This is a genomic window from Halobacteriovorax sp. HFRX-2_2, assembly GCF_043196705.1.
In the GTDB taxonomy this organism is placed as follows: domain Bacteria; phylum Bdellovibrionota; class Bacteriovoracia; order Bacteriovoracales; family Bacteriovoracaceae; genus Halobacteriovorax_A.
The window spans coordinates 872,028-985,000 of the sequence record NZ_JBEBMT010000002.1; the positions used below are offsets into that span (position 1 = coordinate 872,028).

The following is a 112,973-nucleotide window of genomic DNA, read 5'->3' on the forward strand; positions in this document are numbered from 1 at the left end:
CTGGTTGGCTAGAAACAAAAGCAAAACGTCTTGCTCAAGAAGAAAAGACTGAGTCTAAGAGACAAAAGGCCATGAAGGAAGAGCTTGAGTGGATTCGCTCTAACCCTAAGGCACGTCAGGCGAAGTCAAAAGCTCGTATCAAAAATTATGAGGAAAGAGCAAAGATTTCAAGTGAGAAGAGAAATGAAACAAATGATCTCTTCATTCCTGCAGGACCTCGTCTTGGTAATAAGGTAATTGAAGCACATGGTGTTTCAAAAGCATTTGATGATAAATTACTTTATGAAAACTTAGAGTTCTCTCTTCCTCCTGGTGGGATCGTTGGTATTATCGGTCCAAACGGTGCTGGTAAGACAACATTATTTAAAATGATTACTGGTCAAGAACAACCAACTTCAGGAACTTTTGATGTTGGTGATACTGTTAAGCTTGCTTACGTTGATCAAGGGCGTGATCTGGATCCAGAGAAAACAATCTATGATGTTGTTGCTGATGGAACTGAATTCATCAATGTTGGTGGCCAAGAAGTAAACTCTCGTGCCTATATCGCTAAATTCAACTTCTCTGGTGAAGACCAGAAGAAGAAAGTTTCTGAGCTTTCAGGTGGTGAGAGAAACCGTGTTCACCTTGCAAAGGTTCTTAAAGAAGGTGGAAATGTTCTCCTTCTGGATGAGCCGACAAACGACCTTGATGTAAATACACTACAGGCCCTAGAAAAGGCCCTAGTTGATTATGCTGGTTGTGCGGTTATCATTTCCCACGACCGTTTCTTCCTAGACCGTCTTGCTACACATATCCTTGCCTTTGAAGGTGATGGTAAAGTTGTGTGGTTTGAAGGTAACTTTGATGAGTACGAAGAAGATAAGAGAAAGCGTCTAGGTGATGCCGCTCTTAATCCTAAACGTTATACATACAAGAAGTTAACAAGAGACTAGAAACTTGAGAAGTGTATATAAATTTGGTGGCAGCTCTATTAAAAGTGCTGCTGCCATTAAGCAGATTGCAGACTTAATCCTAGCATGTCCAAATGATGCACTAGTGGTACTATCTGCAACCTATAATTCAACTAACGAACTTGAATCAATTTACTTTAAGGAAGAATCCGCTTCATTAGTTGAAGCCTTTTTCCAAAAACATAAAGTGATTGTTGACGAACTAGAGCTTTCCGTTGATCTCTCTAATTTTAAAAAAGAATTACTAGGTTATCTTACACTTCCTAAATCGAGTGCCACTCTTGACTCTATCTACAGTATTGGAGAACGAATCTCCACTTCGATTCTTGCAAGCTATCTTGAGCAACAGGGCAGAGAAGTCTTTCATGCTGATGCTCGTGATTATATTGTCACAAATCAAAATTTTAATGAGGCCAAGGTACTCTTTAAGAATACGAAGGCAAATTGCAATGAATTAAATAAGTACTCGCTAGTTATCACTCAGGGCTTTATTGCTCGAACAACTGATGGCCAGACGTCAACTCTTGGCCGTGAAGGCTCTGACTATTCTGCTGCAATCTTTGCTTGGGCACTTGATGATGTACAAGAACTTGTGATTTGGAAGGATGTAAAAGGTGTCTATGGACATGACCCTAAGGTGCTGACTAATGCTCCACTCATTCACAATCTCAGTTATCGCCAAACAAAACTTCTAACCAATAAAGGAGCTAAGATTCTTTTTCACAGAACGATGAATCCTTTGATTGAAGCTAATCTTCCTCTTATCGTTAAAAGTGTATTTTATCCAAACGAGGCCGGAAGCTGTATTAGCGATGCTAAAGAAGATCACTTCTGTGCAATCTCAACGGAAAAAGACGAAGCCTCTCGAAATTTTATCACTGTTTTTGGGCTTGCTCTTGAAGAGGCCAAGCTACTTAATAAGTCTTTCCAGCTAGACGAGAATAATGACGATTACTTTACGCTAGAAGTTGATGGCCAAGATCTTCGTGAGTGGATAGACCTTTTTGGTGATCAGTTATTTTCTTAGTTTTTGAATAAAGCGTCGAATAAATTGGACGATCTGCTTCACTACCGTGAACCTCGATAATTTCTTTTACTTCTTTGTTTTCAATAAAAACGACATGATCAATGCTTTGACAAATAAGCCTTAGGATTTGATCAAAGTCGATCCCATTCTTACTCTCTGAAAAAATCGAAAATAATGTAGTTAATCTTAGGAGAGTATCTTTTGCACTATTGGCGTGAATGGTACTCATCATTCCTTTGTGTCCAGTATTCATGGCCAATAGGAATGGAATAACTTCACTCGATCTAATCTCTCCCAGAATGATCCTCTTGGGTGACATCCTAAGAGCATAGCTACAATAGTCCTTTAGACTTTTTCCTTCACTTGGGTGTGAAAGTAGGTGAGTTGAGTGTGAGATATCACCATCTATTTCAGCGACATCCTCAATGATGACGTGATGTTCACCTTCTTGGCATAATGATTTACAGGCCCTAAGAAAACTAGTTTTCCCACTGGCCGTGGAGCCAGCAATAACAATATTTTTGTAATTGGAAATAAGCTCTGTCATGAGATTCTGTGCATCCTTATCTTCAGTGAAGTTTGAAACTTTAAAATTCTCTTGTGAGTGAACTCGTAGAAATGCCTTTGCTTGTGACTTAGGTGAAAGGCATGGGTGGGTAAGACTGACACGAAGATCAATTTCATTGCCACTTATTACTCGCGTATCTTTAAATGAGGCAAATGGTGTGTTGAAGCTCCAGTCAATACTTAGTTTCTGAGTAAGAAAGACGAGGCTTAGAACAAAATCCTCATTACTTAGAAATTCAACTTTTAGATTTAGGTTATCTTGCTTATGAACTTCGATATCACTAGGAGAGTGAATGATAAACTCGTTTGCATCATAAAGGTTTAAAAGGTCGTCAATATAGCTTTGATGGTAAACCTTATTAAACCAATCCTTGATGTCATCTAGATTTGAGATGTCTTTTTCTTGCAGATTATTTCTTTCTAAGGTCTCTAAAATAATTTCTTCAAAGTTTAAGTGAATCGTCTTTTTCGACTTTTCTGTGAGAAGCATTTTGAATTCACTGAAGAAGTATTGGTTAATTTGTGACATGTACTTTTCCTATTTTAATTTTGCGATAGCAATAATTCTTTTATACGTTTTAAATTTTGCGGATGAAGAAAAAAGTTTCCCAAGAATGGGAATTTGACCAAGAATGGGAAGTCTTCGTCCGGCGTTGTCATCAGTTGTTAAATCGATTTCAAACATTTGAATCGGAATTCCTTTTTCGATTAGAAAACTCGACTCTTGGGCACTCCCGTTTATATAAGTATCACCATTTGTTTGCCCCATTGGCCTCGTTAGCTTTGTGCTATATTTAACTTTGTATCTGTTGTTTATCTTTTCAAGTAGCATCTCAATTTTAAGTCCAGCAAATCGCCATTGAGTATTATTGCCATTGTTATTTGTTGTCGTGGTAAAAGGGATATCAGAACCCATTTGAACGGTAGACTTGTTATTTGTACGTAAAAGAATTTTTTGAATGGCCAGCGTCGACACATTATAATCAGTATCTCTAAAGACAATGCTCTGACTTTTGGCCAATGCTGATGCTCCCTCATCGAGTAAGTCGGAAAGGCCGACGTCGACTTGGTCGAGTCCAAAATTGATCTCTTTACCATCCATTCTTTCAATTTGTATGATTCTCATTTCGAGCTTATGGTTGACGAGATTATCAAACCTTTGAGATAGGAAGAACTTAACCATTAGCTTTTTTTGGAGTGGCACTAAGAACTTCTTATCTTTTAAGATCTCTTCGTTTGTAAAGCAGTGGATATCAATCTTGGATTTTTCACAGCGAATATCATCGTAATAGTTTTGAAAAAACTTGTGATGAATTTCGCCAATGATTTTCTTAGCGACTTTATCCTTAAGTTCACCCTTGAAGATAATACTCTTATTCTTATTGAGAAGTGGCCTAAGAACGAGGTACTGATCAAGTGTCGTAATATCTTGGGAAATGATTAACTTATCGCCTTTAATATCGCCATTAATACCAAAGTGACGAAGGTTGTTTAAGACCTCAAGTACCTTAAATTGACCTGATTTTGAGAGGACATAAACTTCATGTATCTTCTTCTTGCCTGAGTTAGTCCAAAGTGTAACAATCGATTGGCCCTGCATTTTTCCTTTAATGAAGAGCTTATTTTGGGCCTGAATTGCCTTGCTCGATAAAACTTCTTTATTGGAGATGCTGAAGTTTGTTATCCCTGATAATGAAATTTCAGTGACTTGGCCTATGGCCAGGGTAATTTGATTTGAGCCAGTTGCGTAAATATTGAAATTTACGATACATATTAAGCTAATGACTTTGACAAAAGGCAGGAAACTTAGTAAAAAGCTATACTCGAAAACTGTTTTTAATTTAGATTTAAATATATTGAGGAGATTTATCATGGTATCAAGAACTCGTATTACAAGAAACAAGCGTAATGCTAAAAAAACAAAAATGGGTGCTAAAAGAAAAGCGCATAACAGAAACAAGGGAACTACTCCTAAGTTTAAAATTCATCTAGATTAATATTTAATTATTTTTCAGATATAGAAAGAGGGCCAAGACGTTGGCCCTTTTTTATTGCCCAAATGTATTTTGAAGCACTCGCTTATCTTGTCTAACAACTAAAGGTTCAGCTTCTTCACCCTTAAAGCAAATGTGAAGTAGGGCACTTTTATAGATATCTTCACATGGGTTCTTCTTCTTTATAAATCGAAAATCTTCTTTCTTAATTCCATTCTTTGCCATTAATTCGCTAAGTACTTCAAACATGTGGTTTTTGTCAGAGTCGTATGTATAAACAATGACTTCACGTGCTTGAATGCTTGTACATAATAGGATTGTAATAAGGCTAAATTTCAATTTCATAAGCTCCTCCTTTGGATTTAGGTAGATCTGTAACTGGATAGGAATCTAGCTCTAAAGCCTTATAAGGAGCAATTCTATTCAAATCTGAAATAGAAATTTTTACGAGATAAATAGGGACTTCTTCATCGTTAAGTTTTTTCACGATCTTGGCCCTGTTTGTAATGTGTGTAGGGCCTGCATATAAAGATACATACTCTTCACTTCCCACAAGATTGGTCATCTCATTTATTTTAAGCTTAAGAAGTCTTTCATCTTTTGCCACTGTAATATGCTCCTCCGGAAGATTTTGTGGGGAAGGGATTGAAAGGATATAAGTGAAGATATTAGTCAGTACGAGGGCCACCCAAAATCTAAGGTAGAGGGCCTTTTTCATCTTTTCTTCCTTCTCTTTATTAAAGAGTAGTGGTGATGAAGGGGTGTCGCTATTTGATTGAGTTCCAGGTTTTGATGAAGTTTTGGATTTCTCGTTGTTTAGAATTTTCAATTTTAACCTCCAGGTTAATCATAAGAATTAATGTACTTACAAAAATTGAAGTCCATAATAGTCCTTCAATTGTTGAATACCCTTGGGTGCCATGTGTTTTGAGGTGAGAGTGAAATCGTCTAAAATTCTTCCCTCTTTGAGTTTGAATTTTAAGGTAATAACGAATGAGTGATTTTCTGATAGGTTACTCCCTGGGTAGTGAAAGGGCATAAAGGCCTTCCATTTCTTTTCAAAGACAGCTGAAGTATCGAGCCTTCTTTTGATTTTCCAAATTCTTTTTCCTAATGGGTCAGATTTTAAAAGACCTAGAATATTTGCCGTATCACACTCCGCTATGGTTAAGAGCTTGTAGCGTAGGAAGTAGCGAAGCGCACTTTGTAGGTACATAAGTCCTTTGGCCCCATACTTCATAAATGGCTTTAGCCACGCTGCTAGGGGAAAGAATTGAGCGTAAAACAGGCTTTTTAGGCCGACATTGATATAAGAAATTCTTTTGTAGAAAGACTTGTACTCAACAATTACCTTCTTTGAGCAGATATATGATTTATTGTAATACTTAATAATTTGGAGTTCTTCATAGGAGCGGGCCATATTTGAAAAGATGATGGCGATGAAGGCCATAAAAAATAAGACCGCTACTAGGGAAGTACTACCTCTTTCATCTAAGGCCATTTGAAAATCCTAAATGATGCTTCTCTTTTCGATACTTCAGGTATTTTCCATTTTTATTTTTTACAAACTTAATCCGTGTTTTTGAATCAAACCACCTCTCAAATGAGAGGAGGCTTTTACAAGAGAATGTTTTTGATGATTTTTTATTATTATGTGATTTTGACAATGAGTGCACATAAGCTTGAAAGACAATACTATTTTTACATCGATACTTTTCGCTAACAGCTGAGCTTGCGAGGAAGACAAAGACAATTAGAGTAATAGATAGAGTGTAAGAAAGTATTTTCATAATTGTGTATTAATTTACTTTGATACTCTTAGTGATCTTGTCAGATGCGTCTTCTAGTCTTTTTTGGACTCTTGTTCCAAGTGTTTTTACGGCCGTAATACAAATGATACCGACAAGGCTTGTGATGATCATATATTCCATAACACCTTGTCCTTTATTATTCTTTAAAATCTTTTTCATTTTCTTTCTCCCGGTTTGGCAAAGTTCATAAGACTTCACGGGTTATAAAATAGAAAGATGGGAGAGTCTTTATTCTGAGTCAGAATGTCGGGATATATTTCAAATATGAAATAAAGGATTATTTTTCCTAGTATTTTCAGCAAGTTGCTAATAATTGTGGAGAGATTAAAATATCCTTATGAACGATAAAAGTAACTTCTACGTATTTGAGAAAAAAGAAATCTTATTGGTTGTCATCTTTGTCATCCTGGTTGCCATTACATCATTCTTCTTTGGCCTAAAGATTGGATCTAATTATGCTTTTGAAAAAGCTGGGCTTAGTAATAAAGAGGAAAAAGCGATTGTTGAGCCAATGGATGAGAAGCAAAAGGTTGAGCTAACATCTCCAGAAGAGGAGAAGGTTAAAGAAATAGTTCAAGATAAAGAGACAAAGAAAGTTTCAAAAGAAGAATTAAATAAGAGAATTGAAGAATCATTAAAGCAGAAGATGGTTAATGAGTTTTCAAATGAGAATAAAGACTTCAATGATGTCGGCGTTCAGGATTCACCAGTAGATGAAGCTGTTGAGGAAAGGGCCGCAGAACCAGTTCAGCAACAAGTTGTCGAAAGTAATGCTGCTGAGGAATCTGTTTCAAAAACTGATGAGTACACTGGTAAGTACACAATCGTGGTTGGTTCATTTGAGTCGATTGATGATGCTAAGGAATTCGCTGAAGGTTTTAGAGTTCTAGGCTTTAGCCCAATCGTTAATGAGAAAGATGTACCTGGGAAGGGGAACCGTTTCCGCGTAAGTCTTGGGGCATTTGAGAGAAGTATTGAAGCAAAGCAATATGTTAAGAAGCACCCTTCTCTTTTTGCAGGGCGTGATTATTTCTTTACAAAATTCGACTAATTCACCATTTAGAACATTTACATTTTTTATGATACGATGCCCTTATACAATTTAAGGGCATTTTTTATGAATATTTACACACTTATTATGGCCGGTGGGAAGGGAACACGCCTATGGCCAGAGTCGACAGAATCAAAACCAAAGCAGTACCTTTCTCTCGTTGGAAATGAAACTCTACTAGGTCAAACTCTTGATCGCTTTGAAGAAAGTGTCGACTTGAAGAATCGCTTTATCATTACAACTCGTGACCAATCTGAGTTAGCGATTTCTTGCTCAAAAGATCAAATTCTTGAAGAACATATTATTTATGAACCAGCTGGGCGAAATACAGCTCCTTGTATTCTCCTGTCTCTTGCTGCCATTGAGGCCGCGGGGGCCAAATCGGATGATATTATCGCTGTTATGCCATCGGATCACGTCATCTTAAATAAGTCTGGCTTTAAGGCGAGCTTTGAGAAGGCCGTAAAGCTTTCAAGTGATACGCAAACGATTACAACGATAGGGATTCCTCCTCACTTCCCACACACTGGTTATGGTTATATCAAAACAAGTGAAGCAGTAGGTGATGGATTCAAGGTTGATGAATTTGTTGAAAAGCCAAATTTTGAGAAGGCCAAGGAATACTTATCAACAGGTAAGTATGTTTGGAATGCCGGGATGTTTATGGCGCCACTTGGTGTTTTTAAAGAAGAGTTTGCGGCGCACTCACCGGAAATGTTTTCTTTCTATGAAGAATTGAAGGCAAGCCTTGACGACGAGGCGAAGCTTGAAGAAGTATATAATAAGATTCCAAAAGACTCGATTGACTACGCTATTATGGAGAAATCAAGTCGTATCAGCTTAGTTAAGGCCGAATTTGATTGGAATGACCTTGGATCATGGGAGGCACTTGAACAAGTGGTTGACCGTGTGGAGGGAAACACTATAATTGATAGTAACGGAACTTTTTTAAAGGATGCGACAGGGAATATTATCTATGCTCCTGATAAGCATGTTTCTTTAATTAATGTCCAAGATCTTGTTGTTGTTTCCAATGATAAGGCCGTTATGATTGTGCCTAAAGATGATTCACAACGAGTAAAAGAAATTGTTCAACACTTAAAAGATAACAAACGCAAAGAATTATTATAGGAGAATTCATGGAAGTTGTTAAAAAAGTAGGCGAGTACACAATTGTTAAGAAAAGATCAGGTCGTTTTGCTGTTAAAGCTGCAAACGGAAAATTTGTAAACAAAGAAGAAAAAGTAAAAATTCTAACTGATGCAGGACTTATTACTGCTCCAGTTGCAAAAGTAGAAGCGCCAGCTGTTGAAGAAGAAACAGAAGCTGCTGCTGAATAACTAATTTAAAAACTAATAATCGAAATGGCCCCTAATAGGGGTCTTTTCTTATAACTTTAAAATAGGGAGTACTTTATGCTAGTTCTTATCGTTAATATTAAGGCTAAGTCTGATAAAACTGAATTGATTAAAACAGAGTTACTAAAACTAGTAGAAGAAACTTATAAAGAAGTTGGTTGTACTAAGTTCGACCCACACCAGGAAGAAGAAGATCCGTCGAGCTTTTGGTTATATGAAATATGGGAAACGGAAGCAGATTGGAAGGCCCATATGGAAACAGAGCATGTTAAACATTTCTTGGCATACTTTGATGAAAATGTTGAAAAATTTGATGTTAGAAGAGCAGAAAAATTAATATAGCTCCCAAAAAGGGAGCTTTTTTTTATTTCTTTGTTGTTTCTGAAAGATAGTTTGGTCTTTGATCGTACTCAATTGGATCTTCAATCCCTGCCTTTTGAAAGCCTCTAAGTCTTAGAGCGCAAGAGTCACAAACACCACAAGCTTTATCTCCACGAGCGTAACATGAATAAGAAAACTTAAGTGGAGCACCTAGGTCTACCGCTTTTTGTACAATCTCATTCTTTGCCATATCTATTACTGGAGTGATGATTTTGATATCACCATCTTTTGTTCCTTGCTTGATTAGCTCGTTGTAAGCTGCGTAGTAACTTGGACGACAGTCAGGGTATCCTGATGAGTCTTCATTAACTGCACCGATATAGATATTTTTTGCACCAACAACTTCTGACCAAGATACGGCCATCGCGATGATGTGAGTGTTTCTAAAAGGTACGTAGCTATCAGGGATTTCTTCTGATTCACCCTTGTATTGTTTTACATCAATTCCGTCGTCAGTTAGTGAGCTTCCACCAATCTGTTTAAGAAAAGATACATCAATTACCTTACGAAGTGATTTGTCGACTCCGTAATAATCTGCGATTTTTTGGAAACAATCTAATTCACGTTCTTCAGTTTTTTGTCCGTAGTTAAGATGAAGAAACGCAAGATTCTCATGCTTCTCATTTGCAATTGCAGCACAAACCAACGAATCCATACCACCACTAACTAATACAACTGCAAGTTTATCACTTTTCAAAATTTATACTCCTTAACCTTATAGTCCTTCAGCAGTTTCATTAATGAATGCTAGGAACTCATCAGTTACTTTTGAAGCCTTTGCTTTCTTCTCAGAAAGTTCGCCTTCTTTTTCTTGAATCATAATGTAGAACTTAATTTTTGGTTCAGTTCCTGATGGGCGAAGATACAGGCGGTTTCCATTTTTGAAGTGGTAACCAATAACATTACTTACTGGGTAATCCAGTTTTGACTCATCACCTGATTCAAGGTCTTTTACAATACCTGTTTGATAATCTTCTATAACGCGAATCTCCTGTCCGCACAAGCTTGTCGGAGCTAAGTCTCTAAAATGACTCATGATTCGTGTAATTTTTTCGGCCCCTTCTTTACCCTGGTAAACAAGATTTAGGAGAGATTCCTGGCTAAATCCAAATTCTTCGTAAATTTTATCGAGAGCTTGAATAAGGTTCAGACCTTGTTTCTTGAAATAAAGAGTTACTTCAGACATGAAAGTGATAGAAGCAACACCGTCTTTGTCACGAACAAAGTCGTGTGGAAGGTAACCGAAAGACTCTTCTGTTCCAAAGAGGAAGTTTGCCGAAGGATCTTCTTTTTCGATCTTATTCATTAGTCCGCAGATCCACTTGAATCCTGTTAGAGTAGAGTAAGACTTAACTCCGTACTTATCAGCGATAAGTTCTTGAAGAGGAGTCGTTACAACCGTTTTCACAAAGTATGGGTTAGCTGGCATCTTGCCATTTTCTTTAAGGTTGTGAAGCATGTAGTACAGCATCAGGATTCCGATTTGGTTTCCGTTGATGTATTGAGTTTCACCTTCGTGTTGGAAAGCTACACCAAGTCTATCTGTATCAGGGTCTGAACCAAATGCGATATCGGCACCTGTCTCTTTCATAAGATCAACGGCCATCTTCATTGCTGATGCATTCTCTGGGTTTGGAGAGCTTACAGTAGGGAAGCTTGAGTCTGGTTGAGCTTGTTCTTTCACAACTTCTACATTTGTAAATCCAAGTTGGGCAAGTGCTGTTGTACATGGAATAAGGCCTGTACCGTGAATTGGTGTATAAACGATCTTAAGGTCTTTTCCATCTTGCTTACACATTTCAGGATTTACTGTTTTAGATAGGATGTCGTTATAGAAGCTTTGTTCTACATCTTCACCAACCCAACTAATGAATCCATCTTTTTCAGCTTGAGCGAAGTCCATGAATTTAACTGCATCGTACGAAGTAATATCGTAGTAACGATTGATAATATTTTTGTCATTTGGTGGAGTAACTTGTGCACCATCATTCCAGTATACTTTGTAACCATTGTACTCAGGAGGGTTGTGAGAAGCTGTCACCATTACTCCGGCCTGGGCCTTGTGGTATCTTACTGAGTAAGAAAGCATTGGCACTGGATTTAGTCTCTTGTAGATATAAGACTTAATTCCATTGGCGGCCATGACGCTACAAACTTCTTTGGCGAATTCAAAAGAGAATTTACGAGAATCATAACTTACTGCAATTGATGGGTTAGTGATTCCAGTTTTTGCGCTATGGTCGAGAACTTCACCAGCAAGGGCCTGTGTTGCTCGACGAACAGTATACTTGTTAATACGATTATTTCCAGCACCAAGGATAGAGCGAAGTCCACCAGTACCAAACTCGATATCTTTATAAAATCTTTCTTCGATCTCTTTCATGTCATCTGCGTCAATTAATCCTTGGATTTCAGCGCGTGACTCTTCATCAAAATATGGGTTATTGGCCCAAGCATTAGCTTTTTCAAGGCTCGTCGTCATTTTAAAAATCTCCTGTGAAATTTATGATTGAGTATCTTGTGCTATATTCTCAAATCTAGTAGACTTAGGCAAAAGATAATCAATGAAATATTGTGTTGTGTGTTAATAAAATCAAGGAGTTAACATGGCAAATAAAGAAATGAAGCACAAAGATAATGTTGCTGGAAAGTGGTATTGTACTGACCCAGATGATGATAACGGAGAAGGATGCATTGCATGTAACGTTTGTTACACGGGTGCCCCTGAATTCTTCGCTGAAGATGAAGACGGAAATGCTTATATTGCTAAGCAACCTTCAACACCTGAAGAAGAAGAGTTATGCCAAGAGCAAATGGATGCTTGTCCTGTTGCTTCAATTGGTAATGACGGTTAATTCATTTAATTAGAATTTCATATCAAAAGAAATGAAGGCAGAGGTACGATCAACATTGACGCCTCTGTCTTGCGTCGAGTGCTGTACTTCCATTGTGATATTAGCATCATCAAATACTTCAAATGACCTTTGTGCTCTGAAGTCAACTTCCCCCTGAGAATTAATCACTGTTCCAGTTTTTATAATAGTCGTTCCTTGAAACCTGAAGTCATTGGCAATTGTCGCTGTCTGATTTGTGTCGTAGCTCATATCTGTTTCAATATCAAAATTTTGAAACTCCGGTGTGGCCACTGTAACTCCAGCAAGAAAGTAACCATCTGCTCTTGCTACGGCCCTTGCTGTGGATTTTCCTTGGTGCACTAGGTTTAAGTCAAGTTGCTGCTTATCTGTAGAGATATCTGCATTACTATCAATTGTGATGTCGTCACTATAACGATTAGATAGTTTAAGATTTAAGTTTTGTTTATTTGGTTTGATATCAAGATGGCCATCTAGGGTCGTATCCTCAGTAAGCTTACTATTGAGGTTTACATTAATTCTTTGTTTTTTGTCATTGATCTCTACCTTACTTGTAAGCTTTGTGTCCTCTCCAAGATTACTCTCTGTTTCCATCTCTAATAATGTTAGCGAAGTAGGGACGTAGTAGCTTTGCTCTAGTAGAAGTGCCTTATTGATTTTAACCTTTCCAATGAAAGTGTCATATTCTTGATCCCTCACGAGGGCCATCTCTGATTCATTATTTGTCTCAAGAGTTACACCTTCTGGAATATTTCTTTCAACATCTGTTGGCTTTATTGGATCAACATAAGTGTCATGTGGATAGTAGATCTGAAAATATGGTTCTTGGTCTTTTATAAAAACAACCTTAATAAAGATATCTTCGCCAACTTCATCTGTAGAGCGAAACCAAGTAATTCTAGTTTTCGTTTGTGTTCTAGGGGCGAGGCTTAGGGATGAGAACTCACTTAGTGCGATATCAGAAGTGAAAACTAATTCGAAGTCATCAAAATCTCTTGTATTGTAGCGTTCTTTGCCGCTATCAAAGTCACTCTCGAGACAAGAAACTTCGCCTAATTTATCAACCGTTTCAATATAGGTGGCAATGGCCTTAAGCTTTAAGGCCTTTTGCTTGACCTTAATACTTGGTTTTGGATTGTCTTCATTTGCCTTAGCGACAATGTCTGAGATATTTGAAGCTAGTTCGGCCATGTCTCGACATTGAATACAAATCTCTGCGCTAGCGCTATTGTGCCTTGGAATGTCGTCAGAAACTGCATTTTCACGCCTAATCGGAATATATTTAGGTGACTTTGATTTTGTGATTCTAACAATATCTTTGACTAGGTCTTTGGCCTTTATCTGTCTTCCATTAACATCAATCTCTTCTTTAAAGAAACTAGGCTCAATGGCCAGAGCATTGACTACAACTGAAAATGCGAGAATGGAGATAGAGATTCTTTTTAATAGCACGACTTCTTATCGGAGTTGGTTTAGAAAAAGTTTACAAAAATAGTAAATTATTTTAGGTGTTTGGAAATTTCAGTACTTGCGCACCTTTGCCGACAAGAATAAAATAAAGAGGATCACAATTTACAAAGGAAGTTTCATGAATCCAACAAATCTACAGCTCGTAGGGACGATTCTATTCGCATGTGCAATTTTGCACACATTTCTAGTTTCAAAAATTCAACATTTAGCTCACAAGTATCCGGAAGGATCAATGATGGAAAACCTTCTTCACTTCTTAGGTGAAGTCGAAGCAGTATTCGGTATGTGGGCCGCGGCCTTTATTGTTTACTATAGCGCCACTCAAGGTTTTGCAGTTTATGATAATGCACACCAGGTTATTGGTGGGGCACTTAAATATCTTGAGCAAGATGTAAACTACACAGAAGCGGCATTCGTTTTCGTTATTATGTGTATGGCAGGGACGAGGCCAATCATTATGCTTGCTGAAAAAATTATTGGGATGATTGCAAAGCTTATTCCAATGCCTGGTAAGATGGCCTTCTATGTTTCAGCTCTTATTATTGGGCCAATTCTAGGGTCTTTTATTACTGAGCCAGCTGCTATGACAGTTACTGCTTTAATCCTTTTAGATTACTTCTTCTCTGATGAGAAAATGAGTCTTAAGTTTAAGTATGCAACGATTGGTCTACTTTTTGTAAACGTATCAATCGGTGGAACACTTTCTCACTTTGCTGCACCTCCTGTACTTATGGTTGCTTCAAAATGGCACTGGGGATTTGTTCACATGATTACAAACTTTGGTTACAAGGCAACAATTTCAATTATCATTGGAACTCTAATTATTGCATTCATGTTTAAAAATGAACTTCAAGGAAAGCTTGAAATTAAACAAAAGCATGAGAATTGGATGGCACCAACTTGGTGGATGACTCTAATTCATATTATCTTTATGGGGCTAGTTGTTTTCTCTGCTCACCACATGGTTTTCTTCCTAGGTCTATTCCTATTCTTCCTAGGTTTCACAACTGTTACAAAAGAGTACCAAGACGAAATCAAGCTAAAAGAATCACTTCTTGTTGGTTTCTTCCTTGCTGGTCTAGTAACTCTAGGTGGACAACAAGGTTGGTGGCTACAACCAATTCTAACTAAACTAGGTGACTTTGTTCTTTTCGTAGGTGCAACTTCACTTACTGCTATTACAGATAACGCAGCTCTTACTTATCTAGGGACGCTAGTTGATCTAACAGACTCAGCTAAGTACAACCTAGTTGCTGGTGCTGTTGCCGGTGGTGGTTTAACTGTTATTGCTAACGCGCCAAACCCAGCTGGTTTTGGTATCCTTAAAGGGACATTTGGAAAAGATGGGATTAACCCAGGTAAGCTTCTTCTTGGAGCACTTTTCCCAACAATCCTTGCAATGGTTATGTTTCAAATCCTTCCAAATTTAGCGAAGTAGAAATACAAAGGCCCTCAGATGAGGGCCTTTTTTTTATTTCGTCATTTTTTTATTTTAAAGATCAACAACCCAATTAAAAGGGTCTTCAATCGTTTTTTCTTGAATACCCAGTAGAGTTTCACGAAGCTCTTTTGAAACTGGTCCAAACTCTTCTTGAATATTATAGAACTCACCAGACTCTTCATGTAGAGAGCAAATTGGCGTGATGATAGCGGCAGTTCCGCAAGAGAAGCACTCAGTACATTTCTTCGACTTAATATCTTCAATTAATTCATCAATGCTAATCTTTCGCTCAACAACTTTGTAACCCTTGTGACGAGCAATATCGATGAGTGAACGACGAGTGATTCCATCAAGGATTGTCTCTGTTAGTTCAGGAGTGTGAATTTCACCGTCAATGACAGCAAAGAAGTTCATTCCACTTAATTCCTCAATCGACTTACGGTCACTGGCCGATAGCCATAGAGTTTGGTGCAGGCCAAGTTTAAGAGTTCTTACACCAGCGTTTAGGGCACCAGCATAATTACCACCTGTTTTGGCCGTTCCCATTCCTCCTGCACATGCACGAATCATATTTCTTTCAATAAGAAGCTTGTAGCTTCCACCTGAAAAGTATGATTCAACAGGTGAGGCAATTACCATGAAAAGAAATTCTTCACTTGGTTTAATCCCAAGGTTATTTTCTGTGGCAATCATAAATGGCCTAATATAAAGAGACTCACCACCACGTTTTGGAATATAGTTTTCACCCATTTTAGTGATTGTATTTACAGCAGCAGTAAAGATTTCTTTTGGAACTTCTGGCATTGCCATTCGTTTTGCCGAGTGATTGAAACGCTTGTAATTTTCAAGGGGCCTAAAAAGATTCGGTCCATTGCCTTTAAAATTATAGGCCTTCATTCCTTCAAAGATTTCTTGTCCATAATGAAGAACTTTACATGTTGGATCTAGCTCCAGCTTGCCATAAGGCTTAACTTCAAGCTCGCCCCATTCTCCACGTTTGTATTCACATGTTGCCATGATTGGAAGTAGTACTTTTCCAAACCCTACATGATCAGGCATTGAAAAGTTTTCGATTGCTTTTTTTGCACTATCTAAAATTATCATTAAAAATCCTTATTCTTATTTACAGTGGTAGCCAAGTCCAAAAACCTTCCACACATTTCCTTCGTTCACAGATTCTTTAATCCAGATTGTGTCTCCACCTTCATCTGCAACTAGATTAATGGCATGGTTTACGGCAAGGTCTTTAATTCCATTTTCATTCTCACCAACAACATTTGTAAAAGGCTTACAGTTTTTATGGCGTGGCTTTTGATATGTTACTTTTACTTTTTCTCCAGCAGGAGTCAGCTTTGTTTTTGAAACAGCACAACTAGATAGAATTAATATCATAATAATATTTTTCATTATTCCTCCATGATTTTTAGTTATACTAGCAAAATTGCAACGATGTTGCTTAGGTGTGTGCGTCAATTTTATCTTTTGACGAGTTTGGTGAATTAGAATATTATTTCCCTACTTTAAGACACTTGTAGGACTATAGCTCAGTTGGTTAGAGCGCTACCTTGACATGGTAGAGGTCTGCAGTTCGAATCTGCATAGTCCTACCATCCTCCCGAATCCATTTATTGATTTACTTCACGCAAAGGCTTTCTCTTTTGTTTAGGTTCTGTTTTTGATTTTTCAACGTTGTCTTGGTTATTCGTTGCAGCGTTAACGAATGTCATGGTGAAAGTAGAGCCGATGCCATCAATATTATTAAATGCCTTGATATTTCCCCCATAGAATTTCATATATTTTTTAACGACGGGTAGACCAAAGCCTGAGCCTTCTTCTCCGTGAGTACCTTCTCGGTGGGTCTCATTAGTAAAAGAGAAGAGACTATTTATCATTGTTTCAGGGATGCCGATTCCCTGGTCAGTTATATCAACACGTATAACAGAGTTTCGTTGAGTAACCCTTACCAAAACTTCTGAGCCTTCAGGTGAAAACTTTGAGGCATTAGTAAGAAGGTTGCTAAAGACGCTATGACAAAGTGATGATGGTTCTGCCATGGCCTGGATATCTTGTTCCTCAAACTCGACACGGATATGTTGACTCTTTTTTTCAAGTCTTTTTCTAATAAGTTGTATTGAATTTTCAATGGATTCTTTTAATGGGACTGGTTCTAATTTGATATTTGATTTACCGGATTCAATTGATTGGATTTTACGAATATGTTGAATAAGCTCGGCCATATTCTCAATGACGCCACTTACGCGACCCAGATTTTGTAGAATTCCATCCTTGTCTTTCATGGCTAATAATGACGAGTCGCTGAGCAATGAAAGAAGGGTCGTGGAATTGGATAAATCGTGAAATAAAACGGAGAGTAAATGTTGCTTTTCTTCGAGCCTTCGCGAGAGGTCACGGCCTTCAACTTCAAGCTGTTTAATTTTGATGGCCTGATGAGTGATGACCATAATTGAACAGAGAATTAAAATCGTTAGTAAGCTTACGAGATAGATCACTTTCTTTCCTTAAACATAGTTTTTGAAACTTAGTATTTTATGAAACCAATTAATTTTGTAGGATTTTAGCTAGCTTTATTCTTATAACCAAGTTTGAGAAGGTAAATTTAACTTAAATTAAGAATGTATTTTCACATTTCATTTCTGCGAGCAAGAAACAGAAAGGTGACTGATGGGTGTAATTCAAGTAGACTTGCTGGAATGAAAGACTATCTTAATAAAAAGTTAACATCACTGGTGGTGACGCAGTTTGTCCAATACTGGTACTTCTATATTGGGGCCTTTATTTGCCTCTACCTTACTCACAATATCCAAAGTGAACTTCCTTTTATAGCAAAGGACTTGGCCGAGAAAATTTCAAAAGGTATCTCTATTCCAGTAGGGCATTTATTCTTATTGGCCTTGGGAATTATTGTTTTTAGAACTTCATCGAGGCTATTATTCTTTTATCCTGCAAGGGTTCTACAAAAGATTCTACGTTTTGATTTGATGAAGAAATTAGAGAAGGTAAGCCCTTCTCGTTATAAAGACTATCCAAAGGGACAAATCTTTCAAATTATTGGTGGTGACCTTGAGCACGTAAGAGCATTGATTGGTTTTGCTCTCCTGCAGATTGCAAATATTATCATCGCTCTTTCAATTCTAGTTCCAAAACTTTTGAGTTTTAATAAAGAGCTTTTTATTGCTCTTCTTCCGATGTTTGTAGCATTTATTATCTTCAGTGCCATCGTTTCAACAAATCGAAAGTTTTACCGTAAAACTCAAGACCTTCAAGGTGAGGTTCAAAATATCATTATTGAAACTTACGCAGGAAAGAAGACGATTAAAAACTTTCACGCGGAGAAGGCCTTTATGGACCTCTTTGCAAAGAAGTCCTTGGAAGAACTTGATAACTTTTATGAAGCAGGTAAGCGTGTTGGAATTTCGATTCCTCTTATGCCTACAGGTGTTGGACTATCGCTAATCTGGGGTGCCTATATTATCTTTACTGAGCAATTAGGAGCATCCTCGCTAATTCTATTCTCTGGTTTTGTTTACTTATTCCTAGAGCCAATTATGTTTCTTGCTTGGATTGGAGTTGTCTTTACTCGTTCGGCAGGAGCGTGGGCACGAGTAAGGGAATTAGTTGCTGTCCTAGATAAAGAAAGTGAACTTGAAACAATGCTTAAAAGAGAATTCTCTTTTAAAGAGAAGAGTGAATCATTTGAATTACAACTTCCGTTTTGGGATAACGATATTAATCTAAAGATTTGGAAAGATGAAAAGAATGCAATCGTTGGAAAAACGGGTTGTGGAAAGTCTGAGTTACTCGTTAAGATTTCAGAAGTTTTAAAGATGCAAGGTCGCAGTACGAGCTACGTTGCTCAAGACCCTTATCTTTATAATGGAACTATTTTAGAAAACTTAGCGCTAGGAAGAGACTTTAATGAAGAGCAACTTTCTAAGGCGTATGAGCTCTTAAAAATCTTTGGCCTGGATTACTTAGCATCTGATCGCAAGAGCTTGTTTAACCTAGTTGTAGGGGAAAACGGCAAGAGGCTTTCTGGTGGTCAGATTAAACGTGTCTCTTTAATAAAGTCACTACTTTTTGAGAGTGAGTTTATTGTTTGGGATGATCCTTTTTCTTCGGTTGATGTTGTTCTAGAAAGAGAGATCTTAAGTCAACTAAATGCTATGAAGATATTTGAAGGTCGTACTCTTATTATGTCGACTCACAGATATACAACAGCAGTACAGTGTGATCACTTAAGTTTGATCTGCGAAAGTGAAGGGCTAAGAGAAGAGTCAAAAGTTGTCGACTTTACACAAAAACAAGAAGGAGGAATTTATGAGCACTTTAGAAAACAACTCATCTAAATTCCTATTATATAAAGGTAGTGGGAAGTATTTAATAAGCATGGTGGTATGCCTTATTATTTCAAGTGCGCTTGGTGCTGCACTTCCACAATTAATTACAAAATTAACTGCAAATTATGAAGTTGAAGAAGTTTATCGTCAGACTCTTGGGATCATGACGTTTATCTTTTTGGCAACAGCTCTAAATCGTGCTGTTTATAACTTAATTATCAACCGCTATGTTGTAGGCCTAGTTCAATTTGTTAGAACTCATTGTTACGGAAAGTGGCTTTCAAGTGTTGAGCTTCAAACATCAAAAGAGAATCGTAATGATCGCTACCCTCAAGGAGAGGTTTTAGCTCGTATTATGAGTGATACGGAGAGTTTGAGAGAGCTTGTGACTTCAGGTACTTTTGGAATCATTATTGATATCTTCTTTGTGGTTGCTTCACTCATTAGTTTTGTGAGCCTTAATGCTGTTGCTGGAGTATATCTTGCAGCAATTCAATTTGGGGCCTGTTTTGTTTTAATTTGGTGTTCTAAGTATATGCGTGCCGTTTTCTTAAGTGTTAGAAATTCACGCGCTAAACTTTACCGTGTTGTTGCAGACCTGATTGGTGGTGTGAGAGAAAATTACTATAATCCGGCAGATCAATATACGTCGAAGAAGTCTTTATTTGTTTTTGATGAATTTCTTAAGAAGATCCTTTCTTCAAATGTTTGGGATGCTTCTTACTACTCATTTGCAGAGTCTCTCTTTCCTGTATTCTTGGCCTGTGCCATCTTCATCATACCAAATAGTGGGATTACTCAAGTTGCATTAATCTTTGCTCTTATCGATTTAATTCAGCGTTCAATTAATCCTATTAAAGATGTTTCATCAAAAGTTGCCAATATTCAAAGAGCAGCGACTGGGGTTGGACGCATCAACGAATTCCTTGTTGATTTAGGTAAGGAGAAGTCTTCCGATATTAATGCAAAGAGACGCCAATATGATGTTGAAAAAATGCATATTGAAATTCAAAAATTTACTTATCCTGCCAAAGGGGAGAATTCCACACCATTTACATTAGAAGATATTTCTTTTGATTGTCGCCAAGGTGATCTCATCGGTATCGTTGGGCTTTCTGGAAGTGGGAAATCGACTCTTCTAAATATCATGGCGGCAAATATTATTCCTGATGAAGGAAAGGTATTTGTTGAAAATCACAGTGGAGTTAAGAAAGAATATAACTTTGATTATATTGATGACTTTAATGAATACCGTGAACTAATTGGAATTGTATCGCAAGACTCACATATCTTTTCTGAAACTGTTGAGTTTAATATCACAATGGGACAAGCAGGCTTTGGAAACTTTGATGCCTTCTGGAGTGAAGTTTGTGAGCAGATCTCTTATCTTTCGAGATGGGGCATAAGGCCAGATACTGTGCTTGACCAAAATGAGATCTCACTTGGCCAAAAGCAGCTTATATCGGCGATTCGCTCGTGTTATTTAAAGAAGCCAATTGTTCTTTTTGATGAAATTTCTTCTTCTTTAGATAGTGATCTAGAAGAGGCGCTTCGTAAAATGATTCTCTTTGTTCAAAAGCAGGCCGTTACAATTATCGTGGCCCATCGAGTAGAAACAATACTTGATGCTCAGCAGATACTTGTTATGGAAGGTGGAAAAATAATTGCTAAAGGCGTCCATGAAGAACTTAAAAATACTTCGCCGCAATATGATCTATTTGTGAAGCAATTATCGAATTGACAAAAAAATGACGTGAACACTAATGCATTATTTCTCTTTTTTACATATAATTAGTTTAAATTGATGTAAGGAGATCATTATGTTTAAAAAATCCAAGCTAGCTCTTGGCCTAGTTGCTATTTCTGCAATTGGAATGATTGCGTGTACGAGCGAAGTAAATTCAAAACCAAATTTCTTATTTAAAAAGGCACCAAATGCCACTGCAGTGATTAAATTCAATGGAAAAGAAGTTAGTCATGATGAACTTTTTAAAGGTTCTGAAGCAGAATTATATGAGGCCCAATTAAAAGTTTATGAAATGAAACTGGGAAAGGTTAAGGCCTATCTTTTAGAGAACTTTAAAAATGAAGATCCAGCAAGAAGTTCAATGTCGATGGAGCAGTTCATTGATGTAGTTGTTGCTAAAGATGTAAAGGTTTCTGATAAAGAAATTAATGAGTTTGCTAAGGAAAGAAATATTCCTGATGTAAATCCTCAACTAAAGGCAAGAATTGTTGATTTCTTAAAGAACACAAAAAAGCGTGATGCGATTGAAGCATACCTAGCGCAAAAAACTAAGAATAGTCCGGTTGAAATCTACCTAGAAAGACCAAAGAGACCTCGTTTTGAAATTCCTGTAACAGGTAAAGAGCCGATGTTTGGTGGAAAAGATGCGGCCGTTGTTATTACTGAATACTCTGACTTTCAGTGTCCATACTGTGCTAAGGGTGTTGAGATCATGAATGAAATCAAGAAAACTTATGGAAATAAAGTTAAGATCGTTTTCAAAAACTTCCCACTAAACTTCCATAAAGACGCTGCAAAAGCTGCGGAAGCTGCACTTTGTGCAAATGAGCAGGCGAGTGAAAAATTTTGGAAGCTTCACGATTCAATGTTTGCTGACCAAGCAGGACTATCAGTATCTGGACTTAAGGCAAAAGCGAAAGCTGTTGGCCTAGATCAGAAGAAATTTGATGAATGTCTTGATTCTGGACGTATGAAAGCAGAAGTTGATGCTACTGTTAAAGAAGGTGTTGATGTAGGTGTTAAATCAACTCCAACATTCTATGTGAACGGTATGCTAATTAATGGTGCACAACCATTTGAAGTCTTCAAAGAGCTTATCGATTCTGAATTAGGAAAATAATTTAGAAATACATTACTAAAATAGTCTGAAAGACTGAAAATACTAAGGCCGGGGCATTTATTCCCGGCCTTTTTATATTGGGCATAATTGATAGAATAGAAGGGGTATATAATATCTTATTGCATCTAAATCGGAAGAAAAATATGGACGTTAGAGATTATTCAAAGAGACTTTCACAACACCGCGAAAATTTTCAGCACACTATTGATGAGCAACGAAAGAACCATAATCGTGAGGTAGGTGAATTAAAAGATACTCAGGAATATCGTTTAAATAAGCAACGTCAAGCCTATGATAACTCTCTTGGTAAAATTGAAGAGAGGCAAGACCAATTTAGAGAAACAGCTAGTGCTGATACAAAGAGAAGAATTGAAGAGCAGCAAAAAGATTATCTAAGTAAAATAGATGGTAATAAGCGTGAGTTTGAACGTGATCGTAAGGATATTAAGGATCAGTTTGATACGCGTTTTAAGAATATTCGTGAAGCTTATGAGACAAAGGGGATGGCCGATCGCTCTAATATGGATCACCGTCTTTCTTCTCAACAGAGAAGATTTGACTCGACAATGGGAAAGATGAACGACCACTTCAATGAAACGATCGATAAGGTCTACCGCGATTCGCGTGATAAGGCCCATTCTCATGAGTTAGAAACAAAGCAAGATCGCCGTGAACTTATTTCAAACTATGAAGATGAAATGAGGGATCAACTAAAAGAAAGCGGTGAAAAGCGTGCTCGTTTATATGAGAAATTTACTGATGATGTTGATGGCCTAAGAAAGACCCACAAGGGTAGAGAAGAGTCACTTAAGGATTATCAAGAGCAACGAATTTCAGATATGACTGCACAAAAGGATAAGCAACTTTCTGAAAATCAAAAGAGCTTTAAGAATTCAATTGAAGAAATCAATGATAGAAACTCAAGAAAAAGACAAGTTGAGCAAAGAGACTTCTCTCAAAATGCAAAAGATCTTGAAAACCGTCACGCCAAAGAATTATATCGTGCAAGACGTGAGATGAATCAGAAGTTAGCTGGTGGTAGTCGTGAAGATGTTTTCAATGATAAACTCGACCAGACGCAAAGAGGGTATGAGACGCGAATTAAAAATATTCGTGATCAAATTGATACGGACCGTTTCAATGCCGATATCCAGGAAAGACGTCGTGCCCAGTCAACGAAAGAAGCGCTACGTTCACAAAAACAAAAGTCATCAGAGTATATTGCTGAACTTGAAAAAGATATGGCCAAGTTTAAGAGCAACACATTAAGCGATATTAATATCGAGCTTAATAAAGATGTGGAAGAGCTACAAGGAAACTTTAAACGCCAGATTAAAGACAAAGAACTTGAAGCCTATAATGATAAAGAACAATCAAAGAAAATTCTAGAAAGACAGAGAGCTCAATTTGGGGAAACTGTCCAAAAGATGAGTGATCGTAACACTGAAGCTGTCTCTCAGATGCAAGCTGATTTCGCGGATGAGTCAAAGAAGTTTATTCAAGATACACATATGAAACACTCTCAAGAAATGCAAGAAGCTAAAGAGCATTTTATTGAGAGTAAGGATAAGCTTGCTAAGTCGCTTACTCAAAAAATAGAACAATTAGAAGAGACTAATGAGAAGTTAATTTCTTCTTATGAATCAAAGTTAAGCCGACTTAAAAAGGCCAATGCTAAGGAAATTGAAAGAATTCGAATGACTCAAAGCCTTGAGTCAAATCAGCTTAAAGAAGAAACGAGAAATGCAATTGCATTGAAAGATCGTGAAAATCACAGTAACGTATCTAACTTACGTGGTGAGTTCGACAAGAGACTTTCTCAGGTTAAACAAAGAGCAGACATTCAAGTTAAAAGAATGGTAGAGTATTATGAAGATATGATTGCTCGAGAAAGAGATGAGTCACAAAGAAAGTATGTTTCAAAAGTTACTGAACTTGAGAATCAGTACAACACTCTTTATGAGAACTCAAAACTTGAAAGATCAAATCTAATTAATCAGTATGAAAATCGCATGGAAGAAATTCGCGCGGCAAATGCTGAGGCATTAGAAGAGAGATCTAGTGAGATCAGAAGTGGAATGTTCTCTGATCAACAAGAATCTCGAAAAGCATAAAAAAAAGACATAGCATATAAGAATTCAGGGAGAGATAATGGGAATGGGCAAAGTCCGTCGCGCTAAAATTGTTGCGACTTTAGGGCCATCTTCTAATACAGTTGAAATGATTGAGAAACTCATCATGGCCGGTGTTAATGTAACACGTGTTAATATGAGTCACGGAACTCATGAGTCACACGCCCAGCTCATCTCTAATATTCGCCAAGCTTCAAAAAATATCGGTAGAGAAGTTGCTATTCTTATTGATCTACAAGGTCCAAAGATTCGTACAGATAAATTACCAAATGGTCTACAGTTAAAAAATGGAGATACTTGGGTTATTGGTCCATCTTCTAAGCAAGCAGATTATCCTGAATATAAAGATTGTTATATTCCAACGATTTATGAAAAATTAGTTGATGACTGTCATGATGGTGCAAGAATCCTATTTGACGATGGAAAGTTAATTGCAAAGGCAACAACTAGAGATCGTGATGTCTATAAAATCGAAGTATTGATTGGAGGAGAGCTTAAGTCTAATAAGGGAATTAACCTTCCGGACTGTGAAGTTTCAGCACCAGCATTTACTGATAAAGATGAAGCAGATTTAATGTTTGCTCTTAAACATAATATTGATTATATCGCTCTTTCTTTTGTTCGTAAGAAAGAAGATATTATGTCGGTAAAGGCCCTTCTTCATAAACTAAAAGTTAGGGTTCCAATTATCTCTAAAATTGAAAAGCCACAGGCCCTTGATAATATCGAAGAAATTTTAGATGTAACTGACGTTATCATGGTAGCTCGTGGAGATATGGGAGTTGAAGTTGGAAACCACTTGGTTCCTTCAATTCAAAAAGATCTTATTCAAAAGTGTAATGACCGTATGATTCCGGTTATTACAGCGACTCAGATGCTAGAGAGTATGACTGATGCTCCAACACCAACGAGAGCAGAGGCGAGTGATGTTGCCAATGCTATTTGGGATGGAACTGATGCCGTTATGCTATCTGGTGAATCGGCTTCAGGAGCATATCCTGTTGAGGCCGTTCAAATGATGAATGATATTATTTATGAAGCGGAGAAGACTCCAAAAGAGCGTCCACTTCTTAGAAATATTGACCTCTCTTCTGTCAACTCATCAGTTATGGTTGCAGCATCAATGATTGCTGAAAAAGTTGAGGCCAAAAGAATTCTTGCGGTAACTGAGGGTGGAAACTCTTGTCGTAAGGTTTCAATGTTTAGACCTCAAACTCCAGTTGCTGGAGTCACTCATAATCTTCGTACAGCAAGACGTATTTGTCTTTACTGGGGCGTCTATCCTTATCTTGTTGATGAGGAAGTTCAAGATACTGGCTCTTACGTTAAGTATATTGTTTCTCATGCTAAAGAGAAGATGGGCCTATACAACGGTGATAAAATTGTTGTGACTTTAGGAGATGGGAAGATCTTTTCTAAAGGTTACTCTAACTCTGTTAAGGTTGAGATTATTAAGGAAGCTCGTCACCACGAAGAAGCTGGGGAAGAGACTTTTGAAGTAGGGGAAGATAAAAAAAAAAGAATCCTACTAGACCATAATATTTGTTCGACTTGTCAGAATTGTGTTTCTATTTGCCCACATGAAATTTGGGTTGCAGATAAGAAGACAAAACTTACTAAACTCAACAAGGATCAAATTAAGCACTGTACTCTAGACTACGAGTGTATTCGAGTTTGTCCAACTGGTGCGATTGAGATTATCGACAAATCATGATCAAAAAAGACGACATCCAAAATATTTTAAGTACTCAAGGTCTTGAAGTTTGGGGTGTCGTCACTGAATCTAAACCTAAGTCCTTAGAACGTTTTAAAAGCTGGATTAAAGATGGCCTTCATGGGGCCTTGGGCTATCTTGCGGATGATCGCGCTATTAAAAGAGAAGATCTAAAAAACTACTATCCCGATATTAAATCCACTCTTGTCATTGCATTTGATTATTCTCACATTGCTCGTAGTGCAAAGAAGTTCTATGAGAGTGGTGAAAGCAATGGACTTAAAATAGCCAATTACGTCGTTGGTTTCAAGGGGCGTGATTATCACTTTGAGGTGAGAGATAAGCTTCAAGCAATTGGGGAGGAGTTACAAAAACTTGACCCTGAATTAGACTTTAAATTTTCACTTGATACACAACCAATTCTTGAGCGTGACTTTGCTTACCAATCGGGACTTGGCTGGTATGGAAAAAACTCAATGCTTATTAATCGCCATATTGGGAGTTACTTTATCATTGGCTCACTTCTTTTAAATAAAGAGGTAGAAGCGCCTAGTGACAAGTTTGAAACAGATCACTGTGGCCAGTGTACTCGTTGTGGCGATGCTTGCCCAACTGCTGCCATTGATATTGAAAAGAGAACCATCATTGCTGATAAGTGTATTTCAACTTTTACCATCGAACACTTTAAAGAAGTCTTTCCACCAAGTGGAATTGAGAATGCAAATGGTGAAATCTTCGGTTGCGATATTTGCCAAGATGTCTGCCCTTGGAATAAGAGGCTAGAAAGGAAGCTTGATGCGGATTCAAGTGCTTTCAAAGAAAATGGAAAGCAATTCATCGACTTCTTTCTAATGAGACCCTTAGAAGATATCTTCTGCGATCTGGAAGAAATGAGTAATCGTGAGTATCGAAGAGTTTTTAAAGGCACCCCGCTTGAGCGCACGGGGCGCGTGGGGATGCTTAAAAATCTTAGGCTTTATTTAAAGTAATCCAATTTTCTTTGCATATTTTTTGATAAAGCTACCGGCCATATCTGGAAGGTGGTGGCCAAGCTTCTTTGGTTTATCCATTGTCACAGTATTACCAAGGTTCTCTAAAAGCTTCGCAAAGTTTTCCATACCTTCTTTACCGACAACGACATCGTCTTCACCTGAGATGAGATGAATCTTATGGTTTGATAGAGTTAGGTGATACTTCTGATCCTTGATCCAAGGAAACATTATTTCTGGTGCTAGGTGTTTTGAAACAAGTTCCGCACGGGCCTTAACTGTGGCCTGATAAAATGGCGTATCAAATACGTGTGTCACGCCTTCTGGTGGAACTCCGAAGCCAACACCGCAGTGATGAACATCAAGGCCTTCAAAATAGTTATTTTGGACTGCTAGAATTGAAGTTAGGGCACCGAGAGAGTGTCCACCCACTAAGAGTTTGTCTTGTTGGTTAGGATAAGCTTCTTTTAATTTATTTAGGGCATGGCCAAAAAGCATTGGCGCATCACTTTTAAAGTCTTCAAATGAAGCAACGTCATGAAATGATCCCGTAAAATGACCTGGTTGGTCAAAGATAAGAGTTGGGATTCCATCATCGCAAAGTTTTTGTGCCCACGAGAAGATACTGATCTTATGAGACGTGTAACCATGAGTAAAAATGGCGTATCCGGTGTCTTTGAGCTTTGAGCTAGGTGGCCTAAATAGAAGGGCATTAACCGTCGTTTGCCCTTGAGTTAAAATAATTTTATCGATACTTAAAAACTTTTCATTCATAGCAGATATCATAATTAAAGATATCTCAAATTAAAATTAAAAAACTTTTTAATTTTCTATTGACGAAAGAGAGATAAACCATTAATTTAATGGAACCAAATCATTTATGCCCTGATAGCTCAGTTGGTAGAGCAAAGGACTGAAAATCCTTGTGTCCGTGGTTCGAATCCGCGTCGGGGCACCATAAAAAAGCTACTTCAAAGAAGTAGCTTTTTTTTTATCTTCAAACATCAAAACATTGCATACTATAAAGGTTCTACGGCTCTCCTCCCTTAATGGTGTACGCACCGCACTCATCCTTTATTGACAAGCATAGAGAACTTTCAACCTATAGTTATAAAAATTCTTATACCCGTAAGCCCGCTTCTGGAGCTGCTTACAGACAGTATTGAATCCTTCGGTCCGAGCATTTGTAATACGATTTTCAAAATAATTCAAGATTTCACCCTGCCATTTCAGAAGGGTTCGTCTAAACGTTTGTAATTCCTTTATCTTGGTAAGTGCTAAGGCATCTGTGAGCTTCCTGAAGACTCTGCGTGCCCACTTTTCTCCCTTACATCTGTAGAGTTTGTGAAGGCTTTCCTTGGCCATATAAATCTCCCAGAGCTCAGGGTACTTCTTAAGCTCTTTATGAAATTCAAAGCGAGTAAAATAGTCGATATTTTTTGCGTTCATTAAAAGTAGTTTTCTGATTCGAAGCTTTCTCTTGTCGCCAAAGATCTTTTTTCGGTAAACATTTAAGGTGTTATTTAGAAGTCGTACGACATGAAATTTATCCGCAATTATTTTAGCATTTGGGAAGTAGCTTTGTGCAAATGATCTGTAAGTAGGAGACAAATCAATGGCCACATTTTTCACATTCTCACGGCCTTTAATATATCTCAAAGAGTGCTGAAGTGTTGCAACAGTTCGACCTGGAACAAGCTCTTTTATTCGCTTGTTATTGTAGTCGACAATGACGGTTGCAAATTCTTTATGACCATACTGTTTGTTGCGAATAAAGCTGTGCTCATCGATACCTACAGTCTTTGGCCATGGATCATTCTTTCGTTTTCGCCACTCCAGCTCAAGTTGTTTGTAATGTTTTTGATAGATTGTTTTCGTTCCTATCGAGAGCGTCTTTTGTACGTCCTTTAGGTTTGCGAACTTTGAGGCCTTGTAGAGAATATGACGTTGCATACGCTCCGTAATCTTAGCGTGTTTTGAGATACCATCAAGTTGTTCAGTGAAGACTTTCTTACATCCAAGCCCCGTACAGCGAAAACGTTTCTTTTTAATCTTAAGAACACGCCTTCTGGTTTCATGAGGGGAGTCGAGAACACGAACAATGCGATAGTCGTGGACTCGCTTTGATTCCAGTCCACAATGAGGACAAAAGCCGGCCTTAGAGTTGGACACACAATGGAATATTAGAACTTTCTTATGAGTCATATGCTCAATTTTTAAAAGTTTTAATTTAGGTAATAGCAAAAATTTAGTAAGCTGTTTCTCGAGCATGAGTGATTTTCCTTGTTACAGTTTTAGTGTGGTAACCAAAATTATAACTGGTTAAAATCTCATGCTTATCTTAAGTTTGCTTAACGCGGTGAAAACACCTTCAAGTGTGAAGAGCCGTAAATTGAGAATCAATATGGTGGTTTTGGAGGCGTCAATTGCCACGACGGCAAATTGATGCCGAACAAATTCGAGTGGTCAGGAGACCACGAAGAACGAATCCACATAAGTTCTTTTAGTAAACTTCAAATTAGAAAAACCTTTTTCTTTTTAATTACTCAATACTCCTATAAGAATAAATTGTACACAGATTATCTGAGCTATGAATTGGTGTCACTACTATGACAAAATCTTGGTTATCTAATTTCTCTTTGAGGCTCTTCTTAATTTGTATAGATACTTTATCCCAAGAGAAATCATCCTTTTCTGGGTGAATATAAATTGAGGCTAGTGCCATTGCAATGACGCTTTTTACGTCACTCTCATCATATTCAAGAATATTCTCTATTAACTTTTCACAGTCTTTAATAAGTCCTGCGAATTGATTGTTATCTTTTAGGTTATTATTTTCATCGAGTGTTATTGCAAATACTTTTAGCTCAACGTAATGAAATCGAGAGTTTTCGAAATCTTTGACTATTTTATCTTTCTTATCTTTGGAGACTATATTGTATTGCTCTTCGTATTTGTTAACGATATGCTTGTATAGGGAAGGCTTTTCGTTGATAACAAAGTCAATGCGAATTTTATCATCGTCAAAAGGTAGGTGCTCTAGTGCAAAGTCGAATACTTTATTTTTTTGAGAATCTATTATAACTTCATAATTTACACTAGTTTGTGCCATTGGTAGTAATTTTATTCCATTGAAGTTTTGGAAGCCAGAAGCTAATAAAAACTGAATATACTTTTCAAAACCTTTTTCTGTATCAAATAGGTAATCAATATCTAAACTATATTTTGCAAGTGTATTGTTAAAGCACTGTATAATGTCTTGAATTCTTATCAGCATACTTTAATATTCTAGCTTTTACAGATAAATTGCAAAGGGTTAATTTATTTCCGTTAACTGACTTGGATAGTAAGAGAAAGGTATATTAGCATTTTTTTACAATATTTTTTTTCCTTAGTCTTGCGCTTCCCTCTAGTCTTTAATGGTATATTAATCTGATGGAGAATATCGGAAGTTTCCTGAAATGGAATGTGTGATAGTCCAGGTGTTTTTCCTTTACGCGAAGTCAACGAAAAAGCACCTGAACTGAATATTCAGCTCAATAGAGAGATTTTTATTCTGAATAGCCTCAAAGAGAAGTCAAACGACTTAGAATTAAAGTTGAAGAGAAAGTATAGTGGATTTGGTGTTGCTAATAGTGAGTTTAATAATGATGAGCTACGTGGAATGCAAGACCTTTTTAAAAACAGTTTGGACCAAATTGCATTACAGAATGTACGGGTTACAGATGCAGTTGTTGCAATTAATACTTCTAAGGAGAAAATCTTATTGTTTTTAAATTCAACCGAAGAGGATAGTAAAAAGCTTGGAGTACTTGTAGAGGACATAGGTACCATAAAGTATGAAAGTGATGAACTAGTTGCTTTGTCAAAGAATATAAGGGAGCTTTCTCAGAAAATTTTAAAGGAAGAGTGGGAAAGAGTAAATACAGTAAGTTAACAATCTGTAATGATGAGGTCATGTTGCATTGCGTTTCTATGTAACTCTGGAGAAAGTGTAGAAAAGAGATTATTATTAGAGAATGCATTTTGTTTAGGACTTTTATGAAAATATTTACATTAATCTTTATTATAGGTACTTCCATACTATTTAACACTTCTTATGCCAGCACGGCTGATAATGCCAATAATGAAGTAATTGAAACATGCAAGAATTGCATGCAAGAGATTAAGACTTTAAAGAATAGACTCTTAAAGATAGAGAAAGCGAAGCAAGAAGTAGTCGATGATTATGAGAAATTAAGCCTAAAATTTGAAAACTTAAAGCAAGACATAAAAAACAATAATAAGTACTTGTTAGGTGCTTTTGACACTTCAAGAAAAAACTCTAATGAGATAATTAATTTATTGAAGTCACCCCCTGTAGAGAATAAAGGAATGAGCTTCGAAATTTATGCAGGATTAGCTTTATCTGCTGTCTCTGTTGTTGTCACTGCACTAGGTGTGATTATAGCAATCCTAGCATTTTGGGGATTTCACAACATAAAAAAATCAGCGATAGAGGCAGCCAAGGATGCTTCTGTAGAGTCTTCTGGGAGAAAACTGGAAGAAGCAATCATTCAAGGAAGGTTTAATAATATAATTAATTCGGCGATCAACTATGTTGCCTTTAAAGATGTTATGTCAGATGATGAATCTGAAGATGATATGGACGTGGAGGAGTAATGAATCGTTGTAAAGAGTGGAATCGTCTTACACAAGAACAAAAGGATATTATATTAAAGCATCAAGAATCTTTCCCAATTAAACTTGGAGCCTTAGCTAAAGATTTTGGCTTAATTGTGAAAAGTTCTACATTGAGGCCTGGGATATCTGGGTTTATTAAAGATAATGGTGGTGAAGTTATAATCAAGATTAGTAGACACGATTCAAAAGAGAGGCAACGCTTTACTCTTGCGCATGAAATAGCACACTTCCTGCTCCATAAGGAGGAAATTAAGGGTGGTATAGAAGATACTATGTTATATCGATCAAATGTATCGAGCGAACTTGAGGTAGAAGCAAATAAGCTTGCTGCTGATATTGTTATGCCCTTTTCTTTAATCCATAAAGTTAAATTTTCTTCAGAAATTACATTTGAAGAAAAAGTTGAAAAGGTTGCTTCATTAGCTCAGCTGTCTACGGCTGCAGTTAAAATACGAATTGGAAGAAAGGAGTTTTGGTAATGTTTAGAAGTAACTTTGCCTATAAATATTGTCCTTTATTGTCCATTAGCCTTTCTGAGATTACAGCACTTAAGGAGCTTCCTAATAAAGATAAGGAAAGTATACTTCCTATTTTTCCTTTAAAATCATGGATGACAGCAAAAAAGCTAAATAGTGCTCTTGATAAAGTTCAGGAAGCAATCGGAAAGGGGCGCAAGTGGGTGGCTGATATTGATAATGCTGACCTTGAGTCTCGTGATAAAGAGAATTTCAGAGAAGTACATAAGGATCTCGAGAAATTGGCTAACCCTGCGGATGGATATAAAAATTGGTATGATTTTATACTGAAAAATCCTAATATTATTCCTTGCTTGCAGCTTGGAGACCTCGACCAAGTGCCAAGTCAAATAGAGAGATTGAATTCCTGTGATAGAGGTATCGTTGCTATATTTTCTAAGGAGGAGCTCGAGGCTGATTGGTTTTTTGACGTCCTAGAAATGTTGAGGAAAGCACCTGACTTGTTTGTTATTTTAGATTTAGGTGATATCACTGATGAGCAAATTAAGTTAATTGATCAGATTGAAGATTATCTTAAAAATGTAAAGCGAGTCCTACCTCAGGCTCTGTTATCTGTTTCTTGCTCTTCCTTTCCCTATAATTTCAGCGGCCGCTCTCAAGGAAATTATAGTATTTTAGAACGAGCTTTGTTTGACAAGCTGAACTTTAAGGTTGATGGGCTTGTATATTCTGACCGTGCTGGAGCAAGAGCTGGTCGGCTTGGTGGCGGAGGTGGAGTACCGCATCCTCGAATTGATTATGCGTCGCGAAATGACTGGTTCTTTATTCGAATGGAGCTAAATGGGAATTCTGGGATATCGGACCCTGAAGAGAGGAAACAGGCGGATAAAAAAGAAAAACAAGAGCTCTATACCCTGATCGCAAGAGATATCATGGCTCAAGAGTACTGGGAGGATTTAGACTTGTGGGCAAACTATGCTATACGTCTGACTGCTGAAGGAGATGATTTTGGCATAAATACAGCTCAGAAGGCGACAGCAGTAAGAATTAATAAGCATTTGTTTACTCAGCTGCATTATGGTTCTGTAGAGGAGATTGATACAGATGATGATTGGGAAGATTGATCTTTATGAGATTGAGTTAGCAAACTTTTCTAGCTCGTTCACTCTTTTTTCAAAGTTAGACCAAAAGTTAAGGTTGGTTTCAAGTTCTTCTTTATGTTTTTCTCTTTGATCATAGAAACGGCTCAGTAGGTTTAGATCGTTAATTGATGCAAGTTTATTTTTAGTCTTATTTTTGAAAATCTGACTATTCTTTTTAAACTTTCTTTCTAATGTTTCTATGGCGGTCATTCTTAATAGTTTATTTGGAGTTTTTTGTAGCGCTTTTTCCAGAGAACTCCTCTTTTTATCTGCTACAATGTTGAGCTTTGAAGATAGTTTTTTTAATTCAGCAACGTCAATAAAGTCGATTAGACTCTCATTTTCAATCTTAGTGTTGTAGCGCCCTCTATTTCTGACTTTTACCTCATTGTTTTTTATTTCCCATAGCCCTACATTCTTTGGTAGTTCATTAGTTATTTTGGGAAAAAACTTGGTGTCTGATATAACTATTACTTTATCAAAGTATTTTAAATATGTTTCAACCTGTCCATTTAGACGATAGAGGCTATCGGCTTCGCTTTTTATTTCAAAGGCTATTAGTTTGTTGTTTGTAAGTACAGCAAGGTCTACTCTTCTAGAGTAGTTACCTATGGTTAATTCACTCATGATTAATGAGTCTTCATTAATTATTGTCTTTTGACTTAAGTGATTTAAGACAAGTGCTTTAATATCATTTTCTAGAAGTTTTATTTTATTACTCATTAAGTATCTGATTTCTTTTATTGATTGCGTTTTCGCATTTAAGTTATATAGGAATTATAACATGGAAAAAATGAAGATTGAATCTGAACCACTTCGTTTTAAGCAAGTTTTTCAATTCGTGCAATTCTATCATGTTATTTGTTGTACTTAGCGTTGTTTTTTTGGGGGCTGCGTTGAGTGGTTTATGCTTAATTTTGCTTTATTCAGCCTAATAAAAAACATTGAGAAAATAATATATAATAAGTGTAAATGTCGAGATTGTTCATTCTTGAGAGTTAGTATTAATTTTTGGTTATTAATAAGGAGTTGTTTATGGAAGCTTATACGAATTTTACAGATACAAAGTTTTGGGATGTTGTAATTGGTCTCTTGTTTCCGTCTTTGACCTTTTTGTTTGGTATTATTAGTTCGGATCTTAAGACGTGGGTGGGGTCTTTGTTTAGACTAGATAAAAGGAAGTTTTGTCTGGATTCAATCAATGAATTAAAAATTAACATGGGTTTGATTGAAAAATATATAAGTGATCCAATTATATATTATCCCCAATTTGGTCATAAGTTATTTGAATATGCAGATAAGAAAGAATGTACAGTGGCCAAGCAGGAAAGATACTCTAGCTTTAAAGGAGAATTGCAAAAGATTTCAGGTAAACTGCATGTTTGTCTTATATATTCACATGGAGCCAAGTTTTTTTATCGTTTTGCTTCTAAAGACAATGAAGTGAAAATTAGTTCAAACATTAACTTCTTCATTGCGTTAAAAAGATCATTAGACTTAATTGAAAAATCACTTTTCATTACTGATGAAAGTAAGACAGATCCTGTATACATTCGTGTACCATCAGATGATATTGAAGATATTCGGTCAAGAGCACTTGCAGCTGTCTTGCTTATACAAGCTTTATTGGGAATGACGATTGAGTGGGAGGATGAGGTTTCAAACTTAAAGATCATTACTGATGCCTTTGGTGAGACCTTGAGTAATATTAATTAATTTTTCCTACTGTTCTGGAGTGTATTAGTTTCCAGAAAATTGTTTTTGAGGGAGTGTATATTCAGATACATAACTCAATGATTGTGTTTCTATATTCGGACACGTCGGGGCACCATAAAAAAGCTACTTCTTTGAAGTAGCTTTTTTTTTGCCTTTTTTCCACCTTATCGTACTAAAATAAGTTCATGCAAAAAGTTTTTACCGTTTTTGAAGAGCACGGCCTGGGCCTGGAAAGGGATAACAAGGTTCGTCTTGTTGATCATAATAATAAATGGCGTGATGTCTTCAAGTTTGAGTCTGATCGCATCGTTGAATCATTAAATATTAATTCGTTAAAATTACACCACTGCGGAAGCACTGCAATTCCAAATATTGTCGCAAAACCAATACTAGATATCGTTGGTGAAATTTCTTGTTTAGAAGAGTTAGATAAAAAGAAAGATTTACTTGAGAAGCTCGGTTACGAATATAAAGGTGAATATGGGATCGAAGGTAGGAGATACTCTGTTCTCTATAACTTCGAAAAGACAAAAGGGTTTTGTCATCTTCACATCTTTAAGTCGGGTAGTAAGGAACTTAAAGATCATATTATTTTCAAAGATTATCTTATTTCCAACCCACGTGCAGCATTGAGATATGAAGAGCTTAAAAAATCTTTGGATATACCAAGAAGTGAATACTCAAATGCAAAAACAGAAATTATCTCAGAGCTATTAGAAGAGGCATATAAAGAAAGGAGCAGTCTTTATGAAGACAAAAGAATTATATAACCCATTGGTGGGGTTTCTTATTGGCGAGTGGGATAATATTAGCTTTGAAATTTCAAATGGAAAAGAAGTAAAAAGAGAAGTTTATCCTGAAACGATGGTCGGTAAGAGTGAGCATGTCATTACAATCACGGCGCATGGGTTTAATGACGGAAAAGATTTAACTAAGGATATGTGCCTAGAAGTTAAAGGTGAAAATGTTGTCATGTCACAAGGATCTTTTAGAGCAGAGGGGATTGTTAAGGGTAATGTATATTATCTAGAAGGGAAGCATGAGGAGATGATTTTCAAGTTTAGGCTTTATACTATGGGAGATAAGTATGTTTTTCATAGAGAAACATGGAAAGATGGAAATATTCAGCAAATGGATATGTCTTATCTTGTAAGAAAGAAGTAGTATGAAATTTTATGAAGCACAAGACTATCAAGATAAAGTGAATGAAATTTTTAAAGACTTAGAGTCTGAGTTATCACAACATCTTGTTAATGTTCGAATTATTCATATTGGAGCATCATCAATCCCTGGAGCTGTCTCTAAAGGAGACTTAGATGTTTTTGTTGGCGTGGATAAGAAAGACTTCGAATCAAGTTTAGTAACAATTAAGAACCTTGGCTACGTTGAGAAAGAGGGTACTTTAAGAACTCCTCAGCTTTGTATGATGGTTACAGATAAGTATAATTATGATGTGGCCTTACAGGTCGTTGTAAACGGTAGTGAGTTTGAATACTTTATAAAATTTAGAGATTTCATGATAACAAGACCTGATCTTGTTGAAGAGTTAAATGCTCTTAAAAGAAGTTGCTCAGACCTTAATCCCGATGACTACAGAGCAAAGAAATCGAATTGGGTTCAAGGCATTTTAAAAAATCTATAAAATTAAAGTTGGAAATTTCAAAAATAAAATAACTCAATTCTTTTGACTCATTTTGTTCCATTTATATCAAAACTGTCTTATCAAAATCTATTAATTTATATGGAGAAAGTAATGGATATTCAGTTAGACCAAATTCAAAACAAAATTTATCTTATACGAGGAACTCAGGTCATGCTCGATAGTGACTTAGCAGAACTTTATGGAGTTGAGACTAGAGTTCTTAATCAATCGGTGCGTAGGAATCTAAAGAGGTTTCCAGGTGACTTTATGTTTCAGTTAACAAGGGAAGAGCATGAAGTTTTGAAGTCACAAATTGTGACTTCAAAAGAGGGAAGAGGTGGAAAACAGAAGCAACCTCTTGTTTTTACTGAAAATGGAGTGGCCATGCTCTCGGCAATTCTTAAGAGTGATCATGCGATTGAGGTTAATATTGCAATCATGCGTATTTTTACTAAGCTTCGAAGTTATTATGCTCTTGAAGATAGGATGGAGAGAAAAGTAGATAAGCTTGAACAAAATGTGACACAAGTTTTCAAAGTTGTTTTTGAAAGATTGGATAATTTAGAAGAAAAATTACCCTCTCTTGATGGTGAAAGAAGGAAGATAGGTCTGCGTAATGGAAATTAGATATTAGGTTAAAAATTATATATCAATTTTTTATGTTACTATTTTGTAAACAGAATATCTTAAGTGTAGTTAAAGTAGAACGTTGAGAAGTAAATGAGTTATCAAATTAAGAGCCTAGGCTATCGAACTGATTTTATATTTAATCGGTTGGACGGTGCTGTTGAAGATAGAGGAGATTACATCGTTGCTAAAACAGCTAGTAATCCAAATTACTTTTGGGGAAATCTCTTACTCTATAAGGAAGTACCAAAAGCAGGTGACTTTAAAGAATGGATAAAATCATTAAGAAGAGAGTTTAACGATCCTCGTATTTATCATATGACATTTGCATGGGATTCTCCTGACGGTTTTGAAGGGGATATTTCAGAGTTTATTGAAAATGGATTTGAGCTTGAAAAAAGAATCGTCTTAAAAACTAGCTCTGTCGTTAAGCCACCAAAATTCAATGAAAGTGTTGATGTTAAAGTTGTAGATCTTGATGTTGTTATGAATAAGGTTGTTGATATTCAGCTATCTTGTGCCAATACAGAGTATTTATCATTAGAAACTTTGAAAGAGTTTTATATTAAATCGATAAAACAATTTGCAAAAATTGCCAAAGAAGGTCATGGAAAGTGGTTTGGTGCCTTTCTCGATGGAGATCTTGTTGGCTCTCTTGGTCTATTTACGGACGGGGATGTGGCCCGCTTCCAAATTGTTAGTACCCATAAAGATTTTCAACGTCGAGGTATCTGTAGTAGTTTAGTATACAAATCGGCGTTATATGCATTTGAGAATATGGGAGCGAAGACTTTGGTCATGGTTGCTGATGAAGACTATCATGCAGCAAAGATCTATGAGTCAGTTGGGTTTAAACCAAACCAATACCAGATTGGTCTTTGTTGGTGGGATAAAGAAAAGCATAAGTAGTTGTATGTAATAACTCAGGTGCTTTCCCTTTACGCAAGGTCAACGAAAAGCACCTGAAACAAAGGATTATGCTAAAGTAATTTGAATCTTCTTCATTCGGCCTTCACCGATTGAGACTGTTTTAACTTCCTTGTGCTTATCAAGGTGTTGATGAACAAGCCTGCGATCTGAAGCGTTTAATGCTTTAAGTGTGACTGGTTTACGAGAGTCTAGAACTTTTGCTGTCTCACGCTCAACCATCTTAATAAGACTGTCTTCCTGACTCTTTACACCCTTACACTTGAAATTTAGTCTAACTTCTCGAGGAACTTCAACACTGTTGTAAAGGTGAAGTCTTGTCAGGTACTCAAGAGCTTGGAGTAGTTCATTATTATCTCTTGTTAACATTTTCTCATCTGCTCCAGAAAAGAAGATTTTAATATCCTTTCCATTAAATGAGAACTTGGCGAATAGCTTCAACTTTGCCTTTTTAATAAGATTAATTAGAAATGGCATCACGATCTTCTTATACGTTGGTCTTAGGCTATAAGTGAACTTTGTAAGTCTCTTTCCAAATAGGAAGTACTTCTTGCGTCCCAGAGTCGATTCATCAAGGTTTAGTTGAGAATCATACTTTATCTTAAAGAATGCAAGAGCGGCTGCCTTTGCACTTTCTTGCGAGTCTGCTTGAATCGTAAACGTCGGTGTATTTGGTTTCTTTTCTATTTTTTTAACAGGATTTGTTTTAGGCTTATTAGCTACTTCAACTGTCTTTTTAACGCTTACTTGAGTTTTCTTCTTAGCATTATTTTGAGCCTTCTTGCGTAGTGGTTTCTTACGCTGTTCTTTTTGTTGCTCTGTTAATGGCTTGCCAGTTGTTCTATCGACAACTTTAAAAGTTTTGCGGTCAATGAATGGCTTCTTTGAAAGATTTTTCGATATATCTTCTGGGCCAACGTCTAACTTTGGAATTTTATCACCAATAAAATCTTGAATAGGATCTAGGTATTCACAGTCATCAAATGAACAAAAGCTTATTGCTTCTCCCTCACTGCCTGCACGACCTGTTCGACCGATTCGGTGAACATAATTTGCGGCATCTTGTGGAAGATCGTAATTGATAACAAGATTAACATCCTTAATATCGAGACCTCGAGCTGCAACATCTGTGCAAACAAGGATTGTCGTCTCTTTCGATTTAAAGTCTTTGATTAGCTTCGTTCTCTTAACTTGAGAAAGGCCACCTGAAATTGCCTTTGCTTTGAAATCCATTGCGATCAGCCATTCAGCAACTAAGTGTGTTTGAAATTTTGTATTACAAAAGACAAGGGCGTATGCATCTTCGTGATTACGAATCGTACTTACAAGAAGGCCCATTTTTTCATTAGCATTAATCATCGCTAGTTTATGATCGATGTGATCAACAACCATATTGTCTTCATTTAGCTTGATCTCAATTGGAGTTGAGTTGAACTTGTAGGCCGTATTTAGAACTGCCATATTAGTCGTGGCCGATACCATGATTAATTGTCTATCATCTGGCATTTGGCCAAGTGTGTATTCAATATCTCTTTGGAATCCCATGTCAAATAATCGATCAGCTTCATCAAATACGATTCCGTAAGTGCGGTCAATGAGGACAGCCTTTTGCTTAAGTAGGTCTACTAAACGTCCTGGAGTAGCAATAATAATATGGGCACCCTTATTTATTTGCTCTTTTTGCTTTTGGAGGCTTTCACCACCAATTACGCAAATCGTTTTAATTCCAGAGTCTTGGCCAAGGTCTTTGAAGACCTTTTCTGTTTGTTGTGCTAGCTCTCTCGTCGGAGATAGGACAACATAGTGAACCTCATCAACTTCAACCAGGTCATCATGAATGATATGTTCGATGATCGGGATGGCGAATGACGCAGTTTTACCAGATCCCGTTTCAGCAAGAGCAAGGATGTCTTTACCTTCTAAGATTGGTTGTATTGTTAGTTCTTGAATGGCGCTTGCTGTTGTAAAACCGCATTTTTTAATGGAGTTAAGAAGGCCGGGACGTAAATTGAATTCTTCAAATGGGATATTGTTAGTCATAGTAATCAATATACGCTAAACATCACACTAATCTAAGTAATTTCTTAAATTTCATTGTATTTACTGTATTTGAGTGCTTTTTTGCCTTTTTATAGCGAAGTATATCTAACTATAATGACTTATGAAAAAAATTCTCTTTTTAGGACTTGGACATTTAGGACAGCACTTTCTCTTGCAAAATAAAATACACGAAGTTATTGGGACAAGAAGAAAGTCAGATGATTTAGAAACTAACCTCATCGAATACACTTTAGGTGAAAGCTGGAAAGCTTCAAAGAATTATGATGTTATTATCATTTCATTTCCTCCTTCTGAAGATTATTCACTTAAGCTTCAAAAACTGTTAAATGATTTAGGGCCTTTAAATAAAGTTATTTTTATTAGTTCAACTTCGGTTTATGGTTTTGGTCATATTAATGAAGACAGTATGAAAGTTGGTCAAACAAGAAATGCTAAAGAGCTTATTGAGTGCGAAAAATTGATATCACAGTTGGATGATTATGTGATTGTTAGGCCGGGAGGTTTAATTGATAGTAAACGTCATCCAAAATTCTTTTCTAAGAAAATGACAAAGCTATCAAAGTCACAAACTAATGTTAATTTAGTTCATACTAGTGATGTCGCTGAATTCTTACATCATGTCGTAAATCATAATATTAGTAATCAAGATTTTAATCTAGTTTGTGATGATCATCCTACTAAAGAGGAATTTTATCGTAGTTTTAATTCAGCGATATCTTTTGATCCCGAGAACTCAGAATTACGAGTAATTGATAATTCTAAAAGTAAAAATACTGGCTTTACTTATCAGTATAGTAATCTTGCTTGGTCTAAACTATAATAATTAAAACTTTTTAGATATAGAGAGGCCACAATGAATATTAGAACGCCAAGTCTGTCAGACGTAGATAAGTTATTTCAAATCGAAATAGAAAACTATGGTGAACAAGAGGCGACTGAGAAAGAAACTTTTCAGGCCCTAGTTGAATTTCCAGAAGACTATATTGGCTATGACCTTAAGGTACTAGTAGATGCAGAGGTGATCGGATTTTATTGTACCGTGGAAGAGGACGGAAATATCGAGCTAGTTGATATTGCTGTCTCAAAAGATTTTCAAGGAAGGGGTCATGGCTCAACGTTGCTTGAAGAATGTTTAAAAAGTCATGCTCAAATGCCCTTGTCTTTGACTGTTAGAGAAGATAATTATTCGGCAATTGCTTTATATAAGAAATTTGGTTTTAAACAGACTGAAATCGAGAAAGATTACTACGATGATTGTAATGGCCTACGATTTGAGAAAACAAATTTATAAATAGGAATAATATGAGTAAGAAAGTAAAAATTTTTGTAGCTGAACAATATGATCCATATTTTAATCTCGCCACAGAGAATTGGATTTTTAACGATATGGACACGGATTCTCATGTTCTCTTTCTTTGGCAAAATGATGAAACTGTTGTCATTGGAAAGCACCAAAATCCGTGGACAGAGTGTATTACAAGCAAGATGGAAGAAGACGGAGTTAAACTTGCGAGACGTCAAAGTGGTGGCGGGGCGGTTTTCCATGATTTGGGTAATACGAATTTCACTTTCATGTCATCTAAAGAATCATACGATAAGGATGCAAATAATAAGATCATCACAAATGCATTAAAAGTATTTGGTGTTGATGCCTTTGCTAATGGAAGAAATGATATTGAAGTAAAAATAGCTGAAGAAGAAGGATCAAGAAAAATTTCAGGTTCGGCCTTTAAGGTAAAAAGAGATCGAAGCTTTCATCATGGAACACTTCTAATTAATGCTGATCTAAGTAAACTTGCTAACTACTTAAACCCTAATAAGAAAAAACTAGAGTCTAAGGGGATCAAATCTGCCCGTGCACGTGTGATCAATCTTGCTGAGCTTAATTCTGAAATCAATCATGAGAGTCTCTCAAGTGCGATTATTGAAGAGTTTTGTCGTTTCTACGATGCTCAGGGCCAAGTAGAGGTTTTAAACTATGACTTCCTTAAGTCTGTTCCTAAAGTTAATGAATACTATGATGAATTAAAGGATTGGGATTGGCTTTATGGAAAAACGCCAAAGTTTAATCACCAATTTGATGAGAGATTCACTTGGGGTGGTGTTGAAGTTCATATCAACTCAAACAAAGGACTAATTGAAGAGATTACGATCTTTAGTGACTGTCTACATCCGCCTTTAATTGAGTCTTTTGCAGAAAAATTAAAAGGCATTGCCTATGATGTTAAGGCCGTTCAAGATACCTTGAATAAACTTAAAGAAGATTTTCAAGATCATCACAGTGAAGTCGATGACTTTTCTAAGTGGCTTGTTTCAAATATCAGATAAATTAATCTGGAGTTTTAATAATTGAAAGACATATATATTCTAAAAGATAATTTAAAAACATGTTTCAGGGTATCTGGAGCAGAATCTGGAAAACCTGTCCTTTACTTAAATGGCGCAGGAATGAGTGGAAGTTTAAATTTCTATCAAGAAGACCTTTTGAGTAATAATATCAAGCTTTTTTCGATTGATAGACCAGGCTTTGGTCTGTCGGACTTCAATGAAGATAAGTCTTTTTCTAGTATCACTGAATCAGTAGAATTGTTATTAAGAGAGCTTAAATTAGATCAGATTGACGCTGTTGCATTTTCTCAAGGTGCGCCTTTCTTGTACCATATGTGCTTACATGGGATTATTAAAAAGGCCGTGGTTGTGTCAGGTCAAGATGATCTACAAGATAAAAATACATATGAATTACTTGATGAGAATACGAAAAATTTCGTCAATTCTGTAAGTAGTGGTCAATTAACATGTGATGAATTTCAAAAAACTTTTAACCTGGATGGCTTTATCGATTTTGTTATCGGAACATCTTCTGAGATCGATAAGAAAGTTTATACGCAAGATTCATATAAGAAGATGTATCGTGAATGTCTTCAAGAAGGGATTGGAAGCTCATTTAAATCCTACTTTCAAGACTTATCTATGTGCTTATCTCCTTGGGGCTTCAATCTTGAAGAAGTAACGACAAATATTTGTCATATCTATGGGAAACACGACTATAGCCCAGTTCATTCTCCAGATTTTGGATTGACTCTAACACGAAGAAATTCAAAGTTTACAGCTGAAGTTATTGATAGTGTTGGCGGAGCCTTGATTTGGACTCATGGCAGTTATATTTTGAAAAGGTTATGCTACAATTAGGCTATGAAATATCTGATTACGTTAGTGACACTAATTTTTAGTCTAAGTTGCCAATCGAATTCTGAAGAATACTACGATCAGTACATAAAAAAGTGCAATGGTAATAGTTGCTGTGAAAGCTCTGTACGAAATGCCAAGTCATCTGAATCTATCATTCTTGAGGATGGTAAAAGTTGTCCCGATGGATATCGTGTTGAGATGCAAAAGTGTATTGGTAGCAAACGTTGGTGTGTCGTAAAAAAATGAAGAATAAAAAGGGCCAACTTAATTGGCCCTATATATTCTTAGTAAGCAAGAATTAGTGATTCAACAGGGTCAATACATGACTCAAGAATAGTCATATAAAGATATTCTTGTTTGTCATTATCGTATTCAGCAAGAGTTTCATTATTAAGTCCGTACATAGTACATGAGATATTTACAAATGCTCTGCCTTGTCTAACGAGTTGGAAATTTTCAAATTTAAGTGATGAATTTAAATGACGATAATCTTTAGTCTTTCCATCTAGTGCTTTTAGAAGGTCTGCATCAAAAGAATCAGCTGAATCTTTCCAAGTATAGGCTTCGTATGAAATTGTACACTGATCACCGCTGCAGTTCATCCCTTGTGTATACCAATTTATATCGCCACCACAGTATGTATCCATACAAATATCACCCATGTAGTCATTGATATCTTTTGCTTCTGATTTGGATAGAAAATCAGACTGAGCTGAGACAGCTGTTGATAGTTAAATTAAAACTAGAAAAGATAGAAGACCTTTCATATATTACTCCCCGCGAAATTTTTGTTTTTTGTTTAAATAGCGAAAGTGACATGATGTGCAAAGGTACTAGATAATATTTACTTACAAGGGCTTAGGGGGTTTTGATTGTAAAGTATTGAAATTTAACAATCTAAATGTGTACGTTTTAAAATTTTATGATATATTCTGCGTCCTTATGAATCATTATGAGTATAAAGAATATTCGCAAATCTCTGATGAGGTCTTCGAAATCGTTTCCCAGACGAATTCTCAGATCTTTAGTACGCCGTATTGTGTCGACAGAATGTACTCAAAAACAAAAGACTGCACTAAGTTTCTTGCACAATTTTACTTTGATGGAAGTCAGCCAATCGCCTTTAAAGTTGGCTATGATTGTGGTGATTATTTCTATAGCTGGGTAGGTGGTGTTGTGCCATTTTATCGTGGTCAAAAATTAGCGACAAAGTTGATGGAGAGGCAACATGAGTGGGCCAAAGAACAAGGCTTCACAAAGGTTCGTACTCACACTGATGCTCGCTATCCTGAAATGATTGAACTCAATGAAAAGTTTGGTTTTAGATTAGTTGATACGAGAATTAAGGAAAATCAAATAGAGCAGTTAATTCTCGAAAAAAATCTTTAATAGAATGGATCATTGATATAAGTTTCTAAAATTCTTTTCTTTCTAAGTTTTGTCGCATCACTATCTGGTAAGTACTCTAGTAAGCTAAGAACATTTGTAATTCCTGTAAGTGCTTTTGTAACACCATTCATAACTTTATCTCTGCCGGTAGAGACTCCATATCTTTGACGGTAAAAGAAGTAGCGATCTTTCAATAACTGGGATTGTCCAAGTTCTGTGACGGAAGTTGTTAAGTTGAATTTAAAGATAGCATCAAATTTTGTAAGTCTTTTAAGTTTTAGATCTCTATGGTCTAAATCCTTTAGAGAGTTTCTTAGCACTTTAGCAATATAGGCTCTCAAGAATCTTGAACCAGTTGAAATTTTAGTTCGATTCTCATCATAGCGTGCACTTTTATCGAGAAAGAATGTGACATGAAAATGTCCTTGGGACTCAATCTCAACAAGTTCTTCTGGGTATGTTAAGTTTTGTTCTATTTTAGTAAATATGCGATTTGCTTTTGCTAGTCCAATATTCGAGTTCGTTGAAATCTTTGCTTCGTCTAGACTTAAGTGTTTTGGATCAATGGATAAGTCTGAAAGCTTTAACCCTTTTGTCTTAAACTTTTTTGAGAAATTCTTTTGTATAGATTTCTTTTTTTGTTTTAAGGATTTCACTTTCATTTTGATCGGTTCTCTATGTGTGATTTTTTTTATTTTATGATTCTTTGAGTAGGTAAAGAGGAAGAGTGCATGAAGTAATAAGGAGATGATGAAGCTTAATTGAAATTTTCTCATTACATCTATTTTATTTCTCAAACGTAAAAGCTGTGGTTTGTTCTCTGTCATTTTTGTGTGAAGATTAATTATTTGGTGACCATTCGTTTTTCTTGTATAATTTAAGAAACTAGAAAGGATATTTATGCATTTAGATTTTGAACCGAGTGCGCCAGCTCTCACCGATATAGATTTTAGTAAATTTTTAGAAGTAGATATGAGAATAGGTGAGGTTATAGAAGCTGAAGACTTTCCTGAAGCAAGAAAACCTAGCTATAAACTCAAGATTGATTTTGGCCCAGGTGTAGGTATTAAAAAATCAAGTGCTCAGATCACTGTCCACTATAAGAAGGAAGAACTGATTGGAAAGAAGGTCTTGGCCGTCGTTAACTTTCCTCCAAGGCAAATTGGAAAGTTCATGTCAGAAGTTCTCGTTATGGGATTCTCTGATTCAAATAATGATATCGTCCTATTTAACCTCTATAAAGATGTGCCAAATGGAGCGCGTCTACATTAGTCCAAGGGAGAGTTTTAATGAGCAATATTCATAAAGGTTCATGCCTATGTGGCACTATTGAATTTGAAGCAGAAGGGTCTTTTGATAACTTCTTCCTATGCCATTGTAAGTATTGTCAAAAAGACACGGGTTCTGCACACGCTGCAAATCTCTTTGCAAGTGATATGAAGTTCAAGTGGTTAAGTGGGGAAGGAAATATTCAATCTTACCGCTTACCTGAAACAAGGCATGCTCGCAGCTTTTGTAAGACATGTGGATCAGCTGTACCTGGAGTTTATAGTGAGGGGAAGCTTGTGGTCATTCCGGCCGGATGTCTTGATACGCCAGTTGACATTAAGCCTAGTGCACATCTTTTTATTAAAAGTAAGGCAAACTGGGATAATGATTTAGAGAGTGTTTCTAAATTAGAAGGTCTACCTAGTTAGGCAGACCTTCAGTATATTTATTTTTTCAACTCAAACCTATCAAGATTCATCACTTTATTCCAGGCCTTAACAAAGTCATTTACAAATTTTTCTTTTGAATCATTTTGACCGTATACTTCTGAAACTGCTCTAAGCTCCGAGTTTGAACCAAAGATTAAGTCCGCACGAGTCGCTGTCCATACAGACTTTCCTGAAGTAACGTCAATACCTTCAAATAATTCGTTATCACTATCTTTTGCCTTCCATTCATAGTTCATATTAAGAAGATTAGTGAAGAAGTCATTCGAGAGAACACCTACTTTATCAGTGAATACACCATGCTTTGAATTGTCATGGTTTGCTCCTAGTACACGAAGGCCACCTACAAGTACTGTCATCTCAGGAGCTGTTAATGTTAGTAGCTGTGCCTTATCAAGTAGAAGCTCTTCTGTTGCAACCGTAAACTTTGTTTTCAAGTAGTTTCTAAAACCATCAGCTTCTGGTTCAAGAACAGAAAATGATTCAGTATCAGTAAGCTCTTGCGTTGTATCCATACGTCCTGGTGTAAATGGAACTTCAATTTTTACTCCTGCATCACTCGCTGCTTTTTCGACTCCTGCACACCCAGCAAGAACAATCACATCAGCAAGAGAAACTGTTTTATCAAATCCTTTTTGGATATCTTCAAGTGTCGCTATAACTTCATTTAGCTCTGATGGCATATTAACGGCCCAGTCTTTTTGTGGAGCAAGGCGAAGACGTGCTCCATTGGCACCTCCACGCATATCTGATCCTCTAAAGCTTGAAGCTGATGCCCAAGCCGTTCTAACCATTTGAGAGACAGTTAGAGGAGAGTTTAGAATTTGATTTTTTAGTTCTGCAATATCGATTTCATTTACTAGTTCATGATTAACAGCAGGAATTGGGTCTTGCCAAATTAGATCCTCTCTAGGAACTTCTGATCCAAGGTAGCGAGTTTTTGGGCCCATATCCCTGTGTGTAAGCTTAAACCATGCTTTTGCAAAGTTCTCTCTAAACTCTTCTGGATTATCTTTGTAGCGTCTTGCAATTTTTTCGTATGCTGGGTCAAAGCGTAGTGAAAGATCAGCTGTTGTCATCATTGGACGATGCTTTTTTGTTTTATCGTGAGCGTCCACAATCATATCTTCATCGGCCACATCTTTTGCAAGCCATTGCCAAGCTCCAGCTGGAGACTTTACTTTTTCCCATTCGTATTTAAAGAGAGTTGTAAGATATCCGTTATCCCACTTTGTCGGGTTTGGTTTCCAAGCACCTTCGATACCACTTGTGATTGTGTCGCCACCTTTACCTGTACCAAATTTATTTTTCCATCCAAGGCCCATTTGTTCGATTGGTGCAGCCTCTGGTTCTCGTCCAAGATTTGAATCTGGTGCAGCTCCGTGACATTTTCCAAATGTATGTCCTCCGGCAACAAGTGCAACAGTTTCTTCATCATTCATTGCCATACGTGCAAATGTTTCACGTACATCTATACCTGAGGCAACAGGGTCTGGATTGGCGTTTGGCCCTTCTGGGTTTACATAGATAAGCCCCATCTGAACAGCTGCAAGTGGTTTTTCAAGTTCACGCTCTCCTGAGTATCTTTTATCACCAAGCCACTGGGCCTCTGTTCCCCAGTAAACATCTTCTTCCGGTTGATAGATATCCTCACGTCCACCTGCAAAACCAAATGTTTTAAATCCCATTGATTCTAGAGCGCAGTTTCCTGCAAGGACAAATAAGTCGGCCCATGAGATTTTGTTTCCGTATTTTTGTTTTACTGGCCATAAGAGTCTACGGGCCTTGTCGAGGTTTCCATTATCTGGCCAACTATTAAGAGGAGCAAATCTTTGGTTTCCTGTATTGGCGCCTCCACGTCCATCTGATGTTCTATATGTACCGGCGGCATGCCATGCCATACGGATGAATAGAGGACCGTAGTGTCCGTAATCTGCAGGCCACCAGGGTTGTGAGTCTGTCATTAATGCGAAGATGTCTTTTTTTAGTGCACTAAGATCAAGTGAGTTAAATTCTTTTGCGTAGTTAAATTGTTCACCCATTGGATTAGCAAGTTCTGAGTGTTGTCTTAAAATGTTAAGTCTTAGGCGATTAGGCCACCAGTCATTATTATTAGTTCCCCACATAATTTATGCTCCTTTGATGAGTAAATAATTTCTTATTAAATTATATATGAAGAATATTTATTAACATCTTTAATTTTTATTTATATTTTTGAATTTGATTTTTGCCAGAACGTCTTAGGAATTCTTATAATTAAACTTCAATTACAAAAGGTTTTTATATGCGATGCGTATTAATGCTATTGGCAGTTTTTTTAATGAATTTATCCTATGCTTCAATCAGCTCCAATAAAAGAGTAGATGGACTTCTTTGCGCTGTTGAATCAGCAACTTATTATAAAAGAGTTCTAGAGTTTCAGAATTTAGAAGTTGATAAGTATAGGCATTGTACTGTCTCTTGCATCGTTGGTATCGAGTGTGGAATCAGCTCTTCAGCTATCATAGGTGTCGCAAAAGAAATTTATGATTTATTTGGTGGGGGCCATGCGGAGTGGCGTGATCTCTTTGCCAATATTAATGGCCTTCGCTTAAGTCAACGAGCTGATATTCAAAATTTTGAAGATTGCTCTGCTTCCTGTAAGAGTATTTATTAAGAAGGATATATAAGGTGAATAAAGAGATCATTTCCCTAAAGTGTGAATGTGGCGCAGTTGAAGGCGAGTTAACAATTAATAAAAGTCTGAGTAATCATGTTGTTTGCTGTTGTGATGACTGTCAGACCTATGCTCAGTACTTAGGTCGTCGAAACTTATTAGATGAGTTTGATGGTACAGAGCTCTTTCAAACAGCACCAAGCTATATAAAGATTACGAAAGGCCATGAGCATATCTCATGTTTAAGGTTAAGTCCTAAGGGGCTTTATCGTTGGTATGCAGGCTGTTGTAATTTTCCAATGGTAAATACTCTTGATGCAAAAATTCCATTTAGTGGCGTTGTTAGCGCTTTTGTCTCTGATGAAGAAAAGTCTAAGCTAGGTGATATTCAATCTTATAATATGATGAAGTATTCGTCAGTTGAGCACAAGAGTTGGCCAAAAAAAGGCTTTTTAAAGTTTTCTAAAATGGCAGGCTTAATTCTTCTAAAGCTCATCTCAATAGGATCTATATTAAGATTAACAAAGCCTAACTCATTCTTTGATATGGACTCTGGCCTACCAAAGGTCGAGCCTCAAATTCTTTCAAAAGACGAGAGAGAATATACACGAAGTAAAATTGCACACCTTGGTAAATAATGAGTTTCAGAAAAATTTTTATTTCAATTTTATTATTAAGTAGTTTTCAAAAAACGTTTGCAAATGAATGTGGAAGTTTTCTTTCCGATCTGACGGCACCGATCTGTACTGACGCTAAGTATATCTTTTGGACGGGGACAGGGATCACTTTAGGACTGCGTCTTCTAAAAGAATATAAAGGTATTGATGAAATTCAAAAGCGTGCTGCTCAAAAAAATCATCTTAAAGGTCTTGGACAATTTGGAGGTGATATTGGCTACGGTGTCTTAAATGGAGCCTATATCATTGGTCAATACTTTTGGGGAGGAAGGCTTGGAAAAGAGCGTGCATCACATATGTTACAAGCGACGGCCTATACTGTAGGGACGACTGTTGCTTTAAAGACTACAATAGATGAATCGAGACCTGGTTATCCCGATGAAAAAGACTCTTTCCCTTCAGGACACGCCTCTGCTTCCTTTGCCTTTGCATCAGTTGTGACGGCACAACATGGATGGGGATGGGGCTCTGCTGCTCACTTGGCCGCAATTTTCATTTCATTTAGTCGTTTAAATGATAGTTGGCACTACCTACACGATGTCACGGCGGGAATGACGATTGGATTAAGTTATGGTTGGGGGATTTATTTTAACCATGTTGAGTATAATAAGCCTTATTGGTTGAGTGTTCTTCCAACAGCTAAGTTAGATGGCCTAACTCTTAGCTTTTCTCAAAGCTTTTGAAATAAAAAAGGGCACTTATTAAGCGCCCTTTTTTTAGATATATAAAAATAATTTTAGAAATCAGTAATTCTTGAAACTAGATCTGGAGCATCGATAAATGGGTTTCTATTACCCTGGATGTCTTCAATTCTGTCATTTCTTAGACGTTCTTCTTCATCTACTGGATCTAGCTCATGCCACTGACGTAGAGTCTCTTCCATTTGTGAATTGATTTTACGATCATAGCGAACTGCAAAGTAGAACATTGCTCTTGCAACATTTCCTTTGTGGTAAGTTGGTGGCTCGTAAGTGTTTCCATCAAACTTAGAAGCTGGGCAGTAGTCTAGTCTTGAGTTCTTAGCGTCTACCTTTCCAAAGTTATAATTCCCACGTGTGCTATTTGCTCTGTTTTGAGAAGGGTATAGGTGGTGTAGATCACCAACTTGATATCTCGAAAGGGCACCGCGATCAAATTTTGATTGTGGCCATGTGTGCTCGCAATTTACAACTTCATGGTTAGGAATTCTTCCCTTTCCAATTTTACCTATGCGAGGAGTTGAGTTTGTGTAAACCTCGTCACAGTATACATCGCGAATATAAGCTGCATTCCCATTGTCTCTCTCAAGGTGAAGAGTTCCAAATAGGTGCTTTCTTGCAGTTTTGTAAGAGTTTCTAGTGTGTCCCTTAGTTGTTAGTCTTTCAAGGTCGTAGCGAACGCCAACAGAAGTATTTGAGCTTGCTAGGATTGCCTTAGCTTTCTCGAGGTTAGTCGATGAGTATGCGCAAAGGCAAAGTGCGGATACAATTAGAAGTTTAAACATTCAATTCTCCAAGTGTTCATTTTTGTGTGTGTAAAAATGTTATAGTTTAAGAGTATTAAATTGTCTAATGGTTAAAATTAGTCGGATCTAATGCATAAGGTGTTTTATCGTAATATTAGATGGTTTGCGTAGCATCATGAAAAACTCTTATTCCAGTGATCGAATCTATTCATTTTTTTTATTAAATTGAATTAACTAAAGTCTCCTTATCCAAAATGATTTGGATTTGCTTAAGGAGAGTATTATGAAAAAGTTAATTTTAGGTCTTGCAGTTGTATTGAGCTTTTCTAAAGCGGTATATGCTGAAGCAGTTATAATTCCACAAAGTTCGATAAATTTATACGTTGGTTCTTTTTCAAATATGGAAGCTGAATTAAAAGCAAAGATCTTTGAGGCCGCTATTGAAAAGTGTGGAGAGTTAGACAATGCACGTATTGGTCGAACTGATATTCAACTAACTCTAAGTAGTGTTTTTAAATTACCAATTCAAGGAAGAGATAATGTGATTGATGGTTCTTACCCTCAAGTAAGCGCAGTTACAGACATTACTTGTTACAAGTAAAGATTAGTTAATAATAGTGCTAATAAGTACGTAAGAATCTTAAGTTAAGTTTGCAGCAAGCAAGGTCGATTTGTTTGCTGTGAAACTTGGCCTCTCTAAAATCTCATTAACAATACTCGTCTTAGGAATATCATTCCTTTCCCTCCTATATTATCAAAGAGAGCAGTTCTTAAGAGATAAGTATGATGAAGAATTTAAAAGTAGCGCTCAGGAGATTATTTCAACAATCCAAGCAAATCGTGTGGTTCGCGGCGAGGCCTTACTTGCAATCTCACACTTCTTTGCTTCATCTTTAAACGTTAATGAGTGGGAATTTAATAATTTTACAAAAACAACTTTGAATAAGCTTAATATTTCAGCCATATGTTATAGCGGAGAAAATGGAACCCTCTATGAAACGCTACAATCGAAAGGAAAGACTTGTGGTAAGTTTGGAAAAAATAATAAGGTCATCTTTGATACTGCAACATCAGATATTATCTTGCAAGAATTTGTAAGCTCTGTTGATGGAACAAAGGGGAGGGCCTATATGATATTCACGTTCTCCTCTTTATTACCTGAAAGATTTAAAAGTGATACGAACTCAAATTATCGAGTAAACCTTGATGTTGGTTATGGGGATGGTGATAAGAATTATAATTTTTATCGCCACGAAGAACCATTTGCCACTGATGGAAATACTAATTACTACCTGACAGTATCTGGGCCAAGAACTTTATCAACTCTTACATTCTCTTTTGATTATATTGTTAACCTTGCACTTTTTTTATTCATCATTGTCTTAACGGTTTATATCATCGAAACAGGAAGAAGAAGAGAGTATCTCATCTCTAAGAAGGTAAGAAGGCAAGAAGAGGCAATTAAAAAGCAGTATGAAGAGTTGGGAAGGCAAAAGAAGCTTGTTAGTCAAAATGAAAGATTGGCCTCGATTGGGATATTAGCTGCTGGTATTGGTCATGAAATTAATAACCCATTAACAATTATTCTTGGCCATTTAAAATCGCTCAAAAAAAGAATGGGAGAGAAGAATGTCAAGGAGCTTTTGGAGAAGGTTGAAAAATCTGAAGTGGCAGCTCAGCGAATAGAAAAGATTGTTTCAGGGCTTAGAAAGTTTTCAAGACAGGCCCAAGATGAAGAGCCTACTGATTTTAGTGTGGTCAGTGTTTTTGAAGATACAGTATCAATGCTTAAGGATTTCTATGATAAGGATAATATTCATTTGAATCTCTATATGAATGTGAATGAAAAGGCATTGATCAAAGGTGAGAGAGGAAAGTTTCAGCAGGTTCTAATCAATCTTATTTCTAATGCTAGAGATGCGGTAGAAGGTAAGGATAATGGAAAAGTAAATGTTATTGTTAAAGAAAATAATGAACGAATAACATTTAAGATTGAAGACAATGGGCACGGCATCAGCGAAGAGGATCGAGGTAGAGTTTTTGATTTATTCTATACGACTAAGGATATAGGTAAGGGGACAGGAATGGGACTCTCTATTGCCCATGGTTTTATAAAGGATGAATTTAACGGAAGGATGACGTTGAAGAGTGTTGTTGGAATAGGGACTGTATTTAAAGTCTCGCTGCCAATACATTATGGACAAGAGGTATCATCTTCACAGGAGAGTAATGTGGTAAGCTTGAGTGATTTTAAGATGAAGTTTCGTGCAATAGTTGTTGATGATGAGGAAGGCATTAGAGATCTCCTCGAAGAGATATTACAAGATATTGGTGTCACGGTTTCCTTAGCTGAAAATGGCAAGGTTGCATATGATATGTACGTTGCAAGTCCTGAAAGTTATGATCTCATTATTACTGATATGAAGATGCCTGTTATGAATGGCCCTAAGTTAATAAAGAGTATTAGAAGTAATAAATTAATTGAACAGCCCCGAATTCTTATTACTACAGGTTGTGTAAATTTAAATCTCGAAGGCGAAGATAGGGAAGCCTCAACTATGGTTGATGGATTTTTATATAAGCCTTTTACAGAAGAAGATATCGTACAAGAAATTTCTAAGGCCATGCGAGGAGTTACTGAAAAGAAAGTTGCTTAAAATTAAGGTCTCATTAGTAAAGTGTTATGTTTTTGTTAAGTATGTTAAGTTTTGAATAAGTAATTGCCGGGCCCTTTCGCCGCATATAGAAGTGGATTACAATAGAATAGTAAAACGAATGAATCGTTTACACAGTTTAAGAAAATTAGGAGTGTAGGATGAAGCGTTTATTTATTCTTGCTATTTTCTTAACTTCGCCACTTACTTTTGCAACTAATGAGAGAAGAATTAATAGTTCTGAAAATTACAATGCGCCAAAGAGTAAAGTGAATGAATTAAGCAATTATGCAAATGGAAAAAAAAGTCATCAGAGAAAGAACTACAAGAGAAGCTTTGATGATATCCAGGATTACCGAGAGGTACTTCAGTCAGAAACAAGAGAACGTTAAAAAAAAGGCTACTTAAAGTAGCCTTTTTTATTACATTAGTGAAAGTTCGAAACTTACAACATCACATCTTTCATCAATTACAGTATCCAGTTTAAATGCACCAGAATAAGTATTGAAATAGGCCGAGTAAAGATCTTGGCCATCTGCATTTATCCCGACAAATGAAATATTTGTTTGGTACTCGTTATAAACTTCATCATAAGATACTGCTAACTCTTGAGCTAGAATATCCATTGATTGAAGCTCTACTTCAAGACGACATGAAGCATATGTGCTTGATAGTGCAATAACAGAAACTAATACAAGTTTAATTAGTGATTTCATAGGGACTCCTCAAAGTGATTTTAAGGAGCTTATATGAATTTTGTTTTAATCGGTCAATTATCATTGAGTATGTATGAAAAAATTAATGCAATCTTGATAAACATTAGGGAGACTGCATAATACTCTTAACTTGCGATTGAATATCTTTAAATTGTTTTGAGTTGAAATCAATATTTTGAACAGCACTATCAACACTTAGGTCTACATTACCATTTGCAATTTGCTGAGAGGCCAGCTTTCTACCTAATTCACTTAATTGGCCCCACTCTTGATCTGGCATTGCCGCAAGTTTTGACTTGGCCTGCTCAGCTTCGTGCTTTCCAATAATTCCTCTTGCAACCATTTGGTCAATCATTGAAACGGTCGTATTTCGATCAATCTGTTCTGCGAAGACAAAGGTAGATAGTTTAAGTGATAAAGTAACGATAAATAGCCTTAAATATTTCATATTGGGCCCTCTTTAAAATTATGCAGAAATTATAAATGGGAATTAGATTTGACCAAAAACTAACGAAATTTTAGTACTTTATATGAGTGAGACTTGTTAAAGTAGAGGAAAATTTGACAACTAATTATGGAGGTTGGAATGAAGTTTCTCCACACAATGGTTCGTGTAAGTAATCTAGATGAAAGTATGGACTTCTATTGTAATAAACTAGGACTCAAAGAAGTTCACCGTATTGAAAGTGAAGCTGGGAAATTCTCTCTAGTGTACTTAAGTGCACCTGAAGATGAAGAGAAGGCATTAGTAGAACAAGCTCCACTTATTGAGCTAACTTATAATTGGCCTGATGAAAATGGCAACACTGAAAAATTACCAGAAAGTAGTCGTAACTGGGGCCATCTAGCATTTCGTGTCGATGACATTTATGAGACATGCCAAAAGCTTATGGATCAAGGTGTGACTATTAACCGTCCACCAAGAGATGGTTATATGGCCTTTTTAAAATCACCTGATGATATCTCTATTGAGCTACTTCAAAAAGGTGAGCCTCTTTCTCCTGCTGCTCCTTGGAAGGATATGGAAAATACAGGTTCTTGGTAAAATTCATAATAATAGACGCTGCTATATTTCTAACTTAGAATAGAAATATGGCAGCAGAAATTAGTAATGATAGTCGCAATCTAAAGTATTATTTTTCCTTTATTGTTTTAGGTGTCCTTACGGGGATAGCTTCTTCTGTCTTCTTACACCTACTAAAATTAGTAACAACTCTTCGATTCAAATATAGCTTTCTCATTTATTTTCTACCAATAGCGATGGTAGCAGTTAATTTTTGCTATAAAAAATGGTCTCCGATTAGTGAGAAGGGAAATAATCTTATTATTGATGAAGTCCATCATCCTAAAAGAGATATTCCGCTAATCATGATACCCCTGATTCTCTTTTCGACGTTGATCTCTCACTTATTTGGTGCAAGTGTTGGGCGAGAGGGAAGTGCTGTGCAGATGGGGGGAGCAATTGGAAATTATTTAGCAAAATTATTCAATCACTCAAAAAGAAAGAGGGCGGTTCTTTTAATGGCGGGATGTGGGGCCGGATTTGGTTCTGCTATTGGTGCTCCTTTTGCTGGTGCTATATTTGGGATTGAAGCAATTTACTTAAACGCTAGGATAAAGATATCGACTTTTCTTGAGTGCCTAATCGCTTCTTATATTGGTTTTTACACAACACATCTATTATATGCGCCACACTCAAATTATATTCGATTCACGTATTTAGGTTTTTCATGGAATTTGGTCTTGTATGCACTCGTTGCTGGAGCTGCCTTTGGCCTAGTTGCAAGACTATTTGTCCTTACTGTTGAGAAATCAAAAGGTAAAATAAAGTCATTTGGTAGGCCACTACTCATAACATTTCTAGGTGGTTTTGTTTTATTACTATTCTACTATATTCTTAATGATTTCTATAAGCAGCGCTATACAGGGCTAGGGATTGAAGTTATTCAACAGGCACTAATAGAAATCGTATCCGTTAAAGATTTTATTTTAAAATTTATTCTCACAGCAATTTCACTCGTTTCAGGAATCAAAGGGGGAGAGTTCACTCCACTTGTTTATATCGGAACAACAATGGGCTCTTGGATGTCGTCGATTGTTTCAATTAATCCTAACTTTCTTGCGGCCATTGGTTTTTGTGTTGTCTTTGGAAGCGCTTCTAATACGCCCCTTGCATGTATTGCCATGGGTGCAGAAATCTTTGGATATGAGCTACTGCCTTATCTTGCTATTGCCATGATTATCGGACAAATCGTTTCGGGTAAAGAGACCATTTATTCAGCACAGATTGTTAAGAAATTTAAATAGTTGACCAAAACACTTTCTAACTAAATCTGGCAAGTTAATTTTTTTTCTTCACAGAGTGTTTTTTTAATTTCTATAATAACTTGTTTATATTTATTTATGTACTTTCAGGGAGGAAAGAGATGAGAAAATCAACGCTATTGATTGCTCTTTTTGCTGCAATCTTTTCAATGCAATCTTATTCATGTGATATTCACGGAAAAACAGGAATCATGCCAGAAAATGATCTTTACCGTGGTGTTGATGCACTAACAGGTAATGGAATGACTGAAGAGTTATTCAATATCATTATTGATCGTGCAAACGAAGTTTACGCACCAGTTGTTGAAACTGAAGGTGCAACACTTAAGTTTCACCGTAAATGGGAAGATGGAACAGTAAATGCTTACGCTAACCAAGGTGGAGGTGTTTGGAATGTTCACATGTTTGGTGGTCTTGCTCGTCACGAGCTAGTATCTCCAGATGGATTTGCTCTTGTTGTATGTCACGAACTAGGTCACCACCTAGCAGGTGCTCCAAAAATCAAAAGATTTTGGATTCCATCATGGGCATCAAACGAAGGTCAATCTGATTACTGGGCATCACTTAAGTGTTTCAGAAGAATCTTCCAAGATGACGACAATGCACGTATCGTTTCTAAAATGGATATCGATCCAGAAGTTGAATCAAAGTGTAATGCTGTATGGTCTGATTCAAACGAAAATGCTCTATGTAAGAGAATGGCACAAGCTGCTAAGGGTCTAGCGACTCTTCTTAACTCAGGTCGTTCAGTATCTTTTACAACTCCAGATATGTCTGTTGTTAGAAAGACTGATGACAAGCACCCAGCTGGTCAGTGTCGTCTAGATACTTACTTCCAAGGTGCACTATGTGACAAAGACCTAAACGATGACGTATCTAAGACAGATGCTCTAGCAGGTACTTGTAACAGAGTAGATAGCTACGAAACTGGTATTAGACCACTATGTTGGTATAAGCCAAAAAATATGTAATTAAATTTTAAATTATATATAAAAAGAAAGGCAGGTTTTAAACCTGCCTTTTTTTATTTCTATTGATTGATGACGTCTTGAATTGCTTCGATCTTTCCATCGATTTGATAATGATTATCGAGTCCTAAAACTCTTAGAATCAGAGGGAAGATATGAATATTCTCTTTTGACTCTGCTATATAGTTTTTCTTAAAGTCTGGACCCTGAGCATAGAAAATTCCATGCATATCCATATCACTAAACTGATCCCAACCATGAGTTGCTTTGGGGTAGCTAAAGTCTGTGGCAGCAATCCACCAGCCAGAATTAGCGATACAAGCAATTGATCCAACTCGAACATTATTTCTAAAGTTTAGTTTTTCTGGAGTGTTGTCTTTGTTGTAGCATTTGAAATTTTCGGCCTTAGCATTTAGCGCGACGATATCTTTTTCGACATTTCTCCCCTTGGCCTTTAGATAGAATTGAGTAATTGGACCAGCTCCATAAACTCGATAATCTTCTTTTAACTGCATGAGATCATCATTTTTTAAGATGATTTCTTTCTTCTTCTCATCGACATTCTTCATTCCATGATCAGAGACAATGATAATATTTAAGTTTGGCGCAAGCTTAGTTGCTTGAGTAATAAATTTTTCTAATGTTGCATCAACTTTAGCGATGGCCTCCTTAACTTCTTTAGACTCTGTCCCGTGATGGTGGCCAGCAGAGTCTACGTCAGGAAAGTAGAGCGTCATAAAGTATGGCCTTTCCTTTGGTGGCAACTTTAGCCACTCTAGAACTTGGTCAACACGATCCTGGTGTGGCATCGAGTGAATATAATCATACCAATATGAAGGCCTGATACCTGAGATATCAGCTTCTGAGCCAGGCCAAAATAGTGTTGCTGTCTTTAGTCCTTGCTCCTCTGCTGCTACCCAAATCGTAGGAGATAGGTAGAAGTTCTTATTTTTAACGGCCTTACGATCTTTAAGTGAGTAACTCTGCTCAAGGTCTGGTGCGTAGAAGTGATTTGCCACAATCCCATGATTCATTGGATAGGAACCTGTCGCAATTGATAAGTGATTTGGAAAAGTTTTTGTAGGGTATGAAGGAATAAGACTCTTAAGTTGAGTTCCTTCATTTGAAAATTTTGATAAGAATTTTGGTTGATACTTCTTTGTGTAATCGTAGCGGTAGCCGTCTAGGGAGATCAGAAGAACTGGATTGATATTTTGTAGTTCTTCAACAGAAGCTGTGTTCTGATTTGATCGTTCAATATGATAACTATTCTTATATGTTGAACTGTTCTTTGTACAGGCCGTGTACGAGAATAGCGATATTAATGCTAATGGTACGAGTAACTTTTTCATTGGTTAATCCCTTGTAAATCAATATTTACTTAAATTGTAAGGGATTAACCGTGTTCTTGTATATTAGGAATTAATAACAGTTATAATCATCAAAATCGATATCTGAAAATCTGAATTTTAATGTTCTAATATGCTCAAGAGGAATATCGTATTCTTGACGAAAAAGACCATCTAAATCTTTCGTAAAAATAATTCCTTCTTCAACTCTGTATTCAACTGCTTCAATTGTCATAACATTTATCTCCTTCTTCATGGAGAAATTTTAAGACAATTAGCTAAAGGTGAACAAGTAAAGATTTTCTTAAGAAAAGCTCTAAAGCCCCGTTTCTTAAGGTTATCTTAAGGTTCGTTAACGGTTGAAAAGTGGGTGAGTTCCTACACCCGTGTATTCACTAGTGATGTAGATACATGTCACAATAAATGATGTTACGATTACAGTTGATAGTAGGAGTGTAACATTTTCTGACATTCCTTTCTCTTCTAAATAATTTACGAGTTTGGCCTGTCCCCAGATTCCAAAAACGATCGTGATAACAAAGAGAATACCTGTCGAGACAAGTGTTAGGACGATATTTGAAATTTCAGTATAGTCACTATCTGGTGCAACATTGGCCGTTGTGTTCTTAGTGATCTTACCATTTGGAAGAATGAGTGCCCCTCCGGATGTCTTAGCATCCAGAGAGACGTTTCTTCTTACTGAGTTTGTTGGAAGGTAAAAGCGAGAGAAGGCCGGCTTATCATTTGATTGATAGGCTTCAATTGTAAACTTAATGATTACTTCTTCACCAACAACCACGCCACCATCAAAGTTCTTACTCCAGTTAATGCCGAAGTCAAAGCGATTGATTTTAAAGCTACCTTCGAAGTAGATCCCATCTTTATTTGTCCAAGGGTCTGTACGCTTACCTAAGTACTTAAGGCTTACAGGCACAGTCTTCGTTTTATCTTTTACTGTAAGAGCAAGCTTTGCATCGGCCTTATTATCTTTTAAAACAATGGCCTCAGCATTTTTAAATTTAATAATTGGAAAGCTTTCTGCATTAAAGAATTCGTTCTTCTTTAAATGCTGGTCTCTCTTCTTATCAAAAGTGTTGATACTTTTAACGATAATCTCACCTTGAAGGTCAGTGATCTTATTTTCATCTTTTTTAAAGTAGATCGTATAGTCATCAAATTGGCCTTCAACATCAGTTAATGCCATATACTTAATGCTAAACTTAAGCTTAGAGTGCTCTTTATTTACAATATAAGATGAGCCAAAAGTATTAAGGGAAATTATTAGAGCAAAAAAAAGGTGCCCAACAAGGCACCCTTTATAATTATTTAACAAATTTTTCATTATAGTCTTCTACACCGAGGTTAATAACTTTCATTGCAGTTTCTGCATTGTATGTTTCTGTAATTTCAACTTTAGCTTCACCTTCTTTTACAGGGATTTCCTTGTAAGTTAAGAAGTAGTGCTTAAGTTCTGCAAGTACTGGAGCTGGAACTTGATCGATATCAGTGATATGTCCAAACATTGCATCGTCTTTTAGAACAGCAATAATTTTGTCATCAATTTCACCACCATCAAGCATTCTGAAACCACCAACTGGAATACAGTTTACTAGGATGTCACCTTGAACAATATTCTTTTCAGCAAGTACACAAATATCGATTGGGTCAAGATCACCAACAATTCCTGTGCGTCCTGTTTCTTCTTGAGCAAAGTTTGCAGATTTTTCATCTGAGTATGTACGTGGGATTAGTCCATATAGTTGTGGAATAATATTTGAGAACTTCTGTGGGCGATCAACCATTAGGTAACCGCTTTCTTTATGAACTTCATATTTCACACGGTCATTTGGAGTAATTTCGATATAAGCATTAAGAACTTTCTTATCTTGATCGTCCCAAGTCTTGATACCATGCCATGGATTTGGCCTAAACATTTTTCCATATTTCTCTAAGAAATCATTAAGTTCTGAGTTAGTCATTATTAATCCTTTTTGTGAATATTTTGGCAATAACTTAGCACAAAGAGGATCGTCTAGGAAGTTTTATCAGGCCCAATAAAAAGCTGTTTTGTGGCTATTTTGAAAAGAAGCGAATGATCTCTGCAAATGCACTTCGAGGGCCATTTGCTCGTTTTCTTACATCGTTTTTGTTGAGTTCGCTAATGGCATGAGCGCTATGCGTCGTTGCGTTGAGAATGCCGATTTTTGCCTCGATATCATCAAGAATTTTCTTTAAAAAGGCTTCTTCTTTTGGATCAAGTTCATCTGATCGAAAGAGAACGTTGGCCAAATGATGGAGTTGGCTTAGGTGAGCAGGGTAGTTTACTTTATGAATGAACTCATCAGGGCGATGTCTTTGAACAAGATCTTCTTTAAGCAGTGCTCTATCCTGTTCTTCAAGTTTTGCATTGAGAATGAAGTCTTGGATAAGGGCCGTTTCCTGCTCGGAAACAATATTGTCAAGGTGTGTCAGAGAAACTAGTGTTCTCCACATATTTAGGAAACTTTCGTATTTCTTTTCATCGCTTAAGCTATTCATTGAATTATCTTAGCACAGCAGCAAAATCAGGTGTTTAGGCATGATACTCTTTGCCTAGTGAACGAGAGACTATAAAGAAGGTATAATTTTAGGGACGGGCGGTAGTGTAAATTTATGAAAGTCGAAGATTACTCAAAGAAAATTACTCAAATGAATCAAGAGCAGCGTAAGCAGCTCAATCACATTCGTGAAGGCTACCAGTCTAATTTACAAAATATTCAAGATAAGAATGCTCATAAGGTTGATAATATCAAACATGAGTACGCCAAGAAGCAACAGGCGCTTATTGCAGATAATCAGGAAAAGCTTGATGAGGCCGCAAAGAAGGCCAAGCTTGCAATGACCAAGTCAAAAGAATTCTTTCGTGAAAAGAATGATCAGATTAGAGAAGACTTCCATAAAACTTCAACTGAACAAAAATCGAAATTCGATGAGAAGCTTGCCAACCTAAAGCAGGCCTATGCTGATACAATTGAACAAAGAGATACGACTTATCAAACTAACCTCGAATCACAAAATAAGAGATCACAAGAGCGCATCGATCTAAATCAAGACCGCTTTCAGGATACAATCAAGCAGCTAAGTGAGCACACGACAGAATCAAATCAGAAATTAAATGCCGACTTCGCCGCCCGCGAAAAAGCACAAGTGAGAAGAAATCGTGAGCAGTTAAATGAGCTTAAGTCACAATTTTCACTTGAGAATCGTGACCTCAAAAATGCTGCGGATAAGAACCTTAGAAAGGTTGTTGATGAAGGTAAAAGGCGTGAGGACTTTCTAGTCGCTTCAAAAAAGAATGCCCTTGAAGAAGCAAATCAGTCTTATCTACGTCAAGTAAATGAGAAGCAGGCTGGGGTCGATCAATTGGCCCGTGAGCTTCATATGAAGACTCAAAAGTCGTTACAAGATCAAAGACTTAGTCATGAGAAAGAGGTTTCTGATTTATTGAGAGATCAGATCAGTAAGAGAGAAGATATCAAAGGTGATCACGACCTTGATATCGCGCGCTTTAAAAGCTCTCAGTCGATGAATCAAATGGAGCAAAGAGGTGTTGAAGATAAATTTCAACAAAAGATCGATCGCCTAAAGCAGCTTAACTCTGCGATCATTAAAGACTTTGAAGATAAGCTTGTTGAAAAAGATAATGCTGTGACAAAAAGAGTTAAGGATCAATCTCGTGAACAACAGGCCCGCATGGCCGAGTTTAAGAATGAAACAAGAGCAAATGCTGATGCTATTCAAGCTCGTTCTCAACGCCAGCACGAAATAAAAAAGTCTCAATACAATAGAAATATCACTCATGAAAAGAAAGTTGCTGAAGATAATGTTGTTCAGAAAGAGAATCAATTTCGTGAGCTAATGGATAACCAAAGAGACCACTTTAGAGATAATTTGATTCGCACAGAAGAAAAAAATCTTGAAACAGTGAAGTCTCTCCAAGACTCTTTTAGAGCAGAAAAAGAAGAGATTAATACTCGCAACCATGAGATGTATGCGGAGACTCTTAAGTCGCATCGTCAAGAGATGGATAAGAAGATTTCTGACATTCAAGCTTCTTATGAAGGTAAGTTTCAATTACAAGAAGAGCAGTTGAAGAAATCTATCGCTGATGCAGAAGAAAAACTCTATATGCTAAGAACTTCTTCTAAGAGAAAGCAGCAATCTGAAAGTGAGTTCTTTCAAGAGCAGTCTCGAATGCAAAGAACTGAAATGAAAGAAAATATCGTCCATATCAAGGATCAGTATGAAAAGAAGTTTCAAGCGCTTCGCGATGACTTTAATACTCGATTGAAAATGGTAAAGAGAGAGAATGAAGTAAAATCATCTCGTATGACTCATAATCATAATCTTGAAAAGCAGAAGATGACAGCTGATCACAACACAGATATGAGAAGAAAGCTTAATCTTGCTCAAAAGAAGTTAGAGAGACAAATGAGTGACTCTCAAAGGCTTAGAGATCAACTTGTTTCAAGCTATGAAGAGAAGATTAAGAACTTAAAAAAACAATATGAATTAAAACAAATTGAAGAGTATAAGCAGAGTTAATGAAAATAGTTGTCCAACGAGTCTCAAGTTCCAATGTAAAAGTAAATAATGAAGTAGTTGCTCAGATTGAGCGAGGACTTCATTTGCTAGTTTGTATCGAACATGAAGATAGTCAGCAAACACTCAAGAAAGCAGCAGATAAGATTTTGGCCTTAAGAATCTTTGCAGATGAGCAAGGACGCATGAATCGATCTGTTGTTGATATCCAAGGAAGTATCCTTGCTGTTTCACAATTTACACTTTCGTGGAATGGTAAAAAGGGTAATCGCCCAAGCTTTGATGGAAGTGCAAGGCCAGAGATTGCAAGTAAGATGTTTAATGAATTCGTTGAGGTACTACAAAGCAGCGTCCCTGTAGAGAAGGGAGTATTTGGAGAAAGCATGGCCGTCGAAATACATAACGACGGGCCAGTAACTTTTCATATTGAATTTTAATTAAGCAGTAACTTTAGATTTAGATCCTTCTTTTTCTCTCTTCTCCATTCTAACTGCTGTTTTCCAAATTCCAGCAAAGATGAAGGCAAAGATCACAAAGAAAGTCATAACGTGAAGAACTTCAATCGTTAGAGAAGATGCGATATATGCTGTATCTCTAACTGGCTCTAGCATTTCACCTTTAGGAACAATAGACGTCTCGTAAACTTTAGTGTTTTCCATGGGGTCTCCGTTTAAGTAGTCGATATTGCGTCAATATTAAACAATTTAAGAAAATTGTCCAGTATTAACTTACTACAAATCACAAATAGAAAACATGTTCTTTATCAGTTTTTTGTTTAGTTTCGAAATAAGTATAAATTTCACGCCACTTATGCAAGTATGGACAATCCAAATTTTGTGTTTTAAATACAATTTATTTTATTTTTCATCATATGGAGGGGATATGAAATTTTTCACATTTGCCTTATTACTAGGGCTATTAGTTGGTTGTAAGACTGAATTTAAAGGAACTCTTTCTGTTGATTCAGCAGTAGAGCTTAAGTCAAAAGACGATAGTATTTCACTTGCTAAAGGTGATTACAATGCGAAGCTAAAGTTTATTGGAAAAAGAAAACTTAAGATTAAAGTTGCTGGTGAAAAGCTAACTGTTAAGTTTGATGAGAAGTTTAAACTTCCAAGAAACGGAGAGTTTACTCTTGATAAGGCCGATACAACTCTAAACTATGATCTTCATGGAACGATCACAACAGATATCGAACGTGGCCCAATTCGCCACCGTGACGAATTCTGTGAAATCACAATTCCAGAAGTAATTTGTAGCAGAAGAAGAGGTCAGTGTACGACAGTTTATCGTCGCTACCCAGGACGTCGTTTTGTTGAGTACCGTGATGATATCATCTCTAAGGTTTTCAAAATTGATGTTGCAGATGCAGGTCAAACTTATTCGACTTTTGATGCAACTTCTAGAGACTACGATCGTGTATACCTTTACCAAGGTCGTTGTGGTTTCTAATTAAATCAAATTTTAAAGAAAGAAAAGGCCCTCTAAGTGAGGGCCTTTTTTATGCAATGCCTTTGTTGATATCATCAATTTGTTCATTCAGTGTCCAGAAGTCATAAAGAACACCAAAGAGGAAGAAGCCACCTGTTAGAAGGTAGAGAATCCCCATCACAATCTTACCTTGATAGAATTTGTGAAAGCCAAAGACTCCTAGGAAAGTTAAAAGAATCCAAGCAATATTATAATCAAGAACACCCTCAAAGTAGCGATTATCGCATTCTTCATCCATTGCAGGAATTAGAAAAAGATCAACTAACCAACCAATTCCTAGAAGCCCTAATGTTAGCATCCAAATTGTGCCTGAGATTGGTTTCCCGTAATAGAAGCGGTGAGCACCCATGAAGCCAAAGAGCCATAGTAGATAGCCCATCACTTTGCTGTGAGAGTTATTTGGAAGTATTCCTTGTTGTTGATTCATTACTTATACTCCTTTAGGCCCCATGGAGGTGCCTTGCGGTCACTTAGTAGTAGCTCAAACGCATCCTCGACCTTTTCAAAGATTTCCTTGGCCTCAAAAAAATCTTCTAGCTCTTCCATTTGCTCTTCTTCATCAAGAGAGAGTGGAATTCCCGTAATAAAATAATTTAGCTCAGCACCTTGGTACTTAGCATTTACCGTCAATGTATGAAATTTCATTTCATCATTTTGGTACTTGGTAAGCTTTGGGCCAGAGAGAAATAAATGGTATTTATCATTGGTGTCTGGGCCAATTTCTGTCGTGAAAAAATACTCAATATCGTTAAATTCGCAAGAGAACTTCATATTTTGCTCGTTGGTTTATTAGATTTAAATTTAAGTTACACTATTATTATACTAGACTTGGAGATATATGTGAAAGTTGATTATTTAAAGAACTCAAATGGAGAAAACGTGAGCGAAGAAAATAACTCGAAAGAGAGGAAAGAGCCTCGTCGCATTCTAGTATCAAGTGATAAAAAAACTCTTAATCTTACAGATAAAGATATCTTAATTGTGGCCTCAAAACTTAAGAAATATATTAAGGATAAGCATAACCTTAATACATCGGCCAATGTGATGGAAATTCTATCTGATATCGTCCGTGTAAAGTGTGACTCAGCAGCAGAGCGCGCTAAGCAAGACGGACGAAAGACTCTACAAAGCAAAGATTTCTAACGAATGAGTAAATTAGAAGAGATTGCTAGTGCCGTAGAGCTCTATTCTTCCGAGACAAAGTCATCAGTCACTTTATTTGGTGGAAGTTTTCATCCATTTCATGATGGCCATCTTGAATGCCTTAATCAATGTAGCGAATATGAAGACAATATTATTATCGTCTTAGACTATAGTCCTTGGAAGTCTAATGAACAGGAAGATCCATATGGTGAGTACCTAAAGATTAAAGAGGCGACAGGGGCCCGTTTTCCTATTTATACGGGCTTTTGGGCACAGAAGCTAAGAAGACCTACATATGAGTGGTTGCAAGAGGTAAGGTATCCTGAGGTGAATTGGCTAATGGGTGATGATACCTTTGGCTCATTTCTAAAGTGGTTTGAAGTTGAAAAGGTATGTCAGCTTCTGACAAAAATCTATGTTGTCCCTCGTGATGAGAAAATGGATGAGTACAGGGAAGTGGAAGCAAAGATTAAAGAGTATAATTCAAAGCTTGAGGTGATCTATCTTAGGCCTCATGATTTTCAAGAACTAAGTTCGACAAAAATTAGATCCCAAAAATAAGAAAGGATAAAAATAAAAGGCTAAGAATAAAAAAAGCTCCTTAATAAGGAGCTTTTTTTATTCTGTCGCTTGGGCTTTCCCATAGCTCCAGATACAACAAAGCCGGGCTTGAACCCGGCTTGTTGAATAGATAATTTGCCCTCTTCGAGGGGAGCTAGCATCGCGTCCAATAGGTTGCCTTTGGGCAACCAATGCCGCGAGTGCTTACTTAACTTTCCAGTAGTACTCAATAACTAGCTGAGAGTTGAATTCAAATGGTACATCTGATTCAAGAGGAGCTGCAACCATAGTTGCTTTCTTCTTATCTGTACCTTCAACATTGTAACAAGCTGGAACTGCTGCGAAACGTGGAGTTTCTTGAGTTTGCTTGTAAAGTTGGTTGTTATAACCTTTCTCAGATAGAGAGATAACGTCACCTTGGCTAACGATGAAAGATGAACGGTCAACTTTCTTTCCGTTAACTAGGATTTGTCCGTGAGAAACCATTTGAGAAGCTGCCATCATTGATGGTGCAAATCCAAGTCTGAAAACTACGTTGTTCAGTCTTGACTCAAGGTTAGATAGAAGTACTTCCATCCATGGCTTACCAGCAGTGTTCTTCTTAGCTTGCTTTACGTAAGTAACAAGTTGCTTTTCTCTTAGACCGTAGTGGAATACTAGTTTTTGTTTTTCTTTAAGACGTACGGCATAGTCAGAAATTTTCTTTCTTTTGTTACCGTGTACACCTGGTCCGTATGGACGACGTGCTAATGCACCAGCTTTTCCAAGACCTGGAAGTTCAACACCTAGTGCTCTTTGGATTTTAAAGCGTGATCTCGCTGTAGTACTCTTTGCCATTGTTGGCTCCTTTTGAATAAAAAAGACTTTAGGGACAAGGAAAAGTTACATCACATCTCAAAGGCTAGTGCCTTAGGCCCATCAATCTTACTTAATAATTTCGAATGTAACTGAAGCTTTATAGCGAACAATGGCCACTGTTGTCAATGGGAAAGGATGTAAATATTAGATATTATAGAAGTTTCAGAGCTCTGATTTAAAGATATCAAGTACTTGCAGAGTTTTGCTTCCAGGTTTTCCATTTCCAATTGTTGTGTCGTCAACTTTTACGATTGGCACAAGGTATTTTGTTGATGAAGTAAGAAAGCACTCATCCGCTTCTTTTAACTCACTGCCCGTGAAATTTACCTCTTCAAATGGAATGCCTTGCTCACGAAGAATGCGAATAACATTTTCTCTTGTGATACCTTTTAGGAGTCCGGCCGCAATTGGTGGGGTTTTAAAAACTCCATCTTTTACAATCCAGATATTACTTGTCGTACACTCTGTAACGTTACCATCTTGGTTGAGCATGATGGCATCAAAGTATCCTGCTTCCTTGGCCTCATTGTAGGCGAGGATATTATTAAGATAATTTCCTGACTTAATATTTGGGTCCATGGACTTAACTGGGTTTCTGAGAGTGGAAGCAATAATAACTTCGACACCATCGTCATACCAAGTCCTAGGATTCTCCGGAAGTTCTTTTCCGATAATGATAACATTTTGATTGCTGGCCGCTTGTGGGTCGAGGGTGATTTCTCCTTCTCCGCGCGTGACGACTAAGCGAATATAGCACCTGTCATGACCAGCTTCATGAAGCTTTGTTGCAACCTCAATAATACGTCTTTCATACTCGTTGAAACTTAATTGGAGATGCATGTGCATCTTTAAAGCAGAGTTTTGAAGACGCTCCAGATGTTCTTTTAAAAAGCCAACCTTTCCACTTCGAACTTCTGTTACTTCGTAAACAGAGTCTCCGTAGAGGAAGCCACGATCAAGCACTGAGATTTTTGCATCTCTTTCGTGATCGAGAATTTGGCCGTTAATGCTAATTACTTTCATGGGAGAATTGCTTTGTATCCTTCTGGGATAATATTCCAGGCATCATTTTCAAATCGAACCTCTTTTGTTTCTTTACCCATGAGATAAATCTTTTGGCCACATTGGAGCCAGTCAAGAATTCCACCAAATAGATTCGTAAACTTTGTATTTGGGTTTGTTTTTGAAAGCTCGAGAATTGCCTTCGTTGAACGGGTTCCAATAGTTGAATAAACGACGACTTCCTTACCTTGAAGCTGAGGATAGACTTCATGTAGTTTCGACAAAGGTATTGCTCGTTCAATATGCGAGACCTCGAATTGATAAATATCTCGTGCATCGACGACGACAAGGCGATTATCCTTGAGGCGAAGGCGTCTTTTTAGGTAGTCGCAATCCACATTTTCAACACTTGGGTACTTCTTCGATAGTGCCGTGGCCATACTGCCAATAACTTTTCTCTGATCCTTAATTCCATCCGTTCCAATACATGAACTTAGTAGAAGCATAGAGAGCACAATATATTTCATAATTTGATCCAAACCTTTGTCATTTAAACTACTTAACTATTTCAATTTATCATGCCAAATCTTTAATTATTTGACCATGAATAAAACTTAACCCATAATTTTACTATGCAGAAATTATTTAAAATCTTCATTTTTCTTTACCTTACGATCTCTAGTGCCTACGGTGCGTCTTTAAGCCTAGACGATAAGACAGAGCCTGTTTTTTATCTCAGAAATTCAACAGGTGAAAATTTAAATGAGCTCTTTTATAACCTTGGAGGAGATGGGTCAACAGCAGAAGCTGCAATTACTCTCTATGTTCCTCTAAGTCTTGGAACTAATGCACAAGATTTGGCCTATCATATTGCCGACTCGGGTGGAACATCGCCAAACTTGGCAGATGAAACCTCTGATCTAGGGGGGCTCTTTTTAAGAGACGTTGACTCTCTTGCTTATACTAATGAAGAGCTTTATGTCGCATTAAAAGACAATGACAATTCAAATCCTGTATTTCGTATTATTTCTCGAATTCCAGACGCGCAAGTAGAGAACCCATTTGTAAGCTTTGCTGAAATTTGCTCATCAAGTGAGTTAAACTGTGCAGGAATCACAGATTCAATCGCTTCAATTAAAGATAGTGTTGAGTTGGTTTTATTCTTTATGCCTAAGGACACAGATTATAGCTCAAACGAAGAAGTGGAGATTCCCGATACTGTCGGTAGAGCAATTTTTTTCAAGCTCGTTATTAGTGCTGCTACAGTTGATATTCAAACACGCTCAAGCTTAAGTATTATTTCGACGTATTCTGGAGATAGCTCAGCAGTTATAGAGTATGCAGGTGATCACGGTGGAAATGGGACTTATATCTCTCGAATGGCGCTCTACTTAAAGGACACTGCGGGAGCAGGTGTTGTAAGAACAGATTTTAGAGAAATATTAGAAGATCAAGGTAATGAAGGGAATGCAAAGGTTACTGGGCTTTCTAATAATAGTCAGTATCGAGCTTCCATAGCATATCTTGATCATTTTGGCTTTGTGAGTCCATTGGTTGAGACTGGCGAAGATATCAAGCCACAGCCAATCGAAAAGCTACTTGCGCAAAATCAGTGCTATCTTGTGACGGCGGGATTCCAAAGAGATCACTACGTCTTAGACTACTTTAGGATCATTAGAGATGACTATCTTATGAAGACGGCCCTTGGCGCTGCTTTTGTTGATTTTTACTATGGCACTGCGCCATTATTTGTGGAAACAGTCTTGAATAATAAGGCCTTGGCCTCTATGATTAAGAGATATAGTTTCTCAATGTATTTTGTTTTACAAAATATCCTATTTATATTAGGATGCATGACTATAATTACGTTTTTAACGTTTAGAAGAGAATTTATCTATGCCTTACAAAGTTTTAATCGTCGATGACGAACCAGATATTCTAGAGTTACTGGCCGAAGAGCTTCAGTTTGAAGGCTATGAGACAGAGTGCGCAAACTCAGGAAATAGTGCTGTTAAGCTAATCAATAGTGGCCAAACTTTTGATGCCATTATTTCTGACTACAAGATGCCAGATGGAAATGGAAAGGTTGTTCTCGATTGCACAAATAGCAACGACAATCAGAAAGAGAAAGTTTTTTACTTTGTTTCAGGTCAAGCTGATATTTCTCTGAAAGAGGCAATGAAGGAAGGAGTAACTCGTTTCTTTTACAAGCCTTTTGATCTAGATGAATTACTAACAAGTTTAAAAAAAGATCTACAATAAAAAAAAAGGGACCGTATTGGGTCCCTTTTTTGTTTGGCTAGTTTAGGATTGTCGAATGCGTACCTCGTACGTATCGGTTTTTCCCTAGGTGATCTTCCTTACTTTCTTCAAGTAGGAGATCCCAAAAACCATCCATTTCATTATATTTGGCCAGTAACTCATATGTACGGCCAAGCCCCTGTCTCGAAAAGGCACTTCGTTGGAATTCAACATTCGTACGAAGTGACTCAAATTCACTTTTTAATTGATTAACTGTCTCCTGCGAAAGGTCACTGAACTCTTCTTGCATGAGTTCCAGGATTCTCCCGGCAAGTCTCTTAGGTCCAAAATATGACGAAATAAACTTCACAAAGACGCTGGCATTGATCTTTCTAAGGATTGGGTTGGCCTTATCATAGAAGGCCGCAAGAAAGCACTCATCAATTTGCTGGTGTCTTACTTCATCAAGCATATGATAGTAGTGGCACTGCCAGAAGTTCCAATCCACATCACCGGCCTTAAGGGCCTTATTATATTTCTTAGAGATATCTAATGTTCTCTCTTCAAAGAATAGGGCAATCCAAATCCACCACAGAAAGATATTTGGAAATGTTGTGACAACTTTCATGATGAAATTCTGCATAGGACTAAGCTTAAAGATACGCAGGGGATTCTCTTTCGAATAGTTTTCAGGCTCGGCCTTCATAAGCATTCTTAGAAAGATTTCACCGTGCTTATCTTCTTCTTCCATAAAGTGATCAATGGCCTCAGTCATTTGAGGGTTTAGTTTATAGATTCTTTTACAGCTTTTTAGGGCCGGATTTAGAAGAACGTTTTCAAACCAAATGAATTGCTCGCAAATTGAAAGTCCAATTAATTGGTTAAATCTAAGTTTTTGGGCCTCTGTAAGTAAGTCATAACTTGGTAGGTAAGAGATGGTTACCATTTCATCTGGTGTCCACTTAAGCTTCTTATCAATTGGTTTAGACCAATCGAGTGCATCAACAGTGAAGGCACGCTCGACAGATTGTTTATTAAGTTTTTCTAATTTGCTAATAAGTCTTGATTCCATCTTAGCTCCAATTATGAAAGTACTTGCTTAAGTTCTTCGTTATGATTTTTTTCTAAGTAATTAATTAAGTCTTGCGTTGTTTGGCATTGTAAGAAGATTGTGACAGGCAGTTCTTCGAAATCTTCTTTTAGACGCCCAATAAAAGACATGGCATCATATGAGTCAAGTCCAAGGGTTATAAAGCTTGTCTCAAGAGTCAGTGTGATCTCTCTCTCATCACTAACTTCAGCAATTGCTTCATTTAAATATTTTAAAATTTTCTCATTCATAGTGGTATCCAAGTTATCCCAATTTCTCTTTAACTAAGAAATTAAACTTAAATTTATTTTTTATGTATCGAGATACTATAAGATTAAATCGATAATTTTTCTCGATTCTTGTAATTTCTCCGGCCATGTATCTTTTTTGGGCATTTTGGCGTTTTACCTTCCCACTCGTCGTTTTCTTAAGGGTCAATTCTGGCACGATCGAGATATTATCTTCTGATAGAGCAATCTTTGACTTAAGTGCATTAGCGACGTCTTGTTTAACTTTCTTACGGGCCTCTTTTGACTTCTCATTAAGCTCAATGATGAGATGTGGTAGCTCGCTCTTATCCGTTTGGATAGAGAAGGCAACCATGCGCCCAAGCTTTACCGCTGGAACTTTGGCGGCCATAAATTCGAGGTCGTTGGCAAAGATATTAACACCGTTACAAATTAACAGGTCTTTGCTTCTTCCGGTTACGTAGAGTTTTCCTTCTTTATCGAGGAAGCCTAGGTCTCCTGTATTAAGCCAGCCATCTTCAAGATGTGACTCTCTACCAAAGTAGTTATTGGAAATCGACGGGCCTTTTATATAGATTTCTCCAACACCCTGGTCTTGATTTCTTATCTCTAGCTGAGTAGGTGAAAGGACCTTTCCACATGATATAAATTCTTCGTTTTTAATTGTTAGGGCCTCAAACTTAGTTCCAACCTCATGAAATGTTACAGCAAGAGTTGCCTCCGCTAGCCCATAAACAGGCATAATAGCATTTGCACTGAAACCGTATTTCTCAAAGCGCTTACTGAATGCCTTTAAAACATTGGCCTTAATAGGCTCAGCTCCACATTGAGCGAAGCGAATATGTGAAAGATCGAGTCCTTCTAATTTCTTTTCAGGAATTTTGGTCGCACAAACATAGTAGGCCGAATTTGGAATACAAAGGGCACTACACTTCGTTTCTGATACGAGGTGAAGCCACTTATGAGGTGCAATGACGTAGTCTTGGGTACGAATAATATGACATTCTAGATTCTTTAACAGGGCCGTTAGAAGACTTCCAATTAATCCCATATCATGGTGAAGTGGAAGCCAAGTACAAATCGAATCTGATTCGCTAAGTTTGATCCCTTGATTAATTTGATCATTATTTGCAAGAAGGTTGCTATGGCTGATAACAACACCCTTAGGAGACGAAGTTGAACCTGATGAAAATTGGATAAAACAAGTTTCACCACTTTCTGGATTAGCAAATTGTGTTGCCATTTCAACGTCGTTAAATTTTGCAATATTTGTAAAGCCCTCTGGAGAGTTCTTTGCTGCGATATACTTCGTTTGTGCCGCTGAAGAGAATTGGGAAAGCAATTCTTGGTAATCATCTTTTAGCATTAAGGCATTTGATGCCATTGGAACTGGCACATTTCCTGAAAGAATAATACCAAAGAAATAGGTCACAAAATTTTCTTCATTTTCAAAAGAAAGAATTATATTACGGCCTGTGATTTCATTTGCTTTAATTTTTGAAGCAATTATGCGGGCCTTCTCCATAAGCTCATCGATAGAAAGAGAGCTAACAAGCTTAAAGTTCTTATAAAAGAAGAGAACCTTCTTTTCTAGATCTTTATTTGAAAGTAGCTTGTCAATTAGGTTACGCATTCAGTTGACCTTCTAAGTAAGCAATAATTTCAAGTGTCTTATTAAAGATATGTGGCATAAATTCGTATTCATTTACACTATGACCTACATAGTAGAATAGGACACGGTTAAGTAAATACTCATTAGCACATGAAAGCATATTTTCTAGTTTCTCTTGCTTAGATAGCTCTAGGCCATCTTTAGCGAAGTAGTACTCGATATCACTTGCGATCTCACCACTTGGCGTAGTGAAACTCATGAATTCAACCAAGTCTCTATATGGAGAGTTAAAGCGTGATAATTCCCAGTCATAGAAGCATGGACGTCCATTCTTAAAACAAATATTTCTTGGGTTAAAGTCATTATGAGTTAGCGTCTTTGGCCCCTCATTAATGATCTTTGCCCATTGTTCAACGTTATTTAGAACTTCTTCTAATTTCTCTTCTGTCTTTGCACTAATATAATTTTGTGCACGAATATAAGTGATAATCGACTTTGTTAAATCCTTATCAATATTAACTTTTCCAAGATTAAGTGATGACTCTGCTACCTCTTGTGAATTTGCAAAGCTCTTGTGTACTTTTGAAATTGCATCATAAATTAATTCACGCGTTGAACTAATCCAAAGCTCTAGGCTTCCTTGAGTATTCATGAGTTCAATTTGTGAGAAATTTAAGTTTTCAAGAAGAAGTAGGTAAGCTTCTTTTTGAGCACTCACATATGTACCGTGAAGCTCTGGCATATAGCGAGCGAAGTCTTTTGAAACCATACGATATGCTTCAATTTCTCTAATATGACATTTCGTAAATTCATTATTATGAATTGTTTTGATAAACTTTCTTCTGATATCACTATCAGCAAAACCTGCAATTGCTGCAAAGCCTGCAATCACGTCAGTATCAAGAGGCTTTGACTTAAGGATGATTTTTTCTTCTTTATTCACTTCTAGTGAAGTAAAGCCAAGTGATTTATTAACCACTCGAGAAGTCGCTTCTGTGATAATCCCATTTTCAATATTGATCTTATGATCGTGCTCAATTGATTCACTTTCTTGTACAAGAGTCGACTGATCAGTAAAGTTCTCATTGATAAATTCTTTTGTGATATCTTTTGTCTTAAGCTGATCTTTTGGATTATTTCTTCCTAGCTTGTCGTGAGCATAAGCAAATTGTCCACCACAGATGGCCGACATTGTTGAAAGCTCAAGCGATAGGGCAGCTCCAGCGATGATTTTTGCAAATCTTTCGACTTTCCCAGCTCCTGCACAACCAATCGACTTTAGGCAGTCTTTATAGTGTCCAAGCCCTGTTCCTCCACCAACAGTTCCAATAACAAGTGAAGGTAGCGTTAAGCTTACATATAAACCTTTTTCATGCTTTTCAAAATTTAGAACCGCAGTTGAAGACTCGTGAATACAAGCAAGATCCTGTCCTGTTGAAGCAAAAATGGCAGCTACAGCATTGGCAACGTTTACGTTATATCCAGTCATTCCTTCAAGGCGTGTGATAGGAAGAGATCTAAGGTATAGATTGATCAGGTCAGTACTCGATGTTTTTAAGATACGCTTTAAAACTTTTTCAGAAATTACACATTCTGCAGTTACATAAGTTCCACGAGTCTGCATGGCAGATCCAACTGAAACCTTCTTATCACTTGACCCATTTCCTTCAAGAAAGAATTCCACGAGTTTTATTTTCGATGTTAAAAGCTCTTCTTTGATCCAAAGACATGACTGCCATGTACAAACAGTTGTCATATTTTGACCAGAGGCATCCGCGCATTCATAGATAAATTTAGCATGAACGTTGCGTCCAATAAGAACTGGCTTAATCTTTTTTAGATCGGCAAAGTTTGAGTACTTCTTAGTGATACTTTTAATTGTATCGAAATTATCTTCAAGCCATGAAACGAATTCATCAGCATGGTCAATATCATCAAATGTAAAAACTGGAGCACGATACATGCGCTTTCTTAATACCTTGGCCTTAAATCCACCGCATAGTGAAACAGCAAGTGCGCCACGAGTGATGGAAGAAACAAGTGCTCCCTCAGATGTTGCAATCGGAATATAAAGATCTTCTTTTTCACCTTTTTCATTTATTTTTAAAGGCCCACAAATTCCCATTGGAATGGAAATACTTCCAGCATAAGACTCGATATTACCCTTGAGGTTTAATCCATCTAAGTCAGTTGCTTGAATTGAATCGAGGTTTTCTCCGCACTGGGCCTCTAGAATCGCAATACGATTTAGTCTTGCTGCCTCAGAGTAGTCAAAACGAGATGGGGCCGAAAGCTTCTGCTTTACGACTTTTGCTTCCTGCTCAGAAGCTGAATTTGAGTGTGTTTCATTGATCTTCATAGTTCAAATATAGCTTATAAAGATGAACGAGAACGTTTTATTGAAAATTGTACTATGGCCGTCTACACAGTAGACGGCATATCTTCGCTAGTAAAATCAGTTAGTTATAGCTTGAAAAGGTGATAGTAGCGAGTCTTCTGAGAAATATCTTTCGCAAATAATGAAGGAAGGTTCCCATCTCGCATTAAACATAGGTAGGCCTGGTCATATTGAGATCTCACTTGAGGGATGATCTGTTTAAGTAGATAGATGAAGCTTAGGCCCATATGGCGATGATCTGGATGGACTCCCATGGTCTTAATAAGGAGCCTCTTTGTATTGAGTGCTGTAGGGTCCACAAAGTTTAAGATGATACCAACTATCGAATTATCTTCTTTTGAAATTAGAGCACGAGAGGTGTGAGGGCAAATTAAAGCAGCGGCCTGGGCCCCGTACTTAAGCTTGAATGTCTCAAATGAAATTGATGAGTAGGCGATATTCTCTCCAAAGACTTGATCAGCGCTTTGATAGAAACGTTCAAGGTTATCTAGCCAAAATTGGCCATCAATCACTTTGAGCTCATAATTTTGAGTCATTGGTGAGTCATCTATTTCATCAAATTGTTTAGACCACTTTAAGAGCTTATCAAAATCATTAATCTCATAAGTTACATAACTCTCAAAGACTTCACCGTTAGCATTTAGTAAATCGTAGAGGCCCTTGTCATAAGGAGGCTCCATTAAATGGTGGGGAAGGTCTTCGTTTTGTTTAAGTCGATAGGTGTTATAAGTTGAAAAATTCAGAGGCCCAATTATTTTGTCGATACCATGTCTTGCGCGATATGCCTTTGCTGCAACGATAAAGCTGTCTGATAAATTGCCTGAACAAAAACCAAAGTAGGCTTCATTACCTATAAGAAAGAATATTGCCGAAGCATTGCCATCGACAAATTGCTCAATACTTGAGATTGCTTCGTTATCTTTAAAAAGAAGAAATTCTTGTTTCTGTTCCTGTGCGAGTAGGTCTAAATTAATTTGCATAAACACCTACAATGAGAGCGATATAAAGTAGGAGAGCAAAGAGTCCGAATGACTTTTCATTCTTCTTGCGTCCTTCTAGACTTGGTTTTTTAAGGTATTTAAAAAGAGTTGATTGTGCCGCTGCAAAACCAGCGATTCCCATGGCCGCTAGGATTGAGCGTAAATTTGGCATAAGTGGAATAAGGTAGAGGAAGCACCCTAGAGTGACCATATTCATTAGTGTAATAATTAGAACACTGCCACCAGCTCCATAAATTTTTGTATATGAATCAAGTGTTTCCGTTTCTTCTTCTGGGCCTCTCGTCTTTCTTGTGAATTCATATGAGAAGCCTGAAGCAAATGACATGGCAAGAATTAGATAAACGTAAAATTCAAATGTTGGAACTTGCCATTTTGCAGACATAATCCAAATAATGATAAGAGGAGAGACTAGCATGTGGCTAATCGAGTAGAGTGTTAAGCGCTTTTCTAGCCAAGGTCCAATAAAGAACTCCTTGGCCATAAGAACTGACCATAAGTAAACGGCCCCATAACAAATAAGAGTAAGATAGTTATTTGAAATTAAGAATGAATAAGTTAGTCCAATAATCGTAAAAATGGCCGCAATAATATCGAGGTGCCAAAGTTTTATGAGGCCTCTTTGGAGTGCGCGTTCTGGGTGATTAATACAGTCAACTTTAAAGTCCTTATGTTCATCGAATACTCTTAGAACAAAGTAGTGACCTACGACTGCAATGGCGCCAAGGATATCTAATGGAGTGAAGTCTAGTGTTTTATCTTGTAAGAAAAGCGCTAGGCGACTCATGACGAAGAAAGTAATGAGGCCAGAGATGACATTGGCCATTGGAAAGCGCTCGTTGGACCATGCTAAATATCTCTTAATAAATGAATCTTCCATTGTAATATGACTTATCTCTTTGCTCATACATCCTCATCTGAATTTAATTTCTTTGTACCATTATATAATGAAAACAACTATAATTGTGACATGGCAAAATATTTTACTGACAAATTAAATTACTCACTAGCAAATGAAGATATTGAGATGGAGTCAAAAGTTTGTAGAAAACTTTCTCCAAAAAATATTGGCTCAATCTGTGGTGCCGGCCCAAGAGGCCTATATCTCGTAACACAAGCTGATTCTAGGCTAGACCTCTTTGATGTTTCAGGGCTCCAAATAGAGTGGGCCAGAGCGTATGAGAAGGCGATTCTTGCCCTTGATGAAGTAGAGTTCCTAAGAGCGTATCACGATGATTCCGCAATCTTAAAGACAGTTGGAGCAAATGTCGGCCTAAATGAATACTTTGAGGCCAATGAAATAGCTGCCCTTGCTGGTTCATGGGAGAAGACGTTTATTACTTTCTCAAAGCTATGTCGCAAGATCCTTGGCCATCGAATTATAGATGCTCTTAAAAATTGTAATGCAATTCAAGAGCAACTCAATATTATGGATACAGTGAGCTTTAAGGTTAAGTGGACTGTCGTTCTATCAATTGTAGGAAATAAAGCGTTAATGAATTCTCTCTTGTATCGAGGGGACTTCATAAGAAAGAATATCCCTGAGAGCTATGTAAAGTTCTATCGTAATCGCTTTGCTCGTCTATTTAAGAATAACCTCATCAAGGATAATTTTTTCTTAAGTTTATGCTTTTTTGGAGAAGTTACTTTGACAAATACTCCACTTCGTTGTCGAAAGTTTTCTGAGCTTAAAAGCTGTATTGAAACAACTCAAGTCAATTATCATATTGGTGATGTTGTTGCTGAACTTGAGAGTGGGAAGCATCAATTTGATTATTTCTCTTACTCAGATGTGCCGAGTTACTTTAATGATGAGCTAGGTCGAGATTTTCTTCAAAAGGCCAAGGCTTCGATTTCTATTGGTGGTGTTGTCTGTGTTCGCTATTACTTACGTGTTCATTCTCCAAAACTAGACGGCTATGAAGATATTACAGCTGACTTTACTGATCTTATTAAGAAAGAAAAAGTTGGGGTTTACGATATTAAATTTTATAAAAGAGTTTCATAAAAAAGGCCTCATTAAGAGGCCTTTTGTTATTCTTGGTTTTCTTGAAGTAGGTTAATCAGTCCTTTTTCACAGTCCATCTCAATCTCTTGCCCATTCTCGACAATTTTTGTAATCCCTGGAACACCGACAATTGTTGGTATTTTAAGTTCTCTAGCAATAACGGCCGAGTGAGAAAGTGTTGATCCTTTTTCAACAAGTAGGCCTTTAATCGACGGGAATAATGGGGCCCATCCTGGATCTGTCCTTACCGTACAAAGGATCTTATCATTAACATCAATTCCATCGTCTGGTTTAAAGAGTAGGGCGACTTCTCCTGTGATATGTCCTGGGTAACATCCTATCCCTTTTAATGCACCATCGTGATCGAGATTTGTATTACCTTCATAGATAAATTTATTTCCTGCATGAACAAAGCCAAAAGTCTTAAAATGATGGCCAGGCTCTTCATCTTCATATGATTCATACTCAGACTTTCTTAGGCTAATTAGCTCTTTTAGACTTGTCTGCACAATGCGCCCATCTTTTAATTCTTCGATCTCACTAAGTGTTAGAAAGAAGATATCTTCAGGTGCACTGATGAGATTAAAGTTGGCCAATTGATTACCCATTTCGCGGTAAATTTGACGTGAAATTCCAAAAGACTTCGTTCGTAATAGTCTTGTGTTTTCTCTGTATCGAATGGCCTTTCTAAGTTTAGAAAGATCTTTATAAAAACGTTTTCTTGCAAATGACGAAAGCTTCTTTTTAACAATAGGAGCAATTTTAGCTTCTTCTGACTCTCTAAGTTCAAGCTCATTTGCAATAAAGCTCTCATAACTTAGACTTTCTTTAATGACGTAATTTTTAAGAATATTTATCAGAAAGTCTGGGTTTTCACGTAGAGATAAACTTTCTAACTTAAGTTCACCAATAGTACGGTCACCATAGTTTTCAATATATTTCTGACATAGCTCAAAGATGGCCTTGTTGTTAATATAGAAGAAGTCCATGACTTTTGAATTTTCCAGTTTTAAGAATTGATCCTTAAACTCTTGATCACTCTTTTTTATTTCGTCACTTATTTTTAAAAGTTCTTTTGTTGGTTGCGTACTGGCAATATCATGCTCACCAGATAATAAATTACCAAGAGTGATATCTGCATTTTCAACCGCAAGCTTCTCCATCCAGCGATACATCTTTCCATTCATCATCATAACGTAGAAGTCATTAATTAGGGGAGCATGCCACTTACTTGTAATTTTCTGATCAAGCTCTTCGGTTAGCTCATAGAGCTGTGTGAGGTTAAGCCTATTAAGTTTTGAAAAATCAATTTCATCATATACTTCATAAAAACCGGACATAAAGTCTGCAACAACTTTATCGATTTTAGAAAAATACCACAGGAGACTTCCAAAGGTTTTAATTAGGCCTGGAAGCATTTTTAATCTCTCACAAAATGGTAGGTCCTTATCTTCAATGAAGTCGACAGGATCAGTGATTCCCATCATTTTCTCCATATCACCCTTTGATTGTTTAAAAGATGGAAGTAGTAGAAGTCCTTTATACCAAGACTGAATATTGTAGAAGACTCGTCCCTCGATAAGAGCAATCATATTCTTATGTCTCTTTTCGTGCTTCTTTAGTTCTTCTTCACTTAGTCCTGTTAAACCCAGTAGTTGGTGATAAACCTTATAGTACATCTTTGAGGCATAAGAAAAAGTAAGTGGAGTCGTCACGCCATTAAATGATTCTTGAATATTTGAATTATCAAAGACATTGGCAAATTCTTCTCTCTTATCCATTGGAAGAGAGGTGATATCTCTTGTTTGGACAATATAGATTTCTCCATTTTGAAAACAAAACTCAATATCTTGAGGCTTCTTCTTTAGTGCGAGAATATCAAGAGCGAGCTTATTTAACTCGATAATTTCAGCATGAGTCAAGACACTCGAGTTAATATCACTTCCAGTGACTTCGACTTTTTTAGTTGTTTTATTGTCGTAGTCAGCGATTATCTTAAAATCTTTTTCTCTAATTTCATCTTTTATAATGCCGCGGTCATTGATCGTGTACTCGTCAGTGTTACACTCACCACTAACGACACCTTCGCCTTGGCCATAATTTGCTGAAATAAGCATTTCATCTCTGTAGCCGTTAATTGGATTGGCCGTAAAGAGAACACCTGATTTTTCTGGATCAATCATTTCTTGTATGATGACGGCCATCTTAGGTGTTGATTGGTGAATTTGATTCTTAAAACGATAAGTAAGAGCGGTAAGAGAAAAATTACTCTTAAAGCAATTTCTTATGGCCGCTTCTATCCTTTCCTTTCCTTGTACGTAAAGAAATGATTCAAGCTGTCCTGCAAAAGAGAAGTGACTGCCATCTTCATCTGCAGCAGAACTTCTAATGGCATAATGAATATCAGGATTAATCCTTTCCATCACATCATCAATGATTGATATTTCACACTTATTTATTTCAGCGTGAATCTTTTCAATGAGAGCTTTTAGGTCATCGATAAACTCAAGTTGCGTATATTGAGCAATAAGGTTTTTTAATACCTCGTTTTGGTCAACTAATGTTTGAAAGTAATCACTAGTAATACAAAACCAGTCAGGTGTATTAACATGACATTTCTCGAGCTTTGCTAGGTTATAGGCCTTGCCGCCAACTTGTGTTTTTGTTGTAAGAAGAGAATCAAATTTACTTAATAGATACATTTACTACCTAATATTACAAATTATATTATTTTCATTTAATATTATCATATGAAAAAAATTGAAGATATAAGGCAAGAACTGGGTTATATCGGTGTGCCAATAAATGGCTGCCATTACCTTGACTCCCATTTTAGAAATAACCTAGAAAAGCGATGCTTAATATACCAAGATAAAGATCAGACTTACGGCGAATTTATGTCACAGGTAGGTGCGTGGATAAAGACCTTATCAGATGCTGGAATTAAGAAAGGGGATCGAGTTATTGTTCTTATTCCTCTTCGTCTTGAGCTTTATCAGATTATGGTTGCCTTGTTCTACATGGGTGCAGTTGTTGTTTCGATTGACTCGACGATGCCTAAGGATAAGCTTAAACAGGCCATTGAAGATGCAAATGCTCAGGGAATGATCTCTGTTAAAGAGCTTTTAAAGTGGACTCCATTAATTCCCGCCCTTTGGAAAATGAAGCGTTTTACATATGATCAAAGTTGTTTCTTTGCTAAATCTTTAACTAGTATTAGAGCTGAAGATAATCTTAATTTTTCGCAAACGCCAATTGAGCAAGATGCTCAAACTCTTATCTCTTTTACAACTGGTTCAACTGGCAGGCCAAAGGCCGCAAATAGAAGCCTTGATATCTTTTTAGCGCAGAAGATCGTTTCAGAATACTTCTGGTTACATCGTGATGATGAAGTAGATATGCCGTTTTTTCCAACTCTCGTTCTACAAAATTTGGGACTTGGGATTACGACAATCTTTCCAGATATCGACTATCGGAAACTATCTGAGTTTGATGCTGCAAAAGTAATTGATCAAATGAACAAATATGGTGTGACACGCTTTAGTGCCAATCCGATGATTATAAAGAGGCTTGCAAATTACCTTGCTACAAATGATATCAAGATTCCAAGCCTGAGAAGTATCATTATTGGTGGAGCTGAAATTTCAACGAAGCATGCAAACTTTGTGAAAGAACAATTTGAAAAGGTAAATGACGATATTGAGATTCATATTATCTATGGATCAACGGAAGTCGAGCCTATTAGTTTTGTGCCAATTGATGAATATATCTCAAATAAAAAAACAGGACTTAAGCTAGGTCATGTCATTGAAGTCTTAGACGTAAAAATTGATAAAGTTGCTAATGGTTTTGATTTTCAAGAAGGGCTTATCTGGGGAGAGATTTGTTTAAGTGGTCCTCATGTGATCAAAGAGTATATTGATAATCATCCGGCCAATGAAACCACTAAGAAGTGGGATGAGCAGGGAAGGCTATGGCATTTAACTGGTGATGTTGGTTATATGAGTGGTGGACAGATTTATCTTTTGGGTAGACTAAAGGATTGTTTAAGTGTTGATGGAAAGCTTGTGCCTACATTTCATTATGAAAATGAATTAGCACGAATTGAGGGGATTGAGCGAGCGGCCCTTGTCCAAGTAGGAGATAAGATCAAGTGTCTTATTGAAGGTGAAGTAAAAATTAAAGATCATCTTAGTGAAATTTTAAGCGATTGGAATTTAGCAAATGCAATTATTGAGTTTGGGAGAGTTCCAGTTGATTCGAGACATTTTTCTCGTGTTGATCGCAATGCCATAAGAGAAGGTATCCAGCACAACTAAAGTGTGCTGGATAATACTATTTAGTTTTCGTAATTTTGACAAAGTATTGAAATTTTCTTTGTTAGCTCTTTAGGTAGAGTAGAGAATAGGTTTGACCAGCTATTCACTTTATGGCCATAGCATCTTTGCCAGTGTGGAGTATAAAGCTGACCTTTATCTCTTAATAGGTATTCTTCCATATAGCTTTTTAAATGTAGGTCTTGAAGATCTTTTGAATCAGATCTTTCTAATACTTTTCTCTGATAGAGTGTATCGGCGATTTCAAATGGTGTTACAAAACTTGCTTGACCCTTATAAAGCTTATTTGATTCATCAAAATTATATGCTGCTCTAATGAATGTGTGAAACTTGATACCTGGGTAAGTTTGTTTGATACCATTGTAGAAAGAGTTATCGTGCTCACCATTATCACCAACAAGGATAACAGTGTCTGGCCTGTGCTCAGAGATTAGCTCTTCAAGTCTTTGGGCCTTAAAGACCTTGCTTGAAACTTTAATCGGTCTAATTTCAAGGCTACCTTCTGGGAAATTTCCATTCTTAAGTAATTCAGTGTGTGACCATGCCATCACTTCTTCAGGTGCATTTGTCAGGTAGAATACATCTGCATCAAGGCGATTCTTTATAATGCGGTAAAGATCGGCCATACCAAGGAAGATATTATTTGTGCGGTAGGCGTTTGAAACAGCATCAATTTTTGATCTGATATGGCCGACCTTAATTGTGTCGTCGATATCAGAAATTAGAATCGTTTTTCCACTATCTTGAGTAAAAGCTAGTGTTGCTGATGCTAAAAGGTTTAACGTAAGTACTAGGATTACAGATTTGATGTTTCTTGTTTTCATGAAGAAATCATATTGAATGAATTCATAGATTTCACCATGTATCGCGTTAGTATGAACATTATACAGAGATTTCGTTAAAGTTTTCCATCCAAGTACTGAATTGTTGGCATTTTTGGACCTCTTTGGCCTTAAGAAGGTAGAGATTCTTGTGTGATCTAAAAGTTAGGATACTGCCCTTAACCTTGAGCTCCTTAAGTTTTTCGATCTCTTTATAGTGCTCAATATTGCGATAATCACAGGTGCTGATAGTTTCGGCCTCGATTTTCTGCTTTTGAGTGACCTCATTTTGAAGCTCTTTCATAAGATCAAGCTGTTCTTGTGAGAGTTCGTGACTAATTTCTCCTAATCTTGCTAGGTAGCCTCTTGATTCATTTAAGCTTCTGGCGGCAAGATGGCCAAGCCCTTTTTTCGAGAAATTATTGAATTCTTCAATCTTTACTTGAGAGCGAAAGAGGTAATCATTGGCCTTTAGTCCTGCAGCGTGGACCGAATTTGAAAGCCAGTAGACTCCTAATAATATAAAGATAAAGTATCTCAGTTTCATATGCATTTTAAAGAGCAAGAAAAGTGCCAAGAAATAGGGCATGCTAATACGAGCTTTCAGTAACTTGGAGTGTTTATGATATGGACAGTGTCTAAAAATATCGTTATTTAAGGTACTTACTGTTTAAAACATGGTATAAGGCAATTTATGTACTATTTTGATCACGCGGCCTCTACTAAGCTCTATCCTGAAGTTATTGAAGTTTTATCGAAAAGCTTCGAATTGGACTATCCTAATCCAGCTGCTAAGCATTTAGCAGGAAAGGAATGCGCCAAGAAGATTGAGGGCGCCAGAGCTAATATCTTAAAATTTATCGATGCCAAGAGCTATGGCCTGATTTTCACTTCTTCTGCAACAGAAGCTAATAATCAAATTATTCGCTCAATTGAGGAAGGGATTATCTTCCTAAGTGGAGATCATCCTTCGGTTACAAAAGTTATTGATAACGGAGAAGGCTTTAAGAGTATTGATGAGATTGTTGATGCAGTAACTAGTGAAACTCAACTTGTTTGTATCAGTCTTGTAAACTCTCAGTCTGGGCAATATTTTGAAGTTGAAGAAATCGCACAAGCTGTAAAGGCCAAGAATAGAAAATGTCTCGTTCATGTAGACGCGACTCAAGGTTTTGGGAAGGTTCCTTTTACTCTTAAAGATTCTGAAATTGACTTTGTTACTTTCGGCGCACACAAAATGGGAGGGCCAAGAGGTATTGGCGGTCTTATTTTTAAAGAGAGTAAGGTGCATTTTCTTAAGCGCTATCTTAGAGGTGGGGCACATGAAAAAGGTCTTAGGGCCTCAACTCCTTCTACGTCACTAGTGCTCGCTCTGGCAAAAGCTTGTGAGCTAGCTTTCACAGACTTGGATGATTCATTTGAGAAAGCAAAGAAATTAAAAGAAGAAATTAAAGCTGGGCTAAGTGGCCTGCATAAAAATATTAGTTATCCATTTGAGGATCAAAACACTTCACCATTTATTCTTTGTGTTCTCTTTGAAGGAATTGCGAGTGATATTATTATGAGACACCTTGAAACGAAGGGAATCATGATCTCATCATCAACTGCCTGCTCATCAAAGATTAAGGGATTAAATCCACTTTTTGCGGGCCTTGGGATTGATGAGAAATTTCATAAGAATATTTTGAGAATCTCAATTGGAAAGTCTACGACACAAGAAGAAGTTCAGGGTATGTTGCAAGGCTTTAGTGAAGTAATCGAAGAAATTGGTTTTTTAATTAAATAGGAATAAGAAAGATGTATAAGAGTTTAATTTTAACTGTTGATGAATTATGGCTTAAAGGTAAGAACAGAAAGTCTTACTATAAGAAACTGCAAACAAACCTAAGTCGAATCTTTAGCAAGTATCATCATACATCTTGGAAGTTAAAAAACAATCAACAACGCTTAGTTGCTGAGAGTGCAGAAGAGTTTAGTGAAGAATTAATTCAAAGACTAACTTTTGTAGCAGGATTAAGCTCGGTAACTCCTATGAGATCATGTCCACTCGATCTTGATTATGTATGTGAACTTGCCGTTAAAGAATTAAGTCAATTAACGAATGTTAAGACTTTTAAAGTTCAGACAAAGAGAGCTCTTAAGCAATTTCCAAAAAATAGTGATGAAATCAATCGCTATATTGCGACAGCGATTCTTAAGAATACCGATCTAAAAGTTGATGTGAGAAATCCTGATCTTATGGTTGATGTTAAGGTTATGAATGAAGAGATCTACTTATCATGGGAAAAGATTCCATGTATTGGTGGACTTCCTGTTGGTACGAGTGGCCACGCAGTTACACTTCTATCAGGTGGTATTGACTCACCAGTTGCTAGTTATCTTATGGCAAGAAGAGGAGTCAGACAGTCTTTTGCATTCTTCTATGCTTATCCATATGTTGGGGAAGAGGTTAAAGAGAAAATTTTAGAACTTGGAAAAATTCTATCTAAGTTTCAAGACAGCTTTAAATTATATGTTCTTCCTTATGGTGATATTCAAAATTATATCGCTAAGAATTGTAAGGAAGATTACCGCACGTTATTTTTTAGAAAGTATATGATGGACACTTCTGCATATCTTGCAAGAAGGGCCAAGGCCGGTGCACTAATTATGGGTGATGCTCTAGCTCAAGTTTCTAGTCAGACTCTTCAGAATATGAGTGTACTTGATCGTTCTTGTCCGATGCTTGTGATGAGACCGCTTATTGGGATGAATAAATTAGATATCATCACTGAGGCCAAGAAGATTGATACTTTTGAAACTTCTATTATCCCGCACGATGATGCCTGTTCGATGTTTGCACCAAAACATCCGGTAATTAAGGCCGACACAAAGTATTTTATGGAATTCTGTGAAGAGCATGACCTTTCAGAGTTAATTAAAGAATGCGTGAATAATGCTGAAGTATATCAGTATGATATTCAGGGCAATTTTGAGAAGAAAGAAAAAAGAAATAGTGAGCAGGAGTAGAGCTTTTTGTGCATCGCAAGTAATTTCTTCCTGAATAATTAATCTTTGATTAATGTTAAAGAGGCTTTAAAATATAATTTAGGAACTACCTAATATTATTAGAATTGGAGCTTCAATGCACAAGAAATTTCGAAAGTCGTTGGGACTATTTTTAGGTCTCATTCTTTTATCAACGCCATTTGTCTTAAGAGCTGAAAATGGAATTTTTAGCATCAATAAAGATCAAGTTTTAGGAAACTTATTAATCGAAGTACTCGAAAAACTTCATTATAAGAAATTAAAAATAAATGATGATCTTTCTAAGAATGCATTCAAAGAATTCGTTCAAAAAGTCGATTACTCAAAGCAATTCCTATATGACACAGACGTTAAGGAACTTAAGAAGTACGAATCTTTAATGGATGATGAAATGCGATCGGGGAATTATAAACTTGTCCTTGATGCAATGAAGATTAAAACTCAAAGAATTCAAGAAGCGGATGCTCTGAGAAAGAAAATGTTCAAAGAGAAGTTTAACTTCTACGGAAATGAAGTTGTTGAGCTTGATCCTGAAAAGAGACACTTTGCTAAGAATAAGAGTGAGTTTGAAAAAAACTGGCGTCTAACTTATAAGCAATCTGTAATGGCCCGTTATATTTCGATGAAGGAAGATCAAGAAGATCTAAAGAATCCTAAAAAGAATAATAAGAAAAAGAATGGGAAAAAAGAGAAGAAGAATCTTAGCTCTGAAAAAATCCTAACTGAAAAAGAAATCGTTGCTAAGGCACATGAAGCGATTGATAAGAAGTATCGTTTATACTTTGAAAGACTTCTTAAAGATACTAGAGAAGACTATATGGAACTTTTCTATAATTCAGTTGGTGCTGTATTTGATCCGCACACAGCTTATCTTGCTCCAAAGAGAAAAGAAGATTTTGATATTGATATGTCTGGGCAACTAGAAGGTATTGGTGCCGTTTTATCTGAAGACGAGGGCTATATTAAAGTTGTTGAAATCGTTCCTGGTGGGGCCGCATGGAGACAAAAAGAACTTGAAGTTGATGATTTAATTCTTGCTGTTAGTGAAGGAAGCTCTGAGAAAGAACCAGTTGATCTTGTTGGAATGAGAGTTGATGATGCCGTTAGATATATTCGTGGTAAAAAAGGAACTGTTGTAAAACTTCACGTTAAGAAGGCCGATGGATCAAGAAAGACAATTGGTATTACAAGAGACGTTGTTAAGATTGGTGCTTCATTTGCAAAGTCATCTGTTCTTGAACTTAAGGGTGTAAAAGGGAAGTTTGGTTATATCAACGTTCCAAAATTTTACCGTGAGTTTAATGGAACAATTAACTGTACTGATGATGTTAGAGCAGAGCTTAAAAGATTAAAGAAGCAAAAAGTTAATGGTGTTATTCTCGACCTTAGAAATAATGGTGGTGGTGCTTTAACTGATGCACAACTTATGTCTGGGCTTTTCATTAAGGAAGGGCCAATTGTTCAAACTAGAAACTACTTAAACCAAGTTGAGACACTAGCTGATACTGATCCAGGTGTTGAATATAGTGGTCCACTAATTGTTATGGTAAACCGTTACTCGGCATCAGCTTCTGAAATTCTAGCTGCGGCAATGCAAGACTATAAGAGAGCTGTTATTGTTGGTGGTGCAGTTACTCACGGTAAAGGAACTGTTCAAGTTGTTTATAGCCTAGATCAAGGTTTAAATAAAATGATGGGACAAGAGTTTGGGGCGCTAAAGCTTACAATCCAAAAGTTCTACCGAGTAAATGGTGGTTCAACTCAGTATAAAGGTGTAACTCCTGATATTGTAATTCCTGATCCAATGTCATATGCTGAAAATCGTGAACAAGACTTAACTTATTCTCTTAAGTGGGATCAGATTAAGCCTAAGGAATTCCAAAAGTGGCCTGGTAAACAATACAATATGAAGAAGCTAATCAAAGCCTCTCAAAAACGTGTTACTAAAGATGAGCGTATGCAGAAGATTCAGGAAAGTGTAGCTTATCTAAAGAAGAGACGTAAAGAAACTGAGCTTAAACTTAATATTGACTCTTGGATGAAAGAAGAGGAAGCGAATAAGAAGAAGTTGGAAGATCTAAAACTAGATCAAGAAAATATGAATCTAAACGTAACTCATTTTGAAGAGTCTCTAAAGTCACATGAAACTGTAAAGAAAGGCGAAGAAAAGCAGTGGAAGGAAGACTTCAAACAACGTAAAGAAGAGTGGGTTTCTTCACTACGTAAAGATGCAGGTTTAGAAGAGGCAATCTATATTATGCGTGATATGATTGCTCAGCAAGCTAAGAAATAATAAGGATAAAAAATGGACTTAAATAAATTAATTGATAATTCAGATATTGATCGAGTGATGACAGTTCTTGAAGACATGGATGATGAGCAATTATCAGTTGAGTTACTTAGAAAATTTAATGATAGTACGAAAGCGTTAGGTGAATTACTTATGAATAAAGATCCTAACTTGGATCACGCTCATTGGAAAACTCAATGCGACGATGCTAAAAAGCTCGTCGATAAAGTCGTAACAGAAATTCTGTCACATCAAAAATAATTTTTTAAGGTAAAAAAGAGTAAAAGTTTCAACTTTTTTATATATTTAAAATTAAGTAAGGCCAAGTCATAAGTACTTGGCCTTTTACTTTTTATTGTCTGAAAATTGTTCCCCTTAATAAAAAGGGAAAAATGGCGAATAATAAATACCATGTAAGTCTTTTCTTACTATCCTCACATCAAGTTAGTCTAATTCGCGTTAGACGGATTGGCCCTGGCCCCCACCAGGGCCTTTTCTATTCTTGAGGCAGCATTCGAGATCACTACTTTGTCAGCATAAGTTTTCTCATGAAGTCACTTGCACTACGAACCTCTTTAGAAGCATCTTCTTCAGTAATATAATTACCTTCAAGAAGATTTAGAATTGCTTGATCGAAGCTTTGGCAAGGAATGTCTGCAGAGTTAGTTCCACCATTTTCAATAATAGGAATAATACGATCTAATGGCTCATCTCCACGGATACATTCTTTTACACCTGGACCTGTTACCATGATCTCTTGTGCAACACGAACTCCGTTAGATGATTTTTTTGAGCGAATCATACGCTGCGAAATTGTAGCATAGAGTGAGTCTGCAAGGCGTTTCCTCGCATCCGCTTGTTCTTCCCCTGGAAACATTGAAATAATACGACTAATAGTCGAGATGGCATCTGTTGTATGAATTGTTGCTAGGACGAGGTGTCCTGTTTCTGCTGCTTTTAGGGCAATTTCAATTGATTTTTGATCTCTAAGCTCTCCCAGTAAAATTATATCTGGGTCCTGTCTTAGTGCAAATTTAAGTGCGTCTTCAAAATTATCTGTATCAACTCCAAGCTCTCTTTGAGTAATACGAGATTTCTTTTGTTCATGGATAAATTCAATAGGGTCTTCAATTGTAATGATATGCTTTGCTCGGCGCTCATTGATATAATTAATCATACTGGCAAGGGTAGTGGATTTTCCAGATCCTGTTGCCCCAGTTACTAGAATAAGTCCTCGTTTTGCGCGAATGATTTGCTTAAGAGAATCACTTAAACCTAGTTGCCTATAGCTTGGAATGTCTTTTTTTATGACTCGAAAAACGAGGCCATTTTTATTATTGAATTTAAAGTAGTTGAATCTTAGTCGGCACTTGTTTTCAAAATCAAATGATCCATCAAGGTCTTTAATTTCCTCTAGTTCTTGTTGATTTTTATCGCCGATAAGTAGACGAAGAATATCGTAGATACTTTCTTGTGTTAGTAGTTTGTTTGATTTAACAGCGACCATATCGCCGCTAATTCTAAAGCAAGGGGTTTCATCCGCCCTTATATGTATGTCACTGGCATTATTATCAATTGCGACATTGATTAGTGACTTGAAATGAGTATACTCAAACGCCATTTATGTCTTCCTTCATCGTATAGTTAGATACTTGTCGGAAGACCGTGTGAAAAAGTTTAGTATTATGTGTTTTTAATACCTTACTTAGCGTATCTCTTTCGCATCTCCCAAAGAAGATTGCTGATATATGGCCTTCTTGACTCCTTCGTTGTTAACATCAAAAGTTTTGTAATCTTAAGATTCTTAGGGTCTGAGTAGAGGAGAATTAGCATCTCACGAATGAAATTTGTTGAGAGAGTAATGTAGTTATCTGTTCCAACTCCTAGTCTTACACCTTTTTTCTCCCACCAAGAAAATGGATGGTCTTTAAAGTCTGGAAAGACTCCAGTTAGCTTAAGGTTTGAAGAAGGAAGTGCTACTAGAGAAACACTTTTTTGAATAATACGATTAAGAATATCGTGTTGATAGTGCTCAACTTCACGGGCGTTGTGAAATTTTGTCTTTAAAAATAAAGTTACTTCATCAGCAGTTAGAGGCTCTCCTTTAAAGAGCTTCTTTTTCACACCAATAGCATATGACTCCCATTCCATTTCTTCTAGCTCATGGCCTTCTGTGGACTTCTTATCAATTGCTTGGTGTTTAGCATTTACCTCAACAATTCTTTGGAAAAGGCGGTGGTAGTAATAATTTGGATTGATACCAAGGCTTAGTCCGTGCTCAAGGGTATCGATATGCCAAATATTCATCGCATTATCTACTGATTGAATACCTTTCTTTAATGTAAGCCATGTTTCACCGTGGTGTGAGCGAATCTTTAATCCACGATACTGAAGCTTGCGCAGGCCACTTTTAAGTTCTTTAAAATGCGCCTTACGGTAAAGGGCCTTCTCGTCTCCAACTGTATCTACTTCAACGAGATTCTCTTTTAAGTATGGGTATTTCTCTAAGATCTCTAAGAGAGCATCTACTTGGTGTTCAAAATGTTCTTTTTTAGTTTCAAAATTTGTATCATCAAAGAAGTTCAATTCCTTTCTAAATGAAGGAGAGAGGATGAACTTGAAGCTTGGTACTTCTTTTTCAAACTTCTTAAAGCCTTCATAAAGACCTAGGACAACATCTTCTTCCGTCACTTCGCCAATACCTGGGATTTGTTCGGCATCCATCTTTGAAGCACGAGAAAGTGTAAACTTTAGTCTAATACTTCCAACGTTGTAATTTTCGTACAACTCTTTTGCCATATGATAGGCAGCGTCTTGGTGTGCCTTCTTTGAAGTCAGAATAAGTTTTGCTAAGAATAGAATACGAAGGTAAGTCGCAAATTGTTCACCTTCTTTTAGGCGGATAAGGTTATCCACATCCTCGACACAAGTGATAGGAATGGCGTCCTCTCCATATACTTCCGCAATCCTCTTCTCATAGATTTTCTTATTCTTGCCACTTAATAGCTTCTTAAGTCTTGGATAGATAAACTCTGCATTCAGCGAGCCTGTTAAGTGGATATGTTCTTCATAGTATGGAATTGGAAACTTTTGAAAGAAGTTAAAGACCGCATCTGAGACTGGGTGATTTAGGAGAGTTTCAATATCAACTTCATCAATTTGAAAAGAAGACAATAGCTTCATGAATTCAAGAACGGGCTTTTCTAGTAGTTGGTTGTCACGAATACTAGGAGAGTGAACGAGTAGCTCAAGAGTGTCATTTAAAGAGATACCATTGGTCTCACTGACAATTCTAATAAGCTCACATTCGATATTGTTGATGATTTGTTCTTTTCTTTTTTGCATCTTCTACTTCTCTCTAACTAAATTATTTGGTCTTGTTATAGATATTTTGTACTTTGTTAAAATTTTCATTTAAGCGATCATCAATGATCTTTGATTTAAATTTGGTGCTCCACTTATCAGGATGGTATGTTTGCACTAATTTCTTATACTTCTTTTTTCGGTCACTTTCTTCATTTAGTGAACTAAATTCGCCACTTAACTTACTTTCATTAATAGGGAAAATTGCGAAGAGTTCATCATATGAAGCATTTACTTTTTTAGTCATACTTTCAAACAGGGTCTCATTTCTTCTTGGCATTGAGATTTGCTCTTGATTTATAAAGCCCTCAATTATCTCCACTTGGTTTGCAGACTTTGCGGAGTAGGCAATTAGGAAAGTAAGGATATTCTTATCATAGTGCTTGTGTTCAACACGATCTAAGTTTTGAAATAAAAACACTGTTGTTGCATAAGAGATAAAAGCCTCTTTAGATAGTTTTGACTGATTAACTTTTCCAAGTTTCAGTAGCTCGTCTTTAGAGAAGAACTGCTTTATAAAGGGATTAATTAGCGTATTTAGTTCTTCTTTATCGAATTTATAGTCTTTTCGTAATCGATTTAAAATCTCTTCTCCTTCCTTGAAATCACCCCATTGGAGAGAGGAGAGAAGCCCTTGAAAGAATTTTAAATCTTCATCTGTTGCAAACATTTGTTTCTCTTCAAAGTAAGATAATAAAGTTCGTTGACCATTCTTTGTCGAACTAGACGTTTGGGACTCACCTGGGGCCGAGCTACCAGAGACTGACATTCTTTCAATCTTTCTTCTAACCATCTCATCAAACTCTTCTTTGGAGTGAGACTTATTGGTTTTCTTGTGAGGATTAAAAATTCCATCAAAGAATTCTTTGAAAAGAGGCGCAAGCATATAGGCCAAGACAATGGCAATAAATGCTAGTGTGATATTTGAAATTATTTTTGGTAACATAATTTAGTCTTTTTAATAATTATTTTAACGCTTTAAGGCATAATATGGAATGGGCAATAGATACACGACTAGTTAACTTAAATAAACCATGGAAGATTTCTGGAGCTGAGGTTTTGGCCAAGGAAATCATTTATGTAACACTTAAGAATGGTGATTACAAAGGTTATGGAGAGATTAGCTACGGCTCAAAAGAAGATATTAGCATTGAAGACTTAAAGCTAGAACTTGAGCGATTTGCATCAGATTATGAATCGGCAGGAATCGTTCAATATAATGAATTAACTCAGTACCTTGACCAATATGATTTTCATGTTCCTCGTCTAAGACTAGGAGTTGAAACGGCATTTCTTGATTATCTCGTTAGAGCAACAGAGCTAAGTCCTTGGAAAATTCTTGGAACTAATACTGTTAAGAGTGTTGAGTCTCTTGATTCATTTCCTGTCTTTGACTCTTTGGAAGAGGGAAGAAAGCTTCTTGAGGAGGCCGATACTAATGGTGTTATCAAGCTAAAGATTACTCACGAGACCTTTCCAGTTCAAGTTGAGCTGATTAACGAGTCAAATCGTGTATTCGTTCTTGATGCTAATGAGTCTTATGCAAATAATCTGAATTTATTACTTGAGCACTTAGCTCTGATTGAAGATGAGAATGTTCTCTTTATTGAACAGCCTCTCTATCGTAATGAATTTGATCTATATAAAGAATTAAAAGAAAAATCACCGATTGATGTCTTTCTCGATGAAGGCATTGAAGATCACAGATTCCTCGATCCATTTAAAGACCTTTGTCATGGTGTTGTTCTAAAAACATCAAAGGCAAATGGGCTTATGAAGACCTTTGCTCAACTACAGCAGGCCAAGAAGCTTGGACTAAAGACAATGCTTGGCTGTATGGTTGAATCGACAGTAGGGATCGCGTCTCTTTTTAATATCGCATACGGTTTTGATTATTTTGATTTTGATGGTTTTACAAAGTTAAAAGATGATTCAGAACCTCACGTTATTTGGGAAAAAGGAAAAGTGATTTTGTCTAATATGAATTAAATTCCCCCCCTCGAAAAATTGTGGTGTTCATTTAAAATAGTAAGATATGTAAATTGGTAGAATTACAGTAAACCTGTATGGAAGCTTTTTGGGAGCCCAATGAAAAAAATCAATATCTTATTACCTTTATTTATTCTTGTATCATGTGCGAATGTTAAGCCTACTTATGTTGGTGAAGCACCCGGACAAAATCCAAAAGTGATTGTAAAGGAAGTCGTAAAGTATAAATCAAAAGATGTCGGGAGTGTAAAGGCCTATACCATTAATAATATGGATAAGCTTGAGCTTCACTATCATCAAAAGCACTTTGACTTTTGGGTAAAGTATTTTACTGAAAAAGAAAGGGACCTCTTTCTACGCTATGTTAATAATGGTGCCCGCTACCGTAATGTGATTGAAAAAATTATGCGTTCTCATGGGATTCCAGAGGATCTATTCTTCGTCGGCCTAATTGAATCAGGTTATAACACTTTTATTAAGTCTAAGGCCGCAGCAGTTGGCCCATGGCAGTTTATCAAGGCGACAGGTAAGAGATATAAGCTAAGAGTTGATAGTTATGTTGATGAAAGAACTCATATCATCAAATCAACAGAGGCCGCGGCCCAGTACTTCAAAGATCTTTATAATATCTTTGGTTCTTGGGAGCTTGCTCTTGTAGCGTATAACAAAGGTGAGTATGGAATTATCAGAGCAATCAGAAAAGGTAAGACTCGTGATTATATGAAGCTTGTCTCTCGTAAGCTTATTCCTACAGAAACAATTTACTATGTTCCAAAAGTTGCTGCTGTTCGTGAGATCTATAATAATGCAGCAAAATATGGGATGAAAATAACTGAATCAAAAGATAGTCCATTTGAAAAAGTTAAGCAGCTAAATGTTAGAGGATCTTTTGACTTATATAAATTAGCACGCGCTCAAGGTGTTGATGTTAAAACATTAAAAGTTCTAAACCCAGACTTAAAAAGAAAATGGGTGAAGGTAAAGAGAAGACATGCGCAAAGTATTTTCCTACCTTCTAAAGACTTTACGGACTATGATTCTTTAGCAGAGTACGAAACTCGCAAGTATATTAAAGTTGCAAGCTCTTCAAATGGTAAGAAGTCAAACGGTGTCTATAAAGTAAGACGTGGTGACAACCTATCAATTATTGCAAATCGTCTTGGTGTTAGAGTAACTGATCTAAAGAGAATTAATGGTATCAGAGGATCAAAGATTCTTGTGGGTCAAAGACTTAAGTATCATTCAAAAGGTGAGATTGTTACACATAAGGTTAGTCGAGGTGATAACCTTTCTGACATAGCTCGCAAATACGGTGTAAGTGTTTCGAAAATTAAATCTTTAAATAACCTTAAGTCTAGCCGTATCTTCATTGGGCAAAGATTAAAGATTTCGACAACGAGAGTACCATCAAGTGTGGCCTATAAGAGATACCGCGTTCGTCGTGGTGATAACTTAACTGCAATCGCTAGAAAATTTAAGACTTCAATCGGTACGATTAAAAAAGTAAATGATATCTCAGGATCTGCTTTATATGCGGGACAAGTGATAAAAGTTCCAAGTGAGGGATAGGCAAATAGTTGCCTTTCCCTTATACTAATCAAATGAAAATTGGATTTGATGCAAAGAGAGCATTTCATAACTTCAGAGGCCTTGGGAATTACTCAAGAGACCTCATTGCAAGTTTAAGTCGCTATCACACACAGAACTCATATTATCTTTTTACACCAGAATTTGATGACCCTAGGGCCATCCACTGGTTAGATCAATACGATAATTTAAATATTGTTAAGCCTAGTGATTTTTGGTCAAAGAAATTCCCAGCAGCATGGCGATCATTTAAGGTTGCAGATGAAGCAAAGAAATTAGAAATTGATATTTTCCATGGCCTATCACATGAGCTACCAAATGGAATTGAGAAGACTGGAATTAAGAGTGTCGTGACAATTCACGATCTTCTCTTTATGCGTTTTCCTGAAAATTTCAAGTGGCTTGATCGTCAGGTCTATCTTCGAAAAATTAAATATGCTACGGAAGTTGCAGATGTTGTTCTAGCAATTTGTGAGCAAACGAAGAGTGATTTAATAAATTATCTTGGTTGTGACCCAAATAAAATTAAAGTAGTTTATCAAACATGTAATCCACGTTTTTATTCTCCTATCCCTGTTGAGAAACAAGTTGCAACAGTTGAGCGCTATGGCGTTAATGACAAGTTCATTCTCTATGTTGGAGCAATCGAGCCAAATAAGAATGTTCTAACTCTCGTTAAGGCCTATGCTGATATTAAAAAATCAATTAATCATAAGCTTGTTATTATTGGAAATGGTGGTAGTTATAAGAAAGAAATTGAAAGCTACATTCACTCAAAAGGCCTTGAAGATCGCATCATGATTTTATCAAATGTGACTAACGATGACCTTCCGGCATTTTACCAGCGAAGCGACTTATTTGTTTTTCCTTCTTTCTTTGAAGGTTTTGGTATCCCAATCATTGAAGCTCTTTTTTCAAAGACTCCTGTCATCACTTCTAAGGGATCTGTATTCCCTGAAGCCGGTGGCCCAAATACGATTTATATCGATCCTAAAGATAAGCATGAGATGAGTGAGCAAATTGTTAATGTTCTTACGAATTCAGATCTTGCTTTTGAGATGGTAGAAGAGGGCCGTAACTTCGTTGAAAAATTTCATCGTCGTAAGACGGCCCAGAATTTAATTGATTTGTATTCTTCTATGTAAGGTTTTTCTAAATCTACTTTTCAGTAATTAATGAGAGGTTAGTTAAGCTGTATTTCTTTAGAACATCTAAAATACGCACTAGCCTCGAGTATTGAACTTCCTGATCAACTCTAAGATCAATCGGCTTATTCTTATCTTTAATGGCCGCAAGTTCTGTATCAAGCTGATCGACAGTGTACTTCTTACCAGCGATGGCAACTTCTTCTTTAGATAATTCAATTGTTAATACTTTAGAATCTGCAGATGCTTGTTCTCCTGATTCTGTTTTTGGTAGATTTAATAGAAGTGCAAGCTCAGACTTCTTAAATACAGTCGAAGTCATAAAGAAAATTAAAAGTAGAAAGACGACGTCAATTAATGGGGTGATGTCAGCATTTGCTTCTTGTCTTGTTCTTTTTGTGCGAGAACTCATAGAACTTTTTCCATAATTTCTTTTTCAAGCTTTGTCTCTAGTTTATCTACTGAACCCAGTAGGTAGTTGTGACCAACAAAGTGAGGAATTGCAACGATCATTCCACCAACAGTTGTAATAAGTGCCATTGAAATACCTTGAGCAAATGATGCTGGATTTGAAAGTCCCGTTTCAGACATTACATGGAAGGCCGTAAGTACACCAACAACTGTTCCAAGAAGTCCAAGAAGAGGTGAAATCGTAGCAATAATCTTAACTGTGTTTAGACCTTTTTCAACATTCATAATATGTCCGGCCAGATATTGCTTTGCAATCTCGATAGTTGATGAAGTATCCATGTGCTCACCATTATCTTTGATTTTCTTTTGAATATCATTTGATGTCTGTGCCGTCATTTTCATCTCTACTGAAAGAAAATAAGCTTTTGATAACATGATTGCCCATCCCACTACATTGATAAATAGTAGAATATACATAATTAGACCACCCTGTTGGATGTATTCATATAAGCGCATTGCGTCTCCTTTATTATAAAACATATTAATTTTATTATAAAAATGGGGCCATGAGAACACTAAAATATTTTGATCAGATATGCTCAATTCAAACAATTTATTACTTTTAGAGAATTTTACAGAAATCTAACATAGCTCAGATAATTAATTGTGCTGGCCTGATATTATATATCCATAGAGGAACACAGGAAAAAATTGGAGGTCCTATGAACTACGAACTAAGCTTTCATAACGTTGATCACTCAGCTGCTTTTGAGAATTATGTAGCTAAAAAGTTAAAGGGAATTTCAAACGACTTTAGGAATGTGGGTCATATTCAGTTCGTGGCCGATAAGAAAGGTCCAGAATATGTATTCTCGGCCAATGTAAACGGTCACAAGCATCAGTTCCACAAAAAGGCCAAAGGAGATAATGTATACCAAGCAGCTTCTGATGTCTTAGTTGCTTTTAAAAACTGGTATCGCGACCAAAAAATTGCAAGCTAGTTAAATAAGATACTAAAGTACTAGGTTAATTTAACTCTCAATTCAAACTAAACATGTGCCCAAAGTTTTTTACTCAGACGTATAAACTTTGGGCATTTTTTTCCGATAAATTTTAAGTAGTAGACTCTTTCATGGTGGAAAGGGATCTCAAAATTTAAAGGATAGTCTTCAGGGATGAGAGTAGGGACTAATGTCACATCACAGCTGGCGCAAAGGATGCTAGGTGAAGTGAACGATCACCAAACGAGTGAGGTTCGCAAACTAGCAGGTGCAAAGCGCATTTATCAGGCCGCAATTGATCCGGCCGGTGCAGCGATATCTCTTAAGATGACGGCCCAAAACCGTTCCAATCTCCAGGCCCAGCGAAATTCAAATGATAGCTTTTCAATGCTTGAAGTTGCAGATGCAACGATGGGGAGTATGCAAGATATCGCAATACGCCTAAAAGAGCTTTCAATTCAAATGGCCACTGATACCTATAATGACAGTGACCGTATTAATACAAATCGTGAATTTAAACAGCTTGCTCGTGAAATCATTCGTATTCAAGAGAATGCAGAATACAATGGAACAAAGCTTTTAAATGGTGGCCGTGATTTAGAGATGCAAATTGGAATTCGTAACTCTGAAAAAAATGATCGTATTAAATATAATATCAGTGATGTCATGACTTCTAATCGCAAATTACTCAATCAAAATGTTCTTACAAAAGAAGGGGCAAGGTCAGCGATGGGAGCGGCCGATGCTTTAATTGATAAGATCTCTCACTCTCGTGCCAAAGTAGGTTCAACAATGAAGAGGGTAGAGAGTACGACAGTTAATCTACAACACAATTATGAAAATTCAGAAGCGGCAAGGTCAAAAATAGAAGATACAGATATTGCTAAGGCGACAGCGGCAAAGGCCCTGGATTCGATTAAGATGGAGTCTGCAACAGCATTCCTAGCGCAAGCAAACACTGCGCCAGGAGCAATTGCAAAGCTTATTGGTTAGTTAACACCTAGAGCTTTCTTTACTTTTCCAAGTGTAATTGTTTCACCAAGTTTAATTAATTCACCATTTTCATTGATAACAAAATAGGCCGGAACTCCAACCATTCCTTGCGACTCTAGCCACTTTCCAATGGCCTCATCTTTACGTGTCCAGTCACCAAGTAGAAGGTCGACTTGATTTTCAGCAACCATATCTTTGAATGAATCAGTATTGATGACAAGCTTTTCATTTACCTTACAAGTGATACACCAACGGGCAGTAAAGTCGATAAACGTAAGCTTCTTCTGATCAATGCGCTTATTCATTTCTTCTTGTGTCCACTTTGTCCAATTAAGGCCTTCTCTCTTCTTATCTTCAATAAGAGAGTTTCCATTTCCACCAGTATTTAGAGGTGTTGTAATCGCTGAGTAACCTAAGTAGAAAACAGGCACGATGATAAGTAGTGTTGTGATTACTTTCTTCGTCATATGTTTTCTCATATAGAAAAGGAAGAAAGTAAAAACAAGGGCCGAATTAATGTACATCATAGCAACAGGAGAGCCTACAAGTGCTGAGTAGACATCAAGTAGCCAAACAACTGTAAGAATAAGAGTTAGCCCTAAAAGCTTCTTAACGTGATCCATCCACATTCCTGGTCTTGGCAGAAAGCGAATAAGCGCCGGAAAGATACCTGTTAGGATAAATGGAGCACTTAAACCGAGTCCAATTGCTAAGAAGATCATAACGATATTTGTGCTAGACTCTGAAAAAGCAAAAGTCAGTGCAGTTCCAAGAAATGGAGCTGAGCACGGAGTTGAAAGAATTGTTGCTAGGACACCACTAATAAAGTCTCCGTAGAAAGTATTCCTAACTTCAACATTTCCAAGTTTTGTTCCCCCTGGAGTTTTAAATTCGAATAACCCAAAGAGATTAAGTGCCATTGTGAAAATGACAAAAACCATGATGGCAACAAACATCGGTGATTGAAGTTGGAAGCCCCAACCAATTTGTTCTCCAGATGACTTAAGCCCTACAACGGTAAGAGCAAGTGCCGCAAATGTTGCGAGAACACCTAGTGAGTAGAATAGGTTATGTTTTAATATTTTTGAACGGCTTTCATTTGAATGCTTTATAAGCCCAAATAGTTTTAAAGAAATAACAGGCAGTACACAAGGCATAATATTTAAGATCAAACCACCAATAAATGCCATTAGTAAAAAGTAAGGTAGGGAAGAAGAGCCTTCCTCGTTACTGACAATCTTTACGTCTTGAACAGCTTTGTCATTATTAACTTTAGTCAGACGCGAATAGAATGTTTTGAAAGATTCTTCGTTTGTGCCAAATGAATTAATATCGAAATCAACTCGGTATGTCTCACCGATAACAGGGTCATTAAAAACAAATTTAAAGGCCAGAGGTTCAACAAAACGTCCATCGGCCGGTAAAGGGTACTCAGGTTCTAGGTATTCACCATCCCAGTCTAGTTGATAGAGGCCGTAGTGATTTCCTTTTGTGTCTTTATAAAGAGCTTCTCTTTTAAAGCTAATAGGACTTGTCGTATAAGGTGTTAAGACATTTTGTCCGGCACTAAGCTTTTGATTGTCTCCTGTAATATTGTAGACGAGAGCTAGTCCTCCTTCATACTTTGTTAGTTGAAGGTTTAGGTATGTCGGAGTTTCTCTTAGTGTTGGAAGATTATTAAATCTTTTTTCCATGTCTGAATTTGCTACCTGAATCTGATTATCTTTCGACTTAAAGATCCCGCCGTCAAAGTCACCCTTAATAATCTTTTCCTGTGGGATACAAATATCGTGGCAAATTAAATACTTTAAATGGACTTCAAAATTCTTTGCGTTATCAAATGAATTTCCTAAATAATAAAAGTAAGTATAGTCTCCTTTATGACCAAAGGTTTGAATATCACCTTTCTCAATAAATTTATGAGGTGTTGGCCATTCAACTAAATCAAGCACGATCTTATCGCCACCTTGTTTAAACTCAACTTCAGTTGCTAGTCCTGAATCACCTGGGTTTTGCCAGTACGTATGCCAACCATCTTTATTTCTTAAGTTGATTGTTAAGTACTTATTACTGTCCTTTTCAATTGTTGTTACCTGGGCCTTGAGTAGGTCTGAGTAATCTGTTTTATCGGCGTAGGCAAAGAGGGTGATGGCAAGGGCCAGTAGGATTCTGTACATTATTTTTTCCTTAAAATTTCTTAATTAATTTCATACCTTAGCGGTATTATACGCTAAAGCATGACGCTAAATCTAGGAATTGACAAAGATTTGACGATAAAAGCTGTTTCCTTAACATTGTGAAAAGATCTTAACATTCACATTGGTAAATCCTTGAAAATACGTAGTTGCAAATTTTGCTAAATATTTTAGTCCATTATCCGAAAAGATGAGCGAAGAGGTACTAATAACGAGGAAAAAAAAGTGAAAACCGTTAATTCTTTATTCTTTGGACTTGCATTGATGTCGCTAACATCGTGTAGCTATGTGGAGCATTTTGAAAAACGCGCCCAGGCCATTAACGAGTTAGAGGACAAGATTCTAGTTTTATCAAAAGAGAATCAAGAGATGAATAATAAGCTTATGCAAGCTAATTACAAAATCAAAACTCTTGAAAGCAAGAATTACTATCTCGAAACACAACTGAAAGATAAGGCTCCTAAGAAGGAGAGTTATACAAAGAGAACAATTGCAAGCGTTGCTCGAGTGGACAGTAATGATCTCGTTAAATATGACGTGTACAAGTGGGACGCTAAGGAAATGGTCTCAATTGCACAAAAAGAATTTGATTCAAAGAATTATGAAAAGAGTGCGCAATTCTTCAATGCATATACAAAGAACTTCCCGAATTCAAAAGAGCTTGATGCTGACTTCCTATTTCAGGCCGGTGTTGCAAGCTATGAGTCTGGAAAGCACTATGATTGGAGTGAGAAGTACTTCACGTATTTAACGAAGAAGTATCCTACTTCTAAATACTACCTAGGTGCAAAGCTATGGCTAGGTATGAGTTATTTAAAGCAAAATCGTAAAGACGAATTCTTCGCAGTAGTAGAAGAATTTAGAAAGAAATATAGAAACACTCCTGAATGGAATATCCTAAGTGGGCACTATGAGAAAATCGTACAGAAATATAAAAAGAACTAGTTTTCTAATCTTAGCATTTATTTCAAGTCTCGCTCTTGGTGCCGAAGCAGCAAAAACACCAAGGGCCGTCGTTGCGAGAGTGCAGGGAAATGTTTTTGTTACTAGTAACCAACAAACTAAGAAATTGGATGCAGGTAGCTTCATCTATGACTTTGATGATATTTTTACTGAGGTAGGTGCTGAACTTGTTTTTAGAGACTACTTTGATCACGAATATCATGTTTCAGGTTCAAGTTATATTTCAATGCTTAATAAAATTGTTGAGCTTAAGTCTGGATATGTTTGGGTTAAGTCAATTGAAGAAACAGATGATAAATTTCAGCTTCAAACAGTAAATGCAACAATCTCTTATGATAGTGGAGAGTATATTGCTTCTTATGATCCAGAAAATGGAAAGACACAAATTCTAAGTATTACAGGAACTCATACAATTAATAATAATGTTTACGAATTTATGAAAGAGCAAGTTGGCCCAGGCCGTTTCTCTTTTGTTAAAGAAGATTATGAAAATGGAGCGCCAAGAGTTCCAACACCTATTTCTTCAAGTGCATATGAAGCGGTGACGTCTTTATTTCCTGCGGTTAAGCCGATGAATGAACGCACTCTAGTTGCAAGGGCACCAAGACATAAGGATAACAAGATCTCACAAGAGCTTTATAATAAGACTCCTAAAAGATCGACAGCTTCAGTTACTCTTAGAGAAGATATGAGAGTTTCAAATAAACCTGGTGAAATTGTTGTTAGACAATCTCATACAGTAAAAACTCGTCGTGATATTGCTTCAGTTGGTGTTGAAGGTGGGGCGAGAGCAACTCGTCTTGAGCAATTCTATGAAGAAAAACTTAAGGAGATGGCAAAAGAAGCTCCTAAGAAGAAAGTCGTAAAGAAATTTAAGCCAGACTATAAAACAAAATCTGATGTCGAAGTTAATGTTTATGGCCCTAACTCTAGGTTTCCTGCTTCACAAGAGAAGGCGCCTACTCAAATGCAAAAAGAGCGTGAGTATGAGAGGGAAGCTCCTCAAGAAGGAGTACGTCCTGAACGTAAGTTTAGACCAGAGAAACCTCAATCATTACGTAATCCAGCATCGGTTCCATCTCCAGTTGATGAAGAGGTTAAGAATGATGTATTCGAGACTTCACTAAGAAGAGAGTATTTAAGTCAACAAAAGCACAGCGATGCTGTAAACAGCCTAATAAATGATCTTGAGAGTTATAGTCAGGATTATAAAGAAGCCTACTAAGAAAAAAATCCCGGTATGATAAAAAAATGATCTCAGTTAAAATATAAGCAATTATTTTGCTTATATTTTAACTATTTAGATGGGATCAGTCGTATGTCTATTTCACAAATTCCTCAGGCCCTCACTTATGATGATGTCTTAATTAAACCAGGCTATTCAGAAGTTTTGCCAGGAGATGTTTCACTAAAAACAAAATTTTCACGTAATATTGCTTTAAATATTCCAATCGTCTCAGCAGCTATGGATACAGTAACAGAATCCAAGACGGCAATCGTTATGGCCCAACAAGGTGGTATCGGTGTTATTCATAAGAATATGACACCAGAAGATCAGGCCTGGGAAGTTGAGAAGGTGAAGAAGTTTGAATCAGGTGTCGTTCTCAATCCAATTACAGTAAATCCTGAAATGCAACTGGAAGAAGTGATTAGACTTACTAGTAAGAATAAGATCACTGGTGTTTTAGTTGTTGATTCAGAGAACTACCTTGTTGGTATTCTTACAAGTCGTGATATTCGTTTTGAACAAAACTTAAATCAGAAAGTGAAAGATATCATGACACCAAAAGAGAAGCTGGTTTTTGCTCTTGAGGGAATTGAATTAGATGAGGCCCAAAAAATTCTTCATAAGAACAGAATTGAAAAGCTTCCAATTGTTTGTAAGAACGGAAAGCTTAAGGGTCTAATTACAATTAAAGATATTCTAAAACGTATTAATTTTCCAAATTCAAATAAAGATGCTCTTGGGCGCCTAAGAGTTGCAGCGGCCATTGGAGTTGGCGACAAGGAAGTTGGGCGTGCGAAGCACCTTATTGCAGCAGGCGTTGACTGTATTATTATTGATACAGCTCATGGCCACTCAAAAGGTGTAATTGGGATGGTAAAAACTGTTCGTGGCCTAATCCCTAAAGATCAAAGTGTTGATATTATCGCAGGAAATATTGCTACACCTGAAGCTTGCTTAGCACTTATTGATGCTGGAGTTGATGGCGTAAAAGTAGGAATTGGGCCTGGTTCAATTTGTACAACTCGTGTTGTTGCAGGGATTGGTGTTCCTCAACTTTCTGCCGTTATGGATTGTGCTGATGTTTGTTTTAAAGCGGGGATTCCATTCATTGCAGACGGTGGGATCAAATACTCAGGTGATATCGTAAAAGCTCTTGCCGCTGGTGCAAGTTGTGTCATGTTAGGTTCTATGTTTGCTGGTTGTGATGAAACGCCTGGTGAGATGGTTCTTTATCAAGGTCGTACTTATAAGGTTTACCGTGGTATGGGCTCTCTTGGAGCAATGAAGCTTGGTTCAAAAGATCGTTATGGCCAAGGTGATGTTGATGATCAAAAACTTGTTCCAGAAGGAATTGAAGGGCAGGTGCCATATAGAGGAAGTCTCGCTTCAAATATCTATCAATTAAATGGTGGGATTAGAAGTGGTATGGGCTACGTTGGAGCTTCAACAATTGTTGAAATGCAAGAGAAGGCACAGTTTGTGAAAATCACGGCAGCGTCTCTTAAAGAAAGTCATCCACATGACATTATGATTACGAAAGAAGCGCCAAATTATCAAATTGAAAAATAGGAAATAAAAATATGAGTGCAAGACAAATTTGGATCGTGGACTTTGGTTCACAGTACACACAACTAATTACAAGAAAATCACGTGAGCTAGGTTACTCAAGTGAGATCATCACTGTGAAAAAGGCCCGTGAACTTTTCAGTGAAGGCAAGAGACCAAATGCTCTTGTTCTTTCTGGTGGCCCTCAATCAGTTTTTGAAGATGAAACAAATTATGACTTTGTCTTTGAAAATGAAAATCTCCCAATCCTAGGTGTTTGCTACGGTATGCAGCTTATGGGTAAATACTTTGGTGGTGTCGTTGAGAAGGGAACAATCGGCGAGTATGGCCATGCGAAGATTCATTTAATTAATGGATTTAAAATGGATGCTGTTCCAGAAGAAGTTAATGTTTGGATGTCTCACTCTGATCATATTTCAAAACTTCCTGAAAATTTCAATCTTGTGATGGAATCAGCAAATGGACTTGTTTCGGCCATTGAGCATACGACGCGCCCAATGATGGGACTACAATTTCACCCAGAAGTTGAACATAGCGAACACGGGAAGGATATCCTAAATCACTTCTTTAAAGATATCGCCAAGCTTGAAAAAGATTGGGATGCAACAGAGATGCTTGAAGAAGCTAAAGAGCTCGTACGTGGAATTGAAAAATCAAAAGTTCTATGCGCTTTCTCTGGTGGTGTTGACTCTCTTGTCGCAGCACAACTTTCACATGAGGTAATCGGAGATAATCTTTACTGCTTCTTTGTTGATCATGGACTTCTTCGTCCACAAGATTACCAGCATATTGAAACGCTAAAAGAAAAAACTCAGCTTAATATTGAAGTGATCGATGTCAAGGCCGAGTTTATGGCAAACTTGGAAGGTAAGTCTGATCCTGAAGATAAGCGTAAGGCCATTGGGAAAACTTTTATTGATATCTTTGAGATGAAAGTAAAAGAATACCAAGAAAACCACGGAATTAATTTTGAATACCTTCTTCAAGGTACTTTATACCCAGACGTTATTGAATCAATTTCTCCACATGAAGAAGATGGAAAGTCTGTAACAATTAAATCTCACCACAATGTTGGTGGGCTACCTGAGAGAATGAATCTCAAGCTTCTTGAACCACTTCGCTACCTTTTTAAAGATGAAGTTAGAAAGATGGGTGAGGAATTAGGACTTGAGCACGGTTGGGTTCATCGCCATCCATTTCCTGGGCCAGGAATTGGAATTCGCGTTCTAGGTGAGCTTACTGAAACTCGCATCGCTCAGGTTCAGCAAAGTGATCAAATCCTTTTTGAAGAGCTACATAAGAATAATCTTTACGAATCAACTTGGCAGGCACTAACTGTTTTACTTCCAGTAAAAACAGTTGGGGTAAAAGGTGATGGCCGTGCATATGAAGAAGTTATTTGTCTTCGTATGGTTAACTCAAGTGATGGGATGACTGCGACGTGGACTGATATGCCACACGCTTTCTTATCTCGTGTTTCAAATCGCATCACTAATGAGGTTAAGGGCATCACTCGTGTGGTTTATGACATCACGTCGAAACCTCCTGGTACCATTGAATGGGAGTAGATGCGTCATTGTTTGCCTGATGGCAAACTATTGGACGCATCTACAGCGCCCCATGCTTGAATTTCAATACTTATTCAACAGGCCGACGTTTATGTCGGCTTTGTTGCCTCAGGCGCTATGGGAAAGTCTACGAATTATATTACCACCCAACTAGCGCCAATTAATCACGAAGTGATTAATTAAGCGAAAGCTTTGGGTACGCGCCACCTTTTCGAGATTTAAATAAGTTAGCAAGTAATTTAAGTCCTAGACAAGAAAGTCGAAGCTAATAACTAATGTCTTATTAAATTAACTAATATGTTTAGAGCTAGAAATTAGGCTTACTTAAAATAGTTGGCCAGAGTAGGCCTGTTATCGACTTTTTGAACTATATAAATTTTTAAGTATTTAAAATCTCGAAAAGGTGGCGCGTACCTTACTTAGTACAAACCAGTTTATAAACAGTTGCACCATCAACGCTAACTAGCTCAAAGCGGCTGTTTTGGTCAAATGTTGCTGTTGAGACGATCCCTTGAGTGTAGTCGGGACCAAATGTGATTTTAGCGACAAATTGTTCTTCGTCGTACTTTGTGAAAACGAAGTATGCTTCGTCGATATCTGCGTGAATCTTTGCATCTGTATAATCAAATGCTCTTTCTAATTTCACTTCTTTAAGTTGAGATTGTCCTCTGTCATCTAAGTATCTCTTAGAACCGATACAATCCATAGATAAGGCCGAAGATGCTAAAAGTAATGTTAATGTAATTTTTGCGATCTTTTTCATTTGAACTCCTTACCCTGATTTGTGAGATAAGAAATTCTAGTGAAAAAGAAACATCAAAGCAAAAGATGAAGCTTAATAGTTAGAAAGTGTTAGATTTTTATCACTTTCTTTCTTTGTTTTTTGCACGTTGTTACCAACCAAATAAAACGGTCTCATCTTCGTCACCACTTGCACTATTATTATTAGGTTGATACCAGGCCTGAAATTTGTCAGGGGACTCAAATACTGAGCCAGAGGCAATATTAGTGCTTAGATAGGCTCGGTAAGGCACGTCATCCTCGTCAGTTGTTCTTGTTAGGGTAATGGTCGAGCTCGATCCATCACTTCCATCTGTCACCGTGATAACAGCTGGAGATAGGGAAGTGAAGGCCACAAAGTCAGCATTGGTATTAATTCCAAATGAGTTCTTCATTAACGCTGTTGGTACAAATGGTGCTGCACAGTATCCGTTTGAGTCAGCTGTAGAATTTCCAATCATTGGAATGGATACGTCTGAAACAATACGTGTTGCTTGTGTGTCATAGAGGTTTCGATTTCCACTTACTGTGTGTGCATAAGTTGTACCGGCCGTAAGTGTTGCAGTTTGAGTTATGGACTCTGAGTTGTAAATTGTCACACTATTGCTACTTGCCGCTGTTGTGATATTTCCAGTGGTTGAAGGAAAGCCAATAATATCAGTGGCCGTTGGGAGAAGAGGTTTTGGGTCCACGTGATCAGTACCAGTTCCTGCCATCATGTAGGCCAATATATATCCCGTTGAGTTGAGTTCATAAGAAGCATAAGTTGAAACAGTTAGTGTTGTTGAAGTTCCTGCTACTAAGCTCGCAGAAGTAACGACAGTACCATTTCTTGTGATTTCAATTTCAGAATCAGTGTAGGCATAAATTGAAATATTGCTGACACTTTGTCTTGTATGATTAAAGAGAAAGCTTTTTCCCACCCAACTTGTTGGGTTCCAAACGATATTCGCATTCTTACTTGCGGAAGTGCTATTGCTGTCACTTCTTCTTCCTGCAACAAAGAATTTCCCAGTTGCCTCAATAGTATCAAATTGAGCGCAAGTGAAACTATGAGTGTCTGTCTTGTTAAAAGTTCCTGCGATAGGTGTTCCGTTGTGTTCAAAAGAGTTTCCATCTTCAAGGGAAACGAGACGACAAGAAGTCGCTCCTCCTACATTGACGGCCATATAATTGGATTGAAATATCGGAATATCCGGAAGCGTTTCTGAAATTAGAATATTAGATGATTCAGAATTGTAGGCACCATTAGTTGCATAGACTCGGTAGCTATACTCTGTGTCTGGTGTAAGTCCTGTGTGCGTAAAGTCTGTTAGGGTATGAGTGGCCGTGATTGTTTGCCAATTCCCGACTCCTTCTTTGTAATCAATTTGATATCCGCTAATTGCTGGCCCATTAGGATCTGGAGTTGTCCAAGCAATCTTAATTGAATCAGTGGTTCTCTCTACTAGAGAAAGGTTATTAATCTTATTTGGTGGTGCTAAGACGTACCATGAAGAAGATGAGGTGATTGTTTCATTTCCTGCAGAGTCAATTGTTTTTAAGATGAGATAGTATTGTTCTCCTTCAGTTAGTGTGACACCAGTGTATTGATATGAAGCAGACATAAAGGGTGTATAACTTGCTCCAGGCAAAATATCTGCATCTGCTGGAGATGTTGAAATTGCCACTTCATAACCTGCAATTGAGCTTCCTGTTCCGTCAGCACTTGCTAGTGAAAATGAATCTGAGGCGCTTGTTGTTGCATCTGTATTTAGGCTTATCGTAGGTGGCGTTGGAGCGATATCATCGTGAATGATGTCGTCACTAAGGCAGTCTGACTCATAAAGCGTTACAGTTCTAAACTTAATATAGACATTGTTGACGCTATTTAATGAAGAAAGAGTCCAAGGAAGAGATGTTGCATAGGCTTGCCAGCTTCCTCCCGTCGAGCAACTCGCATCTGTTGTAATATACATTTCGTTCGCATTTGATGCTGTAATACTTAAAGTTGCACTTGTTTGATTTGTAGCACTTTCTCCGCTATTGATGGAAAAGCTTATGGTATGTGGAATATCATTTGTCACTTTGATTCCGCTTGTATCACCTGGAGTTATGGCCAAGCTTGCATCATGGCCAGCGCCGTCTTTAATAGTTCCACTATTAAGTTCAATTGCAGATGAGAGAAGAACTCCATCTGTTGGGTCATTATCAGCACTTGTGATTGTATATTCAAAGTTAAGTGTGTTTGTTCCAGAACCATTTTTGTAATCAAGAAAGACATTACCACTATCTAGTTGTAGTTCAATTCTTGGACTTCCTGTTACCACAACACTTTCATCAAAGGTTACAGCAAAGTTTAAGATATCATCAATGATATAGCTGCCATCAGCTGGAAGTGTCATAGAAGAAAAGCTTGGTGCTTGGGTGTCCACAAAAACAGAAGGGAAGCTCTTATTTGTAAAAGTATCTGTTAATGCATTTGCTTGATCGTCTTCAATCGTTGCACTTGAAACATCCAGAGGAGAGATCGTAGAAATGCCATCACTATCATTATCTGTTGCGGCCACGATATATTCAAAAGTAAATTCATCAGTTCCACTTCCTGAGACATAGTCTGCAAAAACAGTTGTGGCACCAATTTCTAATTCGAGTCGGGGAGTGCCACTAATGACTGTTGCGGTCTTGTTAAAGTTAACCGAGATAGAAATCGTCTCTCCAAGTGTGTAGTAACCAGGAGTTAAGATCGTAATATTATCAATATAGAGTTCTCCCGGAGGAGTCTGCTCATTGCCAATACTTACTTTCTTTAGGGTTTCCTCATCAGCTCCTGCGGAACATGATGTTAATGTTATTAAGAGGAAAGCGACGGAAGTTATTAATATTACAAACTGTTTTATTCTGAACATGTTTGCATTATCGGATAAAGATAATAAATATTTATAAATAAAATAACTGACAAAAGTCAGTTTCTTTAGAAACTCGTGCTAAATTATTGTAAATAATAAATATTCACCTGTTTAAAATGAGAAAATAAATTTCTTTGAAAGGTAGTTGATACCCATACTTGGTTTTTACTTTCGACAAGTTTAGTTGTCAGAAGTTCAGTTACTGAATGAGCTTCAAAAGATCCTTGCTAAATGCATTGGACATTAGGGCCGAGAATAAGAAGATGAAGAATGTTGCCATGACTTGTTTGATGAATTTCTTTTCCATGGAGAAATCTTACTGGATTTTAATAATTGAAAATACTTTTTTGATAATTGCCTAGGTAGTGTTCAGTTTTATTAAAACTACTGTGCAAAAAGGTTAAGCTGGTCAAGGCGTGACTCGTGCTTAGAAAAGATTGTTTCGACTGAGTTCTCAAGAACTTCTCGTTTCTCAAATCCATTATCGTAAGTTTGAATAACAAAGAAAGACATACGTGGAAACTTTGCCTTTAGCTCTTTCATGGCATCAGTGATTAGATCAATATTACCAGCGTCATCATCGCTCATACCAAAACGGTGATAATCAGAATAACCATACTTTTGGATGGCCAGCTCAACAGACTCGATAATGGCCTTGTACTTAAGCTCTGGTACATTATAGTCTTCATCACGGCCACCAAGGCGTACACGTGTCTCAGGGTTTGAAACGGCGTAAACAGTGTGGAAGTTTGGCATATTAGGCAGGTGACCTTCGTTATAAATAACTTCAATTCCTTGCTTAATAGTGTCTTCTCTGTGACCACGAGCTGTAATGATAGAAACAGGTCTTTGATTATAAGTTGCATGGAAGAAGTGATTCCAGCTCGGAGCTTTCCAAGTCGAATCACTTCTTTCAAGTGCATCCTGGATATCTGTGATAAGTGATTGCTTTCTTCCGGTTAGTCGTTGAGTAAGCGAAAGATCTGAATCGCGGAAATTTCTAAAAGTTCCCGTCTCATCATCGAAATCCATGTGATAATTTGCGTAAGGTCCTTCTTTTCCAATGATCTTGTTATGAGCAGCAAATTCGTGAGAAGAAAGAAGCTTCTCTTCGCCTGTCTCATTGTGAAAGATGATAATTGGAGTTGAAAGGAAAACGACATTGTCGTCAAAGTCGAAGAAATAGAAAGACTTTCCACCTAAGTGGAAGTTGCGATCATTTTCGCGAGGAAGCTCAAAGTTAAACTC

Annotated in this window: 115 protein-coding genes, 2 tRNA genes and 1 pseudogene (1 of these 118 only partly in view); 66 read left to right on the forward strand and 52 right to left on the reverse strand. The window is 37.0% G+C overall.

Annotated features, from left to right (window positions below):
* The coding region (locus ABMA79_RS09470; protein WP_393092131.1) for an ATP-binding cassette domain-containing protein at positions 1-935 on the forward strand (935 nt) is incomplete at its 5' end.
* A 4-nt stretch (positions 936-939) separates the two neighbouring features.
* Positions 940-1,980, forward strand: coding sequence for an aspartate kinase (locus ABMA79_RS09475; RefSeq protein ID WP_393092134.1), 1,041 nt, complete (start codon positions 940-942; stop codon positions 1,978-1,980).
* Here ABMA79_RS09475 and ABMA79_RS09480 read toward each other — a convergent pair.
* From ABMA79_RS09480 to ABMA79_RS09505, 6 genes are all read right to left on the reverse strand, one after another.
* A complete protein-coding gene (locus ABMA79_RS09480) occupies positions 1,910-3,076 on the reverse strand; it encodes an ATPase, T2SS/T4P/T4SS family (protein ID WP_393092137.1) in 1,167 nt (388 codons plus the stop codon). The genes ABMA79_RS09475 and ABMA79_RS09480 overlap by 71 nt on opposite strands.
* A gap of 9 nt (positions 3,077-3,085) precedes the next feature.
* Complete coding sequence (locus tag ABMA79_RS09485; protein WP_393092140.1) at positions 3,086-4,420, reverse strand: hypothetical protein; 1,335 nt, start codon at positions 4,418-4,420, stop codon at positions 3,086-3,088.
* Between the two features lie 175 nt (positions 4,421-4,595).
* Positions 4,596-4,886, reverse strand: a complete 291-nt coding sequence (locus ABMA79_RS09490) for a hypothetical protein (RefSeq protein ID WP_393092143.1) — start codon at positions 4,884-4,886, stop codon at positions 4,596-4,598.
* Positions 4,870-5,370, reverse strand: a complete 501-nt coding sequence (locus ABMA79_RS09495) for a hypothetical protein (RefSeq protein ID WP_393092146.1) — start codon at positions 5,368-5,370, stop codon at positions 4,870-4,872. Before ABMA79_RS09495 ends, ABMA79_RS09490 begins: the two co-directional genes overlap by 17 nt.
* Before the next feature lie 36 nt (positions 5,371-5,406).
* Entirely contained in the window at positions 5,407-6,042 is a 636-nt protein-coding gene (locus ABMA79_RS09500; RefSeq protein WP_393092149.1) for a hypothetical protein, read from the reverse strand.
* Between the two features lie 298 nt (positions 6,043-6,340).
* Positions 6,341-6,511 (reverse strand): Flp family type IVb pilin, encoded by a 171-nt coding sequence (locus ABMA79_RS09505; RefSeq protein ID WP_021268293.1) that lies wholly within the window; start codon positions 6,509-6,511, stop codon positions 6,341-6,343.
* A gap of 178 nt (positions 6,512-6,689) precedes the next feature.
* On the opposite strand from ABMA79_RS09505, the gene ABMA79_RS09510 reads away from it, so the two are divergent.
* The 4 genes from ABMA79_RS09510 to ABMA79_RS09525 all read left to right on the forward strand — a co-directional run bounded on the left by ABMA79_RS09510 (position 6,690) and on the right by ABMA79_RS09525 (position 9,103).
* On the forward strand, positions 6,690-7,403 hold the full coding sequence (locus ABMA79_RS09510; protein ID WP_392859932.1) for an SPOR domain-containing protein: 714 nt from the start codon (positions 6,690-6,692) through the stop codon (positions 7,401-7,403).
* A 66-nt stretch (positions 7,404-7,469) separates the two neighbouring features.
* Entirely contained in the window at positions 7,470-8,534 is a 1,065-nt protein-coding gene (locus tag ABMA79_RS09515; RefSeq protein ID WP_392859934.1) for a mannose-1-phosphate guanylyltransferase, read from the forward strand.
* A gap of 8 nt (positions 8,535-8,542) precedes the next feature.
* Positions 8,543-8,743 (forward strand): hypothetical protein, encoded by a 201-nt coding sequence (locus ABMA79_RS09520; protein WP_392859935.1) that lies wholly within the window; start codon positions 8,543-8,545, stop codon positions 8,741-8,743.
* A 75-nt stretch (positions 8,744-8,818) separates the two neighbouring features.
* Positions 8,819-9,103, forward strand: coding sequence for a putative quinol monooxygenase (locus tag ABMA79_RS09525; protein WP_393092152.1), 285 nt, complete (start codon positions 8,819-8,821; stop codon positions 9,101-9,103).
* A gap of 22 nt (positions 9,104-9,125) precedes the next feature.
* Here the strand turns inward: ABMA79_RS09525 and queC are convergent, their stop codons facing one another.
* Both queC and ABMA79_RS09535 read right to left on the reverse strand, forming a co-directional pair.
* On the reverse strand, positions 9,126-9,839 hold the full coding sequence (queC, locus tag ABMA79_RS09530; RefSeq protein WP_393092155.1) for a 7-cyano-7-deazaguanine synthase QueC: 714 nt from the start codon (positions 9,837-9,839) through the stop codon (positions 9,126-9,128).
* 18 nt (positions 9,840-9,857) lie between these two features.
* Entirely contained in the window at positions 9,858-11,624 is a 1,767-nt protein-coding gene (locus ABMA79_RS09535) for a phospho-sugar mutase (protein WP_393092158.1), read from the reverse strand.
* A gap of 124 nt (positions 11,625-11,748) precedes the next feature.
* Here ABMA79_RS09535 and ABMA79_RS09540 point away from each other — a divergent pair, with 124 nt between their 5' ends.
* Complete coding sequence (locus ABMA79_RS09540) at positions 11,749-11,997, forward strand: ferredoxin (protein WP_021267936.1); 249 nt, start codon at positions 11,749-11,751, stop codon at positions 11,995-11,997.
* A 9-nt stretch (positions 11,998-12,006) separates the two neighbouring features.
* Here the strand turns inward: ABMA79_RS09540 and ABMA79_RS09545 are convergent, their stop codons facing one another.
* Entirely contained in the window at positions 12,007-13,467 is a 1,461-nt protein-coding gene (locus ABMA79_RS09545; RefSeq protein WP_393092160.1) for a hypothetical protein, read from the reverse strand.
* 136 nt (positions 13,468-13,603) lie between these two features.
* Here ABMA79_RS09545 and ABMA79_RS09550 point away from each other — a divergent pair, with 136 nt between their 5' ends.
* A complete protein-coding gene (locus ABMA79_RS09550; RefSeq protein ID WP_392859944.1) occupies positions 13,604-14,923 on the forward strand; it encodes a putative Na+/H+ antiporter in 1,320 nt (439 codons plus the stop codon).
* Positions 14,924-14,977: 54 nt separating this feature from the next.
* Here ABMA79_RS09550 and ABMA79_RS09555 read toward each other — a convergent pair whose 3' ends face one another.
* Both ABMA79_RS09555 and ABMA79_RS09560 read right to left on the reverse strand, forming a co-directional pair.
* Positions 14,978-16,030 carry a branched-chain amino acid aminotransferase gene (locus tag ABMA79_RS09555; RefSeq protein ID WP_393057862.1) on the reverse strand — a complete coding sequence of 351 codons (1,053 nt, stop codon included), beginning with the start codon at positions 16,028-16,030 and terminating at the stop codon, positions 14,978-14,980.
* Between the two features lie 15 nt (positions 16,031-16,045).
* Entirely contained in the window at positions 16,046-16,333 is a 288-nt protein-coding gene (locus ABMA79_RS09560) for a hypothetical protein (protein ID WP_392909344.1), read from the reverse strand.
* Between the two features lie 126 nt (positions 16,334-16,459).
* Between ABMA79_RS09560 and ABMA79_RS09565 the strand changes: the two genes are divergently transcribed.
* A tRNA-Val gene (locus ABMA79_RS09565) sits at positions 16,460-16,536 on the forward strand.
* Between the two features lie 15 nt (positions 16,537-16,551).
* On the opposite strand, the gene ABMA79_RS09570 is transcribed toward ABMA79_RS09565, so the two are convergent.
* A complete protein-coding gene (locus ABMA79_RS09570) occupies positions 16,552-17,223 on the reverse strand; it encodes a sensor histidine kinase (protein WP_393092163.1) in 672 nt (223 codons plus the stop codon).
* A 414-nt stretch (positions 17,224-17,637) separates the two neighbouring features.
* Between ABMA79_RS09570 and ABMA79_RS09575 the strand changes: the two genes are divergently transcribed.
* The 7 genes and pseudogenes from ABMA79_RS09575 (at position 17,638) to queG (ending at position 26,986) form a co-directional block, all read left to right on the forward strand.
* Positions 17,638-19,293, forward strand: coding sequence for an ABC transporter transmembrane domain-containing protein (locus ABMA79_RS09575; RefSeq protein ID WP_392859950.1), 1,656 nt, complete (start codon positions 17,638-17,640; stop codon positions 19,291-19,293).
* A 40-nt stretch (positions 19,294-19,333) separates the two neighbouring features.
* Positions 19,334-20,050, forward strand: a pseudogene (locus ABMA79_RS09580) (ABC transporter transmembrane domain-containing protein); the annotation flags it as partial.
* Between the two features lie 228 nt (positions 20,051-20,278).
* On the forward strand, positions 20,279-21,025 hold the full coding sequence (locus ABMA79_RS09585) for an ATP-binding cassette domain-containing protein (RefSeq protein WP_392860231.1): 747 nt from the start codon (positions 20,279-20,281) through the stop codon (positions 21,023-21,025).
* Between the two features lie 79 nt (positions 21,026-21,104).
* Positions 21,105-22,151: a DsbA family protein gene (locus ABMA79_RS09590; protein ID WP_392859951.1), complete on the forward strand. Its 1,047-nt coding sequence runs from the start codon at positions 21,105-21,107 to the stop codon at positions 22,149-22,151.
* A gap of 143 nt (positions 22,152-22,294) precedes the next feature.
* A complete protein-coding gene (locus tag ABMA79_RS09595) occupies positions 22,295-24,265 on the forward strand; it encodes a hypothetical protein (protein ID WP_393092166.1) in 1,971 nt (656 codons plus the stop codon).
* A gap of 37 nt (positions 24,266-24,302) precedes the next feature.
* Positions 24,303-25,997 (forward strand): pyruvate kinase, encoded by a 1,695-nt coding sequence (pyk, locus tag ABMA79_RS09600; protein ID WP_393092169.1) that lies wholly within the window; start codon positions 24,303-24,305, stop codon positions 25,995-25,997.
* The gene (gene queG / locus ABMA79_RS09605; protein WP_392859957.1) at positions 25,994-26,986 is read left to right on the forward strand and encodes a tRNA epoxyqueuosine(34) reductase QueG; all 993 of its coding nucleotides are present in this window, start codon (positions 25,994-25,996) and stop codon (positions 26,984-26,986) included. Before pyk ends, queG begins: the two co-directional genes overlap by 4 nt.
* Here queG and ABMA79_RS09610 read toward each other — a convergent pair.
* The gene (locus ABMA79_RS09610; protein ID WP_393092172.1) at positions 26,978-27,760 is read right to left on the reverse strand and encodes an alpha/beta hydrolase; all 783 of its coding nucleotides are present in this window, start codon (positions 27,758-27,760) and stop codon (positions 26,978-26,980) included. The genes queG and ABMA79_RS09610 overlap by 9 nt on opposite strands.
* A 108-nt stretch (positions 27,761-27,868) precedes the next feature.
* On the opposite strand from ABMA79_RS09610, the gene ABMA79_RS09615 reads away from it, so the two are divergent.
* A tRNA-Phe gene (locus ABMA79_RS09615) sits at positions 27,869-27,944 on the forward strand.
* A gap of 116 nt (positions 27,945-28,060) precedes the next feature.
* Here ABMA79_RS09615 and ABMA79_RS09620 read toward each other — a convergent pair.
* Both ABMA79_RS09620 and ABMA79_RS09625 read right to left on the reverse strand, forming a co-directional pair.
* A complete protein-coding gene (locus ABMA79_RS09620) occupies positions 28,061-29,158 on the reverse strand; it encodes an ISL3 family transposase (RefSeq protein WP_393092174.1) in 1,098 nt (365 codons plus the stop codon).
* Between the two features lie 370 nt (positions 29,159-29,528).
* Positions 29,529-30,263, reverse strand: a complete 735-nt coding sequence (locus tag ABMA79_RS09625) for a hypothetical protein (RefSeq protein WP_393092177.1) — start codon at positions 30,261-30,263, stop codon at positions 29,529-29,531.
* A 189-nt stretch (positions 30,264-30,452) separates the two neighbouring features.
* On the opposite strand from ABMA79_RS09625, the gene ABMA79_RS09630 reads away from it, so the two are divergent.
* From ABMA79_RS09630 to ABMA79_RS09645, 4 genes are all read left to right on the forward strand, one after another.
* A complete protein-coding gene (locus tag ABMA79_RS09630) occupies positions 30,453-30,923 on the forward strand; it encodes a hypothetical protein (RefSeq protein WP_393092178.1) in 471 nt (156 codons plus the stop codon).
* A gap of 104 nt (positions 30,924-31,027) precedes the next feature.
* Positions 31,028-31,648, forward strand: a complete 621-nt coding sequence (locus ABMA79_RS09635) for a hypothetical protein (protein WP_393092181.1) — start codon at positions 31,028-31,030, stop codon at positions 31,646-31,648.
* Positions 31,648-32,148: an ImmA/IrrE family metallo-endopeptidase gene (locus ABMA79_RS09640; protein ID WP_393092184.1), complete on the forward strand. Its 501-nt coding sequence runs from the start codon at positions 31,648-31,650 to the stop codon at positions 32,146-32,148. The genes ABMA79_RS09635 and ABMA79_RS09640 overlap by 1 nt, the downstream gene beginning before the upstream one ends.
* On the forward strand, positions 32,148-33,269 hold the full coding sequence (locus ABMA79_RS09645; RefSeq protein WP_393092187.1) for a protein beta: 1,122 nt from the start codon (positions 32,148-32,150) through the stop codon (positions 33,267-33,269). The genes ABMA79_RS09640 and ABMA79_RS09645 overlap by 1 nt, the downstream gene beginning before the upstream one ends.
* Positions 33,270-33,272: 3 nt before the next feature.
* On the opposite strand, the gene ABMA79_RS09650 is transcribed toward ABMA79_RS09645, so the two are convergent.
* Complete coding sequence (locus ABMA79_RS09650; protein ID WP_393092189.1) at positions 33,273-34,010, reverse strand: sce7726 family protein; 738 nt, start codon at positions 34,008-34,010, stop codon at positions 33,273-33,275.
* Between the two features lie 312 nt (positions 34,011-34,322).
* Between ABMA79_RS09650 and ABMA79_RS09655 the strand changes: the two genes are divergently transcribed.
* The 6 genes from ABMA79_RS09655 (at position 34,323) to ABMA79_RS09680 (ending at position 38,181) form a co-directional block, all read left to right on the forward strand.
* On the forward strand, positions 34,323-35,003 hold the full coding sequence (locus tag ABMA79_RS09655) for a hypothetical protein (RefSeq protein WP_393092191.1): 681 nt from the start codon (positions 34,323-34,325) through the stop codon (positions 35,001-35,003).
* 185 nt (positions 35,004-35,188) lie between these two features.
* On the forward strand, positions 35,189-35,773 hold the full coding sequence (locus tag ABMA79_RS09660; RefSeq protein WP_393092194.1) for a GrpB family protein: 585 nt from the start codon (positions 35,189-35,191) through the stop codon (positions 35,771-35,773).
* Positions 35,751-36,167, forward strand: a complete 417-nt coding sequence (locus ABMA79_RS09665; protein ID WP_393092196.1) for a hypothetical protein — start codon at positions 35,751-35,753, stop codon at positions 36,165-36,167. The genes ABMA79_RS09660 and ABMA79_RS09665 overlap by 23 nt, the downstream gene beginning before the upstream one ends.
* Position 36,168: 1 nt before the next feature.
* A complete protein-coding gene (locus ABMA79_RS09670; protein WP_393092199.1) occupies positions 36,169-36,645 on the forward strand; it encodes a GrpB family protein in 477 nt (158 codons plus the stop codon).
* Between the two features lie 111 nt (positions 36,646-36,756).
* On the forward strand, positions 36,757-37,272 hold the full coding sequence (locus tag ABMA79_RS09675) for an ORF6N domain-containing protein (RefSeq protein ID WP_393092202.1): 516 nt from the start codon (positions 36,757-36,759) through the stop codon (positions 37,270-37,272).
* 93 nt (positions 37,273-37,365) lie between these two features.
* A complete protein-coding gene (locus ABMA79_RS09680; RefSeq protein WP_393092205.1) occupies positions 37,366-38,181 on the forward strand; it encodes a GNAT family N-acetyltransferase in 816 nt (271 codons plus the stop codon).
* 66 nt (positions 38,182-38,247) lie between these two features.
* Here the strand turns inward: ABMA79_RS09680 and ABMA79_RS09685 are convergent, their stop codons facing one another.
* Positions 38,248-40,239 carry a DEAD/DEAH box helicase gene (locus ABMA79_RS09685; protein ID WP_393092208.1) on the reverse strand — a complete coding sequence of 664 codons (1,992 nt, stop codon included), beginning with the start codon at positions 40,237-40,239 and terminating at the stop codon, positions 38,248-38,250.
* Positions 40,240-40,360: 121 nt separating this feature from the next.
* On the opposite strand from ABMA79_RS09685, the gene ABMA79_RS09690 reads away from it, so the two are divergent.
* Genes ABMA79_RS09690 through ABMA79_RS09710 form a run of 5 tightly spaced genes read left to right on the forward strand, consistent with a single transcriptional unit; the run spans position 40,361 to position 43,695 of the window.
* Complete coding sequence (locus ABMA79_RS09690; protein WP_393092211.1) at positions 40,361-41,080, forward strand: hypothetical protein; 720 nt, start codon at positions 40,361-40,363, stop codon at positions 41,078-41,080.
* 33 nt (positions 41,081-41,113) lie between these two features.
* On the forward strand, positions 41,114-41,551 hold the full coding sequence (locus tag ABMA79_RS09695; protein ID WP_393092214.1) for a GNAT family N-acetyltransferase: 438 nt from the start codon (positions 41,114-41,116) through the stop codon (positions 41,549-41,551).
* An 11-nt stretch (positions 41,552-41,562) separates the two neighbouring features.
* On the forward strand, positions 41,563-42,588 hold the full coding sequence (locus ABMA79_RS09700) for a lipoate--protein ligase (RefSeq protein ID WP_393092216.1): 1,026 nt from the start codon (positions 41,563-41,565) through the stop codon (positions 42,586-42,588).
* 21 nt (positions 42,589-42,609) lie between these two features.
* Positions 42,610-43,449 (forward strand): alpha/beta fold hydrolase, encoded by an 840-nt coding sequence (locus tag ABMA79_RS09705; RefSeq protein ID WP_393092218.1) that lies wholly within the window; start codon positions 42,610-42,612, stop codon positions 43,447-43,449.
* 3 nt (positions 43,450-43,452) lie between these two features.
* Complete coding sequence (locus ABMA79_RS09710; protein ID WP_393092221.1) at positions 43,453-43,695, forward strand: hypothetical protein; 243 nt, start codon at positions 43,453-43,455, stop codon at positions 43,693-43,695.
* A gap of 38 nt (positions 43,696-43,733) precedes the next feature.
* Here the strand turns inward: ABMA79_RS09710 and ABMA79_RS09715 are convergent, their stop codons facing one another.
* Positions 43,734-44,111, reverse strand: coding sequence for a hypothetical protein (locus tag ABMA79_RS09715; protein WP_393092223.1), 378 nt, complete (start codon positions 44,109-44,111; stop codon positions 43,734-43,736).
* Between the two features lie 280 nt (positions 44,112-44,391).
* Between ABMA79_RS09715 and ABMA79_RS09720 the strand changes: the two genes are divergently transcribed.
* A complete protein-coding gene (locus ABMA79_RS09720) occupies positions 44,392-44,838 on the forward strand; it encodes a GNAT family N-acetyltransferase (RefSeq protein ID WP_393092226.1) in 447 nt (148 codons plus the stop codon).
* On the opposite strand, the gene ABMA79_RS09725 is transcribed toward ABMA79_RS09720, so the two are convergent.
* On the reverse strand, positions 44,835-45,500 hold the full coding sequence (locus ABMA79_RS09725; RefSeq protein WP_393092229.1) for a hypothetical protein: 666 nt from the start codon (positions 45,498-45,500) through the stop codon (positions 44,835-44,837). The two genes, ABMA79_RS09720 and ABMA79_RS09725, sit on opposite strands and share 4 nt — an antisense overlap.
* A gap of 238 nt (positions 45,501-45,738) precedes the next feature.
* Between ABMA79_RS09725 and ABMA79_RS09730 the strand changes: the two genes are divergently transcribed.
* Both ABMA79_RS09730 and ABMA79_RS09735 read left to right on the forward strand, forming a co-directional pair.
* Positions 45,739-46,110 (forward strand): tRNA-binding protein, encoded by a 372-nt coding sequence (locus tag ABMA79_RS09730; RefSeq protein ID WP_393092232.1) that lies wholly within the window; start codon positions 45,739-45,741, stop codon positions 46,108-46,110.
* A 17-nt stretch (positions 46,111-46,127) separates the two neighbouring features.
* Positions 46,128-46,535, forward strand: a complete 408-nt coding sequence (locus ABMA79_RS09735; RefSeq protein ID WP_393092235.1) for a GFA family protein — start codon at positions 46,128-46,130, stop codon at positions 46,533-46,535.
* Positions 46,536-46,552: 17 nt separating this feature from the next.
* Here the strand turns inward: ABMA79_RS09735 and katG are convergent, their stop codons facing one another.
* Positions 46,553-48,679, reverse strand: coding sequence for a catalase/peroxidase HPI (gene katG / locus ABMA79_RS09740; RefSeq protein ID WP_393092238.1), 2,127 nt, complete (start codon positions 48,677-48,679; stop codon positions 46,553-46,555).
* Between the two features lie 194 nt (positions 48,680-48,873).
* On the opposite strand from katG, the gene ABMA79_RS09745 reads away from it, so the two are divergent.
* Genes ABMA79_RS09745 through ABMA79_RS09755 form a run of 3 tightly spaced genes read left to right on the forward strand, consistent with a single transcriptional unit; the run spans position 48,874 to position 50,569 of the window.
* Positions 48,874-49,209, forward strand: a complete 336-nt coding sequence (locus ABMA79_RS09745) for a hypothetical protein (RefSeq protein ID WP_393092241.1) — start codon at positions 48,874-48,876, stop codon at positions 49,207-49,209.
* Positions 49,210-49,223: 14 nt separating this feature from the next.
* On the forward strand, positions 49,224-49,847 hold the full coding sequence (locus ABMA79_RS09750; RefSeq protein ID WP_393092243.1) for a DUF6151 family protein: 624 nt from the start codon (positions 49,224-49,226) through the stop codon (positions 49,845-49,847).
* A complete protein-coding gene (locus tag ABMA79_RS09755) occupies positions 49,847-50,569 on the forward strand; it encodes a phosphatase PAP2 family protein (RefSeq protein WP_393092245.1) in 723 nt (240 codons plus the stop codon). Before ABMA79_RS09750 ends, ABMA79_RS09755 begins: the two co-directional genes overlap by 1 nt.
* A gap of 53 nt (positions 50,570-50,622) precedes the next feature.
* Here the strand turns inward: ABMA79_RS09755 and ABMA79_RS09760 are convergent, their stop codons facing one another.
* Positions 50,623-51,369 (reverse strand): endonuclease I family protein, encoded by a 747-nt coding sequence (locus tag ABMA79_RS09760; RefSeq protein WP_392860002.1) that lies wholly within the window; start codon positions 51,367-51,369, stop codon positions 50,623-50,625.
* Positions 51,370-51,613: 244 nt separating this feature from the next.
* On the opposite strand from ABMA79_RS09760, the gene ABMA79_RS09765 reads away from it, so the two are divergent.
* The 3 genes from ABMA79_RS09765 (at position 51,614) to ABMA79_RS09775 (ending at position 54,376) form a co-directional block, all read left to right on the forward strand.
* A complete protein-coding gene (locus ABMA79_RS09765) occupies positions 51,614-51,931 on the forward strand; it encodes a hypothetical protein (protein ID WP_393092248.1) in 318 nt (105 codons plus the stop codon).
* Positions 51,932-52,010: 79 nt separating this feature from the next.
* Entirely contained in the window at positions 52,011-53,987 is a 1,977-nt protein-coding gene (locus ABMA79_RS09770; RefSeq protein WP_393092251.1) for an ATP-binding protein, read from the forward strand.
* Between the two features lie 158 nt (positions 53,988-54,145).
* Positions 54,146-54,376 carry a hypothetical protein gene (locus ABMA79_RS09775; RefSeq protein WP_393092254.1) on the forward strand — a complete coding sequence of 77 codons (231 nt, stop codon included), beginning with the start codon at positions 54,146-54,148 and terminating at the stop codon, positions 54,374-54,376.
* Between the two features lie 30 nt (positions 54,377-54,406).
* Here ABMA79_RS09775 and ABMA79_RS09780 read toward each other — a convergent pair whose 3' ends face one another.
* A complete protein-coding gene (locus ABMA79_RS09780; RefSeq protein WP_392860009.1) occupies positions 54,407-54,700 on the reverse strand; it encodes a hypothetical protein in 294 nt (97 codons plus the stop codon).
* A 103-nt stretch (positions 54,701-54,803) separates the two neighbouring features.
* Entirely contained in the window at positions 54,804-55,148 is a 345-nt protein-coding gene (locus ABMA79_RS09785; protein WP_393092256.1) for a hypothetical protein, read from the reverse strand.
* A 138-nt stretch (positions 55,149-55,286) separates the two neighbouring features.
* On the opposite strand from ABMA79_RS09785, the gene ABMA79_RS09790 reads away from it, so the two are divergent.
* From ABMA79_RS09790 to ABMA79_RS09800, 3 genes are all read left to right on the forward strand, one after another.
* Entirely contained in the window at positions 55,287-55,745 is a 459-nt protein-coding gene (locus ABMA79_RS09790; RefSeq protein ID WP_392860011.1) for a VOC family protein, read from the forward strand.
* 47 nt (positions 55,746-55,792) lie between these two features.
* On the forward strand, positions 55,793-57,007 hold the full coding sequence (locus ABMA79_RS09795) for a chloride channel protein (RefSeq protein WP_393092259.1): 1,215 nt from the start codon (positions 55,793-55,795) through the stop codon (positions 57,005-57,007).
* Positions 57,008-57,126: 119 nt separating this feature from the next.
* Positions 57,127-57,996 (forward strand): hypothetical protein, encoded by an 870-nt coding sequence (locus ABMA79_RS09800; protein WP_393057827.1) that lies wholly within the window; start codon positions 57,127-57,129, stop codon positions 57,994-57,996.
* A 59-nt stretch (positions 57,997-58,055) separates the two neighbouring features.
* Here ABMA79_RS09800 and ABMA79_RS09805 read toward each other — a convergent pair whose 3' ends face one another.
* From ABMA79_RS09805 to ABMA79_RS09825, 5 genes are all read right to left on the reverse strand, one after another.
* Positions 58,056-59,345: an ectonucleotide pyrophosphatase/phosphodiesterase gene (locus ABMA79_RS09805; protein ID WP_392860016.1), complete on the reverse strand. Its 1,290-nt coding sequence runs from the start codon at positions 59,343-59,345 to the stop codon at positions 58,056-58,058.
* A gap of 70 nt (positions 59,346-59,415) precedes the next feature.
* Positions 59,416-59,598, reverse strand: coding sequence for a hypothetical protein (locus ABMA79_RS09810; RefSeq protein WP_392860017.1), 183 nt, complete (start codon positions 59,596-59,598; stop codon positions 59,416-59,418).
* A 96-nt stretch (positions 59,599-59,694) separates the two neighbouring features.
* Complete coding sequence (locus tag ABMA79_RS09815) at positions 59,695-60,684, reverse strand: YceI family protein (RefSeq protein WP_393092262.1); 990 nt, start codon at positions 60,682-60,684, stop codon at positions 59,695-59,697.
* On the reverse strand, positions 60,665-61,321 hold the full coding sequence (locus ABMA79_RS09820) for an inorganic pyrophosphatase (RefSeq protein ID WP_392860019.1): 657 nt from the start codon (positions 61,319-61,321) through the stop codon (positions 60,665-60,667). Before ABMA79_RS09820 ends, ABMA79_RS09815 begins: the two co-directional genes overlap by 20 nt.
* Positions 61,322-61,415: 94 nt before the next feature.
* The gene (locus ABMA79_RS09825; RefSeq protein ID WP_393092265.1) at positions 61,416-61,880 is read right to left on the reverse strand and encodes a hypothetical protein; all 465 of its coding nucleotides are present in this window, start codon (positions 61,878-61,880) and stop codon (positions 61,416-61,418) included.
* Positions 61,881-61,994: 114 nt separating this feature from the next.
* Here ABMA79_RS09825 and ABMA79_RS09830 point away from each other — a divergent pair, with 114 nt between their 5' ends.
* Both ABMA79_RS09830 and dtd read left to right on the forward strand, forming a co-directional pair.
* Complete coding sequence (locus ABMA79_RS09830; RefSeq protein ID WP_393092268.1) at positions 61,995-63,926, forward strand: hypothetical protein; 1,932 nt, start codon at positions 61,995-61,997, stop codon at positions 63,924-63,926.
* The gene (gene dtd, locus ABMA79_RS09835; RefSeq protein WP_393092271.1) at positions 63,926-64,360 is read left to right on the forward strand and encodes a D-aminoacyl-tRNA deacylase; all 435 of its coding nucleotides are present in this window, start codon (positions 63,926-63,928) and stop codon (positions 64,358-64,360) included. Before ABMA79_RS09830 ends, dtd begins: the two co-directional genes overlap by 1 nt.
* On the opposite strand, the gene ABMA79_RS09840 is transcribed toward dtd, so the two are convergent.
* The gene (locus ABMA79_RS09840; protein WP_103219125.1) at positions 64,361-64,582 is read right to left on the reverse strand and encodes a hypothetical protein; all 222 of its coding nucleotides are present in this window, start codon (positions 64,580-64,582) and stop codon (positions 64,361-64,363) included. It abuts the gene before it with no gap.
* 223 nt (positions 64,583-64,805) lie between these two features.
* On the opposite strand from ABMA79_RS09840, the gene ABMA79_RS09845 reads away from it, so the two are divergent.
* Positions 64,806-65,375: a hypothetical protein gene (locus ABMA79_RS09845; RefSeq protein ID WP_393092273.1), complete on the forward strand. Its 570-nt coding sequence runs from the start codon at positions 64,806-64,808 to the stop codon at positions 65,373-65,375.
* 49 nt (positions 65,376-65,424) lie between these two features.
* Here ABMA79_RS09845 and ABMA79_RS09850 read toward each other — a convergent pair whose 3' ends face one another.
* Together ABMA79_RS09850 and ABMA79_RS09855 are read right to left on the reverse strand one after the other, a co-directional pair.
* Positions 65,425-65,841: an NINE protein gene (locus ABMA79_RS09850; RefSeq protein WP_392860027.1), complete on the reverse strand. Its 417-nt coding sequence runs from the start codon at positions 65,839-65,841 to the stop codon at positions 65,425-65,427.
* Positions 65,841-66,185: a hypothetical protein gene (locus tag ABMA79_RS09855; RefSeq protein WP_392860028.1), complete on the reverse strand. Its 345-nt coding sequence runs from the start codon at positions 66,183-66,185 to the stop codon at positions 65,841-65,843. Before ABMA79_RS09855 ends, ABMA79_RS09850 begins: the two co-directional genes overlap by 1 nt.
* Positions 66,186-66,254: 69 nt before the next feature.
* Here ABMA79_RS09855 and ABMA79_RS09860 point away from each other — a divergent pair, with 69 nt between their 5' ends.
* Together ABMA79_RS09860 and ABMA79_RS09865 are read left to right on the forward strand one after the other, a co-directional pair.
* The gene (locus ABMA79_RS09860; protein ID WP_392860029.1) at positions 66,255-66,557 is read left to right on the forward strand and encodes a hypothetical protein; all 303 of its coding nucleotides are present in this window, start codon (positions 66,255-66,257) and stop codon (positions 66,555-66,557) included.
* 3 nt (positions 66,558-66,560) lie between these two features.
* A complete protein-coding gene (locus tag ABMA79_RS09865; protein WP_393092276.1) occupies positions 66,561-67,118 on the forward strand; it encodes a hypothetical protein in 558 nt (185 codons plus the stop codon).
* A gap of 204 nt (positions 67,119-67,322) precedes the next feature.
* Here ABMA79_RS09865 and rpsD read toward each other — a convergent pair whose 3' ends face one another.
* The 3 genes from rpsD to ABMA79_RS09880 all read right to left on the reverse strand — a co-directional run bounded on the left by rpsD (position 67,323) and on the right by ABMA79_RS09880 (position 69,505).
* On the reverse strand, positions 67,323-67,955 hold the full coding sequence (gene rpsD / locus ABMA79_RS09870) for a 30S ribosomal protein S4 (RefSeq protein ID WP_392860033.1): 633 nt from the start codon (positions 67,953-67,955) through the stop codon (positions 67,323-67,325).
* Positions 67,956-68,138: 183 nt separating this feature from the next.
* Positions 68,139-68,999 (reverse strand): aminotransferase class IV, encoded by an 861-nt coding sequence (locus ABMA79_RS09875; RefSeq protein WP_392860034.1) that lies wholly within the window; start codon positions 68,997-68,999, stop codon positions 68,139-68,141.
* A complete protein-coding gene (locus tag ABMA79_RS09880; protein ID WP_392860036.1) occupies positions 68,996-69,505 on the reverse strand; it encodes a rhodanese-like domain-containing protein in 510 nt (169 codons plus the stop codon). The genes ABMA79_RS09875 and ABMA79_RS09880 overlap by 4 nt, the downstream gene beginning before the upstream one ends.
* A gap of 105 nt (positions 69,506-69,610) precedes the next feature.
* On the opposite strand from ABMA79_RS09880, the gene ABMA79_RS09885 reads away from it, so the two are divergent.
* On the forward strand, positions 69,611-70,903 hold the full coding sequence (locus ABMA79_RS09885) for a hypothetical protein (protein WP_393092278.1): 1,293 nt from the start codon (positions 69,611-69,613) through the stop codon (positions 70,901-70,903).
* Complete coding sequence (locus ABMA79_RS09890; RefSeq protein WP_392860039.1) at positions 70,875-71,240, forward strand: response regulator; 366 nt, start codon at positions 70,875-70,877, stop codon at positions 71,238-71,240. The genes ABMA79_RS09885 and ABMA79_RS09890 overlap by 29 nt, the downstream gene beginning before the upstream one ends.
* Before the next feature lie 37 nt (positions 71,241-71,277).
* Here ABMA79_RS09890 and ABMA79_RS09895 read toward each other — a convergent pair whose 3' ends face one another.
* The 6 genes from ABMA79_RS09895 to ABMA79_RS09920 form a co-directional block, all read right to left on the reverse strand.
* A complete protein-coding gene (locus ABMA79_RS09895) occupies positions 71,278-72,291 on the reverse strand; it encodes a diiron oxygenase (RefSeq protein WP_392860040.1) in 1,014 nt (337 codons plus the stop codon).
* 11 nt (positions 72,292-72,302) lie between these two features.
* Positions 72,303-72,560 (reverse strand): acyl carrier protein, encoded by a 258-nt coding sequence (locus ABMA79_RS09900; RefSeq protein ID WP_392860041.1) that lies wholly within the window; start codon positions 72,558-72,560, stop codon positions 72,303-72,305.
* 13 nt (positions 72,561-72,573) lie between these two features.
* Complete coding sequence (locus tag ABMA79_RS09905) at positions 72,574-74,190, reverse strand: AMP-binding protein (RefSeq protein WP_393092281.1); 1,617 nt, start codon at positions 74,188-74,190, stop codon at positions 72,574-72,576.
* Complete coding sequence (locus tag ABMA79_RS09910; RefSeq protein ID WP_393092284.1) at positions 74,183-76,528, reverse strand: phosphotransferase; 2,346 nt, start codon at positions 76,526-76,528, stop codon at positions 74,183-74,185. Before ABMA79_RS09910 ends, ABMA79_RS09905 begins: the two co-directional genes overlap by 8 nt.
* Positions 76,529-76,632: 104 nt before the next feature.
* A complete protein-coding gene (locus tag ABMA79_RS09915; protein ID WP_393092287.1) occupies positions 76,633-77,547 on the reverse strand; it encodes a hypothetical protein in 915 nt (304 codons plus the stop codon).
* Positions 77,537-78,472 (reverse strand): hypothetical protein, encoded by a 936-nt coding sequence (locus ABMA79_RS09920; RefSeq protein WP_392860048.1) that lies wholly within the window; start codon positions 78,470-78,472, stop codon positions 77,537-77,539. Before ABMA79_RS09920 ends, ABMA79_RS09915 begins: the two co-directional genes overlap by 11 nt.
* Positions 78,473-78,535: 63 nt before the next feature.
* On the opposite strand from ABMA79_RS09920, the gene ABMA79_RS09925 reads away from it, so the two are divergent.
* A complete protein-coding gene (locus ABMA79_RS09925; RefSeq protein WP_393092289.1) occupies positions 78,536-79,573 on the forward strand; it encodes a DUF3419 family protein in 1,038 nt (345 codons plus the stop codon).
* Positions 79,574-79,599: 26 nt separating this feature from the next.
* Here ABMA79_RS09925 and ABMA79_RS09930 read toward each other — a convergent pair whose 3' ends face one another.
* Positions 79,600-82,275, reverse strand: a complete 2,676-nt coding sequence (locus ABMA79_RS09930) for a PEP/pyruvate-binding domain-containing protein (RefSeq protein WP_393092291.1) — start codon at positions 82,273-82,275, stop codon at positions 79,600-79,602.
* Between the two features lie 48 nt (positions 82,276-82,323).
* Here ABMA79_RS09930 and ABMA79_RS09935 point away from each other — a divergent pair, with 48 nt between their 5' ends.
* The gene (locus ABMA79_RS09935; protein WP_393092294.1) at positions 82,324-83,892 is read left to right on the forward strand and encodes an AMP-binding protein; all 1,569 of its coding nucleotides are present in this window, start codon (positions 82,324-82,326) and stop codon (positions 83,890-83,892) included.
* Positions 83,893-83,912: 20 nt separating this feature from the next.
* Here ABMA79_RS09935 and ABMA79_RS09940 read toward each other — a convergent pair whose 3' ends face one another.
* Together ABMA79_RS09940 and ABMA79_RS09945 are read right to left on the reverse strand one after the other, a co-directional pair.
* On the reverse strand, positions 83,913-84,734 hold the full coding sequence (locus ABMA79_RS09940; RefSeq protein ID WP_392860055.1) for a phosphatase domain-containing protein: 822 nt from the start codon (positions 84,732-84,734) through the stop codon (positions 83,913-83,915).
* 58 nt (positions 84,735-84,792) lie between these two features.
* Positions 84,793-85,278 carry a hypothetical protein gene (locus ABMA79_RS09945; protein ID WP_392860056.1) on the reverse strand — a complete coding sequence of 162 codons (486 nt, stop codon included), beginning with the start codon at positions 85,276-85,278 and terminating at the stop codon, positions 84,793-84,795.
* 147 nt (positions 85,279-85,425) lie between these two features.
* Between ABMA79_RS09945 and ABMA79_RS09950 the strand changes: the two genes are divergently transcribed.
* From ABMA79_RS09950 to ABMA79_RS09965, 4 genes are all read left to right on the forward strand, one after another.
* Positions 85,426-86,517 (forward strand): cysteine desulfurase family protein, encoded by a 1,092-nt coding sequence (locus tag ABMA79_RS09950; protein WP_393092296.1) that lies wholly within the window; start codon positions 85,426-85,428, stop codon positions 86,515-86,517.
* A gap of 11 nt (positions 86,518-86,528) precedes the next feature.
* The gene (thiI, locus tag ABMA79_RS09955; protein WP_393092299.1) at positions 86,529-87,740 is read left to right on the forward strand and encodes a tRNA uracil 4-sulfurtransferase ThiI; all 1,212 of its coding nucleotides are present in this window, start codon (positions 86,529-86,531) and stop codon (positions 87,738-87,740) included.
* 115 nt (positions 87,741-87,855) lie between these two features.
* Positions 87,856-90,051 (forward strand): carboxy terminal-processing peptidase, encoded by a 2,196-nt coding sequence (locus tag ABMA79_RS09960; RefSeq protein WP_392860060.1) that lies wholly within the window; start codon positions 87,856-87,858, stop codon positions 90,049-90,051.
* A 12-nt stretch (positions 90,052-90,063) separates the two neighbouring features.
* The gene (locus ABMA79_RS09965) at positions 90,064-90,309 is read left to right on the forward strand and encodes a hypothetical protein (RefSeq protein WP_392860061.1); all 246 of its coding nucleotides are present in this window, start codon (positions 90,064-90,066) and stop codon (positions 90,307-90,309) included.
* A 262-nt stretch (positions 90,310-90,571) separates the two neighbouring features.
* Here the strand turns inward: ABMA79_RS09965 and ABMA79_RS09970 are convergent, their stop codons facing one another.
* The 3 genes from ABMA79_RS09970 to ABMA79_RS09980 form a co-directional block, all read right to left on the reverse strand.
* Positions 90,572-91,669, reverse strand: a complete 1,098-nt coding sequence (locus ABMA79_RS09970) for a type IV pilus twitching motility protein PilT (RefSeq protein ID WP_393092302.1) — start codon at positions 91,667-91,669, stop codon at positions 90,572-90,574.
* An 80-nt stretch (positions 91,670-91,749) separates the two neighbouring features.
* Positions 91,750-93,393 (reverse strand): hypothetical protein, encoded by a 1,644-nt coding sequence (locus tag ABMA79_RS09975; protein WP_392860064.1) that lies wholly within the window; start codon positions 93,391-93,393, stop codon positions 91,750-91,752.
* A gap of 22 nt (positions 93,394-93,415) precedes the next feature.
* Positions 93,416-94,357: a hypothetical protein gene (locus ABMA79_RS09980; RefSeq protein ID WP_393092304.1), complete on the reverse strand. Its 942-nt coding sequence runs from the start codon at positions 94,355-94,357 to the stop codon at positions 93,416-93,418.
* 44 nt (positions 94,358-94,401) lie between these two features.
* Here ABMA79_RS09980 and ABMA79_RS09985 point away from each other — a divergent pair, with 44 nt between their 5' ends.
* The 3 genes from ABMA79_RS09985 (at position 94,402) to ABMA79_RS09995 (ending at position 98,132) form a co-directional block, all read left to right on the forward strand.
* Positions 94,402-95,400 carry an enolase C-terminal domain-like protein gene (locus ABMA79_RS09985; protein WP_393092307.1) on the forward strand — a complete coding sequence of 333 codons (999 nt, stop codon included), beginning with the start codon at positions 94,402-94,404 and terminating at the stop codon, positions 95,398-95,400.
* Positions 95,401-95,499: 99 nt separating this feature from the next.
* The gene (locus ABMA79_RS09990; RefSeq protein WP_393092310.1) at positions 95,500-96,969 is read left to right on the forward strand and encodes a LysM peptidoglycan-binding domain-containing protein; all 1,470 of its coding nucleotides are present in this window, start codon (positions 95,500-95,502) and stop codon (positions 96,967-96,969) included.
* 32 nt (positions 96,970-97,001) lie between these two features.
* Entirely contained in the window at positions 97,002-98,132 is a 1,131-nt protein-coding gene (locus tag ABMA79_RS09995) for a glycosyltransferase family 4 protein (RefSeq protein ID WP_392860068.1), read from the forward strand.
* 13 nt (positions 98,133-98,145) lie between these two features.
* Here ABMA79_RS09995 and ABMA79_RS10000 read toward each other — a convergent pair whose 3' ends face one another.
* Together ABMA79_RS10000 and ABMA79_RS10005 are read right to left on the reverse strand one after the other, a co-directional pair.
* The gene (locus ABMA79_RS10000) at positions 98,146-98,544 is read right to left on the reverse strand and encodes an ExbD/TolR family protein (RefSeq protein ID WP_392860070.1); all 399 of its coding nucleotides are present in this window, start codon (positions 98,542-98,544) and stop codon (positions 98,146-98,148) included.
* On the reverse strand, positions 98,541-99,059 hold the full coding sequence (locus ABMA79_RS10005; RefSeq protein WP_392860071.1) for a MotA/TolQ/ExbB proton channel family protein: 519 nt from the start codon (positions 99,057-99,059) through the stop codon (positions 98,541-98,543). The genes ABMA79_RS10000 and ABMA79_RS10005 overlap by 4 nt, the downstream gene beginning before the upstream one ends.
* Before the next feature lie 206 nt (positions 99,060-99,265).
* Between ABMA79_RS10005 and ABMA79_RS10010 the strand changes: the two genes are divergently transcribed.
* Both ABMA79_RS10010 and ABMA79_RS10015 read left to right on the forward strand, forming a co-directional pair.
* A complete protein-coding gene (locus ABMA79_RS10010; protein ID WP_392860072.1) occupies positions 99,266-99,544 on the forward strand; it encodes an HPF/RaiA family ribosome-associated protein in 279 nt (92 codons plus the stop codon).
* Positions 99,545-99,718: 174 nt separating this feature from the next.
* Positions 99,719-100,537 carry a flagellin gene (locus ABMA79_RS10015; protein WP_393092313.1) on the forward strand — a complete coding sequence of 273 codons (819 nt, stop codon included), beginning with the start codon at positions 99,719-99,721 and terminating at the stop codon, positions 100,535-100,537.
* Here ABMA79_RS10015 and ABMA79_RS10020 read toward each other — a convergent pair.
* On the reverse strand, positions 100,534-102,714 hold the full coding sequence (locus tag ABMA79_RS10020; protein ID WP_393092316.1) for a cytochrome c biogenesis protein CcdA: 2,181 nt from the start codon (positions 102,712-102,714) through the stop codon (positions 100,534-100,536). The two genes, ABMA79_RS10015 and ABMA79_RS10020, sit on opposite strands and share 4 nt — an antisense overlap.
* 243 nt (positions 102,715-102,957) lie before the next feature.
* On the opposite strand from ABMA79_RS10020, the gene ABMA79_RS10025 reads away from it, so the two are divergent.
* From ABMA79_RS10025 to guaA, 4 genes are all read left to right on the forward strand, one after another.
* Complete coding sequence (locus ABMA79_RS10025; protein WP_103219163.1) at positions 102,958-103,677, forward strand: tol-pal system YbgF family protein; 720 nt, start codon at positions 102,958-102,960, stop codon at positions 103,675-103,677.
* Positions 103,643-104,920, forward strand: coding sequence for a hypothetical protein (locus tag ABMA79_RS10030; protein ID WP_393092319.1), 1,278 nt, complete (start codon positions 103,643-103,645; stop codon positions 104,918-104,920). Before ABMA79_RS10025 ends, ABMA79_RS10030 begins: the two co-directional genes overlap by 35 nt.
* A gap of 93 nt (positions 104,921-105,013) precedes the next feature.
* On the forward strand, positions 105,014-106,492 hold the full coding sequence (gene guaB / locus ABMA79_RS10035; protein ID WP_393057800.1) for an IMP dehydrogenase: 1,479 nt from the start codon (positions 105,014-105,016) through the stop codon (positions 106,490-106,492).
* Positions 106,493-106,503: 11 nt separating this feature from the next.
* Complete coding sequence (guaA, locus tag ABMA79_RS10040; protein ID WP_393092322.1) at positions 106,504-108,057, forward strand: glutamine-hydrolyzing GMP synthase; 1,554 nt, start codon at positions 106,504-106,506, stop codon at positions 108,055-108,057.
* Between the two features lie 415 nt (positions 108,058-108,472).
* Here guaA and ABMA79_RS10045 read toward each other — a convergent pair whose 3' ends face one another.
* The 3 genes from ABMA79_RS10045 to ABMA79_RS10055 form a co-directional block, all read right to left on the reverse strand.
* Positions 108,473-108,820 (reverse strand): hypothetical protein, encoded by a 348-nt coding sequence (locus tag ABMA79_RS10045; RefSeq protein WP_392860085.1) that lies wholly within the window; start codon positions 108,818-108,820, stop codon positions 108,473-108,475.
* Between the two features lie 130 nt (positions 108,821-108,950).
* Positions 108,951-111,725 (reverse strand): fibronectin type III domain-containing protein, encoded by a 2,775-nt coding sequence (locus tag ABMA79_RS10050; RefSeq protein WP_393092324.1) that lies wholly within the window; start codon positions 111,723-111,725, stop codon positions 108,951-108,953.
* A 384-nt stretch (positions 111,726-112,109) separates the two neighbouring features.
* Positions 112,110-112,973, reverse strand: the 3' portion of a protein-coding gene (locus ABMA79_RS10055) for a hypothetical protein (RefSeq protein WP_392860087.1). It continues 48 nt past the right edge of the window; only the last 864 of its 912 coding nucleotides appear in the window; the start codon falls outside the window, past its right edge; its stop codon occupies positions 112,110-112,112.

What these genes read in the sequence shown, in the direction of transcription:
- ABMA79_RS09480 (WP_393092137.1), bottom strand. Translation starts at nt 3,076, where the DNA reads ATGTCACAAATTAACCAATACTTCTTCAGTGAATTCAAAATGCTTCTC.
- ABMA79_RS09485 (WP_393092140.1), bottom strand. Translation starts at nt 4,420, where the DNA reads ATGATAAATCTCCTCAATATATTTAAATCTAAATTAAAAACAGTTTTC.
- ABMA79_RS09490 (WP_393092143.1), bottom strand. Translation starts at nt 4,886, where the DNA reads ATGAAATTGAAATTTAGCCTTATTACAATCCTATTATGTACAAGCATT.
- ABMA79_RS09500 (WP_393092149.1), bottom strand. Translation starts at nt 6,042, where the DNA reads ATGGCCTTAGATGAAAGAGGTAGTACTTCCCTAGTAGCGGTCTTATTT.
- ABMA79_RS09505 (WP_021268293.1), bottom strand. Translation starts at nt 6,511, where the DNA reads ATGAAAAAGATTTTAAAGAATAATAAAGGACAAGGTGTTATGGAATAT.
- ABMA79_RS09510 (WP_392859932.1), top strand. Translation starts at nt 6,690, where the DNA reads ATGAACGATAAAAGTAACTTCTACGTATTTGAGAAAAAAGAAATCTTA.
- ABMA79_RS09515 (WP_392859934.1), top strand. Translation starts at nt 7,470, where the DNA reads ATGAATATTTACACACTTATTATGGCCGGTGGGAAGGGAACACGCCTA.
- ABMA79_RS09520 (WP_392859935.1), top strand. Translation starts at nt 8,543, where the DNA reads ATGGAAGTTGTTAAAAAAGTAGGCGAGTACACAATTGTTAAGAAAAGA.
- ABMA79_RS09525 (WP_393092152.1), top strand. Translation starts at nt 8,819, where the DNA reads ATGCTAGTTCTTATCGTTAATATTAAGGCTAAGTCTGATAAAACTGAA.
- ABMA79_RS09535 (WP_393092158.1), bottom strand. Translation starts at nt 11,624, where the DNA reads ATGACGACGAGCCTTGAAAAAGCTAATGCTTGGGCCAATAACCCATAT.
- ABMA79_RS09540 (WP_021267936.1), top strand. Translation starts at nt 11,749, where the DNA reads ATGGCAAATAAAGAAATGAAGCACAAAGATAATGTTGCTGGAAAGTGG.
- ABMA79_RS09550 (WP_392859944.1), top strand. Translation starts at nt 13,604, where the DNA reads ATGAATCCAACAAATCTACAGCTCGTAGGGACGATTCTATTCGCATGT.
- ABMA79_RS09555 (WP_393057862.1), bottom strand. Translation starts at nt 16,030, where the DNA reads ATGATAATTTTAGATAGTGCAAAAAAAGCAATCGAAAACTTTTCAATG.
- ABMA79_RS09560 (WP_392909344.1), bottom strand. Translation starts at nt 16,333, where the DNA reads ATGAAAAATATTATTATGATATTAATTCTATCTAGTTGTGCTGTTTCA.
- ABMA79_RS09570 (WP_393092163.1), bottom strand. Translation starts at nt 17,223, where the DNA reads ATGAAAGACAAGGATGGAATTCTACAAAATCTGGGTCGCGTAAGTGGC.
- ABMA79_RS09575 (WP_392859950.1), top strand. Translation starts at nt 17,638, where the DNA reads ATGAAAGACTATCTTAATAAAAAGTTAACATCACTGGTGGTGACGCAG.
- ABMA79_RS09585 (WP_392860231.1), top strand. Translation starts at nt 20,279, where the DNA reads ATGCATATTGAAATTCAAAAATTTACTTATCCTGCCAAAGGGGAGAAT.
- ABMA79_RS09590 (WP_392859951.1), top strand. Translation starts at nt 21,105, where the DNA reads ATGTTTAAAAAATCCAAGCTAGCTCTTGGCCTAGTTGCTATTTCTGCA.
- ABMA79_RS09595 (WP_393092166.1), top strand. Translation starts at nt 22,295, where the DNA reads ATGGACGTTAGAGATTATTCAAAGAGACTTTCACAACACCGCGAAAAT.
- pyk (WP_393092169.1), top strand. Translation starts at nt 24,303, where the DNA reads ATGGGAATGGGCAAAGTCCGTCGCGCTAAAATTGTTGCGACTTTAGGG.
- queG (WP_392859957.1), top strand. Translation starts at nt 25,994, where the DNA reads ATGATCAAAAAAGACGACATCCAAAATATTTTAAGTACTCAAGGTCTT.
- ABMA79_RS09610 (WP_393092172.1), bottom strand. Translation starts at nt 27,760, where the DNA reads ATGAATGAAAAGTTTTTAAGTATCGATAAAATTATTTTAACTCAAGGG.
- ABMA79_RS09625 (WP_393092177.1), bottom strand. Translation starts at nt 30,263, where the DNA reads ATGCTGATAAGAATTCAAGACATTATACAGTGCTTTAACAATACACTT.
- ABMA79_RS09630 (WP_393092178.1), top strand. Translation starts at nt 30,453, where the DNA reads ATGTGTGATAGTCCAGGTGTTTTTCCTTTACGCGAAGTCAACGAAAAA.
- ABMA79_RS09635 (WP_393092181.1), top strand. Translation starts at nt 31,028, where the DNA reads ATGAAAATATTTACATTAATCTTTATTATAGGTACTTCCATACTATTT.
- ABMA79_RS09640 (WP_393092184.1), top strand. Translation starts at nt 31,648, where the DNA reads ATGAATCGTTGTAAAGAGTGGAATCGTCTTACACAAGAACAAAAGGAT.
- ABMA79_RS09645 (WP_393092187.1), top strand. Translation starts at nt 32,148, where the DNA reads ATGTTTAGAAGTAACTTTGCCTATAAATATTGTCCTTTATTGTCCATT.
- ABMA79_RS09650 (WP_393092189.1), bottom strand. Translation starts at nt 34,010, where the DNA reads ATGAGTAATAAAATAAAACTTCTAGAAAATGATATTAAAGCACTTGTC.
- ABMA79_RS09655 (WP_393092191.1), top strand. Translation starts at nt 34,323, where the DNA reads ATGGAAGCTTATACGAATTTTACAGATACAAAGTTTTGGGATGTTGTA.
- ABMA79_RS09660 (WP_393092194.1), top strand. Translation starts at nt 35,189, where the DNA reads ATGCAAAAAGTTTTTACCGTTTTTGAAGAGCACGGCCTGGGCCTGGAA.
- ABMA79_RS09665 (WP_393092196.1), top strand. Translation starts at nt 35,751, where the DNA reads ATGAAGACAAAAGAATTATATAACCCATTGGTGGGGTTTCTTATTGGC.
- ABMA79_RS09670 (WP_393092199.1), top strand. Translation starts at nt 36,169, where the DNA reads ATGAAATTTTATGAAGCACAAGACTATCAAGATAAAGTGAATGAAATT.
- ABMA79_RS09675 (WP_393092202.1), top strand. Translation starts at nt 36,757, where the DNA reads ATGGATATTCAGTTAGACCAAATTCAAAACAAAATTTATCTTATACGA.
- ABMA79_RS09680 (WP_393092205.1), top strand. Translation starts at nt 37,366, where the DNA reads ATGAGTTATCAAATTAAGAGCCTAGGCTATCGAACTGATTTTATATTT.
- ABMA79_RS09685 (WP_393092208.1), bottom strand. Translation starts at nt 40,239, where the DNA reads ATGACTAACAATATCCCATTTGAAGAATTCAATTTACGTCCCGGCCTT.
- ABMA79_RS09690 (WP_393092211.1), top strand. Translation starts at nt 40,361, where the DNA reads ATGAAAAAAATTCTCTTTTTAGGACTTGGACATTTAGGACAGCACTTT.
- ABMA79_RS09695 (WP_393092214.1), top strand. Translation starts at nt 41,114, where the DNA reads ATGAATATTAGAACGCCAAGTCTGTCAGACGTAGATAAGTTATTTCAA.
- ABMA79_RS09700 (WP_393092216.1), top strand. Translation starts at nt 41,563, where the DNA reads ATGAGTAAGAAAGTAAAAATTTTTGTAGCTGAACAATATGATCCATAT.
- ABMA79_RS09710 (WP_393092221.1), top strand. Translation starts at nt 43,453, where the DNA reads ATGAAATATCTGATTACGTTAGTGACACTAATTTTTAGTCTAAGTTGC.
- ABMA79_RS09715 (WP_393092223.1), bottom strand. Translation starts at nt 44,111, where the DNA reads ATGGGTGATATTTGTATGGATACATACTGTGGTGGCGATATAAATTGG.
- ABMA79_RS09720 (WP_393092226.1), top strand. Translation starts at nt 44,392, where the DNA reads ATGAATCATTATGAGTATAAAGAATATTCGCAAATCTCTGATGAGGTC.
- ABMA79_RS09725 (WP_393092229.1), bottom strand. Translation starts at nt 45,500, where the DNA reads ATGAAAGTGAAATCCTTAAAACAAAAAAAGAAATCTATACAAAAGAAT.
- ABMA79_RS09730 (WP_393092232.1), top strand. Translation starts at nt 45,739, where the DNA reads ATGCATTTAGATTTTGAACCGAGTGCGCCAGCTCTCACCGATATAGAT.
- ABMA79_RS09735 (WP_393092235.1), top strand. Translation starts at nt 46,128, where the DNA reads ATGAGCAATATTCATAAAGGTTCATGCCTATGTGGCACTATTGAATTT.
- katG (WP_393092238.1), bottom strand. Translation starts at nt 48,679, where the DNA reads ATGTGGGGAACTAATAATAATGACTGGTGGCCTAATCGCCTAAGACTT.
- ABMA79_RS09745 (WP_393092241.1), top strand. Translation starts at nt 48,874, where the DNA reads ATGAATTTATCCTATGCTTCAATCAGCTCCAATAAAAGAGTAGATGGA.
- ABMA79_RS09755 (WP_393092245.1), top strand. Translation starts at nt 49,847, where the DNA reads ATGAGTTTCAGAAAAATTTTTATTTCAATTTTATTATTAAGTAGTTTT.
- ABMA79_RS09760 (WP_392860002.1), bottom strand. Translation starts at nt 51,369, where the DNA reads ATGTTTAAACTTCTAATTGTATCCGCACTTTGCCTTTGCGCATACTCA.
- ABMA79_RS09765 (WP_393092248.1), top strand. Translation starts at nt 51,614, where the DNA reads ATGAAAAAGTTAATTTTAGGTCTTGCAGTTGTATTGAGCTTTTCTAAA.
- ABMA79_RS09775 (WP_393092254.1), top strand. Translation starts at nt 54,146, where the DNA reads ATGAAGCGTTTATTTATTCTTGCTATTTTCTTAACTTCGCCACTTACT.
- ABMA79_RS09780 (WP_392860009.1), bottom strand. Translation starts at nt 54,700, where the DNA reads ATGAAATCACTAATTAAACTTGTATTAGTTTCTGTTATTGCACTATCA.
- ABMA79_RS09785 (WP_393092256.1), bottom strand. Translation starts at nt 55,148, where the DNA reads ATGAAATATTTAAGGCTATTTATCGTTACTTTATCACTTAAACTATCT.
- ABMA79_RS09790 (WP_392860011.1), top strand. Translation starts at nt 55,287, where the DNA reads ATGAAGTTTCTCCACACAATGGTTCGTGTAAGTAATCTAGATGAAAGT.
- ABMA79_RS09795 (WP_393092259.1), top strand. Translation starts at nt 55,793, where the DNA reads ATGGCAGCAGAAATTAGTAATGATAGTCGCAATCTAAAGTATTATTTT.
- ABMA79_RS09800 (WP_393057827.1), top strand. Translation starts at nt 57,127, where the DNA reads ATGAGAAAATCAACGCTATTGATTGCTCTTTTTGCTGCAATCTTTTCA.
- ABMA79_RS09805 (WP_392860016.1), bottom strand. Translation starts at nt 59,345, where the DNA reads ATGAAAAAGTTACTCGTACCATTAGCATTAATATCGCTATTCTCGTAC.
- ABMA79_RS09810 (WP_392860017.1), bottom strand. Translation starts at nt 59,598, where the DNA reads ATGAAGAAGGAGATAAATGTTATGACAATTGAAGCAGTTGAATACAGA.
- ABMA79_RS09815 (WP_393092262.1), bottom strand. Translation starts at nt 60,684, where the DNA reads ATGAAAAATTTGTTAAATAATTATAAAGGGTGCCTTGTTGGGCACCTT.
- ABMA79_RS09820 (WP_392860019.1), bottom strand. Translation starts at nt 61,321, where the DNA reads ATGACTAACTCAGAACTTAATGATTTCTTAGAGAAATATGGAAAAATG.
- ABMA79_RS09825 (WP_393092265.1), bottom strand. Translation starts at nt 61,880, where the DNA reads ATGAATAGCTTAAGCGATGAAAAGAAATACGAAAGTTTCCTAAATATG.
- ABMA79_RS09830 (WP_393092268.1), top strand. Translation starts at nt 61,995, where the DNA reads ATGAAAGTCGAAGATTACTCAAAGAAAATTACTCAAATGAATCAAGAG.
- dtd (WP_393092271.1), top strand. Translation starts at nt 63,926, where the DNA reads ATGAAAATAGTTGTCCAACGAGTCTCAAGTTCCAATGTAAAAGTAAAT.
- ABMA79_RS09840 (WP_103219125.1), bottom strand. Translation starts at nt 64,582, where the DNA reads ATGGAAAACACTAAAGTTTACGAGACGTCTATTGTTCCTAAAGGTGAA.
- ABMA79_RS09845 (WP_393092273.1), top strand. Translation starts at nt 64,806, where the DNA reads ATGAAATTTTTCACATTTGCCTTATTACTAGGGCTATTAGTTGGTTGT.
- ABMA79_RS09850 (WP_392860027.1), bottom strand. Translation starts at nt 65,841, where the DNA reads ATGAATCAACAACAAGGAATACTTCCAAATAACTCTCACAGCAAAGTG.
- ABMA79_RS09855 (WP_392860028.1), bottom strand. Translation starts at nt 66,185, where the DNA reads ATGAAGTTCTCTTGCGAATTTAACGATATTGAGTATTTTTTCACGACA.
- ABMA79_RS09865 (WP_393092276.1), top strand. Translation starts at nt 66,561, where the DNA reads ATGAGTAAATTAGAAGAGATTGCTAGTGCCGTAGAGCTCTATTCTTCC.
- rpsD (WP_392860033.1), bottom strand. Translation starts at nt 67,955, where the DNA reads ATGGCAAAGAGTACTACAGCGAGATCACGCTTTAAAATCCAAAGAGCA.
- ABMA79_RS09875 (WP_392860034.1), bottom strand. Translation starts at nt 68,999, where the DNA reads ATGAAAGTAATTAGCATTAACGGCCAAATTCTCGATCACGAAAGAGAT.
- ABMA79_RS09880 (WP_392860036.1), bottom strand. Translation starts at nt 69,505, where the DNA reads ATGAAATATATTGTGCTCTCTATGCTTCTACTAAGTTCATGTATTGGA.
- ABMA79_RS09885 (WP_393092278.1), top strand. Translation starts at nt 69,611, where the DNA reads ATGCAGAAATTATTTAAAATCTTCATTTTTCTTTACCTTACGATCTCT.
- ABMA79_RS09890 (WP_392860039.1), top strand. Translation starts at nt 70,875, where the DNA reads ATGCCTTACAAAGTTTTAATCGTCGATGACGAACCAGATATTCTAGAG.
- ABMA79_RS09895 (WP_392860040.1), bottom strand. Translation starts at nt 72,291, where the DNA reads ATGGAATCAAGACTTATTAGCAAATTAGAAAAACTTAATAAACAATCT.
- ABMA79_RS09900 (WP_392860041.1), bottom strand. Translation starts at nt 72,560, where the DNA reads ATGAATGAGAAAATTTTAAAATATTTAAATGAAGCAATTGCTGAAGTT.
- ABMA79_RS09905 (WP_393092281.1), bottom strand. Translation starts at nt 74,190, where the DNA reads ATGCGTAACCTAATTGACAAGCTACTTTCAAATAAAGATCTAGAAAAG.
- ABMA79_RS09910 (WP_393092284.1), bottom strand. Translation starts at nt 76,528, where the DNA reads ATGAAGATCAATGAAACACACTCAAATTCAGCTTCTGAGCAGGAAGCA.
- ABMA79_RS09915 (WP_393092287.1), bottom strand. Translation starts at nt 77,547, where the DNA reads ATGCAAATTAATTTAGACCTACTCGCACAGGAACAGAAACAAGAATTT.
- ABMA79_RS09920 (WP_392860048.1), bottom strand. Translation starts at nt 78,472, where the DNA reads ATGAGCAAAGAGATAAGTCATATTACAATGGAAGATTCATTTATTAAG.
- ABMA79_RS09925 (WP_393092289.1), top strand. Translation starts at nt 78,536, where the DNA reads ATGGCAAAATATTTTACTGACAAATTAAATTACTCACTAGCAAATGAA.
- ABMA79_RS09930 (WP_393092291.1), bottom strand. Translation starts at nt 82,275, where the DNA reads ATGTATCTATTAAGTAAATTTGATTCTCTTCTTACAACAAAAACACAA.
- ABMA79_RS09935 (WP_393092294.1), top strand. Translation starts at nt 82,324, where the DNA reads ATGAAAAAAATTGAAGATATAAGGCAAGAACTGGGTTATATCGGTGTG.
- ABMA79_RS09940 (WP_392860055.1), bottom strand. Translation starts at nt 84,734, where the DNA reads ATGAAAACAAGAAACATCAAATCTGTAATCCTAGTACTTACGTTAAAC.
- ABMA79_RS09945 (WP_392860056.1), bottom strand. Translation starts at nt 85,278, where the DNA reads ATGAAACTGAGATACTTTATCTTTATATTATTAGGAGTCTACTGGCTT.
- ABMA79_RS09950 (WP_393092296.1), top strand. Translation starts at nt 85,426, where the DNA reads ATGTACTATTTTGATCACGCGGCCTCTACTAAGCTCTATCCTGAAGTT.
- thiI (WP_393092299.1), top strand. Translation starts at nt 86,529, where the DNA reads ATGTATAAGAGTTTAATTTTAACTGTTGATGAATTATGGCTTAAAGGT.
- ABMA79_RS09960 (WP_392860060.1), top strand. Translation starts at nt 87,856, where the DNA reads ATGCACAAGAAATTTCGAAAGTCGTTGGGACTATTTTTAGGTCTCATT.
- ABMA79_RS09965 (WP_392860061.1), top strand. Translation starts at nt 90,064, where the DNA reads ATGGACTTAAATAAATTAATTGATAATTCAGATATTGATCGAGTGATG.
- ABMA79_RS09970 (WP_393092302.1), bottom strand. Translation starts at nt 91,669, where the DNA reads ATGGCGTTTGAGTATACTCATTTCAAGTCACTAATCAATGTCGCAATT.
- ABMA79_RS09975 (WP_392860064.1), bottom strand. Translation starts at nt 93,393, where the DNA reads ATGCAAAAAAGAAAAGAACAAATCATCAACAATATCGAATGTGAGCTT.
- ABMA79_RS09980 (WP_393092304.1), bottom strand. Translation starts at nt 94,357, where the DNA reads ATGTTACCAAAAATAATTTCAAATATCACACTAGCATTTATTGCCATT.
- ABMA79_RS09985 (WP_393092307.1), top strand. Translation starts at nt 94,402, where the DNA reads ATGGAATGGGCAATAGATACACGACTAGTTAACTTAAATAAACCATGG.
- ABMA79_RS09990 (WP_393092310.1), top strand. Translation starts at nt 95,500, where the DNA reads ATGAAAAAAATCAATATCTTATTACCTTTATTTATTCTTGTATCATGT.
- ABMA79_RS09995 (WP_392860068.1), top strand. Translation starts at nt 97,002, where the DNA reads ATGAAAATTGGATTTGATGCAAAGAGAGCATTTCATAACTTCAGAGGC.
- ABMA79_RS10000 (WP_392860070.1), bottom strand. Translation starts at nt 98,544, where the DNA reads ATGAGTTCTCGCACAAAAAGAACAAGACAAGAAGCAAATGCTGACATC.
- ABMA79_RS10005 (WP_392860071.1), bottom strand. Translation starts at nt 99,059, where the DNA reads ATGCGCTTATATGAATACATCCAACAGGGTGGTCTAATTATGTATATT.
- ABMA79_RS10010 (WP_392860072.1), top strand. Translation starts at nt 99,266, where the DNA reads ATGAACTACGAACTAAGCTTTCATAACGTTGATCACTCAGCTGCTTTT.
- ABMA79_RS10015 (WP_393092313.1), top strand. Translation starts at nt 99,719, where the DNA reads ATGAGAGTAGGGACTAATGTCACATCACAGCTGGCGCAAAGGATGCTA.
- ABMA79_RS10020 (WP_393092316.1), bottom strand. Translation starts at nt 102,714, where the DNA reads ATGTACAGAATCCTACTGGCCCTTGCCATCACCCTCTTTGCCTACGCC.
- ABMA79_RS10030 (WP_393092319.1), top strand. Translation starts at nt 103,643, where the DNA reads ATGAGAAAATCGTACAGAAATATAAAAAGAACTAGTTTTCTAATCTTA.
- guaB (WP_393057800.1), top strand. Translation starts at nt 105,014, where the DNA reads ATGTCTATTTCACAAATTCCTCAGGCCCTCACTTATGATGATGTCTTA.
- guaA (WP_393092322.1), top strand. Translation starts at nt 106,504, where the DNA reads ATGAGTGCAAGACAAATTTGGATCGTGGACTTTGGTTCACAGTACACA.
- ABMA79_RS10045 (WP_392860085.1), bottom strand. Translation starts at nt 108,820, where the DNA reads ATGAAAAAGATCGCAAAAATTACATTAACATTACTTTTAGCATCTTCG.
- ABMA79_RS10050 (WP_393092324.1), bottom strand. Translation starts at nt 111,725, where the DNA reads ATGTTCAGAATAAAACAGTTTGTAATATTAATAACTTCCGTCGCTTTC.